A 111,799-nucleotide genomic window follows, 5' to 3' on the forward strand; every position below is an offset into this window, starting at 1 on the left:
CTTTGTCAAATAAGCAAGAAAAACAAGAAAAGAGGAAAGAAACATGGCAAAAGAATGCAGCAATTCGAGCTGTTCCAAAGAAAGCTGCGAAGGATGTCCAAGCAAAGCAGGACAGGGCAAACCGGATTTTCATATTGATCTGAATGCCGATTCTTCGATCAAACATGTCATTGGCGTTGTCAGCGGCAAGGGCGGTGTTGGTAAATCCATGGTAACCGCATCTCTGGCAAACCAGAAAGCAAAAGAGGGCTACAAGGTTGGTATCCTCGATGCCGATATCACAGGACCGTCCATCCCGAAAATGTATGGCCTGAAAGGACCTGCAAACGTAGATGACAAGGGCGTTTACCCGGCAGTTGCAGCAAACGGCGTAAAGGTAATGTCCATCAACCTCCTGCTTCCGGGCGAGGAAGAGCCGGTCATCTGGAGAGGACCTGTCATCGCAGGAACCGTAAAACAGTTCTGGACCGACGTCATCTGGGGCGACCTGGACTATCTCTTCGTCGATATGCCGCCAGGAACCGGTGATGTTCCGCTGACCGTTTTCCAGTCTCTTCCGGTAGACGGCGTAGTGATCGTATCTTCCCCGCAGGATCTGGTGCGCATGATCGTCATGAAAGCCTACAAGATGGCACAGATGATGAGCGTTCCGGTGCTCGGTATCGTAGAGAACTACAGCTACCTCGTATGTCCGGACTGCGGCAAAAAGCTGTCCATTTTCGGCGAAAGCCACATCGACGAGATCGCAGCCGAGATCGGCGTGCCGGTTCTCGGCAAAATGCCGATTCATCCGGAGTTTGCCGAGCTGGTGGACGAAGGAAGATTTGCAGAAGTGGATAACACCGATATTGCAAAGATCAACATCTAATCATTAAATATAGAAGCAAGTAATGGCATGAAAAACTCGTTTTTCCTTGATTTTACAAGGAAAAGCGGGTTTTTTTGACAAGATTTTTACGTTTCTTTTGGCAAAAACTATTTTATTTTAAACGGATTTTGTGTAACCGGTTACACATGACTGCGCAAATGAGACAAAAAGCGACAAATATGAAGGGTTAATGAGAAAAACTTGCATAAAAAACATGCATAATATGGCAAAAACAAGGAAATAAATTCAATATTGACATTTAAAGAGAAAAAGTGCATAATCTACCTCAACGATAGGAAAACAAACAGCTATTGATTAAGAAAGAGGTGAATCGTATGTCACACTGCGTAGTAAGACTCAATGGAACTGAGGAAGTAGAGGAGTTTGTAAAAGCAGCTTCCAAATGTGATTTTGATATTGACATTTTTTACAACCGCGTTATTATTGATGCAAAATCCATTCTTGGCATCCTCAGCATGGATCTGAACCGTGATCTCACCGTACACTGCTATGGTGACAGTCCGGCATTCAATAAAACCCTGCAGAAATTTGCTGTAGCATAAATTTTATTAAGGGAAACGAAAAAAATTCAGCCTGCGCCGCCAGCGAGAGTAGAGACAGAATTTGCGCAGGGGACTTTCTGAAGAAAAACTAATCACACGAGACACATAACTTCAGAGAGAAAAAAGGAGACTGTTGCGGCAGTCTCCTTTTTTCTGTATAATGATAACTATTCAGAGCCATGCGAAATTCCAGAAAAGGACACGAATCATGCTTGCATGAATGAGCGTTCTTTTCTGGAATTTCATATGGCGAGAAGCCACATCGAGATGCAGCGCAGCGGAATCGAGATGGGGCTCTGAATAGTCTGGTTAGAAAAGGAGCGGGCTAGTGGAAGAGAAGAAGAAAGAGATCCGGATTTCCGTGCGGAATCTGGTGGAGTTTATTCTGCGCAGCGGGGATCTGGACAACTCGTCGGGCGGTTTTGGCGAGCGGGATGCCATGCAGGCGGGAACGCGGGTGCATCAGCAGATTCAGAAAAAACGGGGCGCCGATTACCGTGCGGAGGTTCCGCTGGTTCACGAAAAAGAATATGAGCATTTCATCCTGCGCGTCGAGGGAAGAGCAGACGGCATGTACGAGGACGGAACCACGACCGTGATCGAGGAGATCAAGGGAACGTACCGTGACCTCGAAACGATGGAAGAGCCGGTTCCGGTACATCTGGCACAGGCGAAGTGCTACGCTTACATCTACGGCCTTCAGAACCGCAAAGAGGAGATGGGCGTGCTGATGACGTACACCCTGCTCTCCTCCGAGGAGGAAGGCCTTCTGCGCCCGCTCACCAAAGAAGAGGTAAAGCCGGAGCACTCTAACTGGCGCATCCGCCATTTTCTGCAGACGTACAAGCTCCCGGAACTGGAGCAGTGGTTCGATGAGCTACTCGACGCCTGGTTTATCTGGGCGGAATTCCAGTACCAGTGGCAGAAAGCGCGAGATGCCTCAATGCAGCACCTCGAATTCCCCTTCCCGTACCGGAAAGGCCAGCGGGAACTGGTGAGCGGCGTCTACCGTACCATTCTGCGGAAAAAAGAACTCTTCGTCCAGGCGCCGACCGGCATCGGAAAAACAATGTCCACGGTCTTTCCGGCCATCCGCGCGATCGGAGAGGGCTGCGGCGACCGTCTTTTTTATCTGACTGCGAAAACCATCACCCGTACCGTGGCAGAGGAGGCGGTCTCCATTCTAAAAGAGAAGGGACTGCAGTTCAAAGCAATCACGCTGACCGCAAAAGAAAAAATGTGCATCCTCGATGAGCCCGAATGCGATCCGATCCACTGCCCGCGCGCGAAAGGTCATTTTGACCGGATCAACGCGGCGGTGTACGAGATGCTGACGGAATGCGATTCCTACACAAGAGAGGAAGTCCTGCGCCAGGCGGAAAAATGGAACGTCTGCCCGCACGAGTTCCAGTTTGATGTGGCTTCGTGGGTGGACGGCGTGATCTGCGATTACAACTATGCGTTTGATCCGACCTCGAAATTAAAACGCTTTTTCGCAGAAGGAACGAAGGGTGACTACATCTTTCTGATCGACGAGGCGCACAACCTGGTCGAGCGGGGCCGCGATATGTTCAGTGCCACGCTCGTCAAAGAGGAGATTTTAAAGGTCCGCCAGCTCCTCCGCCCGTATGCACCGGGCAAAAAGCTCGAGAAGGCGCTGAATCGCTGCAATCACCAGATGCTCGTCTACAAAAGAGAGTGCGATTCCTGCACGGAGCTGGAAAGCGTATCGACGTTTCTTATGATGGTCAATCAGCTGCTGGAAGAACTGGCGGGCTGGCTGGAAGCGCATAAGACAAGCGAAATCCGGAAGCAGGTTCTGGAATTTTACTTTAACTTGCGAAATTTTTCCGAGATTTACAATTTAGTGGATGAAAATTATCTGATCTACACGAGTTATCTCGATAACGGCGATTTTGCACTGCGCCTGTTCTGCGTCAACCCGGCGGAGAATCTGCAGCAGTGTATCAACCAGGGGCGGTCGGCCGTCTTCTTTTCCGCGACGCTGCTGCCGGTGCAGTATTATAAGAAGATGTTCAGCACGAATACGGACGATTACGCGATTTACGTGGAGTCCCCGTTTGATCCCACGAAGCGGTGTCTGGCGATCGGAAGCGAGGTCAGCACGAAGTATCAGCGGAGAAACCGCGCAGAGTTTGAGAAGATCGCCGCCTATCTGAACGAGATGATCCAGAGCCGGAAGGGCAACTATATGGCGTTCTTCCCGTCATACCGCCTGATGCAGGATGTCTATGCGGTCTATGAGGAACTGTATGCAGATGAAAACGTGACCTGCCTGATCCAGGAGTCGGCGATGCGGGAGCAGGAGAGAGAAGCGTTTCTGGAAGCGTTTGCGAAAGACAACGAGAAAACGCTGGTGGGATTCTGTATCATGGGAGGCATTTTCTCGGAGGGAATTGATCTGGACGGGGAAAAGCTGATCGGCGCGGCCGTTGTGGGAGCCGGAATCCCGCAGGTGGGGCCGGAGAGAGAACTTTTAAAGCAATATTTTGACCGCAGCGGAGAGAACGGTTTCGACTACGCGTACCGCTATCCCGGCATGAATAAAGTATTGCAGGCGGCAGGGCGCGTGATCCGTACGACGGAGGACACGGGTGTGATTCTGTTGCTCGACGAGCGGTTCCGAAACCGGGAGTACCGCGAGCTGTTCCCAAGAGAATGGGAGGACTGCCGGATTGTGCAGCGCAGCAGCCTCCCGGAGGTAATCCATTCGTTTTGGGAGAGGGTGGATTGTGAGAGCGGATCAAAAGCCGGGCAGCAGGAAATGAAATCTCGGTGCAGCGCTGAACGTTACGTGTGATCCGCGCGGTTCCGGTATTCGCTCGGTGAGCAGCCCATCTGCTGCCGGAAAATTTTAGAAAAATAGGCAGGACTGGAAAATCCGGTCTGTTCCGCTACGGAAGTGATACTGGCCTGGCGCTCGAGAAGGAGCGGCAGGCTTTTTTCAATACGGTAATCGAGAAGATAGTCAAACAGGGATTCGTTCATGCATTTCTTGAAAAAACGGCAGCATTCACTGCGGCAGATGTGGATCTGTGCGGCGAGATCCTCGAGCGTCAGATGCTCCATATAATGGCGGTGGATGTAGTCGAGCAGAATGCGGAGCCGCTCAACATCACGCGTTGCCGCCGTGTTCTGGGATTCACCGGAAAACGATGCGTGGCGGTAAATCTCAATCCAGATCGACAGCAGAAGCTCCTGGATTTCCATCTCAAACGCGGACGGCTGTGAAAGCGAGAGGTCGTAGATGCGGTGCATACAGGCAAGTACCTGGTTCTGCCAGTCGATCTCCGGCGAAAAGACGATGGAGGCGAGCTGCATATCCGTCAGCACCGGTTCGACGTAGCGCGTCTGGATCACACTGTTTGAAAAACCATAGAGAAAGCGCGGGGCGAACGTGGTTGAAATATAGACGCAGTCCATCCCGTCGATCATGTGGCCGCTGTGAAGCGCATTCGTGTTGCAGAAAATGCCGTCCCCTTCTTTTAAGACATACGATTTGCCGTTGACCTGATATCCGATCTGTCCCGAGAGGACAAACGTCAGCTCAATTTCCGGGTGCCAGTGCCAGGAAAAGGAGCCGCGCTCGTAGCGGGAGAGCTGTTCGTAACTGATGTTGACAGGAAATTCATAGCTGCCGTGGGCCTTCAGCTCACGGTTTTCTTTATCCATGCGGATCTGCATGAAACGTACCTCCAATCCATAAAATCCATTAAAAATCATACGATAAGTAAAGTATGCGGCAAAAAGGGAAAAAAAACAAGAAAAAATCGAAGATCACCTCAATATAATTATCGTTTGCCCCAATATTGTTGTTGCAGATGGGCGTACGGCTCACTATAATGATACTTAAGAAGATAAGAAAAAACACACAAACACACAATACACACACAACACACAAAACGAAACCATGAAAACAACACACCAAAAAGAAAAGGAGACAACAAAATGAAACAGCAGGTACTGGATTGTTTTGCAAAACTGTTAGGGGGAGAGGGCGACATCCGCACCTACTTCGCACCTGGACGTGTGAACCTGATCGGTGAGCACACCGATTACAACGGAGGCCACGTATTTCCATGCGCACTGACCATCGGAACCTACATGGCAGCAAGAAAACGTGACGACAGAAAGCTTCGTTTTTACTCTATGAACTTTGAAAAACTCGGCGTGGTAGAATCTTCTCTCGATGAATTCCTGATGGGAAAAGAAGGCAACTGGACCGCATATCCGAAGGGAATGATGTGGGCATTTTGCCAGAAGGGCTTCCCGGTAGAGCAGGGCTTCGATATCGTGCTCTACGGAAACATTCCGAACGGCTCCGGCCTTTCCTCTTCCGCATCCGTTGAGACCGTAACCGGCGTAATGCTGCGTGACATGTTCGGCTACGACACCATCTCCATGATCGACATCGCTCTGTACGGTCAGTTCTCCGAGAACAACTACAACGGCGTCAACTGCGGTATCATGGATCAGTTCGCCATCGCCATGGGCAAAAAGGACTGTGCGATCTTTCTTGACACCAGCGATCTGAAATATGAGTACGCACCGGTTAAACTGGAAGGCGCAAGAATTGTCATCTCCTGCAGCAACAAGAAACGCGGCCTTGGCGACTCCAAATACAACGAGCGCCGCAGCGAGTGCGAGACTGCTCTGGCTGAGATTCAGAAAGTCAAAGACATCAAGAGCCTTGGCGAGCTGACCGAGGAAGAGTTTGAGGCAGTGAAAGATGCCATCAAAGATCCGGTCCGCCAGAAACGTGCAAAACATGCTGTTTACGAGAACCAGAGAACCGTTCAGGCCGTTGCAGCTTTAAAGGCAAACGACATCGCAAAATTCGGCGAGCTGATGAACGCATCCCACGTTTCCCTGCGTGATGACTATGAGGTAACCGGCATCGAGCTGGATACTCTTGTGGAAGAAGCATGGAACTGCCCGGGTGTCATCGGATCCCGTATGACAGGCGCAGGCTTCGGCGGATGCACCGTCAGCATCGTAAAAACAGAAGATATTGACAACTTCATCGCAAAAGTAGGCGCAGCTTACAAAGAAAAAATCGGCTATGCCGCAGACTTCTATGTCGTAGACATCGGAGACGGCGCAGGCGTATTAAAATAAGAAATAAAAAAGCTGGATCGGCAGCAGGGAGGAAGCTACAGTGATTAACGAGAGTATTGCAAAACTGGTAAAATATGGAGAAAATGCCGGTCTTGTTTCGGGACTGGATAAAATCTATGCGACAAACCGGATTCTGGAAGTCATGCAGATTTCCGATTACGAAGAGCCGGAGCAGATTCCGGAGACCCCGGATCTGGAAGAGACTTTAAATGAACTGCTTGATGATGCAGCTAAGCGCGGTCTTCTCGAACACAACAGCGTCGTTTACCGCGATCTGTTCGATACGAAACTGATGGACTGCCTGATGCCGCGCCCGGGAGAGGTGGTAAAGAAGTTTGAGGAACTCTATGCGAAGAGCCCGCAGGAGGCAACCGATTACTTCTACAAACTGAGCCAGGATTCCAACTACATCCGCAGATACCGCATCGCAAAGGATATCCGCTGGAGCGTACCGAGTGCCTACGGCGATATCGATATCTCGATCAACCTCTCCAAACCGGAGAAGGACCCGAAGGCGATCGCGGCTGCAAAACTGGCAAAACAGAGCGGTTATCCGAAATGCCTGCTCTGCAAGGAGAATGTGGGCTATGCGGGACGCGTCAACCACCCGGCGCGCCAGAACCACCGCATCATTCCGCTGACGATCAATCAGACGGAGTGGGGATTCCAGTACTCGCCATATGTGTATTACAATGAGCACTGCATCGTGTTCAATTTCCAGCATAACCCGATGAAGATCGAGCGCGCGACCTTTGTGAAGCTGTTTGACTTTATCAAGCTGTTTCCGCACTACTTCATCGGTTCTAATGCGGATCTGCCGATCGTGGGAGGCTCCATTTTAAGCCACGATCATTATCAGGGCGGTCACTATACCTTCGCAATGGCGAAAGCGCCGATCGAGCGCCATTTTACCATCAAAGGATACGAGGATGTGGAAACCGGCATCGTCAAATGGCCGCTGTCCGTCATCCGGATCCGCCACAAAGATGAGAAACGGCTGATCAATCTGGCAGAGCATATCCTGAACTGCTGGAGAGGTTACACGGATGAGGATGCGTTTGTATTCGCCGAGACTGACGGAGAGCCGCACAACACGATCACACCGATCGCAAGAAAAGTGGGCGATACGTTCGAACTCGATCTGGCACTGCGCAACAACATCACGACGGACGAATGCCCGCTCGGTGTTTACCATCCGCATGCACAGTATCATCACATCAAAAAAGAGAACATCGGCCTTATTGAGGTTATGGGACTTGCGATTCTGCCGGCGCGCTTAAAAGATGAGCTGGAAGAGCTTTCCAAATGCCTTGTAGAGGGAAAAGATGTCCGCGCTGTCGCAGAGCTGGAGAAACATGCCGACTGGGTAGACGAATTCCTGCCGCGCCATCCGGAGCTGAACAGCGAAAATGTGATGGATATCCTGAAAGAGGAAGTCGGAAAAGTCTTTGTCGGCGTACTCGAGGATGCCGGCGTTTACAAGTGCACCGAGGAAGGCAGAAGTGCATTTGCAAAATTCATGGAAACGTTGTAGAATAAACTAAATGCTTCAATTAACCCGCTGCGGCAAAAAAGCAGCAGCGAAGGAAAACATGGAGGATACCAAAATGAAAATCTTAGTTACTGGCGGTGCAGGCTATATTGGAAGCCACACCTGTGTGGAACTGCTGAACGCAGGCTATGACGTTGTTGTCATGGACAACCTTTACAATGCAAGCGAGAAAGCCATCGAGCGTGTAGAACAGATTACCGGAAAGAAAGTAACCTTCTACAAAACCGATATGCTGGACCGCGAAGGCGTAAAGAAAATTTTCGACAACGAGAAAATTGACGCTGTCATCCATTTCGCAGGCTTAAAAGCAGTCGGCGAGTCCGTACATAAACCGATTGAATATTATCACAACAACATGACCGGAACCCTGATTCTCTGCGATGAGATGAGAAACCATGGCGTAAAGAACATCATCTTCAGTTCTTCTGCAACCGTATACGGCAATCCGGCACAGATTCCGATCACCGAGGAGTGCCCGAAGGGAACCCCGACCAACCCATACGGCTGGACAAAAAGTATGCTCGAGCAGGTTCTGACCGACATCCACACCGCAGATCCGGAATGGAATGTTATCCTGCTTCGTTACTTCAACCCGATCGGAGCGCATAAGAGCGGCCTTATCGGAGAGGATCCGAAGGGCATCCCGAACAACCTGCTTCCGTATGTCGCACAGGTTGCCATCGGAAAACTCGAGTGCATCGGCGTTTTCGGTGATGACTACGATACTCCGGACGGAACTGGTGTCCGCGATTACATCCATGTTGTTGACCTGGCACGCGGCCATGTAAAAGCCATCCAGAAACTGGCTGACAACGAGGGCGTTTCCATTTACAACCTCGGAACCGGCAAAGGCTACAGTGTACTCGATGTGATCCACGCATTTGAGAAAGCATGCGGCCATCCGCTGAAATACGAAATCAAACCGCGCCGTGACGGTGATATCGCAACCTGCTACTCCAAATGCGACAAAGCAAAAGAGGAGCTTGGCTGGGAGGCTGAGTACGGCATCGAGGAGATGTGTGCCGATTCCTGGAACTGGCAGCAGAAGAATCCGAACGGATATAACGACTAATGTAATGTGAGTGTTATCTGGCGGTCCGCCGATACTTGAAAGAGTGTCGGCGGGCCGTTTTTGTATAGATAAATTCAGTCTTTTTTCACAAAGTCCGGCTTGCTAATTAAGAGGGAATCCGATATAATGTAAGAGTTAAAGTGTCCGTAAAAAAAGAGGGGCGGTTTGACATACAAGGAGGAAAAGCATGGACGATAGAAAAAATCAGAACCGGGAACCAGAAAAAGGCTCCGGGGGAGGACCGAAAAACAGACAGACGATACTCATTATCCTGATCTGCCTCCTCGTCAGCCTGATGGTGATGGGACTTCTGAACAATGCCCTTGGGGGAATTACTTCCGAGGATCTTGACTATAGCAAATTCCTGGACATGGTAAACAACGATGAAGTGCAGGAAGTTGTCTTGAAATCGGGAACACTGACCGTAACGCCGAAAGACCAGAAATCGGAGGGAATCACCTATCAGGTAACGATGATGGGAGATGAGCAGGAACTGGTCGATCTGTTACAGGAGAAAGGCATTACGTACCACAAAGATCCGCCGGATTCTACCGGAACGATCATTTACACATTGCTGACCGTCATTCTGCCGGTTGTGATGCTTGTCGCTGTCATGGTATGGGTGATGCGCAGCATGAACAAAGGCGGCGGAGTCATGGGCGTAGGAAAGAGCAGAGCAAAGGCCTACGTACAGAAAGAAACCGGCGTGACATTCCGCGATGTTGCGGGACAGGACGAGGCAAAAGAATCGCTCCAGGAGGTTGTGGATTTCCTGCATAACCCTGGAAAATACACGACAATCGGTGCAAAACTTCCGAAAGGAGCGCTTCTTGTAGGCCCTCCTGGAACCGGAAAAACACTGCTTGCCAAAGCCGTAGCCGGTGAGGCGCACGTACCGTTTTTCTCGATGTCCGCTTCGGAATTTGTCGAGATGTTCGTCGGTGTCGGTGCATCGCGTGTGCGTGACCTGTTTGAGGAAGCAAAGAAAAACGCACCGTGCATCATCTTTATCGATGAGATCGATGCGATCGGAAAGAGCCGTGACAACAGCTACAACAGCAACGACGAGCGGGAGCAGACGTTAAACCAGCTCCTCGCCGAGATGGACGGATTCGACAGCTCCAAGGGTATTCTGATCCTTGCGGCCACAAACCGCCCGGAGGTTCTTGACCCGGCGCTGCTGCGTCCAGGCCGTTTTGACCGCCGGATTATCGTAGAAAGACCGGACCTGAAAGGCCGTGTGGAAATCCTGAAAGTACACGCCAAGAACGTATCGCTCGATGAGACGGTTGATCTCGACGGCATCGCACTTGCGACATCGGGAGCCGTTGGTTCTGATCTTGCAAATATGATCAACGAGGCAGCGATTCTTGCGGTCAAGAACGGAAGAAAAGCCGTTTCCCAGAAGGATCTTCTCGAGGCAGTCGAGGTTGTCCTCGTCGGAAAAGAGAAGAAGGACCGCATCTTAAGCCAGGAAGAGCGAAAGATCGTTTCCTACCACGAGGTAGGCCACGCACTTGTTACTGCACTGCAGAAGGATTCCGAGCCGGTACAGAAAATCACGATTGTGCCGCGTACGATGGGTGCGCTCGGCTACGTCATGCAGGTGCCGGAGGAGGAGAAATACCTCAACACGAAGAGCGAACTCGAGGCGATGATCGTCGAGTGCCTCGGCGGAAGAGCGGCAGAGGAGATCGTATTTGGCAACGTGACAACGGGAGCTTCGAATGATATCGAGAAAGCGACGAAGATTGTCCGCGCGATGATCACGCAGTACGGTATGTCGGAGAAATTCGGTCTGATCGGTCTTGCGACCCAGCAGAATCAGTACCTCGACGGAAGAATGGTCTTAAACTGCGGCGATGCCACAGCAACCGAAATCGACCACGAGGTCATGAAGATCTTGAAAGAGTCGTATGAGCAGGCAAAAGAACTTCTGGCAGCTAACCGCGATGCGATGGATGAAATCGCAGCTTACCTGATCCAGAAAGAGACGATCACCGGAAAAGAATTTATGGAGATTTTTCATCAGGTGATTGCAAAACGGAATGGAAACGCGGAAGAAGCGGTTGAAAATCCAGAAATATAAAAAGAAAGCGAAAAGGCCCGGCGGGAGCAGAGAAAACGATCTCTGCACGCTGGGCATTTTCAACATTACAGTCCCAAAAAGAGGAGGGTCATATGGCGTTTGATATCCAGGAAGAACTGAAAAAACTGCCGGGGAAACCCGGCGTCTATCTGATGCACGACGCGGACGATACAATTATCTACGTAGGAAAGGCGATTTCGCTGAAAAACCGTGTCCGCCAGTATTTCCAGACGAGCCGCAACAAAGGGCCGAAGATTGAGCGGATGGTCACGCATATCGCCCGCTTTGAGTATATTGTGACGGATTCCGAACTGGAGGCGCTCGTGCTGGAGTGCAACCTTATCAAAGAGCACCGTCCGAAATACAATACGATGCTGAAAGATGACAAGGCGTACCCGTACATTAAGGTGACCGTGAACGAGGATTTTCCACGCATTCTGTTTTCCCATCAGATGAAGAAGGACAAGGCGAAATATTTCGGCCCGTACACGAGCGCCGGAGCTGTGAAAGATACGATCGAACTGTTGCGGAAGCTGTACGATATCCGTTCCTGCAATAAGAGCCTGCCAAAGGAGATCGGCAAGGACCGCCCGTGTCTTTACTATCACATCCACCAGTGTAAGGCACCGTGCCAGGGATACATTTCCAAAGAAGAGTACGGCGAGCAGATCAAAAAGGCGATCAGTTTTCTGAATGGAAATTACAATGACATTATCAAAGAGCTGACTGGAAAAATGACGGAGGCGGCTGAGGAGATGCGGTTCGAGCAGGCGGCGGAGTACCGTGATCTGATCGACAGCGTGCGCAGGATCGGCGAGCGGCAGAAGATTACGAACAGTAACGGCGAGGACAAAGATGTCATTGCGCTTGCGATGGACAAAGAGGATGCGGTGGCGCAGGTCTTCTTTATCCGGAACGGAAAGCTGATCGGGCGGGAGCATTATTATCTGCGGATCGGCGAGGAGGAGCAGAAAAGCGAGGTGCTGCTCACGTTTATGAAACAGTTCTATTCCGGCACGCCGTTCATCCCGCGGGAAATCATGATTTCCGAGGAGATTGCCGAGCAGGAGCTGATGGAAGAGTATTTAAGCAGCAAACGGGGCCAGAAGGTCCGCATCCGCGTGCCGAAAAAGGGCAGCAAGGAAAAAATGGTGGAACTGGCAGAGCGGAACGCACAGATCGTTCTCGACCAGGACCGCGAGCGGATCAAGCGGGAAGAGGGTCGGACGGTCGGTGCCGTAAAAGAGATCGCCAGATGGCTGAACCTGCCGTCGATCGACCGCATCGAGGCGTACGATATCTCCAATATCAGCGGTTTCCAGTCGGTCGGCTCAATGATCGTCTACGAGAAAGGAAAGCCAAAGCGCGCCGATTACCGAAAATTCAAGATCAAATCCGTCGAGGGACCGAACGATTACGCCAGTATGAAAGAGGTCTTAAGCCGCCGTTTTCTGCGCGGCATCCAGGAGGACAGCGGTTTCGAGCGGCTGCCGGACCTGATCATGATGGACGGCGGACGCGGCCAGGTTAACATTGCGCTTGAGGTGCTTGAAGAAATGGATCTTGCGATTCCGGTCTGCGGTATGGTAAAGGACGACAAGCACCGCACGAGGGGTCTGTATTTCCGAAACGTGGAAATCCCGATCGACCGGAACAGCGAGGGCTTCAAACTGATCACACGCGTGCAGGACGAGGCGCACCGCTTTGCAATCGAATACCACCGCCTGCTGCGGAGCAAAGGCCAGGTCCACTCGATTCTCGACGACATCCCGGGCATCGGGCCGACAAGAAGGAAAGAACTGATGCGCCACTTTCAGGGAATTGATGATATCAAGGCGGCAACCGTGGAAGAACTTTCCGGACTTCCGGGCATGAATAAAAAGGCAGCGGAGCAGGTTTACACATTCTTTCACGCACCTGCACAGGAGGAAAATGAGGATTCGTCAAAATAGTTAAATTTCTAGGTTGCCCGTGATGCTTTATTGTGCTAAAATCATAGAAGAGACGGATTTAAAAAGACGTCGAATGAAGTCGGAGGACAGGAAAATGAAAGAAATTGAAATGACCAAAATGGTGGAGAAAATGGATCTCCGCAACCTGACACCAGAGGTTGATATGACAGATCTTGTCATTGCCACACCGGATATCAACCGTCCTGCACTGCAGCTGACCGGTTACTATGAGCATTTTGCCAATGAGCGTGTGCAGATCATCGGTTATGTAGAGTTCACGTATCTGCAGCATCTTGAAGAGAGCGAGCGCGTCCGCGCGTTTGAAGAGTTTGTAAGCCGCAAGATCCCATGTGTCATTTTCACCACGAAGATGATTCCGGGACCGGAAATTCTGGAGCTGTGCAATCGTTATCAGGTACCGGCCTTTGCGGTAGACAAATCGACTTCCGTTTTCATGGCTGAAATCATCCGCTGGCTGAATGTCCAGCTTGCCCCGATGATCTCCATCCACGGCGTGCTGGTCGATGTATTCGGCGAGGGCGTTCTGATCATGGGCGAGAGCGGAATCGGAAAGAGCGAGGCTGCACTGGAGCTGATCAAACGAGGCCATCGTCTCGTCAGCGATGATGTGGTTGAAATCAGCCGTGTCAGCGACATTACGCTGGTCGGAACGGCACCGGATATCACGCGTCACTTTATCGAGCTGCGCGGTATCGGTATCATCGACGTCAAGACGCTGTTTGGTGTCGAGAGCGTAAAGGATACCCAGTCTATCGACCTTGTTATCAAGCTTGAAGAGTGGGACAAAGAGAAAGAATACGACCGTCTGGGCCTGGAAGAAGAGTATATTGAGTTCCTTGGAAACAAGGTTGTCTGCCATTCCCTTCCGATCCGTCCGGGCCGTAACCTGGCGATCATCGTAGAAACCGCTGCTGTCAACCACAGACAGAAGAAGATGGGCTACAATGCCGCACAGGAGCTGTACCGCCGTGTACAGGCTAACTTAGTGAAAAAAAGAGAGGAGAAGTAAGAAAATGGCAAACTATGTATTTGGAATTGATGTTGGGGGTACTTCAGTAAAATGCGGACTGTTCCAGACAGACGGAACTCTGTTGGAAAAATGGGAAATCCCGACCCGCACCGAAAACGGCGGAAGCGAAATTCTGCCGGATATCGCAAAAAGCGTAAAAGCAAAAATGGCTGAGAAGGGTATCGCGGCAGATGATGTTGCCGGTGTCGGCATTGACGTACCTGGCCCGGTTAATGACAAAGGTGAGCTTTCCATCGCAGTCAACCTGAACTGGGGATATAAAAATATCGTAAAAGAGCTTTCCGACGAACTCGGCGGAATGGCAGTAAAAGCAGCAAACGACGCAAACGCAGCAGCTCTCGGTGAGATGTGGGCAGGCGGCGGAAAGGGAAGCAAGAACCTGGTTATGGTTACCCTTGGAACCGGTGTCGGCGGCGGAATCATCGTGGACGGCAAGATCGTAGCAGGTGCTCACGGCGCAGGCGGCGAGGTTGGTCATGCATGTGTTGAGCCGGAAGAAGAAGCGGTCTGCAACTGCGGAAACCACGGATGCCTCGAGCAGATGACATCTGCAACCGGTATCGTTCGTCTGGCAAAGAAATATCTGGCATCCCATGATACTCCGTCTTCTTTAAGAGAAAGAGGAGAGTCCATCAGTGCAAAAGCTGTCTTTGATGCATTAAAAGAAGGCGATGCAGCAGCAGAAGCAATCGTTCAGGAGTTCTCCGAGTACCTCGGAAGAGCACTTGCAGTATTTGCATGCGTTGTTGACCCGGAAGTTATCGTAGTCGGCGGCGGTGTATCCAAAGCAGGCCAGATCCTGATCGACGGCGTAGCTAAATACTACCGTGAAGCAGCATTCATCGCATGCAAAGATACCCCGATCGTACTCGCTTCCCTTGGAAACGATGCTGGTATCTACGGCGCAGCAAAAATGCTGATTGACTAATTGATTCAGATGGAAAAAGAAGTATAGAAAAACCGGTCCTGCTGGCATATGCCAGAGGGCCGGTTTTTTGTGCATAGACTGACTGAAAAAGTTATTCGGAAGAGCCGCTCTCTTCGGACTGCGGCTGTACTTCCGATATCTCCGCCGGGGTATCCGGTTCTGACGGTGCATCAGGGGTCTCCGGTGTGTCAGGAGTCTCCGGTGTGTCAGGAGTCTCCGGTGTATTAGAAGGCGGATCGGCAGGTGTTTCGGGCGGAGCCGGAGTTTCCTGCGGTGCCTCCGTCGGTGTCGGGGTTGCCTGCGGAGTTGATGCTGCAGAAGGGGTTCTGGTCGGCGTCGGTGTTGAGGCCGGCGCGGTGTAGTGGCCCCTGCAACGCTCGGTCGGCAGATCGGATACCGCAAAGTATTCGGTGATGGACGGGCAGCTTGAGCGGGCGAGCAGGCCGGTCTTCGTACAGATCGTTGCCTCCTGTACTGTTGCGGAAGTTTCGAAATCCATATCGGCAAGGCCTTCGTGGATTTCATTCATGACCTTTGCCCAGAGACGTTTGTGGAATTCACGGTCGCTCTCCGGAAACTCCGCGTGTGTATCATACGTTGCCCAGATGGCAGCGGTATAATATGGTGTAAAGCCTGCAAAAACAAGATCCTTGGCCTCATTCGTCGTACCGGTTTTTCCGGCTGCGTGCATATTGTCGAGGCGGGCGGCAACACCGGTACCTTTTTCCAGAACATCCTCCATGACATTGGTGAGGAGGGAGGCAGTGCTTGCCTTGAAGACCTGCGTTGCCTTGTTTTCTGTGTTGTCAATTAAAACATTTCCCTTGCTGTCGGTAACCTTTGTGTAGAACACCGGCTTGCGGTACTGGCCGCCGTCTGCGATTGCCGCGTAGGCTGCCGTCAGTTCGAGATCACTGACACCGTAGGTGATACCGCCGAGAGCCAGCGGCTGGATCACATCGTATTCCTCGGAGAGTTTGGAAAAACCAAGCTTCTTCAGATAATCAAAGCCGACCTTCGGCGTAAGCTCGGTCAGTACCTTGACGGCCGGGATATTGATGGAATTGATGATCGCCTGGCGGACGGTAACATCACCATGGTAGGTAAGATCCGAGTTCTGCAGCGGTGTGCCGTCACTGTAGTTGAACGGCTCATCCTTAATTACCGTAGCGAGTGTAATCTTTCCAAGGTCGAGCGCCGGTCCGTACGCGGAAAGAATCTTGAACGTGGAACCCGGCTGGGAATAATTATCGGTTGCGCGGTTGAAGGTAAGACTTGCTGTTTTTTCGCCGCGTCCGCCGACGATGGCTTTCACGTAACCGGTGCGCTGATCCATAACGGTCATGCACGCCTGCGGCTGCGGGGTGAAGCTGCTGCGCTCGGCAACAATCGTATCGCCTTCCTGCATGATAGCGGCTTTGTACTGGTCGATATAGCTCTGTGCCTCCTCCTGGGAGTCAAAGAGCAGATCGAAACTCGGATCGCTGTTGCGGAAGTAGAGCTGCAGCATCTCTTTGCTGTAGTTCTGTACCTCGCCGTCTGCCTGCTCTACGGTGAGCGCCCAGTCGAGACCGATCTGCGTGTTCGCCGGGAAGTTCTCCGGATTCTGGAATTCCGTATCGAGAATCGACTGCATGTAGGAATCCTGTGTGGTATAGATTTTGAGGCCGCCGCTGTAGACAACGTTCTTTGCCTGCACTTCGGTGTAGCCTTTCTGTACCATCAGATCGTTGATCAGGTTGGTGATGACTTCATCGATAAAGTAGGAGTACGGCGCGCTCTCCGCCTGGGACTGCGTGTGCATGGCGATGCGGTCGTAAACATTGTCGTTCATGGCAATGGTGTATTCTTCTTCGGTGATGTAGCCCTGCTCTTTCATGTTGTTCAGGATCTTGTCGCGGCGCTGCTGGTTTTTCTCCGGGTGGTTTTTCGGATTATATGCCGTCGGCGCCTTTGGAATTGCGGCAAGAACGGCGCATTCAGAGAGCGTCAGATCTTTTGCATCCTTTCCGAAATACGTCTGCGCTGCCGTCTGGACACCGTAGCAGCCGGAACCTAAGTTGATCGTATTCAGATAATTTTCCAGAATAACGTCTTTGGCGTTTTCACCCTCTGCGGTCAGTGTTTTTTCCAGCTTCAGCGCCAGGTACTGTTCCTGGATCTTCCGCTTGAAGCTCTGCATCCGCGTCTCTTCCATCCAGTCAGTGAAAACATTGTTTTTTAAGAGCTGCTGTGTGATCGTGCTGGCGCCCTCGGTAAAATGAAAGCCGTGGCTGACGCCGACAACGAAAGCACGGATGATACCGCTCGGATCGATGCCGTTGTGCTCATAAAAACGGGCATCCTCAACCGCGACGATCGCGTGCTGCATATCGAGCGGAATCTCCTCAATCGAAATCGAGACACGGTTTCCCTGAGCCCCGGTCAGCTTCTGTACCTGGTTGCCGTCAGCATCGTAGATAAACGACGCGTTGCCGAGCGGCATGATATTTGCCTCCGAGATATCAGGGGCACTGTCAATCACGCCGCGGACAGCGCCGATCACAAGCCCGGCACCGCAGACGAGAACGACAAGAAGAAGACAGAATGCGATGCGCAGCGCCGTCACGCCGGCCGTCTTTTCAATCTTTCCGTAATGGGACCGCAGATCTTCACGTTTGTCTTCCAGATGACTTTTTCCAAAGTGCATATAGAAAATCCTCCTTATGTCATGTTCCTGCAAAACTGATTTAGTTCAGTAATCAATGGTGTTCCTGCCCTGCAAAAAGCAGGGTATACTTATTTTTATTATACCAAATAAAGGGCTGGAATAAAAGTATTTCTGAAAAGAATGCTGATTTTTCAGAAATGATATGGTAAGATAGGTACATATTTGGATGAAGGAGTAAGGACATATGATCGATCAGTTTCGGACGGTTTACCGGGGTGGAACCGGGGAAATCGTGGAGAAGAAATCACGTTTTATTGCGACGGTGCGTCTGGTGGAATCTGAGGAGGAGGCACTTTCCTGCCTGGAAGCTCTGCGGAAAAAATACTGGGATGCGCGGCATAACTGTTTTGTGTATATTATTGGAGAAAATCAGGAGACGGTGCGCTGCAGCGACGACGGGGAGCCTTCCGGCACGGCAGGGCGGCCGATGCTCGATGTGGTACAGGGAGCAGGCCTCCGCAATGTGCTTGTTGTGGTGACGCGGTATTTCGGCGGTACGCTGCTGGGAACGGGCGGCCTGGTGCGCGCGTACTCGCAGGCGGTGCAGGAGGGGCTGGCAAACAGTGCTCTGATTGACGAGATCTGCGGCGTGCGGCTGTTGATTGAGACGGATTACAACGGCATCGGTAAAATCCAGTATCTGCTCGGCCAGCGGGGGATTCCGATTCTGGAATCCGAGTACACCGATCAGGTGAAAATCCGCGTTCTCGTTCCGAAAACGGAGGTGGACCGTCTCTGCGCGGAGATTACCGAGGGGACGAACGGAAAGGCAAAACTGGAAAAAGAAGAGGAGCTGTACTTTGCGCAGAACGACGGAGAGCTGATCTTCGGGGATGCGCTGACGCAGTATAAGAATCTGGAGGCAGAAGAATTAGGATAAAGGAGGATGCGACATGAGGTTTCCGGAAAATCTGAAAAAGGGCGGAACGATCGGCTTTGTGGCACCATCGTTTGGATGCACAACAGAGCCATACAAGTCCGCGTTTGCAAATGCACAGAAAAAATGGAAAGAGATGGGATATCAGCTGGATCTTGGGCCAAACTGCTATGCAGAGCACGGCATCGGAATCAGCGCGGCACCGGAGGAGTGCGGAAAAGAGCTGACGGAATATTATGTCAGTGAGAAGAATGACTGTCTGATTTCCTGCGGCGGCGGAGAGCTGATGTGCGAGGATCTCGATTACGTGGATTTTGAAAAGATCAGAAAGGCACCGGCGAAATGGTATCTCGGCTATTCTGACAATACGCATTTTACGTATCTTCTGCCGACCATCTGCGATACGGCGGCTGTTTACGGTCCGTGTGCGAGTGATTTCGGCATGGAGCCGTGGCATAAATCCGTAGCGGATGCGTTTGGCGTACTGACGGGAGAAGTGCGTACCGTCCGCGGCTATGAGGGATGGGAAAGAGACGATGCGAAGGGCAGAAGCGAGGAAAATCCGTATCTGCCGTACCAGATTACAGAACCGCGCGTTCTGCGCCGCTTCCCGGATGCGGACAGTGCATTTGAGGGACGACTCATCGGCGGCTGTCTCGACTGTCTCGTCAATATTCTTGGAACGAAGTACGACGGAACGGTTGATTTTGTGGAAAAATATAAAGAGGACGGTTTTGTCTGGTTTCTGGAAGCGTGCGATCTGAACGTCTTTGCGATCCGCCGCGCAATCTGGCAGATGGAGCACGCCGGCTGGTTCCAATATGTGAAAGGCTTTCTGATTGGCCGCCCGCTGCAGTTCGGACAGAAATTCGGGGAACTCGACCAGTACCGCGCCGTGACGGATCTGCTTGGAAAATACAACGTGCCGATCGTGATGGATCTCGACATCGGACACCTTCATCCGGCGATGCCGCTGATCGTCGGAAGTTATGCGAAGGTGGCCGTGGAAGGAAATGAGATTGAAATTAAGATGGAGTGCCGTTAGAACGCTTTTGAAAAATATTTTCTCGAGCGGCAGGGCAGAGCCTGTGGGAAAATGTTTGCGCACGTAGAAGAACTATCGGCGCATCCGGCAGATGCCGCGGAGCTTTTTGACATCGAGAATCGTGACCGTGCCGCGGGAGAGTGCGACGATGCCGTCTTTCTCGAACGACTTTAAGGTGCGGGAAACGACCTCTCTGGCACTGCCGAGGTTCCGCGCGATCTGTTCGTGCGTGGTGGAGAGCACCGGGGAACCGGTGCGGATGCGTTCATCCTCGAGATATCCGGCAAGGCGCTGGTCAAGCCGCGTAAAGAGAAGCTGGCCCATCGCCCACATGACTTCGGAAAAATGCTCCGTTGTTTCCCGGTAAATGTAGTTTTCAACGTAAATATTCTGATTCAACAGTCTGCGGAACGTGCTGGCCGGAGTGATGAGAACTTTCGTCTCCTCCTCGGCCTCAATCAGAATATCAAAGCTGATTTCCTGCATCGCACAGGAGGCAGACAGCGTGCAGACTTCGCCGGGACCGGTGGTAAACAGGGTAATTTCCCGCTGCTCGCCGGACTGGATAAAGATGCGGAGCTTGCCGGAGAGGACAAGCAGAACGCCGAGACAGTCATCGTCACAGCTGTAGAGAAAATCGCCGCGCTGATACGTCGTCAGGACGGAAGAGAGCACGAGTGTCTGCTGTTCATCGGCGGTAAGCTTTGAATAAAATGGATAATGCTCCTGAAAACAGGATTCCAGAAAAGATGACATAAATAAAACTCCTTTCGGAAGAAGAACGTTCTTTTGTAAACTACGGCAGCAGCCGTTTCTTCCATGATAGAAAAGAACAGAAAGAAATGCAAGAAAAAACGTATCGGTTTTTGTGCCGATACGTTTTTTCTGCATTTCCAATATTACGCTGTTTATTTTACAGAGTTAATCAGTTCTTCCAGCTCCTCATAGGAAACGGCGCCGACGTTTTTCTTTACGAGCTCGCCGTTTTTGAAGAAAGCGAGGGTCGGAACGCTCATGACTTTAAAGGATCTTGCCAGCTCCGGTGCTTCGTCAACGTCTACTTTGTAGAACTGGATCTCCGGCATATCCTCAGCTGCCTCTTCGATGACCGGGGCGAGCATTTTGCACGGTCCGCACCAGGTAGCAAAGAAATCAACAACGGCAACGCCAGGTGCTGCCTGCAGAGCTTTTTCAAAGTTTTCGGATGTAACATGAATTAATGACATAATAGAAGTCCTCCTTTTTATTGTACGGGTAATTCCCGGTAAGTGTTTTCCTGTTATGTCTGTAGAATACCACAGCGGAACGGGAATTTCTGTGACTAAGTCACAAAGTGATTTCTTAGTTTTATTTCGGTTCTTTCCCCAGGCGGAAGCATTCGATCATCTCGCCGGTCAGGCTGATGAGGTTCGGGGTCTCCGGGAGGGAAGCACGGTCAAACCATTCGGCAACGGAGAGTTCCTCGCGGTCGAGGGTAATGGACGGATCGCCGTCCACATCGCAGTAAAATCCGGCGAGCAGCGAGCCGCTGAAGGACCACGGCTGACTCTTATAGTATCTCAGATTTTTGACCTTTAATCCGACTTCTTCCATGACTTCACGGTGCACCGTCTGTTCCAGCGTCTCACCGACCTCGGTATAGCCGGCCACGAGGGCGTACTGGCGGTGGCTGCTGTGGGAAGGTGCGTACTTCGTGAGCAGCAGGCGGTCACCGTCGGTGATGGCAACGATGACGCTCGGGCAGATGACCGGATAGGAGAGCGCGCCGCAGGAAGGGCACTGCATCGCGCGTTCATTTCCAGGCGCATGCATCTTCGTTCCGCAGCGGCCGCAGTAGGTGTGGTCGGTGTACCAGGTGTGGATCTGGTAACCGGTGATACCGGCAAACCCGAGCCATCCCGGAACGGCGCTGCGAAGAATTAGTGTATTTTCGTATTTCCAGATGCCAAATTCCGGAAGCTGCGGACTGCGCAGTTCATAATAGTCCGTCTCATCAATGCGGAACAGAAATTTTGCCTTTTCTTTAATCTCCGGAAAAACAGCTGCAATTTCCGCAATGGAAGGGTAGCAGATCTCGGGATCTTCGAAATTGCACAGAATTGTATGATGACCGTAAATTAAAACAAGATCCGTATCGTTCGGAACAGAAGGCTGGTAATCTACATAATATTTATGCGGAGCAATGTCCTGAATCATAAGAATTCCTTTCTTTGGTAAAAAAGTTTTTGGAAAAACAAAAAACCGAAATTCCTGTGAAGAAATTTCGGTAATAAAAAGAGCGCGAGACGGGATTCGAACCCGCGACCCCAACCTTGGCAAGGTTGTACTCCACCCCTGAGCCACTCGCGCATATACATCCTTTTGGATGAAGCGGGTGATGGGAATCGAACCCACGTATCCAGCTTGGAAGGCTGGTGTTCTACCATTGAACTACACCCGCAGATGATTGGCACTGATTTTTTTCTCTGTCTTGTTGACTGCCGTGCCTCACTGACAAAACGTATTCTACAGGAAAGCCGGAGAAAAGTCAACCCCTTTTTTAAAAAAAATTAAAAAAAATTTTAAAATACTGAAAAAGGTGAAAATTCAGGGCAAATGGCGCAAGTGAACGTCCGGTGAATAGCACGTAAATATCAGTCTTGTTCCGGGAAGGAAAGTGTACTATAATAAAAAAACGGAAAACAAAGAAAAAGGGGGAACTTCCCTATGCAGGAGAATGGAGCAGAACATCTGGTCGCCTGTACCGGCTGCCAGGGCTGCATGCCGTGTATGGTAAAAATCAACATCCCATTGCTGTTCGAACTCTACAACCGGACGGAGAGCGAAGGCATCGAGGCCGTCCGCGCAGAATACGAAAGCCAGGAAAAACGCGCCGACGACTGCATCAACTGTTACCGCTGTGAAAAACAGTGTCCGCAGCACCTCGGGATCGGCATTCTGATGCAGGATATTGCAGAAACCTTCGAAGAATAGAAAAACCGGCATCTGTGCAATTTAAAGAGGAATTCTAATCTTTCTATAAAATGTTTTGGGAAAAACTGGACTTATCTGAAAAATTTGATATAATAGAAAGGTAGTGACAGGGAAATTTTATGCTAAAATCTGGAAAGAAGAGCCCTGTCAATTCTTATGGGAGGAAAAATACATGGATGCCATTGATTATAAGATTCTGAAGATATTGCAGAAAAATGCCCGCGAGACGGCTTCCAATATCAGCAAAGAGATTCATTTATCGGTTTCTGCAGTCATCGAGAGAATCCGTAAAATGGAAGAAACCGGAGTGATTAAAGAATACACCATTATTGTAGACGAAAAGAAAACGGGAAATGAGATGACCGCGCTGATGGAAGTCAGCCTGGAGCATCCGAAGTTCTTTGACAGTTTTGCAGATGCGATCCAGAAACTGGAGTACATCGTATCCTGCTATTATCAGACTGGAGATTTTGATTTGATTATCCGCATTTCCTGTCACTCATCCGACGAACTCGAAGAAATCCACCGCCAGGTGATGAGCCTTCCGGGCGTCGATGCGACAAGAACGCATGTAGTGCTGAAAAATGTAAAAAATATCTATTCCGCCATCCGCAGACCGGACAAATAAAAACCGGCACAGCCGGAATCTGATACGAGAGCGTGTCTGAAAATAATCCGAAAGAGTTTTCAGGCACGTTTTGGCGTCTCAGAAAAAGTACGGAAAGAAAGAAGGAAAAAAGTGAACAGATACTTACGCTGTTATGCAGAGATTTCACTCGAAGCGATCGGGCATAACATCAGAGAAGTGAAAAAAAGACTACCGGAGGGCGTGAAACTCCTTGGCGTTGTAAAAGCGAACGCCTACGGCCACGGTGCCGTTCCAGTAGCATCCTATCTGGAAAACCAGGTTGATTATTTTGCAACCGCAACCATCGAGGAGGCTGTCGAGCTCAGAGAAAACGGCATTTCCGCGCCGATCCTGATTCTCGGCTACGTGTCCCCGTCCCAGTACGGCGACCTTGTGGAATACGACATCACTCAGACGATCGACAGCTACGCACAGGCACTTGCCCTCGAAAAAGAGGCAGCACGCCAGAACCGGAAAGCAAAAGCACACCTTGCGGTCGATACCGGCATGACGCGGATCGGCTTCCAGGTGACGGAGCACGATGCGGATGAGGCGGCAAAAATCGCGGATCTTCCGCACATCGAGCTGGAAGGTATGTTTACGCATTTCTCCTGCGCCGATCAGGAAGACAAGACGTACTGTTCGATGCAGATGGAAAAATATGATAAGATGACGGCACTTTTAGCAGAGCGCGGCGTGACGATTCCGCTTCGCCATATCTGCAACTCCGCCGGAATCATGGAATTTGACGATCACCGCTTTGAGATGGTGCGTTCCGGTATCATCACCTACGGCATTTACCCATCCGAGGAGGTAAAAAAAGAGCGCCTCGATCTGATCCCGGCGCTTTCATGGAAGAGCCATGTCATCCATGTGAAGGAAGTCGGCCCGGGCATCGGCGTCAGCTACGGTGCCACGTATGTGACCGAGAAACCGATGACACGGATCGCAACTGTTTCAGCCGGCTATGCAGACGGCTATCCGAGAGCTCTCTCGAACCAGGGCTGTGTGCTGATCCACGGGAAAAAAGCACCGATCATCGGAAGAATCTGTATGGATCAGATGATGGTGGACGTGACCGACATCCCGGATGTGCAGGTGGAGGACGTTGTAACGCTTGTCGGAACCGACGGGGATGAGACCATCACGATCGAAGAGATCGCCAACCCGGCGGCACGTTTCGATTACGAGATGCTCTGCGATATCAGCAGCCGTGTAACAAGGGTTTATAAATAGTTATCCAAAATAGAAAAATCAAAGTCTCCGAAGACGGAAAAAAGCAGAATCTGCTGACCGTTTCGGAGACTTTTTTGTGTTGGAACAGGTTTTCTGGATTATTTAACCGGTGCGGGTTGACAGGCGGTGCCGGAGTATGGTAGGATACCAATTAGTTTAGCGTAGTACAGTGATAACATGATCACGTAGAAAAGGAGAAGATTATTATGAAAAAGAAAATGGTTAGCATTTTGACAGCAGCCTTTTGTGTATCTGCCCTGCTGGCTGGCTGCGGCTTTGCAGACACAGCAAAAACATCTGCCTCATCAGCAGGAGCAGCATCCTCTTCCGCAGACGGAACGACAACCTTTACCGTGGGCTTCGATGCAGAATACCCGCCGTACGGCTACATGGACGATGAGACCGGCGATTACACCGGATTTGACCTGGAGCTCGCCGAGGCAGTCTGCGAGATTTACGGCTGGAAGCTGGTAAAAACCCCGATCAACTGGGATGCGAAAGATACCGAGCTGAATTCTGGTGCGATTGACTGCATCTGGAACGGCTTTACCATGAACGGCAGAGAGGACGATTACACCTGGTCCGATCCGTACGTGGACAACAGCCAGGTGATGGTCGTATCTGAGAATTCCGGCATCAACAGCCTGTCCGATCTGGCAGGAAAGACGGTTGGTGTGCAGGCAGCATCCGCAGCACTCGATCTTTTACAGAGTGAGGAAGAAGGCGGTCAGAAAGAACTCGCCGATACTTTCGCCGCTCTGCAGCAGTTCCCGGATTACAACAATGCGTTTGTAGAGCTTCAGGCAGGTTCCATCGATGCGGTTGCCATGGATATCGGCGTTGCCAAATATCAGCTGGAAAGCCGCGGAGAAGGATACAAAATCCTCGACGAGTACCTGAACTCTGAGAAATATGCGATCGGATTCAAAAAAGGAAATACCGAGCTCTGCGATAAAGTAAACGAAGGCCTGCAGCAGGCTCTGGCCGACGGAACATTCGACAAGCTCGCAGAAAAATACGGAATCGCAGACATGGTGTGTCTGGAGAAAAAAGGAGAGTAAAGCAGCATGAAGTTGTCCATAATTCTATCACAGCTTAGTACCGGAATGGCGGGAACGATCTCGATATTTGTCCTGACGCTCGTATTTTCCCTGCCGCTCGGTCTGCTGATCGCCTTCGGGCGTATGTCGAAAAACCGGATTGTGAGCGGAATTTTCCGGCTCTATATCTCCCTGATGCGCGGCACGCCTCTGATGCTGCAGCTCATGGTGGTTTACTTCGGACCGTTCTATCTGTTCGGTATGAACATCGGAAAATGGCGCTTTCCGGCGATTATCACCGGATTTGCCTTAAACTACGGCGCCTATTTTGCAGAAATCTACCGCTCCGGCATCGTTTCGATGGATCGTGGACAGTACGAGGCAGCAAAGCTTCTTGGTTATTCGAAGGGACAGACGTTTGTCCGCATTATTCTGCCGCAGGTTGTGAAACGGATTCTGCCGGCGATCACCAATGAGGTGATTACGCTGGTCAAGGATACGTCGCTGGCCTTTTCCATTTCCTATGTGGAAATGTTCACGATCGCAAAACAGATCGCGGCGGCCAAGACCACGATGGTTCCGTTCGTCGCCGCCGGTATTTTCTACTACATCTTCAACTTTGTCGTGGCGTGGGTGATGGAACTTTTGGAAAAGAAATTTTCTTATTATCATTAACTAAAGAAGAGAGCGGAAAACGATATGATTTATCTGGAAATGAACCATGTAAGAAAGAGCTTTGGGGATCTCGAAGTGTTAAAAGATATTTCCCTCAAAGTAGAAGAGGGCGAGGTGCTCTCGATCATCGGCCCGTCGGGATCGGGAAAATCGACGTTGCTGCGGTGTGCAGCGATGCTGGAGACGATGGATGGCGGTGACCTGACGTATCTTGGCGAGCAGGCAGTCACCATGCAAAATGGAAAATCCGTTTATGCAAAGCCGGCCGTGCTGCGGAAAATTCAGGAAAACTTTGGAATGGTATTCCAGAGCTTCCACCTGTTTCCACATTATGATGTGATGAAAAACCTCTGCGATGCGCCGATTCATGTGCAGAAACGGAACCGTGCGGAGGTGGAAGCACAGGCAGAAGAGCTGCTGCAGAAAATGGGGCTCACAGGAAAAGAAAAGGCGTATCCGTGTCAGCTTTCCGGCGGTCAGTGTCAGAGGGTTGCGATTGCGCGTGCGTTGATGCTGAACCCGAAGGTGCTCTTTTTTGATGAGCCGACTTCGGCGCTCGACCCGGAGCTGACAGGCGAGGTGCTGAAGGTCATCAAATCCCTTGCGGAGATGAATATGACCATGGTGATCGTTACCCACGAGATGAATTTTGCCCGGGAGATTTCCAACCGCGTCATCTTTATGGACCAGGGCGTGATCGCCGTGGAAGGAACGCCGGACGAAGTCTTCGATTCCGAAAATGCCAGAATGCAGGGCTTTTTGGGAAAATTTCGTGAGAAGTAACGACGTTGCACTTGCCTAAAAAAACAACATGCGTTATACTAGAGCGTGGTTGAAACGTATTTCAAACACGCTCTTTATACGTCCCGTTCTGTTTTTGGGGATGAAAAAGAGCGGGGATAAAAGAGAAACCGAATACACATTTTGACAAGAAAAGGAGAATCGTGTCTATGAGCGGAACTGACAGATATGTAAGCCCTCTTTCCGAACGTTATGCAAGCAAGGAGATGCAGTACATCTTCTCCCCGGATATGAAATTCCGTACCTGGAGAAAGTTATGGATTGCGCTGGCTGAGACAGAAAAAGAACTGGGACTTTCTATTACAGATGAGCAGATCGAAGAACTGAAAGCAAATGCCGAGAACATCAACTACGATGTGGCAAAAGAAAGAGAGAAAGTCTGCCGTCATGACGTAATGTCCCATGTGTATGCCTACGGCGTACAGTGTCCGAAAGCAAAAGGAATCATCCATCTGGGGGCAACCAGCTGCTACGTAGGCGACAATACCGATATCATTGTCATGAACGAAGCCTTAAAGCTGGTGAAGAAAAAACTGGTGAACGTTATCGCTGAGCTGGCAAAATTTGCGGATACCTACAAAGACCAGCCGACCCTTGCCTTCACCCACTTCCAGCCGGCACAGCCGACCACCGTCGGAAAACGTGCAACCCTGTGGATGCAGGAGTTCTTAATGGACCTTGAAGATCTCGAGTACGTACAGAGCACCTTAAAGCTGCTCGGCTCCAAAGGAACAACAGGCACACAGGCAAGCTTTTTAGAGCTGTTCGACGGAGATCAGGAGACCATCGACAAGATCGATCCGATGATCGCTGAGAAAATGGGCTTCAAGAACTGCTATCCTGTTTCCGGACAGACGTATTCCAGAAAAGTCGATACGAGAGTATTAAACGTTCTGGCAGGCATTGCGGCAAGCGCAACAAAATTCTCCAACGACATCCGTCTTCTGCAGCACTTAAAAGAAGTTGAGGAGCCGTTCGAGAAAGGACAGATCGGATCTTCCGCCATGGCATACAAGAGAAATCCGATGAGAAGCGAGCGTATCGCCTCCCTGTCCCGTTATGTGATCACCGATGCATTAAATCCGGCCATCACCTCTTCTGTACAGTGGTTTGAGAGAACCCTCGATGACTCTGCAAACAAGAGACTTTCCATTCCGGAAGGCTTCCTTGCCATCGACGGTATCCTGGATCTGTGCCTGAACGTCGTAGACGGACTTGTGGTTTATCCAAAGGTTATCTTAAAACACATGATGGCAGAGCTTCCGTTTATGGCAACCGAGAATATCATGATGGATGCGGTGAAAGCAGGCGGCGACCGTCAGGAGCTGCATGAGAGAATCCGCGAGCTGTCCATGATCGCCGGAAAACATGTCAAAGAGGAAGGCCGCGATAATGATCTTCTGGATCTGATCGCAGCGGATGAGATGTTCCATCTGACCAAAGAAGAGCTGGAAAAGACGATGGATCCGTCCAAATACACAGGCCGCGCATCCGTACAGGTTGACGCATTCCTGAAGAACGTAGTTAATCCGGTGCTTGAGGCAAACAAAGAGGCACTTGGCATGACTGCAGAAATCAACGTCTGATGCGTTTGATAAACAGAAATAATAAAAAAACAGATTTTATAAGTAATCATAAGTTTTACTTATGAGAAAAACATGGTATACTAAGCGTGTACGGTCGGGAAAACCGGTCGCAAGTATACGTTGAATTAGGAGGATGTCACATGATTAAGGCAGTAGTAGGAGCAAACTGGGGAGACGAGGGAAAAGGTAAGATTACCGATATGCTCGCAAAAGAGGCAGACATTATTGTCCGTTTCCAGGGTGGTGCGAATGCAGGCCATACCATTGTAAACAACTATGGAAAGTTTGCACTTCATACCCTTCCATCCGGCGTATTTTACAGCCACACAACAAGCGTAATCGGAAACGGTGTTGCACTCAACATTCCGGTTCTGATCAAAGAGTTAAATGAGATCGTTTCGAAGGGAGTGCCGGCACCGAAGATCAAAATTTCCGACCGTGCACAGATGGTAATGCCGTACCACATCCTGTTCGATCAGTATGAGGAAGAGCGTCTGGGCGGAAAATCCTTTGGTTCCACCAAATCCGGTATCGCTCCGTTCTACTCAGATAAATATGCAAAAATCGGTTTTCAGGTAAACGAGCTGTTCGACGATGAGCACCTGAAAGAGAAACTGAAATCCGTATGCGAGACCAAGAACATTCTGCTCAAGCATCTGTATCACAAACCGCAGTTAAATCCGGATGAGATCTATGCAGAGCTGATGGAATACAAAAAAATGGTTGAGCCATACGTATGCGATACTTCCGCATTCCTGTGGAACGCGATTCAGGAAGGCAAGGAGATCCTGCTTGAGGGTCAGCTTGGTTCCTTAAAAGACCCGGATCACGGAATTTACCCGATGGTAACTTCTTCCTCCACCTTGGCAGGATACGGTGCAGTAGGAGCAGGTGTTCCGCCATATGAAATCAAGAAAATCGTAACCGTATGCAAAGCTTACTCCAGCGCAGTAGGAGCAGGTGCTTTCGTTTCCGAGATCTTCGGCGATGAGGCAGATGAGCTCAGAAGACGCGGCGGAGACGGCGGAGAGTTCGGTGCAACCACAGGCCGCCCGAGACGTATGGGATGGTTCGACTGTGTTGCTTCCCGTTACGGCTGCAGAATGCAGGGTACCACCGACGTAGCATTTACCGTACTTGACGTTCTCGGATATCTGGACGAGATTCCGGTTTGCGTAGCATACGAAGTAGACGGAAAAGAAATCCACGATTTCCCGAACACCAGCATTCTTGAGAAAGCAAAACCGGTTCTGAAAACCCTTCCGGGATGGAAATGCGATATCCGCGGCATCAAGAAATACGAGGATCTGCCGGAGAACTGCAGAAACTACATCGAGTTTGTAGAGAAAGAAATCGGATTCCCGATCACCATGATCTCCAACGGACCGGGAAGAGACGATATCATTTACCGCAATAAATAATTCAGGCGGTTTTTTAGAGGATTTTTATGAAAAAAGCAGGACAGCTTCTCGCAGTTCTGACAGCGGCTTCCGTGCTGCTGTCGGGCTGTGAGAAGTTAAAAGATGTGACAACGACATCTGTCTATGTGAGCAAAAATGGTGTTGTGACAGAAGCTATTGTGGAAGATTACAGCAAAGACGATGATTACACGGAAGACGAACTGAAGGTCTTTGTGGAGGATGACATCAAAAAATTCACAGAGGAGCGCGGCGATGCGGATTCCGTGAAGCTGGAAAAATGCCAGATCAAAGAGGACAAGGTGGAGATCCGGATGGAATACGGAGATTACCAGTCCTACGCGGATTATCACGGAGCAGAATTTTTCGCAGGCACGCTGGATGAGGCAGAAGAAGCGGGATATGATTTTTCCGCTTCCTTTGTCGATTCTAAAGGCAATGAGGTTTCAGTCGAAGATGCGGTCAAAGGCGTTAAGCATGTACGCGTGATTGTCTGCGAGGAGCCGCTGGAAATCGTAACGGAAGATCCGGTGCTCTGCGTTTCCGGTACAGCCGTGATCAAAGGAAAAAACACGGTGGATACGGCCGGCGAGTGGACCACAAAGTCCACAGAGAGTGCTTCTGCGTCATCATCAGAGCAGGCTAAGACAGAAGAAACAGAGCAGGAATATGAGCAGGACGTTCTTCTTGCCAGTCCTGTTATTGTTGTTTATGGTAAGTAAACAAATAAAATAGAGGAGTAACTAACTATGGAAAAGACAATGGACAAAATTGTGGCAGTAGCAAAATCCAGAGGTTTTGTATATCCGGGTTCCGAAATCTACGGCGGCCTGGCAAATACCTGGGATTACGGCCCGCTCGGCGTTGAGCTGAAAAACAACGTGAAAAAAGCATGGTGGCAGAAATTCGTCATGGAGAGCCCGCACAACGTAGGTGTTGACTGCGCGATCCTGATGAACCCGCAGACATGGGTAGCTTCCGGTCATCTCGGCGGATTTTCCGATCCTCTGATGGACTGTAAAGAGTGCCACGAGCGTTTCCGTGCAGACAAACTGATCGAAGATTTCTGTGAGGAAAAAGGCATTGAAATCGAAGGCGGCAGCGTAGACGCATGGTCCCAGGAAGAGATGAAGAACTTCATCGAGGAGCATCAGATTCCGTGTCCGTCCTGCGGAAAACATAACTTTACCGATATCCGTCAGTTCAACCTGATGTTCAAAACCTTCCAGGGTGTTACAGAGGATGCGAAGAACACCGTATATCTTCGTCCGGAGACTGCACAGGGTATCTTCGTAAACTTCAAAAACGTACAGCGTACTTCCAGAAAGAAAATTCCGTTCGGAATCGGTCAGATCGGCAAATCTTTCCGTAACGAGATTACACCGGGTAACTTCACCTTCCGTACCCGTGAGTTCGAGCAGATGGAGCTGGAGTTCTTCTGCGAGCCTGGCACCGACCTTGACTGGTTCCAGTACTGGAGAGGCTTCTGCATCAACTGGCTGAAGAGCCTCGGCATGAAAGACGAAGAGATGCGTGCAAGAGACCATTCTCCGGAAGAGCTGTGCTTCTACAGCAAGGGAACAACCGATATCGAGTTCCTGTTCCCGTTCGGATGGGGCGAGCTGTGGGGAATCGCAGACCGTACCGATTACGACCTGACCCAGCATCAGAATGTATCCGGACAGGATATGACCTATTTCGATCCAGAGAAGAACGAGAAATACATCCCGTATGTTATCGAGCCGTCTCTTGGTGCTGACCGTGTCGTTCTGGCATTCCTGTGCAGCGCTTATGACGAGGAAGTTCTCGACGCAGAGAAGAATGATGTTCGTACCGTGATGCATTTCCATCCGGCACTGGCACCGGTAAAAATCGGTGTGCTTCCGCTTTCCAAGAAGCTGAATGAGGGCGCTGAGAAAGTCTTTGCAGAGCTGTCCAAGAAATACAACTGCGAGTTTGATGACCGTGGAAATATCGGAAAACGGTATCGCCGTCAGGATGAGATCGGTACTCCGTACTGCATCACCTACGACTTCGATTCCGAGACCGATGGTGCTGTTACCGTCCGTGACCGTGACACCATGGAGCAGGAGAGAATTAAAATTGAGGATCTCGATGCTTACTTTGCAGATAAATTTACTTTCTAATCTGGCTTTTTAGTCCGGAAAAAGAGTAGAAAAAAAGGATTCCCACTCGAGGGAATCCTTTTTTGTATACTTTGTATTACTCAATAATCGTACCTGTTTTTCCCTGGAATCCGGCGAGTGCGGAATCAATGGAAGTGATGACTGCGGTACGGCCGATGCCTTTCTCGAGGAAAGAAACAGCTGCTTCCATCTTCGGCAGCATGGAGTTTTCTCCGAACTGGCCTTCTGCGATGTATTTCTTCGCGTCAGCAACGGTGATGTGCTCCAGCGGTTTTTCGTCCGGGGTACCGTAGTTGATGGAAACGTTTTCCACGCTGGTCAGGATCATCAGCATGTCTGCGTTCAGCATTTCTGCCATCAGGCCGCTGGTGAGGTCTTTTTCGATGACTGCGGATGCACCCTTTAACTCTTCATTCTGTGGGAGAACCGGGATTCCGCCGCCGCCTGCTGCGATGACAACCTGTCCGGCATCGAGAAGAAGACGGATGGAGTCGATCTCTACGATATCCTGCGGCTTCGGAGCAGCAACGATTCGGCGGTAGCCGTCCTCGGTTTTTGTTACGTAGTTTCCTTTTTCTTCCTCTGCGTCAGCCTCCTCTTTGGTAAGCGTACGGCCGATCAGTTTGACCGGATTGTTGAAGGCATCGTCGTACGGATCTACTTCAACCTGTGTAAGAATCGTGGATGTGGTTTTGAAGATTCCTCTGCGGAGAAGCTCAGCACGGATGGCGTTCTGCAGGTCGTAGCCGATGTAGCCTTCGCTCATAGCGGAGCAGACAGACATCGGGGCTGCGCTGTAGTCGGTGTGCATTTTGCCGAATTCATTCATCGCCATGTGGATCATGCCGACCTGCGGCGCATTGCTGTGGGTGATGACAACATCAGCACCGGCAGCAACGAGATCTGCGATTACTTTTGCGGAACGTTTTACGGCTGCTTTCTGTTCCGGCAGCGTCGTTCCAAGAGCTTTGTGTCCCAGTGCAACAACTATTTTTTTTCTTTTCATTGGAAGATACCTCTCTTTGCAGTTCATAGATTTTGATACGAAAAAACCAGGCATCAATATAGAACTATTATAAAGTTTATGGGAGCAAAAATCAAGAAGAAACCGACATTGCGCACATTGAAATGTTTTTCGGACTATGGTATTCTATAAAAGTATCTGAGTCGTAGGGATTTGAAACGTGAAAGGGAGGTCCCGGCATGAAAAACATGCGCACGTTACAAAAGCGGATCGCATATCAGCTCCAGCAGGGCAGTCTGGATGCGGAAGTTACAGGAATCACATACGACAGCAGAAAAGTACAGCCGCAGAACGTGTTTGTCTGCATCCGCGGAAACAGGATGGACGGGCACGTATATGCAGAAGAAGCAGTCGAGAGGGGCGCTGCTGTCCTGGTTGCGGAGCGGGAACTGGAAGGGATTCCGGAAAAGGTAACCGTACTCGTAGTAAAGGACAGCAGAGAAGCACTCGCACAGCTTTCCTGTGCCTGGGAGGACGATCCGGCGCAGCACCTTGTGACAATCGGAGTGACCGGCACGAAGGGAAAGACGACGACTGCATATATGATTTACGAAATCCTGCGAAAAGCAGGGATCCGCGCAGGACTCATCGGAACGATCGAGACGAGGATCGGGGAAAAAAGCATTCTGTCAGAAAATACAACGCCGGAGCCTGTTGTGCTGCAGAAGCTGTTTTCTGAAATGATGCGGGAGGGCTGCACCCATGTTGTGATGGAGGTTTCCTCGCAGGCGGAAAAACAGCACCGGTGTGATGGATTTACGTTTGATTACGGTGTGTTCACCAACATTGGAAACGACCACATCGGCGCCGGGGAGCATGCATCGTTTGCAGAATATCTGTCCTGCAAAAAGAAGCTGCTTCGCACCTGCAGAACCGGAATTGTAAACCGGGATGACAAAAGGTTTCCGGAGATCATAAGGCAGAGCACCTGCCGTCTGGTGACATTCGGATGCAGGGAAAAAGCTGATTTTATGGCAGCAGATGCAGCACTCGATCAGGCGCCCGGCGTGCTCGGTGTCTCATACCGGGTGCAGGGCGCAGCGGATTTTCCGGTACGGGTAGATCTGCCGGGTCTGTTTTCCGTTTCCAACTCGCTTGCCGCCATTGCGGTCTGCGCGCAGATGGGAATCCCGGAAAAGGCGATGCAGGAGGCACTTTCCGCAGTCCGCGTCCGTGGGCGGTGTGAGGCAGTTCCGGTGTATCCGGAAATGACGCTTCTCATTGACTACGCACACAATGCGATGAGCCTTGAAAGCCTGTTAAAGACACTGCGGAAATACCATCCGAAGCGCCTGATCTGTCTCTTCGGCTGCGGCGGAAACCGCGCGCGGGACCGGAGATTCCAGATGGGAGAGGTGTCGGGGCGTCTGGCGGATCTGACCGTCATCACCTCGGACAATCCGCGGGATGAGGAACCACAGGCGATTCTGGACGATATCCGGACGGGAATCGGGAAAACAGAAGGCGCTTTCGTTGAGATTGCAGACCGTAAGGAGGCGATCCGGTATGTGATCGAAAACCGGCAGCCGGGCGATCTCGTGGTGCTCGCGGGAAAAGGCCACGAAACGTATCAGATCCGGAAGGGGAAACGGTACGAGATGGATGAGCGCGTGCTGATCCGGGAAATACTGGAAGAAAGTAAGGGGAATGTATGAGCAGCGTTTACGCTGATGTAATCGTAGACATCACAAATGAAAAACTGGACCGGACCTTTCAGTACAAGGTTCCGCCGGAACTGACAGGGGAGATCAGTCCGGGAACGGCGGTACAGATTCCGTTTGGAAACGGAAACCGCACGATCACCGGCTATGTGCTTTCCGTCGGAAACGAGCCGAAATATCCGCAGGACCGGATGAAGGCCATCCTCGCGGTACAAAAGGATGCGGCGACCGTAGAGACGAAGCTCATCGCGCTCGCCGCGTGGATGCGTCATACGTACGGATCGACGATGATCCAGGCGTTAAAGACGGTGCTTCCAGTCAAAGTAAAGGCGCGCGGGAAAGAAACCCGCGAAATTGCGCTTCTTGCAGATCCTGCGAGATGTGAGGAGCTGCTGGAAAACTACAGAAAGAAAAATTATAAAGCGAGAATCCGTCTCTTAAACGCGCTGCTGGCCCAGCCGGTTCTTCCAGGGCCGGTTGTGAGCAAGAAACTGAAAATCACGGCAGATACGCTGCACGTGATGGAAGAGCAGGGCGTGTTGGAAATCCGCCGTACGAGCACCTGGAGAAATCCGGTATCTGATGCGGCAGGAAGAACAACTGCGGGAAAACCAAACGAACAGCAGCAGGCCGTGGTGGACGGCATTCGAAAGGAATGGGAAGGACAGAACCGCCCCTGCCTGATCCGCGGTGTGACGGGAAGCGGCAAAACGCTCGTCTATATGGAGCTGATGGAGCGAGTGCTGAAGGAAGGAAAACAGGTGATCGTGCTGATCCCGGAGATTGCGCTGACGTATCAGAACGTGGAGCGGTTCTGCGCACGGTTTGGAACAAGGGTCACGGTGGTCAACTCGCGGATGACACCGTCCGAGCGCGCCGACCAGATGGAGCGCGCGCGGCGCGGGGAGGTCAGTATTATGATCGGTCCGCGTTCCGCACTCTTTGCACCGTTTCCGGATCTGGGGCTGATCGTAATCGATGAGGAGCATGAAACCTCCTATAAAAGTGAAGTGACGCCGCGCTACCATGCAAGGGAGACCGCCGTGCGCCGCGCCGGGCTGGAGCATGCCCATGTGGTGATGGGTTCGGCAACGCCGTCGGTGGATGCTTCTTACGCCTGCGAGACGGGAGCGTACGCGCTGTTCCGGATGGATGCGCGGTACGGAAATGCAGCACTTCCGTCCGTATGGATCGCGGATATGCGGGAAGAATTACAGATGGGAAACCGTTCGATTCTGTCCGGAAAACTGCGGGAAGAGATCGAAAAACGGCTTGAAAAAAAGGAACAGGTTGTACTGTTTCTGAACCGCAGAGGCTATGCGGGCTTCGTCTCGTGCCGTGCATGCGGCCATGTGATGAAATGCCCGCACTGCGATGTATCACTGACAGCACACAATAACGGAAAGCTCGTCTGCCATTACTGCGGTTATGAAACACCGCAGGTACATGCGTGCCCGTCGTGCGGTTCCCCGTATATCGGCGGCTTCCGCGCCGGTACGCAGCAGATTGAGCAGAACGTGAAAAAGCTGTTTCCAAAGGCACGCGTTCTTAGGATGGACGGCGACACGACAAAAACGAAAAACAGTTATGAAGAAATCCTGTCCTCATTTGCGGCGGGGGAGGCCGATATCCTGATTGGAACCCAGATGATCGTAAAAGGCCACGATTTCCCGAATGTCACGCTGGTGGGAGCGCTGGCGGCGGATCTCTCCCTGAATGCAGTCGATTACCGTGCCGGGGAGCGTACGTTCCAGCTGCTGACGCAGGCAGTCGGCCGCGCCGGAAGAGGCGAAAAGCCGGGAATGGCAGTCATTCAGACGTACCATCCCGAACATTACAGCATTCAGACGGCGGCAGAGCAGGATTACGGGGCATTTTACGAGAAAGAAATGGACTACCGCCGTCTGATGGGATATCCACCGGCGGCGGAGCTTCTGGCGATCCACGGAGCCGGGGAGGATGAAGCGCATCTGACGCAGGCGATGGAATACATTCGCAGATATCTCATCCGCATCCGGGGAAACCGCGAAGTCCAGATCATCGGCCCGGCAAGTGAGGCAGTGTCGAAAATCAATGACCTGTACCGCATGGCCGTGTATGTACGCGCGCCGCAGGAAGAGGTGCTGGCAGAGCTGCGGGAAAAACTGGAGCGGTATATCGAGATTAACAAAGGCTTCCGTACCGTTTATTTACAGTTTGACTTCAGCAGAAAGTATTAGTTTTTTCATACTATTTACACATAGATTATTTATAATAGAAGAGCAAAAGAAAGGAAAAGAATTATGGCAATCAGAGAAATCAGAGTCGTAGGCGACCGCGTATTAACGAAAAAATGCAGACCGGTGGAGAAGATGACACCAAGAATCAGCGAGCTGATCGACGACATGTTTGACACCATGTATGAGGCAAACGGTGTCGGCCTTGCCGCACCGCAGGTCGGCATCTTAAAGAGAATCGTAGTCATGGATGTGGATGGAACCCCACATCTTCTGATCAATCCGGAAATCCTGGAGACTTCCGGAAGCCAGACAGGAGCAGAAGGCTGCTTAAGCCTTCCGGGAAAATCCGGTACAGTAACCCGTCCGAATTACGTAAAGGTAAGAGCGCTGGACCGCGACATGCAGCCGTTTGAACTGGAGGGAACAGAACTTCTTGCCCGCTGCATCTGCCACGAGTGTGATCACCTCGACGGACATATGTATACAGAAAAAGTAGAAGGCGAACTCTGGGACAACACGTACGATGAGTATGAGGAGTACGAGGACGAAGAGTAAGTCTTAAAATAAAGGAGATGACTTCAGATGAAAGTGGTATTTATGGGAACCCCGGATTTCTCCGTGGGAACACTTGAGGCACTCGTGGAGGCCGGTTATGAGATCACAGGCGTTGTGACCCAGCCGGACAAACCGAAAGGCCGCGGAAAACAGATGATGCCGACACCGGTGAAAGAGGCAGCCGAAAAACACGGCCTTCCGGTCTATCAGCCGCGCCGCGTGCGGGATGCAGAGGCGATCGAGGAAATCCGGAAAATGGAGCCGGATGTGATCGTTGTCGTTGCATTCGGCCAGATTATTCCAAAAGAGATTTTGGACATGCCGAAATACGGATGCATCAACGTTCATGCATCCCTGCTTCCGGCTTACCGCGGAGCAGCGCCGATCCAGTGGGCTGTCATGAACGGCGATGAAGTGAGCGGCGTAACCATTATGAAGATGGATGAAGGCCTCGACACAGGCGATATGCTGACGAAAGTGGAAGTTCCGCTTGCAGCAGATGAGACCGGCGGCAGTCTCTTTGACAAGCTCGCCGCAGCCGGAGCAAAACTTCTGGTGGAGACACTTCCAAGACTTGAAAAAGGCGAAGTGACACCGGAAAAACAGCCGGAGATAAGCACCACAGAGTATGCGCGGATGATCAAAAAAGAAGACGGAAAGATCGACTGGACGAAGAGTGCCGTTGAGATCGAACGTCAGATCCGTGCGATGAGCCCGTGGCCGAGTGCTTTTACAAAAGTAAACGGAAAGAACCTGAAAATCTGGGATGCCAAAGTCATTGCCATGTTCGGCGGCGATCTGTTTTCGAAAATTCCGGGACAGAATCCGACGAAGAGTGCCGGAAAAGTCTGGGTGGCAGATGAGACAGGCCTCCATGTAAAGACGGGAGACGGCATTCTGGTGATCGAGGAGCTGCAGCTCGAAGGAAAGAAACGGATGAAAACCGCCGATTTCCTGCGCGGCTATGCGATCGAGCCGGGTACCAGACTTGGCGAATAAAAGAGAAAAAGCAACCTGAAGTTAAGGCGGGGAACTGCACAGCGGTGTGATGGCTGCTGTGCCTGAGAAAAAAGGAGAAAAACGATATGGGACTTTTTTATGACAGTACGTATCTGCTGGTGATTCTTGCCGCACTGATTTCCATGGCGGTATCCGCCCGCATGAACACGATTTTCAGCAAATATCAGACCGTCCGCTCGTACAGCGGCATGACGGGACGCGAGGCGGCGATGCGCATTCTGCATCAGGCCGGCATCTACGATGTGACCGTCCGCCACGTATCCGGTAAACTGACCGACCACTATGATCCGCGGACAAAAACCGTGAATTTATCGGATGCGGTTTACGATTCAACCTCGGTCGCAGCGATCGGCGTCGCAGCGCATGAGTGCGGCCATGCCGTACAGCACAATACGGATTACGTGCCGCTGAAAGTAAGAAGCGCCATTGTTCCGGCAGCGAACCTTGGATCCCAGCTTTTCTGGCCGCTGTTCCTGATCGGACTGATTTTCAGCCTTCCGATGCTTGTGAAAGCCGGTATCTGGCTGTTTGTGCTGGCACTGGCATTCCAGGTGGTAACACTTCCGGTCGAGTTCGATGCGTCGAGAAGAGCATTAAAAATGCTCAGTGAGGGCGGTATGGTGACAGAGACGGAACACGACGGAGTCAAGAAAGTACTCTGGGCTGCAGCCATGACATACGTGGCAGCGGTGATCGGTTCTCTGCTGCAGCTGCTCCGGCTGCTGATTTTATCCGGAGCATTTAGGAGAAATGATGACTGATACAATCAATACAAGAGAGCTGATTATGAACATTCTGCTTGAGATGGACAGGGAGAAAACGCCCTGCCATCTTGCTGTAAGGGACGCCCTCGATAAATACCAGTTCCTGCCGCGGCAGGACCGTGCGTTTATCAAGCGGGTCTGCGAGGGAACCGTGGAATACGGCATCCAGAATGACTACATCATCAATCAGTATTCCAAAATCAAGATCAACAAATGCAAGCCGGTGATTCGTGCGATCTTACGGATGTCGGTGTACCAGATCCGTTTTCTTGACGCAGTACCGGATTCGGCAGTCGTCAATGAGGCGGTGAAACTGGCGGAAAAGAAGCATTTTTACAACTTAAAGGGCTTTGTCAACGGCGTTCTGCGCACGATCGTGCGGGAAAAAGATCATCTGCCGATGCCGAAGGAGAACAATACTACGCAGTATCTTTCCGTGAAATACTCCATGCCGGAATTTCTGGTTGAGGAGTTCGTATCCCAGTACGGAAAAGAAACGGCAGAAACGATGATGGCGGATTTCCTGAAAGAAAAACAGGTGACGATCCGTATCAACCGCTGGAACAATACGATCGAGGAGACGAAGAAAAGCCTGGAAAGCCAGGGGGCAGAGCTGGAAAAAGCGCCGTATCTTGGCGAGGCGTTCTATCTGAAAAACTTTGAGACGATCGCATCACTGAATGCCTTCCAGGAAGGCCGGTTCCAGATTCAGGATGTGAGCTCCATGATGGCGGCGCATCTGGCGGATCCAAAGCCGGGTGACCAGGTGCTGGATCTCTGCGCGGCACCGGGCGGAAAGAGCCTCCATGCAGCAGATAAAATGAGAAATCAGGGATGCGTGGAAGCGCGTGATCTCACTGAATACAAGGTCGATCTGATCCGGGAAAATGTGCAGAGAGCAGGTGTTTCCTGCGTCGTGCCGAAGGTAAAAGATGCGGAACAGCTCGATGCGGAATGGATCGGAAAAGCGGACGTTGTGATTGCGGACCTGCCGTGCACCGGATACGGCGTCATCGGCAGAAAGCCGGATATCAAATATTACGCTTCAAAAGAAAAAGAAGAGGAGCTGGTACGGATTCAGCGGGCAATCCTTGCAAATGCCGCATCGTACGTAAAGCCGGGCGGCACACTGCTGTACAGCACATGTACCGTCAACAGAAAAGAAAACAGCGAGAATGCCGCATGGTTTCTGGAACAGTTCCCGTTTGAAGCAGTCAGTCTGGATGAACTGCTGCCGGATGAGCTGAAAAGCGGAGAAACGGCCAAAGGACAGCTGCAGCTGATCCCGGGGGTACACAAGACAGACGGATTTTTCCTTGCAAAATTCCGGAAAACAGAGGAAGGACGGGCGTAACAGATGGATATTAAATCAATGACCTTAGACGAATTAAAGGACGCCTGCCAGCAGATGGGAGAAAAGCCGTTCCGTGCCAAACAGTTATACGACTGGATGCATCATCGTCTGGCGGGCAGCTACGATGAGATGACGAATCTCTCGCTTGCCTTCCGGGAAAAATTAAAGGAACAGTATCCGCTTACCTGTCTCGAAAAAGTGCAGGTGCAGGAGTCCAAAATCGACGGAACGAGAAAATACCTGTTCCGCCTTAGCGACGGCAACGTGATCGAGAGCGTCTGGATGAAGTACCACCACGGAAATTCCGTCTGCATCTCATCCCAGGTCGGCTGCCGGATGGGCTGCCGCTTCTGCGCGTCCACAATCGGCGGACTCGTGCGGTGCCTGACTCCGTCGGAGATGCTCGACCAGATTTACCGGATTTGGGAGGACACCGGGGAGCGGGTCTCCAATCTGGTTGTCATGGGAACGGGTGAGCCGATGGACAACTACGACAATCTGGTGCGCTTCGTGCGGCTGCTTTCGAGCCAGGAAGGACTCAACATCAGCCAGAGAAACATCACCGTTTCCACCTGCGGAATCGTGCCGAATATGTACAAATTGGCAGATGAGGGACTCCAGATCACCCTGGCACTTTCCCTTCATGCGCCGAACGATGAAAAGCGCCGCGAGCTGATGCCGATTGCCAATAAATATTCCATTGATGAAATTCTCGATGCATGCCGCAATTACTTTGCAAAAACAGGCCGTCGGATTACATTTGAGTACTCTCTCGTTGGCGGGAAAAATGACAGCGAAGCCGATGCAAAAGAGCTTTCCGCGCGGATTTCGGATATCAACTGTCATGTAAATCTGATCCCGGTCAACCCGATCAAAGAGCGCGATTACGTGAAATCAACGAAAAAAGTCGTAGAGAATTTCAAAAATAAACTTGAAAAATACGGAATTAATGTTACTATTAGAAGGGAAATGGGCGCCGATATTGACGGAGCCTGTGGACAGTTAAGAAAAAGTTTTATCGATAAATCAAACGAACAGCCGTAAAAAGCGGCTGTCAATACAGGAGAAAAAAGCATGAAGGTATTTTCTGCAACCGATATCGGACAGAAACGGACGATGAACCAGGATTTTGTGTTTGCCTCCGCCTCTCCGGTCGGAAACCTTCCGAACCTCTTTGTCGTTGCAGACGGCATGGGAGGCCATAACGCGGGCGATTTTGCTTCGCGTTACGGTGTTTCTGTACTGGTGGAATCTGTAAAAAGGGATACGAATTTCAACCCGGTGCGGATCATTCGGCATGGAATTGAAGCAGCAAACAGCCAGATTTTTGAGCAGGCAAAACGAGATATATCCATGGAAGGCATGGGTACGACGATGGTAGTAGCTACGGTTGTCGGCAACTATGCCTACGTTGCAAACGTAGGAGACAGCAGGCTGTATCTGGCAGCAGATGGCACGTTTGACCAGGTGACGCAGGACCATTCCCTGATCGCAGAGATGGTGCGCCTTGGAGAACTCACTCCCGAGCAGGCGCGGAATCACCCGGACAAAAACATTATTACCAGAGCAGTAGGCACACAGGATACCGTAAAGATTGATTTCTTTGACATTCAGCTTGAAGAGGGCAATCAATTGGTGATGTGCTCGGACGGCCTTTCCAACATGGTAACGGATGAGGAGATTTTCGAACTCATCTGCCGAGAAGACGGTGAGGACAAGGCGAAACGTTTAATTGATAAAGCAAATGCAAATGGCGGCAGAGACAATATCGCAGTCATTGTCGTTGAACCATTTACAAACGAGGTGAAAGAATGTTAAAAGAGGGCGTTATTTTAGGAGAACGATATGAGATCATAAGCCGGATCGGTTCCGGCGGTATGGCTGATGTCTACAAAGCAAAAGACCACAAGCTGAACCGCATGGTGGCCGTCAAGGTTTTAAAACCGGAATTCCGGGAGGATAAAACCTTTATCCGCAAGTTCCGCACGGAGGCACAGGCCGCAGCAGGACTGTCCCATCCGAATATTGTAAACGTGTACGATGTCGGGGAGGACCGCGGCGTTTACTATATCGTCATGGAGCTTGTCGAGGGAATTACTCTGAAGGATTACATTGACCGCAAAGGAAAACTGAGCGTAAAAGAGGCGACCAGCATCGCCATTCAGGTTTCCCTTGGTCTTGAAGCAGCACACAACCGCAATATTGTACACCGCGATGTCAAACCGCAGAACATCATCATTTCCACAGACGGAAAAGTAAAACTTTCCGACTTTGGTATTGCAAAGGCAACTTCTTCCAATACGATCAGTTCGAACGTTATGGGAAGCGTACATTACAGCTCTCCGGAGCAGGTGCGCGGCGGATATTCGGACTATAAGAGTGATATCTATTCCCTTGGTATCACCATGTACGAGATGGTAACCGGAAGAGTGCCGTTTGACGGCGACACCACCGTTGCCATCGCAATCAAGCATCTACAGGAGGAGATTGAATCTCCATCCAAATATACCCCGAACCTTCCGTTCGCACTGGAGCAGATCATCTTAAAATGTACCCAGAAGAGCCCGGACCGCCGTTACAACAACATGGCGGAGCTGATCGATGACCTGAAGCATTCGCTGATGGAGCCGCAGGGCAACTTCGTAAAAGTAACTCCGTTAAGCTCCCACGCCGAGACCGTTATGGTATCCGCAGAGGAATTAAGCCAGATCCGTTCCGGCGCAGCAGCAAAAGCAAATGCGCAGACGGCAGAGGAGCCGGCCCGCAAGCGCTACAGCAAGATCGAGGATGAGGACGAGAACGAAGATTACAGCTACGAGGACGAAGAAGAAGAGGATGAGGACGAAGACGAGGATGACCGCGATTCCTACGATGAGGATGACGACGATTCCTATTACGACGATGAGGATGACGATGACAAAGCCGGAAACAAACTTGAGAAGATCATTACGATCGGCGGTTTTGCGATTGCAGCCATCATCATCTGCATGCTGATCTACTTCATCGCACAGGCAGCCGGCATTGTCGGCGGAAAAGGACCGACCGCAGCTTCTTCTGGTTCTGCATCATCATCGAGCAGCACGGAAGTTGTTTCTTCCAGCAGCAAAGAAGAGGAAAAAGTAACCGTTCCGGATCTGAGAAACAAAACAGAGGCAGATGCAGCCACACTGGCAAACAGCCTGAAGCTTGGCGTAGTCAATGGCGGAACCGAGGCATCGGATGTCATTGAGGCAGGAAAGATCTGCCGTCAGGATCTGACACCGGGAACGAAAGTTGATAAAAATGCAACGATTACGTATTATGTAAGCTCCGGAAAAGAAACCGTAACGATTCCGACCGGTATTGTGGGAACACAGAAAGACGCTGCAAGCGCTGCTCTGACCCAGCTTGGACTTCAGGTTTCTACCACAGAGGATTTCAGCGATACCGTTGCCGAAGGATACGTAATTTCCGTTGATCCGGCCGAAGGAAGCCAGGTTGCACCGGAATCCACCGTTACCCTCGTTGTCAGCAAGGGATCAAAGGACGCGGAAGAAATTGCAATCCGTGATGTAATTGGTCTGGATGAGGAAACTGCAAAATCAATCCTGAGCGATTTCAATATTATTGTAAAAACAGGAACCAGCAGCAAGGTGGCCGAGGGCGAAGTCATGGAGGTTGACCCGGCAATCGGAACCAAAGTAAAGAAAGGTTCTGACGTTACGATTTATGTCAATAGCCCGAGTGCACAGCCAACGACGCCGGATGAGAATACACCGACCCCGACACCGGCAGAGCCGGGCGCAAATACCGCTACGGATGTTACCTGGTCCTGCAGCCAGACCTTAAGTGCGCCGGATCAGTATCAGGGTGGTATTGCAAAAATTGAGCTGATCCAGGATGATGGGAACGGAAACGAGACCTCCATCACCATCATGGACGGACAGGCCATTACGAGCTGGCCGTATTCTGTCAACACCAACTGGAGTGCTTCATCGTCTGCTTCTTCTACCGGAAGAATCGTCTTCTATGAGATGGATTCGAGCGGAAGTTATCAGGCAATTGCACAGTACCAATCGGTTCCGTTGAGTGAAGGGTGAGTATGACAGGAAAGATTATGAAAGGAATTGCCGGATTCTACTACGTAGACGTAGAAGAATCCGGCATTTATGAGTGCAAAGCAAAAGGAATTTTCCGAAAGGAAGGCCAGAAACCGCTCGTCGGAGATCTTGTGGAAATCGAGATTCTGGATGAAGCGGAAAAAACAGGAAATATGACCCGGATTCTGCCGCGAAAAAATGAACTGATCCGTCCGGCAGTGGCCAATATCGATCAGGCGCTTGTGATTTTTGCGCTGGAAAATCCGACCCCGAACCTGACGCTTCTGGACCGTTTTCTTGTGATGATGGAACAGCAGAACGTTCCGACGGCAATCTGTTTCAATAAAAGAGATCTTGCGGGGGAAGATTACACAGACCATCTGCGAAGCGTCTATGAGAACTGCGGTTACCGTGTCTTTACGGTGAGTGCAGCGAAAGAGCAGGGCATGCAGGAAGTGGAAGCATACCTGAAAGGGAAAACAACGGTGGTAGCCGGTCCGTCCGGCGTCGGAAAATCTTCGATCACAAACCGGATGCAGAAAGAAATCCAGATGGAGACCGGAGAGATCAGCAAAAAGCTGAAAAAAGGAAAACACACGACGCGCCATTCCCAAATGATCCCGATCGACCATGAGACGTATCTGTGCGATACGCCGGGGTTCAGCTCGCTTTATACAACCGATATGGAAAAAGAGGAGCTGAAAAACTTTTTCCCGGAATTTCATCCGTACGAAGGAAAATGCCGTTTCCTCGGCTGCATCCACGGAAAAGAGCCGGGCTGTGCCGTCAAAGAGGCACTGGAACAGGGAAATATCAGCAAAGAAAGATTTGAAAACTATACCATGTTCTATGAAGAACTGAAAGAACAGGAAAAGAGGAGATACTAGCATGAGCCGAGTATATCAGTTGGCACCTTCTATTTTATCCGCAGACTTCAACCGTCTCGGAGAACAGATCCAAAGGGTAGAGAAAGCAGAGTGCCGGTGGCTTCATATCGATATTATGGATGGAATGTTTGTACCATCCATTTCGTTTGGAATGCCGGTGGTAAAGTCGATCCGAAAAGAAAGCAGTCTGTATTTTGATGTTCATATGATGGTAAAGGACCCGGAGCGGTACGTAGAAGAATTTCAAAGCTGCGGGGCGGATATGATCACGGTTCACGCGGAGGCATGCCGCGATCTGGCAGAAACCGTGAAAAAGATTCATGAAACAGGCGCAGATGCCGGAGTTGCCGTAAATCCGGATACGCCGCTTTCTGCGGTTACGGACGTGATGGATCAGGTAGAAATGATTCTGATTATGAGCGTTTATCCTGGTTTCGGCGGCCAGAAGTATATCCCGGAGTCGACGGAGAGGATCCGTACGCTCCGCAGAATGCTGGATGAAAAGGGACTGGAGCATGTGCACATTCAGGTCGATGGCGGCATCAACCGCGCGACCATCGATGAAGTCCTTGCGGCAGGTGCCAACATCATCGTGGCAGGCTCTGCTGTATTTGGCAGCAACATCGAGCAGAACGTGCGCGAGCTGCAGGAAAAAATTTCTTCATACAGCAAAAAGGCAGAATAAGATACAAAAAGACAGAAAAAAGAGGCAGGGAAACGTGAGAACATGTATTATTTCGGGAGGGATGATCGAACCGGATTTTGCCTTCCCATATCTTCAGAAACAGCAGTTTGATATTATCCTGGCAGCAGACCGGGGACTGGAGTTCTGCTACCATTACCAGATTATGCCGACGTATATTCTGGGAGATTTTGACAGTTTATCTCCGGAGATTTTAAATTATTACAAGGAGAACCATGTCGCACCGATCCGGGAATTTAATCCCATGAAGGACAATACGGACACGGACATCGCATTTCAGCAGGCCATTGTTCTGGGAAGCAGTGAAATCACGATCCTCGGAGCAACAGGGGGAAGACTCGACCATTTCTTAAGTATTGTGCAGAACCTGAAAACGGCATGGGAGAAGAAAATTCCGGCTTACATCGTGGACAGCCGCAATCTGATTACGATTCCGGTGGAAACTTCGTTTGAAATCCGGAAAGAAGAGCAGTTCGGAAAGTACGTTTCGTTCTTCCCGCTGGAAAAGGAAGTCGCATCCATCACCCTGGAGGGCTTCGCCTACCCGCTCGACCATCACTGTCTGCCGAATACTTCGGGTGGTCTGTGCGTGAGCAATGAGATCGTCGAGGAGACCGCGCATGTATCGTACGAGGGCGGCATTCTTCTGATGGTACAGTCAAGAGATTAAAATCCATTGAAATCAAAGAGCCCGTGTGCTATAATTTATAGTTGCATTGGGCTCTTTTTGTGCATAAAAAGAACCCGAACAGAAAAAGAAGCGAAAAATAAAAACAAAGGAGATATAGATTACTATGAAATTAGGTATCGTGGGCCTTCCGAACGTCGGAAAAAGTACACTTTTCAATTCCCTGACCAAAGCAGGAGCAGAGAGCGCAAACTATCCGTTCTGTACCATTGACCCGAATGTCGGCATCGTGCCGGTTCCGGACAAGCGTCTGCAGCAGCTCGGAGATTTCTATCAGTCCAAGAAAGTAACACCGGCTGTCATCGAGTTCGTTGACATCGCAGGTCTTGTAAAAGGTGCATCCAAAGGAGAGGGACTTGGAAACCAGTTCCTTGCCAATATCCGTGAGGTAGATGCTATCGTTCACGTTGTCAGATGCTTCGAGGATCCGAACGTTATCCACGTAGACGGCAGCATTGATCCGCTCCGTGATATCGAGACCATCGACCTTGAGCTGATCTTCGCCGACCTTGAGGTACTCGAGCGCCGTATTTCCAAAACTGCAAAATCTGCAAGAATGGACAAAGAGGCAGCAAAAGAGCTCGAATTCCAGGAGCGTCTGAAAAAACTGCTCGAGGACGGAAAAGATGCCATCCTGATGGAGCTGCAGAACGAGGACGAGGAGAAATGGATCGCAGAGTACAACCTGCTGACCAGTAAACCGGTCATCTACGCAGCAAACGTAGCAGAGGATGATCTCGCTGACGACGGTGCAAACAACTCCTATGTGCAGTCCGTCCGCGAATATGCAAAAGAGCACAACAGCGAAGTATTCGTCATCTGCGCCGAGATCGAGGCAGAAATCTCCGAACTCGAAGAGGATGAGAAAAAAATGTTCCTCGAGGATCTTGGTCTTACCGAGTCCGGCCTGGAAAAACTGATCGCAGCAAGCTACCGTCTGCTCGGCCTCATGAGCTTCCTTACAGCAGGAGAGGATGAGACCCGTGCATGGACCATCAAAGTCGGAACAAAAGCACCGCAGGCAGCCGGAAAAATCCACACCGATTTCGAGCGCGGATTCATCAAAGCCGAGGTTGTCAATTATCAGGATCTGCTCGATTGCGGTTCCTACGCAGGAGCAAGAGAGAAAGGCCTTGTGCGTATGGAAGGAAAAGATTACATTGTCCGCGACGGCGATGTCATCCTGTTCCGTTTCAACGTTTGATAAGTAATAATAAGAGAGAATATAAGTTATGGATATGGAAATTAATTTTCCCAATCTCGGGATCTATCTCGACCATGTGGGAAAAAACATCAGTATTTTCGGATTTTCCATCGCCTATTACGGCATCGTGATCGTAACCGGTATGATGATTGCGATCTGGATTGCCCAAAGAGAGGCAAAGCGGACAGGGCAGAACCCGGAGCAGTACCTCGATCTTGCGATGATCGGCATCGCAGCCGGTATTCTCGGGGCGCGGATTTACTACGTTATATTTGCCTGGGACTATTATAAGGATGATCTTTTGAGTATTTTCAACATCCGCCAAGGCGGACTTGCCATCTACGGCGGCATCATCGGTGCCTGCATTGCGGTGGTGATTTACAGCAGAAAGAAGAAACAGAACTTCAGCCTTCTGATGGATACCGCGAGCATGAGCATCGTGTTCGGTCAGATTATGGGACGGTGGGGAAACTTCTTTAACCGTGAGGCATTCGGTGACTACACTAACAACCTGTTTGCAATGCAGCTTCCGGTTTCCGCGGTTCGTGCCAATGAAATCACACAGAAAATGTGGGATCATGTGGTGACGGTAAACGGCGTCGAGTATATTCAGGTGCATCCCACCTTTTTATATGAAAGTTTATGGAATGTGGGTGTCCTGCTTTTTCTTTTCTGGTTTCGGAAAAGAAAAAAATTTAACGGCGAAGTGTTCCTGATGTATCTGATAGGATACGGCCTTGGAAGAATCTGGATCGAGGGACTCCGCACCGACCAGCTTCTGCTTCCGGTGGTGGGACTTCCGGTTTCCCAGCTCCTTTCGGGGTGCCTTGTGGTGGGATGTACCATCCTGGTGGTATGGAAACGAAAAAAATTATCATCCGGTGGGGAGACAGCCCATTCTTAAGGATAAAACCAGTGAAAAAAACAGAATAAAAATACAGAAAAGGGGAAAACCGGCAAAAAAGGTTTTCTCTTTTTTGATACAAAATTGGTATAAAAAAGGCGGAAAATGCGCATAAAAATGTTGCATTTTGGGGAAAATCTTAAAAATGAAATAGAAAAAAGACCTTGCTATTTTCCCTGAGTTGATATAGAATAAAAATATAAGTGGTAGAAAGTGGTGAAAAGTGGTGCGTTGTGGAGCGGATGTGGCAGTCTGGCTGCGGCGCGATACATGAAGTGGTGCGTGGGGAGACCGCCATTTCAGGTGATAAGAGGGTTTTCATTATGTTCATGGGAGAGTACAGTCATACGATTGACGCGAAGGGAAGATTGATCATACCGTCCAAGTTCAGAGAACAGCTGGGAGAAGAGTTTGTACTGACGAAGGGATTGGACGGATGCCTTTCCATTTACCCAAACGACGAATGGGCTGCCTTTGAAGAGAAGCTGAGAGCCTTACCACTTACAAACAAAAACGCCAGAACTTTTTCCCGTTTCTTTGTAGCAGGTGCTACGTCATGTGAACTGGACAAGCAGGGGAGGATTCTCGTACCGGCAACGCTGCGGGAATTTGCTGGTCTGGAAAAAGATGTAGTCCTTACCGGAAATATCAACCGGATTGAAATCTGGAGCAAGGAAAAATGGAACGAAAACAGCAATTATGATGATATGGATGCCATCGCCGAATCAATGGAAGAGATGGGCATTGTGATCTGATCTGTTTCGTTGGGATACAGGAGATGACCATGGAATTTTCGCATACATCAGTATTACTGAAGGAAACCATTGAAAACCTTAAGATAAAACCGGACGGAATCTACGTGGACGGGACGTTGGGAGGCGCTGGACATTCCAGTCATATATGTGAGCGCTTATCTGCCACGGGGAGATTAATAGGCATAGATCAGGACGAAGCTGCGATAGCTGCTGCGGGTAAACGCCTGGAACCATTTCAGAACCAGGTCACGATTATCCGCAGCAATTATTGCGATATGGTTCCGCGTCTTGCCGAAATCGGAGTCACCGGGGTAGACGGAATCCTGCTGGATCTTGGAGTTTCATCCTATCAGCTGGATAATGCAGAGCGTGGATTCACATACCGTGAGGATGTTCCGCTGGATATGCGGATGGATCAGAGAAATGCTCTTTCCGCGTACGAAGTCGTGAACGATTACAGTGAAGAGAATCTTTCGCGTATTCTCCATGAATATGGAGAAGAGCGTTTTGCAAGAAAAATTGCACACAATATATGCGTAAGCCGGCAGCAGGCGCCGATTCGAACAACTGGGGAGTTAATCGAAATCATCAAGCGCTCGATTCCGGCAAAAATAAGGGCGACGGGCGGCCATCCGGCCAAGAGAACCTTTCAGGCAATCCGTATCGAAGTGAACCAGGAACTTACCGTTCTGTCGGAGTCACTGGACGGCATGATTGATCTCTTAAATGACGGTGGAAGACTTTGTGTCATCACCTTTCATTCTCTGGAAGACCGTATCGTAAAAAACATTTTCAGAAAAAACGAGCATCCATGTACGTGTCCGCCGGAATTTCCGGTCTGTGTATGCGGAAAGAAGTCCAAGGGAACCGTAGTAACTCGGAAACCGATCTTGCCGGGAGAAGAGGAAATGGAAACAAATCCCCGTTCCAAGAGCGCAAAACTGCGCGTCTTTGAACGAAAAGTGTGACGGCTCGGCACGAAGGAGACAGAGAAGTTATGGCCAGACGGGCAGATGGAAGGGTAAATTCGACAGATAGAACGAAACGTTATACGCCAGATACGTTTGAGGACGGAAGTGCGGTACGGCGTCTTGCAGCACAGCCGCAGGAAGCACCAAAAGAAGCACGGCCTCTGAAATCGGGTGTGAGCAGCCAGACAAGAAGAAACCGGGCACGGGCGACACAGATCAGCGCGGGCTACGCTGTTTTTCTTGCCATTGTCTGCACACTGTGTATCGCGGCGTGTGTTGCGTATGTCAAGTTGCAGACCGTGGTTACCACGCAGGCGGAAGACATTACCAGCAAAGAAAAAGAATTGAGCGATCTGAAGGCGGACAATGACGCCTATTACAATACAACGGTTGCCTCCGAAGATCTTGAGGCAGTCAAAGAAGCAGCACAGAACCGGCTCGGCATGAAATATGCAGATGAGTCCCAGGTAATTTATTTCGATGATTCAGAAAACAGCTATGTGAGACAGTATCAGGATGTTCCGGATGCGAAATAGGTGAAAACGTGAGTAAACAGAAAAAAAATAAAAAACGAAGCGGGGCATTCCGGAGACGGAAGACAAGTGGGCGTATGAGCAGAAAACTGGTAGCACTCTTTTTGGGAGTGATGCTGGTTTTTGTTGCTTTAGCGATTGACATTACGTATGTGAATGCCACAAAGGGAGAAAAATACGAAAGACAGGTTTTAAGCCAGACGCAGCAGTCCTACGACAGCAGGACAATTCCATTCCAGCGGGGAAGTATCACCGACCGGAACGGAACGATTCTGGCAACGAGTGAGAAGGTTTACAACGTTATTCTCGACTGTAAACTTGCCAATACGACGGTAAAAGATGAAGAAAAGAACGATACCCATCCGTACGTCGATCCGACCGTAGCAGCACTGGTTGAATACTTCGGACTCGACGAGACGGATATCCGGGATCGTCTGACCGGCGAAACGACAAAAGAAAGCCAGTACCAGGTTCTCGCCAGAGAGGTCTCGATGGACGCGAAAAAAGCGTTTGAGGCCTATGTGGACGAGTACGCGGACAAAAAGAACAAGGAGCTCGATGAGAACGAGCAGGCGGAAAAAGCATACCGTGCCAACATCCGCGGCGTCTGGTTCGAGGAATCCTACCACAGAACGTATCCGTTAAATTCACTTGCCTGCGATCTGATCGGCTTTACGTATTCAGGAGACACGGCAGACTGGGGAATCGAAGGGTATTATTCCAGTATCTTAAATGGCGTGAATGGCCGCCAGTTCGGCTATTACAACGAAGATGCGGATATGGAACAGACGATCATCGAGGCGCAGCCGGGCAAAAACGTGGTTACGACGATTGATGTAAATATTCAGAAGATCATCCGCACGGCGATCGAGAATTACAATGAGCGGATTCATGTCCAGAACGGCGCGGACGAATCGGACACTGAGACGAACCGTCAGACAAAAGCGGCAAAGAATATCGGCGTTGTCGTGATGGATCCGAACAATGGAGAGATTCTTGGTATGGATTCTTCCGACTGGTATGACCTGAACAATCCAAGAGATCTGACACCGTTCTATTCGAAGGAAGAAATTGATGCGATGAACGATAACGAGACAATGGAGGCTTTGAGTGCCATCTGGAAAAACTACTGTATTTCCGATGCATATGAGCCAGGTTCCACGGCAAAACCGATGAACGTGGCGGCGGCATATTCCCTCGATGTAATCGATGATGATACCCTGTTTGACTGTGAGGGGTTTGAGACGATTGCAGGGCAGATGATCCGCTGCGGAGCTTATCCGGGAACACATGGCGTACAGACACCGGCCGATGTACTGAAAAACTCCTGCAACGCTGGTATGATGCAGATCGGACAGAAGATGGGAGCAGCGGAATTTCTCCGCTATCAGGATATTTTCGGTTTCGGCAGTCTGACAGGAATTGACCTGCCGGGTGAGGCGTACGGCCTGGTTCACACGGAGGATACCATGGGACCGACCGAGCTTGCAACGAGTACATTCGGACAGGGCTATACCGTGACGATGGTACAGCAGGCAGCTGCGTTTTCCTCTCTGATCAACGGAGGCAATTATTACCAGCCGCATGTGATGAAGACGATCACGGACAGCACAGGAGCTGTTGTTGAGAGCAATGAGCCGAATCTGGTGCGTCAGACGGTTTCCGCGGAAATCAGCGATAAAATGAGAAGTTTCCTCCAGGGAGTCGTGACCGATGGAAGCGGCCAGAGTGCAAAGGTTGCCGGTTACACGATGGGAGGAAAAACAGGTACTGCACAGAAGTATCCGCGAGGCAATGGAAAATATCTCGTTTCCTTTATCGGATTTGCACCGGTAGAAAACCCGAAAGCTGTTGTTTACGCGATTGTGGACGAGCCGGATGTAGAAAATCAGGCGAACAGTGTGCTGGCACAGGAGATCGTAAAAGAGATCTACACAGAACTGCTGCCGTATTTGAACGTATTCCCGGATGATACGGACGGTGTGACGGGCGAAGGCTCCGAGACCGGAACGGATGATCCAAACGTAGCGGCACCGGTACAGGAAGACGATACGGAAAACAGTGCTGAAAACAGCAATATCGAGAACGGCGGTCTGACAAACGCCGAGCTGGATCTCATCAATGAAGAGTAAAAAAACATAAAAAACAAAAGACATAACCCCATAGCAGTTTCCATATAGTGTTATCATAATGGATTCGGCTATGGGGTATTCTATGCGTAAAAACAAAACGTATCACCGGAAAAAGACGGTTCTTCTGTGGGTACTCTGCATGGGAATGATGGTCGGACTTGCCGGGCGGCTGGTGTATCTGTGTGTGTTCCGGTCCGTCTATTATTCCGAGAAGGCGGATGATCTGCACGAGCGGGAGCGCGGGATCAAGGCGGCGCGCGGCCGGATTCTTGATGCAAACGGGGAAGTTCTCGCGGCAAACCGCACGGTCTGTACGATTTCCGTGATCCACAGCCAGATTGAGGAGCCGGAGGCGGTGATTGCGATGCTGGTAAAAGAGCTTGGAATTTCGGAGGAGACGGCGCGGAAACGCGTGGAGAAGCGGTCTTCAATCGAGCGTGTCAAGACGAATGTGGACAAGGAGACGGGTGATACCATCCGGTCGTACGGATACGCGGGGGTAAAAGTGGATGAGGATTTCAAGCGGTATTACCCCAAAGGGAAGCTGGCGTCGCGCGTTATCGGCTTCACCGGAGGCGATAATCAGGGCATCATCGGACTGGAAGTGGAATATGAGGAAATTTTAAAAGGAATCAACGGAAAAATCCTGACGACAACGGATGCGCGCGGGATTGAGCAGAACGGCATCGGGGAGAGCCGCCAGGAGCCGGTGGCGGGAAGGGACTTAAAGGTCAGCCTGGATGTCAATATCCAGGCGTACTGCCAGCAGGCAGCGGAAAAGGCGATGGCAGAAAAACAGGCGGACAGCGTCTCGATTCTTCTTATGAATCCGCAGAACGGAGAAATCTATGCCTGTGTCAATGTGCCGGAGTTCGACCTCAACGATCCGTTCACGCTGCAGCAGGATACAACGGGACTTTCGGAAAAAGAAATTCAGGATCTGCTGAACCAGATGTGGCGGAATGCCTGCATCAACGATACGTACGAGCCGGGATCTACCTTTAAGATCATCACGATGTCGGCGGGACTTTCGGAGGGCGTTGTGTCGCCGAACGATTCGTTTTTCTGTCCCGGCTACAAAATCGTGGAGGACCGCCGGATCCACTGCCACAAGCGGACGGGACACGGAGCCGAAAACTTCGTGCAGGGCGCGCAGAACTCGTGCAACCCGGTGTTCATTGAAGTGGGGCTGCGGCTCGGTGTGGAAAAGTTCTGTGATTACTTCCGGAATTTCGGCCTGATGGAAAAGACGGGGATCGATCTGCCGGGCGAGGCATCGACGATTATGCACAAGGAGGAAAACATCGGAGAGGTTGAGCTTGCGACGATGGCATTCGGCCAGTCCTTCCAGATCACGCCGATCCGCCTGGCGGCGACGGTCTCTGCGCTCGTCAACGGCGGAAAAATGGTGACGCCGCATGTCGCAACGGATGTGCTCGATGAAGAAGGAAATGTTGTAAAGCATCTGAATTTTCCGGAAAAAGAAGGGGTTCTTTCGGAAGAAACTTCCAGGACGGTGCGCGAAATTCTGGAAAGCGTCGTTTCAGAAGGGTCTGGAAAGAATGCGTACCTCGAGGGATATTCCATCGGCGGAAAGACGGCAACTTCGCAGACACTTCCGCGGAGCGCCAACCGCTATATTTCCTCATTCCTCGGCTTCACCCCGGCGGAGCATCCGACGGTGCTGGGGCTTTGCATTATCCGCAATCCGCAGGGCGTCTACTACGGCGGAACGATCTGCGCGCCGGTGATCCGCGATATCTTTTCCAATGTACTTCCGTATCTCGGTATTGGACACAATTCTCAGGAAACCTGAGAATTGTGTCCTTCGCAGCCCTCATTTAAAGTTTTGCTTCGCAAAAGGAGGGCTGCTCACACCTGAATCACTTTCTTACGCAGCGAAACAGCAAGTGTTTCACTGCTGAGCGAACCGTAACTTGGATTATAAAAGAAGGTTGCGAAACAGAACAAAAAGCTATATACTGAATAGGCTGGAGAAAATATTTTGACATGCCTGTTCCGTACACAATCCGTACAAAAAGGAAGAGGTGCGTCTATGAAAAGAGAAATGATCCTGCCGGTTCTTCTTTCCTTTGGCATCAGCCTGGCGCTGGGGCCGGTTCTGATCCCGTTTCTGCGAAAAGTCAAAGCGGGGCAGAAGGAGCGGGAAGAGGGTGTGCCGAGCCACCAGAAAAAAGCGGGAACCCCGACGATGGGCGGCGTGATGTTTCTGGCGGCGTTTACCGCAGTTTCCCTCCTTTTCCGGAAAGAGGGAGCGGAAGTGGTTCCGGTGCTGTTTCTGACGCTTGGTTTTGGCCTGATCGGCTTTCTCGATGACTATCTGAAAGTCGTGCTGCACCGCAGCGACGGGCTGTACCCGAAGCAGAAAATGGCACTGCAGGCAGTGATTACAGCAGTCTTTCTGTGGTATTTGGCGCGTTTTTCCGGAATTTCCCTCCGGATGCGCATTCCGTTCCTTCCAGGCAAAGAGCTGGACGCAGGGATTTTTACGATTCCGTTTCTCGCCTTTGTGATTCTTGGAACGGTCAACGGTGTCAACTTTACCGACGGCCTTGACGGACTGGCGGCGAGTGTGACGATTTTAAATGCTGTTTTCTTTTCCGTGGCATCGATCGGCCTCGGAAACGGTGTTTCCCCGTCCCCGCTTGCGGTTATCGGGAGTCTGCTGGGGTTTCTGGTATTCAATGTATTTCCTGCCCGCGTCTTTATGGGCGATACCGGAAGTCTGGCACTCGGCGGTTTCGTCTCGGGAATGGCGTGTTTCTTACGTCTCCCCTTATTTCTGCCGCTTGTGGGATTCATTTATATGATGGAGATTCTCTCTGTGATCCTGCAGGTGTCATTCTTCAAACTGACGAAGGGAAAACGGATCTTCAAGATGACGCCGATCCATCACCATTTCGAGCTGATGGGCTGGTCGGAGACACAGATTGTGACGGTGTTTGCTACAATCACAGCGATACTATGCCTGATCGCATTGATGGGGCTTTAAAATATGGAGGTAATCAAACATGATTTTCGCAGGAAAAAAAGTACTGGTTTTCGGAACCGGAAAGAGTGGAATTGCAGCGGAGGAGCTGCTGCACAAGAAAGGTGCTTCTGTCGTTCTTTACGATGGAAATGACAAACTCGAAAAAGAAGAAATCTTAAAAAAATTAGAGAGCCGTGACAGCGTGGAAGTTGTCTTAGGCGAGCTCCCGGAGGAGATGCTCGACAGCCTTGATCTTGTCGTTTTAAGCCCGGGCGTTCCGACGGATCTGCCGGTTGTCCTTAAAATGAAAGAAAAAGAGATCCCGGTCATCGGTGAAGTGGAGCTGGCGTATCAGGTAAGCCGCGGAAAAGTGCTTGCGATTACCGGTACTAACGGAAAGACCACCACAACATCGCTGCTCGGCGAGATCATGAAAGCATATCAGCCGGAAGTAAAAGTGGTCGGAAACATCGGAACCCCGTACACATCCGCGGCACTCGACACGACAGATGATACCGTAACGGTTGCCGAGATCAGCAGCTTCCAGCTGGAAACCATCAAAGAGTTCCATCCGGCGGCAAGTGCGATCACAAACATTACCGAGGATCATCTGAACCGCCATCACACGATGGAAGAGTATATCCGCGTGAAAGAGTGTATCACCGAAAATCAGACGATGGATGATCTCTGTGTGCTGAATTATGAGGACGAAATCCTGCGCCCGTTCGGCGAGAAACTGATGGCAGAGAAGAAAGTACAGGTGATGTACTTCTCGAGTCTGCGTGCGTTAAAGGACGGCATCTATTATCAGGACGGCGAAATCCGCATTGCAAAGAACGGCGAGACGGAGCTTCTGACCAGAACCGACGACTTAAAACTGCTCGGCCTACATAATTTTGAAAACGTCATGGTTGCTTCTGCGATGGCACTTCATGCAGGCGTGCCGATGGAAACTGTCCGCAAAGTCATTCAGGAGTTTGCAGGGGTAGAGCACCGCATCGAGTATGTCTGCGAGAAGGACGGCGTGGCATATTACAACGATTCCAAGGGAACGAATCCGGATGCGGCCATCAAAGGCATCCAGGCGATGAACCGCCCGACTCTGCTGATCGGCGGCGGCTACGACAAGCAGTCCACCTACGAAGAGTGGATTCAGGCATTCGATGGAAAGGTACGTTTCCTGGTTTTGATCGGAGATACGAAAGAGAAGATCGCAAAAGCGGCAAGAAACGTCGGATTCAACGACATTATCATGGCAGACAACTTAAAAGAAGCCGTACAGATCTGCCACGACAAGGCAAATGCAGGGGATGCGGTTCTTCTTTCCCCGGCCTGCGCAAGCTGGGATCAGTTTAAGAGCTATGAGCAGCGCGGTGAGCTGTTTAAGGAGTACGTAAGAGCACTGTAAAAACGTCATATCAGGAAACTATCCCGCATAAGCTGAAAAAGAGCGAACGGCGGGTGTGGCGCGGATGCGGAAGGAAAAAGAGAAAAAAATAGATGGGACGCTGCTGGTGACGGTATGGATTCTGCTTGGCCTTGGCCTTGTGATTCTGTACAGCGCCAGCGCGTATAACGGCCGGGTCAGATTCCATGACCCGGCTTATTATTTCAAGAAGCAGCTCTTTGCAAGTGCGCTCGGTGTGATCGGTATGTATGCGGTTGCAAAAATAGATTACCGGCGGCTGTTTGCACTGGCACCGTGGTTTTATGCGGCTTCCCTTGCGCTCTCGACGGCGGTGCTCTTTTTCGGAAGTGAGTACAACGGCTCGAAGCGGTGGTTAAAGCTTGGCCCCTTATCGTTCCAGCCCTCGGAATTTGCCAAGATGGCGGTGATTCTCTTCCTGCCCTGGGTGATGGAGCACACGAAAGGCCGGCCCGACAGTCTCTGGTTTATGACAAAGGCGGTGCTGTGCACCCTGCCGATTGCAGCGCTTGTCGGAAGCAATAACTTAAGTACGGCGATTATTTTGCTCGGAATCTGTGCATTTCTGATCTTTATTTCACATCCGGGCTACCTGCCGTTTCTCGGAATCGGAGGCACCGGCATCGGGTTTATTGCCGTTTTTCTGATGATGGAGAGCTACCGCCTCGAACGCCTTGCCATCTGGCGCAACCCGGAGGCGTACGAGAAGGGGTTCCAGACCATTCAGGGACTCTATGCGATCGGCAGCGGGAGAATCTTTGGCTGCGGGCTTGGAAAAGGCCTGCAGAAGCTTGGCTTTGTGCCGGAAGCGCAGAATGATATGATCTTTTCGATTATCTGTGAGGAGGGCGGACTGTTCGGCGCCTGCCTGGTGATCGCCGTGTTTGCGGTGCTGATCTGGCGCTTGATGGTTATTTCGATCCATGCGCGGGATCTTGGCGGAGCACTGATTGCGGGCGGAATTATGGGGCATATTGCGCTTCAGGTGATCCTGAACATCGCGGTTGTGACAAATACGATTCCGAATACCGGCATTACGCTGCCTTTTATCAGTTACGGCGGCACCTCCGTGCTGTTTCTGCTCGGCGAGATGGGGCTTGCCCTGTCGGTCTCGAGGGACACCGATTAAAAAGGCGGAAAAGCGCTGCAGAACGGGAACAAAACGGGAGTGTAATGCATACCGTAAAAAGAGAGGCCGGATGGGAGAGAACAGGTGGGAGTATATCAGATTCTCGGCGGAAGGCGGCTTTGCGGAACGGTAACAGTCCAGGGTTCCAAAAATGCCGTTCTTCCCATGATCGCGGCGGCGGTTCTGACAAAAGAGGAGGTCGTGCTGGAAGGCTGCCCGAAGATTTCCGATGTGGAGGATATGGCGGAGATTGTAAGAAGCCTTGGCGGAACAGTCTGGTGGGAGAGGAATGCGCTCCACCTGAACTGTGAAAAGATCGAAAAAAGCCGTGTGGAGGGAGCGCTTTCGAAGAGACTGCGCGCCTCTCTTTTGTTTCTGGGAAGTCTTCTTGCAAGGACAGGGGAGGCATACCTTGCAGGGGCCGGCGGCTGCCGGATCGGAAAGCGGCCGACGGACCTGCATCAGAGGGCAATGGAGCTTCTGGGAGCCGAGGTCTTCGAGGAGGACGGCACCATTCGGGCAAAGGCAGATCATCCGAAAGGAGCCGTGCTCTGCTTTCCGAAAAAGAGTGTCGGGGCGACGGAAAATGCGGTTCTTTTTGCTGTCGGAGCGGAAGGTGCAACAAGGCTGGAGCACTGTGCGCGGGAGCCGGAAGTGGTTCATCTCTGCCGGTTTCTTAAGGCTATGGGAGCGGAGATTACCGGCGAGGGGACGGAGCAGATTACCGTTTACGGAAGGCAGGGAAAGAGACTGCTGTCCGGCTGCCGGTATCGTGTTCCGGGTGACCGGATCGCGGCAGGGACGTATCTTCTGATGGGCGCGGCGACGCGGGGGCACCTGACGCTTTCCGGCGCGCCGCTGGACGAAATGGGGGCGGTTCTGTCCCTCTATCAGAAAATAGGTGGACAATATACAAGGAAGAGTGGTACACTGGTAGCAGACAGCAAAAACGTGCAGCATGCTGTTCCGTACGTGGAGACAGAGGAATATCCCGGTTTTCCGACGGATCTGCAGTCGCTGTATCTGGCGGCAGCGATGACGCTGGAAGGAAAGAGCTGTATCTGTGAAAATGTATTTGAGGACCGCCTCCGGACGGCAGAGGAGCTGCAGAAAATGGGCGGTACGCTGCAGATCTGCGGAAAATGGCTGACGGCCGAAAAAAGCCGTCTGCACGGTGCAGAAGTTGTTTCCCAGGATCTTCGGGGCGGCGCGGCACTCGTATCGGCGGCGCTTGCCGCAGAAGGATTTTCCACAATCCGGCAGACAGAACTGATTGAGCGGGGGTATGAACGGTTTCCAGAAACGCTCCGGGAACTCGGAGCCAAGATTATCGTAGAAAAAGAAATATGAGACAGAAAAAAAACAGAAAAAAGAAGAAAAACAGAAAAATACGGATTCTGACCGGGGTGGTGCTTGGCGTCGGCCTTGCAGGTGCCTTGTTTTTTAATGTGTTCAAAATCCGCAATATCCAGGTGGCGGGGAACACCCGGTATACAAAAGATGAAATCAAAGAGATGGTCGCGGACGACAAGTGGATGAAAAACACGGTGCTTCTTACGACGTTTCATTCGAAGGTTGATATGAGCGATATTCCTTTTATGAACTCCGTGGAGTTTACGTTTGTAAGCTATGACACCATCTGCATCCAGGTAAATGAGAAAAAAGTGGTCGGTTATGTCGAGTACGAAGGCCAGAAGGTCTATTTTGACAAGAACGGCATCGTGCTGGAGTGCGTGGACGAGGAGCAGGAAACACCTGCGGAGGGTGAGCCTTCCGACGGAACCGCCTCCGATGGAACGAGTGCGGATGGATCTCTTACGAGTGAGTCGCTTGCATCCGAAAGCGTATCATCCGATGGCACAGCATCCGAAAGCAGTACGTCCGACGGTGCGCTCTCGGCGGATACGATTAAAAGTGCACGTGTGACAACGACAGACTTTCAGCCGACCCTTTCCGATGTTCCGCTTGTAACAGGACTTACGTTTGACTATGTGACCGTGAACAAGCAGCTCCCGGTTGAAAAACCGGCAGTTTTCCGCACCATGCTCGCACTTACGAGAATGACGGAGAAATACAATATCACGCCGGACAGTGTGGAATTTAATGAGAACAGCGAAATTATTCTGCATTACTATGATACCGTGCGGATTCTGCTTGGAACCGATACGGCGTTAGAAGAAAAGATGACGCGCGTAGCAGCAATCCTGCCGAGCCTTTCCGGTCTTTCCGGAGAACTCCATATGGAGGATTACAAGGACGGCGACAGCAGCTTTGTCTTCTCGAAAGATGTATAAGAGGAAAGGAAAGCCGTCAAAAAAACGCAATAATCCTGAATTTTTTATGAAATACGAAAAAAACAGTTGATTATTTTCCGAAGAAATTATATTATATCTTTATGTATGACCATCAGAATATCAGACTATTTTGAGATAGACAGCAGTTCATAATCAAAAGGAGGAAGTTGAAATTGTTAGAGATCATGACAAATGAGGCAGAATCATCTGCAAAGATTATCGTAATCGGTGTAGGTGGTGCAGGAAATAATGCTGTAAATAGAATGGTGGAGGAATCCATCGGCGGCGTTGAATTCGTTGGAATCAACACCGATAAACAGGCGCTGACCCTCTGTAAGGCACCTACCATTCTCCAGATCGGCGAGAAGCTGACCAAGGGACTGGGCGCAGGAGCAAAACCTGAGGTTGGAGAGAAAGCAGCCGAGGAGAGCATCGAAGAGCTCAAACAGATCATGGAAGGCGCTGATATGGTATTCGTCACCTGCGGTATGGGCGGCGGAACCGGAACAGGTGCAGCACCGGTTGTAGCAGGCGTTGCAAAAGAAATGGGCATTCTGACTGTCGGCGTTGTAACAAAACCGTTCAAATTCGAGGCAAGAACCCGTATGAGCAATGCGCTGATGGGAATCGAAAAACTCGAGGAAAACGTAGATACCCTGATCGTGATCCCGAACGACAAACTTCTTGAAATCGTAGACCGCCGGACAACCATGCCGGAGGCATTAAAGAAAGCAGACGAGGTTCTGCAGCAGGCCGTACAGGGCATCACAGACCTGATCAACCTGCCGGCACTCATCAACCTCGACTTCGCAGATGTTCAGACCGTTATGACCGACAAGGGTATCGCCCACATCGGTATCGGCGAGGCAAAGGGCGACGACAAAGCGCTCGAGGCTGTACAGCAGGCTGTTTCCAGTCCGCTGCTTGAGACCACCATCGAGGGTGCAAGCCACGTTATCATCAACATTTCCGGAGATATCTCCCTTATGGATGCAAACGATGCTGCAAGTTACGTACAGAATCTGGCTGGAGAGGATGCAAACATCATCTTCGGTGCTATGTATGATGATTCTGTTACCGATACAGCGAAGATCACCGTTATCGCAACAGGTCTCAACGATGCAACGGCGAAACAGGCAAGCGTATCCCGCAAAGAGCCGGCAGATGCAAGAAAGAGCGCATTTTCCAGCAGCAGCTTCTCTGCACAGGCAGCCGCTCCGGTACACACTGCTCCGAAAGCTTCCGCTCCGGTACAGCCGCAGCCACAGGTTCAGGTGCAGCCGCAGGTACAGGCTCAGCAGACCATGACAAGCAATGTTCCGAAAAAGGACATCCAGATCCCGGATTTCTTAAGAAACCGCAGATAAGCAAAGAATAATAAGCAAATAACGAATTTACCTCGACACGCCGCAGACCGAAAATGTTGCGGCGTGTCGAAGTTTGTTGATCAAAAAAGAAGGTCATTCTTCCGAAAACGACAAAAAATTCACCCCCTTCCGTCTATAATAGGGTCTGTTAGAAATTCAGACCATGCAAAAGGCGCAGGGGGTGTTTTTTTGCACTATGAGATCTTTCTGGATCTTCTCTTTGCAGAGAATCTTCTGCTGAATTATACTATTCTGCGCCTTTCCTCCTTTCTTCTGAAACGATCTGCCACGCGAAGAAGGAGTTTTGCGGCAGCCGCGCTCGGCGCCGGTTATGCGGTGCTGTATGCCGTGTTTGCACGGTATCTGCCGGGTGCGCTGCTCGCCCTGGTCGGAATCGGAATTACAACAGGGATGGTGAAATCTGGCTGCAGAATCACGACAGTACGGGATCTTGTGGTGGGAATGGCAGGCTATATACTGTCCGGTTTTCTGATCGGCAGTGCATACCGCCTGTTCCGGGAGCTGATGCCGGGAAGGGGAATTTTTCTTTTTCTTCTTTCCGGGAGTGCCGCATATGCGGGAACACTCCTCCTGCTGAAGATCCGAAAGGAGATGCTCCTGGAACACGCCAGGCAGGTTACGGTACAGCTTGTGCAGAATGGGAAATGGAAAAAAGTAAAAGGACTGTACGACACGGGCAATACTTTGCGGGATGCCACAACCAAAAAGCCGGTCTCGGTCGTACCGTACACTGTGATACTCGAATTGTTCCCGGACGAAATGCGGACAGGGATTGCGGCGCTTGCAAGGCACGAGACGGTGCCGGAGCCGGAACGGCTTCTTGCGCTGCAGCCCCGTTACATACCGTTTCGCGGACTGGAAGGCCGGGGCTTTCTGCCGGTGATCCGGATCTCGGAAATGATTCTTGTGACAGAACATACAGCCAGGCACATAAGCGGACCGCTGATTGCGCTTGGCGGAGAAAATAGTTCATCTCCCAGGGGCTATGAAATAATTTTGCATCCAGATCTCATGGAAGGACAGGAGGAATGAAGTATGCTGCAGGCTGCACTGCCAAACGGATTCCGGCTTCGTATGCTGCCGCGGTCCGTGCCGGCTGTATTTCGTCAGACAGGGGAAATTTTTTATATCGGGGGCACAGATGTTCTCCCGGCGCCTTTGGAAGGACAGGAGGAGGCCGATGCGATTGCGGGGCTTTCCGATCCGGAAAACGAGACGGCAAGGAGCGAGCTGATCGAACACAACTTGCGTCTCGTCGTCTACATTGCACAGAAATTTGATAATACAGGAGTTGGTGTGGAGGATCTGATTTCGATTGGAACCATCGGCCTCATCAAGGCAATTAACACGTTCAATCCGGAAAAAAAGATCAAGCTTGCCACGTACGCGTCCCGGTGCATTGAGAACGAGATTCTGATGTATCTGCGGAGAAATAACAAGACACGGATGGAGGTCTCGATCGATGAGCCGCTCAATGTAGACTGGGATGGAAATGAGCTTCTTTTGTCGGATATCCTCGGAACGGAGGAGGATGTGATCTATCAGGGGCTCGAGCAGGAGGCGGAACATCGCGTGCTGGGAAGCGCAATCAGCAAGCTCTCTGAGCGGGAGCAGGTGATCGTGAAACTCCGGTTTGGCATCAATATGCCAGAGGGGCGGGAGAAAACGCAGAAAGAAGTCGCGGATCTTCTCGGGATTTCCCAGTCGTATATCTCGCGGCTGGAAAAACGGATTATGAAGCGGCTGCGGAAAGAGATTGCGCGGTATGAATAGAGCATAAAAATGCCCTGCCCGGAGGAAAAACCATTGTTTTGGTCCCGGGCAGGACATGATTTGCTGCTTGTTTTAAGAAATGATCGTTTTATCGTGTTTCAAAACGGCATACGCTGCAGGCGTGCGGAGCAAGAGAAGCAGAAAAACCGCCGTTTAAAGAAAGTGCTTTACCGCTCCAGAGTTCTTTCGCCGCAACAGACTCCAGTGGGCAGTCTGCATCGGCAAGTGTGGAAGAAACCGTCTGCGGTGCATCCGAAAGATTAAAAAGTGCAACGTAGGTTGTTCCGGTTGTGTCATCCTTTGCATACCACACAGCTTCATTGTCTGTACGCGTGATCTGATGCGGACGAACGGACGGAGGCAGCATCGCGAGAATATCCGTGTTCGTAAGAAGTGCCAGTGTATCGTCATCGAGAAGCGTCATTTCGGCACCGAGCATCAGTGGAGAGCCGAAGAGACACCAGAGTGTCATCATCGTTTTCTGCTCATCCGGGGTAAAATACGTATGATGTTCTGTAGCAAAACCTTTTCCGAGTTCGCCAAGCGGCAGCATATCACAGTCCGGATAACAGCCGGCAGAGACGTGGCTCTGCCAGAGCTCGCAACGCTGGAACATATCCTTTAACTGTGCCCAGTTGTCCCAGAAATCATCGGTGATGCGCCAGAGATTCGCGTGCTTTTCATAGAACCATGCTTTCTCTATGAGCGCAGGTCCCGGAGACAGAGAGAGGACGATCGGCCGTCCGCATTTTTGGATGGCATTCGAGAGCATCTCGATCTCATGCGCAGCTGCAAACGGATTTTTGTGCATGTTGGTATTACAGATATCATCGCATTTAATGTAATCAACACCCCAGGAAGCGTAGAGCTCCAGCAGGGAATCATAGTAAAGCTGTCCTTCCGGAAGATCGCGTACACCGTACATATCCGGATTCCAGCCGCAGATGACCGTAGGATCGGCAACGTGTTCAGCACCAAGAGAACTGTTCTTGATCTTTCCGTGATGATGTGCAGCGATTCGCGGAATACCGCGCATGATGTGAATTCCGAATTTCAGCCCCAGACTGTGTACATAGTCGGCAAGTGGTTTAAAGCCGGAACCGTCTGCAGAAGATGGAAAACGTTCGGGATCCGGCAGCAGACGGGAGTATTCGTCCATTTCCAGTTCAGAGAATGGAATATACTGATACCGGTCGCGCATGGAACCGGCCTTTTTTGCATACCACTGGATATCCACTACAATATACTCCCAGCCATATGCTTTTAAGTGCTTTGCCATATAGTTGGCATTTGCCTTTACCGCAGCCTCGTCCACGGTTGTATCATAGTAATCGTAGCTGTTCCAGCCCATCGGTGGGGTTGGTGCACATGTATTTTTGTTTGTCAGATGCATAAGAAAAAACTCCTTTCTAAAGCAATGCTTGTTTTTTTCTGATAAGAAAAGTATAATAAAGGACATAGTGCAAAACAAGAAGACAAACCGGATAAAAGAGGTAATTTTTTGATGGAAGATCTGATCGGAGTATATGGAATCCTGGATCTGGATCACTGGCCGAACGCTCCGTTTTTGCTGCTGGACGGCGGGGTGGAAAAGAGATGGAAGGAACCGTATGCATTTCATAATACAGACCGCGGAACATATTCCGGATGGCTGATGCAGTATACGCTTTCGGGAACAGGATGGTTTGAAAAAAACGGAAAAACGTATGAAATGCGTCCCGGGAGAGGATTTTTGTGTCAGATTCCGGAGAATAGCAGATATTATCTGCATCCGGAATCCGAAGAACCATGGATTTTTCTGTATTTTCATTTTCGTGGAAGTGCAGTGTCCTATGCGGCAGAACGACTGTTTGAAAAAACAGGAGATGTTTTTTATGCGGATGCAGATAGCGAGCCAATTCGGACTGCACTGCAGATGCATCGAAAACTGAAAAACGGTTACCGGTCGGAACCGTATGAATGCGGTGTGTTTTTGTATCAGTTTTTTTGTTCTCTTCTGCGGGAGGTACAGCGTCCGGAGCGGAAGCAGACACATTTTTTTGTTCGGGAAGCGATACGGCAGATGGATACCGACTGCGCATCTGTGCAGGGGATTGAACAGCTGGCAGAACAGAGCCGGGTTTCCTTTGCCCATTTTACGAGATGCTTCCGGGAGGAAACAGGCGTTTCTCCCATGCAGTATCTTCAGGAAGCGAGAATTCGCAAAGCGATGACGCTGCTCTTGAATACCGGAAAGAGTGTGGAAGAGATTGCAGCAGAAACCGGATTTTCCAGTGGAAACTATTTTGGAAAAGTATTCCGTCACCATATGGGAATCTCGCCGTCGGCATACCGGAAAGAACGGCAGAACGGTGCTGTCTGAAGTCTTGGTTTTGTACGAAGATGTACTTGCGGAGAAATTCCGGGAGTATGGAAGAAAAAAGGGAGGAACAAAAAGAAATGGAACGAGAAACATTCCAATCGCGCCTTGGCTTTCTTCTGCTTTCGGCAGGATGTGCCATCGGCATCGGAAATGTATGGAAATTTCCGTATATGGTAGGAAACAACGGAGGCGGCATTTTCGTGCTGTTTTACCTGCTGTTCCTTGCCATCATGGGAGTTCCGATTCTGTCGATGGAGCTTGCCATCGGAAGAGGAAGCAAAAAGAGTACCGTGCGCGCGTATGGGGAACTGGAAAAGAAAGGGCAGAAGTGGCATATCCACGGATACGTTGCCCTCATCGGAAACTATCTGCTGATGATGTTCTACACCGTCGTTGCAGGCTGGATGCTGTACTATTTCTACAGCTTTTTAATCGGAAAATTCAGCGGCCTGACAGGCGACGCCGTAACCGGAAAATTCAACGAGATGCTTTCATCTCCGTCGATTCTTGTCATTACCATGCTGATTATTACAATTGCAGGCTTTCTGATCTGTTCGGTGGGTCTGCAGAACGGCGTGGAGCGTGTTACAAAGGTGATGATGATCGTGTTGATGGTCATCATGATTTTCCTTGCGGTTTACAGCTTTACGATGCCGGGTGCCAAAGAGGGACTGAAATTCTATCTGGTGCCGGATATGCAGCAGATCGAACAGGTGGGACTGTTCCACATTATCACAAACGCGATGAGCCAGGCATTTTTTACGCTGAGCCTTGGTATCGGCGCGATGCTGATTTTCGGCAGCTACTTAAACGGCGGAAAATCCCTGCTCGGCGAGGCAGTCAGCATTGCAGCGCTCGATACGTTTGTAGCGATTACCGCAGGCCTCATCATTTTCCCGGCGTGCTTCTCCTACAACGTACAGCCGGACAGCGGCCCGAAGCTGATCTTTATGACGCTGCCGCACATTTTCACCTCGATGAAGGGCGGACGGATTTTCGGAAGCTTCTTCTTCCTGTTCCTGTTCTTTGCGGCGCTGTCTACCATCATCGCTGTATTTGAGAATATCATGTGCTGTTTTTCTGAGATTTTCGGCGTTTCCAGAAAACAGTCAGCCATCATCAACTGCATTCTGGTGATCTTAGGATCCCTGCCGTGTGCACTCGGCTACAATGTGTGGTCCGGATTCCAGCCGCTCGGCGCAGGAAGCACCGTTCTTGATCTTGAGGACTTTATCGTCAGCAACCTTCTGCTGCCGGTCGGCTCTCTGATTTACCTTCTGTTCTGTACTTCAAAATGGGGCTGGGGCTTCAAAAACTACCAGGCAGAGGCAAATAAGGGCGGGGGCCTGAAAGTGCCGGACTGGGTACGGGTTTATCTTTCTTATATTCTGCCGTTGCTGCTTCTGGTATTAATTGTCCAGGGACTGATCGGATAAGACAGGAACAAAAAGGTCAATATCAGACGAAAAAAAGATAAGAAAAGAACTGGAAAAAAAGCCAGGAATACGAGATAATAAAAGACAAGAGACCAGAACAGGTGCCGGGACCCGGAAGTATCAGGTGTCCCGGCACTTGTCGGATCAGAAAGGATACAGGAGAAAGGGGAACAAAATGGGAAAATTTACACCACTGGATTTCAACAAATATGCAGCACTGGCCCGTCAGGCAGCGGCAGAAGGCTGTGTACTTCTGAAAAACGAAAATGAGGCACTCCCGCTTCGAAAAGGAGACAAAGTGGCTGTTTTCGGAAGAATTGCATTCCACTATTATAAGAGCGGACTTGGCTCCGGCGGTCTTGTCAATACGAAATACGTTGTCGGTATTCTGGATGCCTTAAAAGAAGAAAAAGACATTACACTCGACGAGAATCTTCTTGGAACATACGAAAAATGGATCGAGAAAAATCCGTACGACGAAGGACAGGGCTGGGGCAAGGTGCCGTGGTCCCAAAAAGAGATGGAGCTGACCGACGAGATCGTGGAGAGTGCAAAAGGCGCCGATGCAGCCATCGTTGTTGTAGGCCGTACCGCAGGTGAGGATCAGGACAACAAAAATGAGGCAGGCAGCTATCTCTTAACCGATACTGAAAAAGAGATGGTAGAAAAAGTCAGCAAAGCATTTGCAAGAACAATCGTTGTGCTGAACGTCGGAAACATTATCGACATGAAATGGGTGAAAGAGTGCAATCCGGCAGCTGTTCTCTATGTATGGCAGGGTGGTCAGGAAGGCGGAAACGGTGTTGCCGATGTACTGATGGGAAGAGTCAATCCGTGCGGTAAGCTGACCGACACGATTGCAGAGAATATCGAGGACTATCCGTCCCAAAGCTGCTTCGGCGATCTGACCCGCAATGAGTACAAAGAGGATATCTACGTCGGATACCGCTACTTTGAGACCTTTGCAAAAGAGAAAGTATTGTATCCGTTCGGTTTTGGTCTTTCCTATACGACATTTGCCGTGACCGCAGAGGCAGAAGAGAAAGATGTTGACAATGTAACCGTGACGGCAACCGTTGAAAATACCGGCAAAACGGATGGTAAAGAGGTTGTTCAGGTTTATGTAAAAGCTCCGCAGGGTGTTCTTGGAAAACCATCCCGCGCACTCGTCGGTTTTGCAAAGACCGGTGTTCTTGCACCAGGCGCAAAAGAGACGCTGACGATCGATGTGACCAAAGAGAGCTTTGCATCCTACGATGACAGCGGTGCAACCGGCCACAAATCCTGCTACGTACTCGAAGAGGGCAGTTATGAGTTCTACGTCGGAAGCGATGTCAGAAGCGCAGCCTTTGCCGGTGCATACGAGCAGCCGTTCAAAGTGGTTGAGATCCTGACCGAGGCTATGGCTCCGGTAGAAGCATTTGAGCGCATGAAAGCTGTTCCGGGCGAAGACGGAACGTTAAAACCGGGATATGAGGCAGCTCCTCTGCGCACCGTAGATCCGATCGAGCGCATGAAAGAAAACCGCATGGAGCCGATCACCTATACCGGTGACAAAGGCTACAAGCTCGGTGATGTCCTGGATAAGAAAGTAACGATGGAAGAGTTCGTGGCACAGCTTTCCGATGAAGATCTGATCTGCATCTTCCGCGGCGAGGGCATGTGCAGCCCGAAGGTTACTCCGGGAACCGCAGCAGCATTCGGCGGCCTGACACCGGAACTGCAGGAATTCGGTATTCCGGCAGCCTGCTGTACCGACGGCCCGTCCGGACTCCGCTTTGACTGCGGAACGAGAGCCTTCTCCATGCCGAACGGAACCCTGCTTGGCTGTACGTTTGACCTTCCGCTGGTAGAAGATCTGTACGAGATGGCAGGACGCGAGATGAGACAGAACCGTGTCGATGCCTTGCTCGGACCTGGTATGAATATTCACAGAAACCCGCTGAACGGCCGTAACTTTGAGTATATCTCCGAGGATCCGTACCTGACCGGATGGATCAGTGCCGTACAGATTCTTGGTATGGAAAAATCCGATGTAACCGGAACCATCAAACATTTCTGTGCAAATAACCAGGAGTCCAACCGACATCATGTGGACGCCGTTGTTTCCGAGCGTGCCCTGCGTGAAATCTATCTGAAGGGATATGAAATCGCAGTCAAAGAAGGCGGCGCAAGATCCATCATGAGCACTTACGGACCGGTCAACGGCATCTGGACTGCAGGAAATTACGATCTTCTGACCACGATTCTGCGCGGCGAGTGGAACTACGACGGCTTCGTTATGACTGACTGGTGGGCAATGTCAAACCGTGAGGGATATGAAGCAACCAAAACAACCCATGCACCGATGGTATCTGCCGGAAACGATGTCTTCATGGTATGCACCGACTGCTCCGATATGGGACAGGACGATGTGAAAGAGGCACTGGAAAACGGCGAGATCACAAGAGGCGACCTGCAGAGAAATGCGATGAATGTCCTGCATTTCATCCTTGGAACTCCAAGCATCTTACGGTTCCTGGACCGCATCAGCGAGGAAGAGAAAGAAGCACAGGAGCAGATGGGCGACAACGATTTCGTTGCAGCAGATCTTGTAACATACGAGGCAGATCCGGCAACGGGAGATGTTGTGATTGACGCATCCGCATGGAACACGAAAAAAGGAAACAGTGAAGTATGCGGTGTTACGATTCTGGCTGACAAGATGGGAACGTACGATATCGAAATCGAGATGAAATCCGATCTGGAAGACCTCGCACAGCTGCCGGTAACCGTGTACATCGACAATATCGTAAAAACTATGATCAGCATCCGCGGAACAAAAGGTGAGTGGATCAAAGAGACGAGAGACCTTGGCTTCTTCTTCGGCCCGAACCACTACCTGAAGCTGTACTTCGGCGCAAATGGTCTGGAGCTTGGAAAGATCCGCCTGAAGTTAAGAGAAGGCATGGAAGTACTGAGCAAACACGAGGAATAAATAAAAAAAGAAATACAGAGAAAAACCGGAACCCGGGAGCCGCTGTTTGAAAGCGGTGCCGGGTTCCGGTTTTTCGTATGAAAGAAGATTTTTATGGAAGAAGCTGTTTTTTAGTGAAGCTCGTCCTCATCCACATCAATCACATTGTCATCGTGCAGGATTTTCTGCTGGTTGATCTCTGTCTGGATGACGTTTTTGATCCGGCGTTTTGCGCGGCCCATGTAGTAGGTGGTGACAAGATCGGAAATGCCGCTGTAGACAAGGCAGATACCGATGAAAATGTTTGTGGTTGCAACGGCATCAAACGGATTGGTACAGATGATGATGCCGAGAACGCTGGTTAAAAGAGCCAGCAGGAACTCAAGCCACCATTTTTCCAGCCCTGTTTTTTTGAGGTTGAACGCCTTCTGAATGCTGAGCAGTCCGTTTGCCAGAAGGATGATACCGATGACAACCGGGATGAATGCGATTACAAGGTCACTTTCAAAGATAACGAAGCAGCCGAACAGAATCAGTACCAGGGCAACGAACAGATCGTAGCGGAAGAAAAACGGCTCGCCGCGGCTTGCAATGTAGCGGATCAACGCAACAACGCCGCCAAACAGGAGCAGTGCTCCAGCGATATAACAGATCAGCAAACTCGTTTTTACGGGGTAGACGATCAGCACGATACCTAGTATAATAGAGACAGCGGCTGAAAGCAGGAAACTGTTTTTCACATCCTGAAAAAATTGTTTCATAAGGATTCTCCTTTCCACTTGAATGTGGTTTTTCGTTTGCTTTTATAGTAGCTTTTCAAAGCAGAAAAAGCAATGGACAAATTGAAAAAAAATGTACGAAGAAATGGAATCGTGAAACGGAAGAAAGAGAGGGTAAAAAAGATGCAGGACGAACAGAAAAAGTTCCAGGAGAAGCTCTCCGAATTGCTGTCCTACGCCAGAGACCATGAAAATAAAGTAACGATGAAAGAAGTCAGAGACTTTTTTGAAGACTTTGCACTGGATGAGCAGAAAGTCACTTTTGTCTGCGAATATCTGACGATGGAGCAGGTCGATGTGGCAGATTATGAGCCGGGCGTCGTGCCGGAGGAGACCGAAAAAGAAAAGAAAAAACCGGAGTTTTCCGAGGAGGAGCTGCGTGCCTTACAGCAGTATCTTGACGAACTGCCGGAGACAGAAACACCGTCGGAGGAAGAAACGGCAGAGCTTTACCGGAAAGCGGCAGAGGGCGATTCCCTTGCAAAGAGCATGCTCGTGCAGCTCTGGCTTCCGAAAGTTATTGAGACCGCAAAAGAAATGCACACCCGCGATTTCTTCCTGATGGATCTGGTGCAGGAGGGAAATGTCGGACTTTTAGTAGCGCTGGAGTCCGTTGTAAAAGCTGAGACGGCGGAGCAGGCGATTGATGCGGCTGTGCGTGAGACGATCAGCGATTTCATGGAAGAACACAGAGTTCAGAAACACAAGGACAATACTGTAGTCAATAAAGTAAACCGCTTAAAAGACGCCATCGAGGAACTCTCCGACGGCGATGACATGGATTTCAGTGTGGCAGAGCTTTCCGCGTATCTTGACATGTCCGTGGAAGAGATTGAGGATATTCTGCGGATTGCAGGCGAAGAGCCGTAACAAAAGGCTGGTATTTGCACAGAAACTGTGTGAATTGGCAATAAAACAAAAGCAAAGGAGAAAAATACAATGGTACATCATATTGTTATGTGGAAATTCAAACCGGAAGTAGAGGATGCAAAGAAACCGGAGCTGAAAAAAGCGATGGCAGAGAACCTGAAAAGCCTGGTCGGCAAAGTGCCGGGACTGTTGACGGTTGACTTTGTAGAAGCACCGCTTGCATCTTCCACCCATGATATGGCACTTGTCACAACCCTGGAAAAAGCAGAGGATGTAGCTGTATATGCAAAACATCCAGAGCACGTAAAAGTAGCAGACACCTATGTACGTCCGTACACAACGGAGCGTGCGGCACTCGATTACGAAGAGTAAAAACAAGCACGGACTTTAGCTCGTTGCCCGTGTAAATAAAAAAGTATCCCGCTTCCCCAAAAGGAACGGGATACTTTTTTTGTGCCGAGAAGATCAATTCCTGATCTGGTGAATACGTTTCATTTAAGTGTTTTTCTGTTCTTCCTTCTGCAGTTCGTCAATTGTAAGCAGCAGCTCATCGATGGAAACCTCTTCGTCCTTCGGATCTTCCGTAAATTCTCTGACCAGTTCTTCGTACGTTCTTCTTCTGTGTTCCAGCGCTTTCCGCGACCGCTCCCGCCGGATGCGGCGGACATACCGCAGGCGGAGGACAAAGAGCAGAATCAGAACGAGAAGGACAAACGGCATCGCCAGAAAAACAGGATCTGCCTTCCGGATACGGGCAAAAAGGGATGCACCGGCCGAGGCAAGATGGCGGAACCAGGAAGCGGCATGCACAGTGCCTTTCCAGAACGCTGCGAAATGGGAAGCCACAGATGAGAAGGAAACCGTGGATGATGCCGGTGCTTTGGAAATGGCCGGTTCCGGTGTCTGGGTTATGGCCGGTGTTTCGGTCGGCGTCGCAGTGGCAGTCGGCGTCGGTGTCGCCGTCGGAACCGGTTCAAACGTTACGGCAAGGGTATGATCCTTCTGGATATCGGAAAATGTATAGCTGTCCGGATATTCTGTCACCGGCAGATACAAGCCGTCCACCGAGAGCTTCGCGAGCCGGAAGCCTTCGTCTGCCGTGTAGGAAACGGTTTTTTCCTCTCCGCGGGAAACTTCCCCGCCCTCGGACACCGAGCCATGCTCCGCCACGGAAGTGGAAACCGTGAACAGATACGGCACCCGGGTGCGGTAGAACTGCACGTACCGTCCACCATCTGCCTTTGTTACGTTTACAATCGCAATAAATTCCCCAGGATTTGTCTCACAGAGGCCCTCTGGTTCATTGATGGTGATATCGTCGGAAAAGCCAAAATCAACCGTGTCGTCCGCAAGCAGTGTTTTCTGCGAGAGCGAGTATGTCTGGATAAAATTTCCGATTCCGAGATGCATCGTCAGCGGAAAAAGAAAAAAGAGATCGCCGGAAACACAGAGATCCTGAAAGTTTTCCATGTAAAAATCGAAGGGATACGTGCCCCAGTCATCCATCACCTGAAGTGAGGCATCGAGGAGTTTAAAGCCGTAGCCGCCGTCCGCATCGGTCTGGATCAGATAGCCGCCGGTGGAGGGAAGATAATCAATACCGAGAATATTGTAGCTTGTCGAGAGCTGGATCCGCTCTTTCTGCTCGAGAGTATCCGGGTCGAGGCGGAAGATACATCCGTAATTGGAAGCATCCGGGCTGCTGTAGCCGCTCACGAGGATTTCATGTGTGACGGGATTGTATGCCATACCGTTTGCGTGAGCAAAGTCTGCGTCCCTTACCTGATGCGCGAGGGAATACTGCGTAACGGGATTTCCGTCTGCGTCTGTATCATTTTTATAGTAGGCAGAGACTACGTCCGGCTCTGTCGTCAGATCATTAAAATTTTCGATGCAGATGATATAATCTTCCGTCGCACAGACGGACTGCACCGCGCCGTTGCTGCCGAGAATCGGATATTCCCCGACCAGTTCCCAGGAGGCACCGGTAAACGGCATACTGGAGGCAAAACCAGCCTGACAGAGTATGGGATGAGCGAGGAAGAGAAAAATACCCAGAAAAAGGGCAAGAAAAAACCGGCCGGATTTCTTGCCAGTGGGAGATTTTATCGAAAAATTTGTAAATGCAAGCCGCATATGATGTGTAGGTCCTTTCTTACAGAAAAAAGGTGAACTTTTTCTGTCATCCTATCTTACCACGGAACCGGCGGAAAGTAAATGAAGGAGGGATGGAGATTTTCTTACATATCGTTTAAGAAAATGTAATAATTTTGTAGTGTTTGCCGATGCAAAGTAGTTGTAAACATTTTGCCGTCTTGGTAAAATAAACATAACAGAATTCAGAAAATTGTGAAGAAAAAGGAAAGGCAGAGAACCGATGATTAGAATCAAAGATATTGCAGACCGCGCAGGAGTCAGCCCGACGACGGTTTCGAATGTAATACACGGAAAGACAGGGCGCGTCTCAAAGGCGACGGTCGAGAAAATCAACCGGATTTTAAAGGAGATGGAGTACGTGCCGAGTATCAGCGCGCGCATGCTGGCGAACAACAGCTCCGGTCTTATTGGTGTGGCGCTTGGTTTCATGAAGAAAGGAAATGCATCGTCCTTTGAGGATCCCTTTGTGTCGGCAATGCTTGGAAACCTGGAATATCAGATCCGGGAACACGGCTATTATATGATGCTGGTTGCGCGCCATGAGCAGGACGATCTTATGCAGCAGGCGCTCGGCTGGAATTTTGATGGCATGATTGCAATGGCTCTGAAGGAAAAGGAGATTGCAGAACTCTCGGAACGTCTCGGAAAACCGCTGGTAACCATTGATCAGTATCTCCCGCCGGAACTTGGAGTCCGCTCCATTACGATGGATGACTGCGGCGGTGCGTACCAGATGAGTCAGTACCTGATTGGAAAGGGACATAAAAAATTTCTCTTTTTATCCGACTGCGATCTCGGTGTTGACCACTATCGGTGGCTCGGTGTGCGTCAGGCAATGGAGGAGGCGGGAATTGAGGACTTTGAAAGTCGCCATATTGTGATCCCGTGGAATCCAGAGCAGAGGGAGAAGGCATATGAGGAGATGCTTCCGTTCTTCAAAAAACAGACCGCGCTCTTTTTTTCATCGGATTACTATGCACTTGAAGCATCCAACTTTCTGCAGAACAGGGGAATAAAGGTTCCGGAGGAAATTTCAATTGCGGGTTTTGATGATGTTACTTATGCGACACTTGCGCGGCCGAAGCTGACTACCGTGCATCAGATGGTGGATGGAAAAGCACGCCGTGCCGTAGAGGTCCTGATGCACCTGATCCAGGATGAGCCGGTACAAAAAGATATTCCGCCATTGCCGACAACGCTGGTGGAGAGGGAGTCGGTAAGAGATCTGATGAAGTAAATAGTTACCAAATTTGCAGAAAAACTCTTGTAGAAACTGCTGGTTTTGCGCAAAACTATTGAAAAATCACCGTGAGGTATGGTAAACTGTGCTTGCAAACGACAGAATCAAAGAACCAGACACGTTCTGGGGATGAAATAAAGGAGGTAAAAAAAATGGACAAAAAATGGTGGAAAGAAGCCGTAGTGTATCAGATTTATCCGCGCAGCTTCATGGATAGCAACGGAGACGGTATCGGCGATTTAAATGGTATCACATCCCGTCTGGATTATCTGAAGGATCTTGGCGTGGATGTTATCTGGCTGTCTCCGGTGTACCAGTCACCAAACGATGACAATGGATATGATATCAGCGATTACCAGGCAATCATGCAGGAATTCGGAACAATGGAGGATTTTGACCGCATGCTTTCGGAGATGCATAAAAGAGGCATCAAGCTGGTCATGGACCTTGTTGTCAATCATACCTCAGACGAACACAAATGGTTCGTGGAGAGCCGCAAATCGAAAGAAAACCCGTACCGCGACTATTACATCTGGCGTGATGCAAAAGAGGGAAAAGAGCCAAACAACTGGGGAAGCTGCTTCTCCGGCTCCGCATGGAAATACGATCCGCAGACCGAGATGTATTACCTGCATCTGTTTTCCACGAAGCAGCCTGACCTGAACTGGGAAAACCCGACCGTAAGAAAAGAAGTTTTCGATATGATGAACTGGTGGTGCGAGAAAGGCATCGACGGCTTCCGTATGGATGTCATCAGCATGATCTCCAAACCGGAAGGACTGCCGGATGGAAAGATTCCGGAAGGCGGACTCTACGGTGACTCCGGCTGCGTAAACGGACCGCATGTTCATGAGTATCTGCAGGAGATGAACAAGGAAGTCCTTTCCAAATATGATCTGATGACGGTCGGTGAGTGTGCCGGTGTCACGATCGAGGAGGCAGAAAAATATGCATCCGCAGACGGCAAAGAGCTCAGCATGGTATTCCAGTTCGAGCTGGTTGAGCTGGCAAGCGGAAAATACGGCAAATGGACGGACAAACGCGTACCGCTCAAAGATTTCAAACGCGTCATGACAGCATGGCAGACGGAGCTTGAGGGCAAGGCATGGAACAGCCTCTTCCTTGGAAACCACGACCAGCCGCGCTGCCTGTCCCGTTTCGGCGATGATTCACCGGAATATCGCGTAGTCAGTGCCAAAATGCTTGCAACCTGCCTTCATATGATGCAGGGTACCCCGTACGTATACCAGGGCGATGAGCTCGGCATGAAGAACGTTCCGTTCCACGATCTGTCCGAATTCCGCGATATTGAGAGCATCAACGCGTTTCACGAGCTGACCGGAGCCGGAAAAGTAGCGCCGGACGATATGATGCGCTACCTGAACCTGCGCGGAAGAGACAATGCAAGAACTCCGATGCAGTGGGATGATACCGCTTCGGCAGGATTTACCACAGGAACCCCGTGGATCAAAGTCGGACCGGATTACGAGACCGTCAATGCAAAAAATGAGATGGCGGATCCGGATTCTGTATACAATTATTACAAGAAACTGATTCATCTCCGGAAAGAGAAGGATATCATGGTTTACGGAACGTACGAGCTGCTCGATCCGGAAGACGAGGCACTGTATGTATATACCAGAACCTTAGGCGATCAGAAACTCCTCGTGATGTGCAATTTTACAAAAGAGGAGCAGGAGTACACGGTTCCGGAAACCTTTGCAGGAGCAGAGGTACTGATCAGCAACTATCCGCAGGACGGCGCGGCAGCAGGGACACGAAAACTGCGTGCGTATGAGGCAGTTGTTCTGGAAACCAAATAAAAAATGCAGAGGAACCTGTGGCAGAACGGATTTTTGCCACAGGTTCCCGTTCTCAAAATACGGCAAAAACCGGTAAGAGTAAGAAAGGGGAAAATAAAACATGAAATCATATCTGAAAATGGAGACACATCCGCTTGCAGATCCGAAGAATGTAGTAAAGGGCGATAAATATCGTATCACGGTGCTGACGGAGCATCTTCTTCGGCTGGAATACAGTGAGGACGGTGAATTTATCGATGCGGCATCCCAGACGGTTGTAAACCGTGATTTTCCAGCAGTGGAATTTTCCGTCAAAGACACAGGCGATGAGCTGGAGCTGCGTACAAAGTATCTGCAGCTGAATTACAACAAAAAGGCATTCTCTGCAAACGGACTTTCCTGCAAAACAACGGCAGTCGGCATCAGTTCTGTACCGGCATGGCATTACGGAGATCCGACACAGGATCTTGGAGGAACGGCCCGTACGCTTGATCAGGTCAACGGAGCATGCGAACTGGAACCTGGTATCATGTCCTGGTTTGGTTCCGCTGTTCTGGATGATTCGAAGTCGCTTCTGATGACAGAGGACGGTTGGGTGACCCCGAGAAAGAAAGGGGTGCAGGATCTGTACTTCTTCGGCTATGGCTGGAATTTCCGCCTGGCATTAAAGGATTTCTACCACCTTTGCGGCAAAACTCCGATGCTTCCGAGATTTGCACTTGGAAACTGGTGGAGCCGTTACTGGCGTTACAGTGAAGCATCTTATATGAAACTGATGGAAGACTTCGACAAAGAGAACGTTCCATTCTCGGTTGCTGTTATCGATATGGACTGGCACCGTGTAGACGATGTGGATCCGAAATACGGCAGCGGCTGGACCGGATACAGCTGGAACAAAAAACTCTTCCCGGATCCGGAGCGTTTTCTTGGAAAACTCCATGCACGTGGCATGAAGACAACACTGAACGTCCATCCTGCAGACGGAATTCGTGCGTATGAGGACTGCTATCCGGAAGTAGCAGAAGCTATGGGAGTGGATGCAAAAAAAGAAGAGCCGGTCAATTTTGACATTGCGGATCCGAAATTTGTTGATGTATATTTCGACAAAGTCCATCATCCGATGGAAAAAGAGGGTGTCGATTTCTGGTGGATTGACTGGCAGCAGGGACAAAGTACCAAGATCGAGGGTCTTGATCCGCTGTGGATGCTGAATCACTATCATTTCCTTGATAGTGGAAGAGACGGAAAACGTCCGATGACCTTCTCCCGCTACGCAGGACCCGGCTCCCACCGCTATCCGGTCGGATTTTCCGGAGACACTCACATCACCTGGGAATCACTGGATTTCCAGCCATACTTTACCAGCACAGCCTCCAACATCGGCTATGGATGGTGGAGTCATGATATCGGCGGCCATATGCTTGGCTACCGTGACGATGAGCTTGAAGCAAGATGGTATCAGTACGGAGTCTTTTCTCCGATCAATCGTCTGCACAGCTCTAACAGTGCCTTCAGTGGAAAAGAGCCTTGGAACTTCAGTATGGAAGTGCGCAGCACGATGGATGATTTCCTCCGTCTGCGTCATAAACTGGTGCCGTATCTGTATACGATGAACTACCGTGCATGGAAAGAGGACACACCGATCGTTGTTCCGATGTATTATGATTACCCGGAGACGGTTTTCTGGGGCAAAAATCAGGCACCGAATCAGTACTTCTTCGGAAGCGAGCTGATGGTAACACCGGTGACAACGAAATGCATTCCGGAGCTGAAGCGTGCAAAAACAAAGGTGTGGCTGCCGGAAGGTACGTGGTTTGATTTCTTCAACGGAATGATTTACGAGGGTGGCAGAAGTATGGATCTGTACCGTACGCTCGAGGAGATCCCGGTTCTTGCTAAAGCAGGTGCGATTATCCCGATGACAGAGAAGATCAGTGCGCTGGATGTAGAATCCAACCCGGATGAGCTGACGGTACGCGTTTATGCGGGTGCAGATAATACATTTATCCTGTACGAGGATGATAATACTTCCATGGCGTATGAGAAGAATGACTGTGCAAAAACGCCGATGACGCTCGAATGGGGTGCACGAAAATTTACAATTGCACCGGTTGAGGGCAATCAGAGCCTTGTTCCGGAAAGCAGAACATATTGCGTAGAATTCGGTGGAAGTAGTGCAAAAGAGGCAAAGGTCTTTGTAAACGGCGTGGAAGCGGATGCAGAAGTCAGAGAGAAAGACGGACTTCTTGCTATCGCAGTGGCAGATGTAAAACCGCAGGATACCGTGACAATCTGTCTGCCGGAAGATACGGAGATTGCAAAGAACGATGTCATGACACGTGCGATGGATCTGCTGCTGCACGCCGAAATCAGCTACATCACCAAAGAGCAGATCGCAAATCTTCTTCACAAAGCAGACGGAAAGGTAGCAATTCTGGCTGCAGAGCTGCAGAGCATGGAACTTTCAAATGATCTGCGCGGTGCGCTGCTGGAGATCATTACGGCATAAATTGCTGCAGAAAAACACGATTTGATTTACAGAAAAAGAATTCTGTGATACGATACATACAAAGAAAAGGAAGAGAGCGTGGCAGTGGATTCTGTCAGGCTCTCTTCTTGAAATGTGAGACAGGAGGATTTTTAAACGTGGGAAAATACATCATGGCACTTGATGCCGGCACAACGAGCAACCGCTGTATTCTGTTTGATCAGAAAGGACAGATCGTAAGCCTTGCGCAGAAGGAGTTTACCCAGCGTTTCCCGAAACCGGGCTGGGTGGAGCACGATGCCAATGAAATCTGGTCCACGATGCTCGGTGTAGCCGTGGAGGCAATGCAGAAAGCGGGTGCGTCCTACGAGGATATCGCGGCAATCGGCATCACAAACCAGAGAGAGACGACGATCGTCTGGGACAAAAAGACGGGAGAGCCGGTCTACAATGCAATTGTATGGCAGTGCCGCAGAACATCGGAATACTGCGATTCCCTGATGGAGCGCGGACTGGTTGACCGTTTCCGGGAGAAAACAGGTCTTGTGATCGATGCGTATTTTTCAGCCACGAAGCTGAAATGGATTCTAGATGAAGTTCCGGGCGTGCGCGAGCGGGCGGAGCGAGGCGATCTCTATTTCGGAACGGTGGAGACGTGGCTGATCTGGAAGATGACAAAGGGAAAGGTACATGTCACCGATTACACCAACGCGTCCCGTACAATGCTGTTCAATATCCATACCCTGAAATGGGATGAGGATATCTTAAAAGAGCTGAACATTCCGCTCTGTATGCTGCCGGAAGTCCGCCCGTCGAGCTGTGTCTACGGGGAGACGGCATCCACATATTTCGGCGGCCCGATTCCGATTGCGGGAGCAGCGGGAGACCAGCAGGCGGCGCTGTTCGGCCAGACCTGCTATGCGCCGGGCGAAGCGAAAAATACATACGGAACAGGCTGCTTCCTGCTGATGAACACGGGAGAAAAGCCGGTTTCTTCGACACACGGTCTTGTTACCACGATTGCATGGGGCATCGGGGACAAGATTACGTATGCGCTCGAGGGATCCATTTTCGTCGGCGGAGCCGCAATCCAGTGGCTGCGCGATGAGATGAAGCTGATCGAGTCCTCGGCGGATTCCGAGTACATGGCGCAGAAGGTGAACGACACGAACGGCTGCTACGTCGTGCCGGCGTTTACCGGCCTTGGCGCACCGTACTGGGATCAGTATGCGAGAGGAACCATTCTCGGCCTGACCCGCGGCGTCAACAAATACCATGTGATCCGCGCAACACTGGAGTCGATCACGTATCAGGTGGATGATGTCTTAAAAGCGATGGAGGCAGATTCCGGCATGAAGCTCTCTGCACTGCGTGTGGACGGCGGAGCAAGCGCCAACAATTTCCTGATGCAGTGCCAGGCGGACATCAGCCAGGCGCCGGTGGAGCGGCCATGCTGCATCGAGACGACCGCGATGGGAGCAGCTTATCTTGCGGGACTCGCCGTCGGCTACTGGCCGGATCAGGAGACAGTAAAACAGAACGGAGCCATTGACCGTACGTTTGAGCCGGAGCTCTCGAAAGAGGAGCGCGATGAGAAGATGAACGGATGGCACAAAGCAGTCCGTTACGCCGAAGGATGGGCGAAATAGAAAAAGATTTTGGAAATGCAGAAAAGGAACGGCTTCGTAATGAAAACCGTTCCTTTTCGCGTAAGGTATGTACTGATGTTAAAGAATGTCGATGTGTTCGCCGTTTAAAGCTTTGTTCATGCTTCGCACGGCACAGAATTTACCGCACATCGAGCAGGTATCTTCCTGTTCCGGCGAGCGGTCAGCACGGATGGCTTTTGCAGTCTCCGGGTCCAGTGCGCAGTCCCACTGTGCTTCCCAGTCGAGCACGCGGCGGGCATCGCCCATCTTGTCGTCAATATCACGCGCATGCGGAACACCTTTGGCGATGTCGGCAGCGTGTGCGGCGATTTTGCTTGCGATGATGCCCTGTTTTACATCATCCAGGTTCGGAAGAGCCAGATGCTCTGCCGGCGTTACGTAGCAGAGGAAAGCAGCGCCGTTCATAGCGGCAATCGCGCCTCCGATGGCAGCGGTGATGTGGTCGTAGCCCGGTGCAATATCGGTCACAAGAGGGCCGAGGACATAGAACGGAGCGCCCATGCAGATGGTCTGCTGTACTTTCATGTTGGCCGCAATCTGATCCATCGGAACGTGGCCCGGTCCCTCAACCATAACCTGAACGTCTTTTTCCCAGGCACGTTTGGTGAGTTCGCCGAGGCGCACCAGCTCCTCAATCTGGCAGACATCCGTTGCGTCGGCAAGGCAGCCAGGACGGCAGGCGTCGCCGAGAGAAATGGTCACATCGTATTCACGGCAGATATCGAGAATCTCATCGTAATACTCGTAGAACGGATTCTCCTCGCCGGTCATGCACATCCAGGCGAACACGAGGGAGCCGCCGCGGGAAACAATATTCATTTTCCGTTTGTGTTTGCGGATCTGATCGATGGTTTTTCTGGTGATGCCGCAGTGCAGGGTGACGAAATCGACACCGTCCTCGGCATGGAGGCGGATGACGTCAATAAAATCTTTGGCGGTCAGCGTATCCAGGTCTCTCTGGTAATGGATCACACTGTCATATACCGGCACGGTGCCGATCATGGCCGGACATTCGGAGGTCAGTTTCCGCCGGAACGGCTGCGTATTGCCGTGGCTCGACAGGTCCATGATGGCTTCTGCGCCCATATTGACCGCGGAGAGTACCTTCTGCATCTCCACATCGTAATCTTTACAGTCTTTCGAAACACCGAGATTTACATTGATTTTCGTGCGCAGCATCGAGCCGATGCCCTCCGGATCGATGCAGGTGTGCAGTTTATTGGCCGGAATGGCAACCTTTCCGCTGGCAACGAGCGGCATCAGGTCTTCCACGGCCATATACTCTTTTTCTGCGACTTTTTTCAGCTCCGGTGTTACAATGCCGCGGCGTGCGGCGTCCATCTGTGTTGCGTAATTGCGTTCCATCTGTTGTTCTCCTTTATTTTCAAAATCAGATCCGGTAAGCGTGGTTCAGCGGTCCCGAGCCGTGGCCGAGATCCATCATGCTCGCGAGTGCGCCCGAAATATACTCTTTTGCGGCGGAAATGGCATCCGGAAGGGAAAGCCCCTTTGCGAGCCCCGATGCGATGGCGCTGGAGAGTGTACAGCCGGTGCCGTGTGTGTTCGGATTGTCGATGCGTTTTCCGGTGAACCAGGTAAATGTGCCGTTGTGATATAAAAGATCGTTGGCATCATTGATACTGTGGCCGCCCTTTAATAGAACGGCACAGCCGCAGGAATCCCCGATCTCTTTTGCGGCGCGTTCCATATCGCTTTCCGACTGGATTTTGATGCCGGAGAGAACTTCTCCCTCTGGAATATTCGGTGTGATGACTTCGGCCAGAGGAAAGAGCAGTTTTTTCATCAGGTCAGGCACGCCGCCCGAAGCGAGCGCGGAACCGCTTGTAGCGACGAGGACCGGGTCCACAACGATGTGTTTGGCCTGGTAGAAGCGAAGCCGTTCGGAGATGACTTCGATCAGTGCCGGGGAGGATACCATACCGATTTTGACGGCGTCCGGGAAGATGTCCGTAAAGACGGCGTCAAGCTGTGCGGCCAGAAACTCCGGTGTTACATCGAAAATACCGGAAACTCCGGTGGTGTTCTGGGCGGTGAGTGCGGTAATTGCCGACATGGCGTAAACTCCGTTTGTGATCATGGTTTTGATGTCTGCCTGAATGCCGGCGCCTCCGCTGGAATCACTTCCCGCGATTGTTAATGCTGTTTTCATGTTTTTCGCGTCCATGAGAATTACTCCTTTGCATTACTTTTCTTTTTGGACAGGCGACAAAGAAAGTGGTGCCCCCAGTCTGCCGCCTGGTGTGAGGATGAATGGTTACGTAAAATTATTTGTTTTCCAGCATGCGCAGAGTCTGTTCTTTCAGATCCTTCGTTGCGGAAACAATGTCTTTCTGTGCAAAAATGGCACTGATGACGGCGATGCCGCAGATGCCGCTGCCGGAAAGCTCCGTCACGTTATCGCGTGTGATGCCGCCGATGGCGATGACAGGGATTTTAACGGCATTGCAGATAGCAGTCAGCGTTTCGTGGCTGACATCCTCCGCATCCGCCTTGGAACCGGTGTGGAAGACTGCGCCGACGCCGAGGTAATCTGCCCCGCGCTGCTCGGCGAGAATGGCCTGTTCCACGGTCTGTGCCGAAACGCCGATGATCTTGTCCGGGCCAAGCTTTGCACGGACATCGCCGGCCTCCATATCGCTCTGGCCGACATGAACGCCGTCCGCATCCATCTTAGCTGCGATTTCCACGTTATCGTTGATGACGAAAGGAACATGGTATGCGGCACAGAGTTTTTTCAGTTCCAGTGCCTCTTCCATAAAGTGATCCTGGTCAAGATTTTTTTCGCGGAGCTGGATAAACGTTGCGCCGCCCTGCAGAGCCTTTTCCACCTGGCTGTACAGTGTCTCGCCGTTCAGCCAGCTGCGGTCTGTCACAGCATATAAAAGCAGGCCTTTTTTATCGCACTTCATACTTTGCACCTTTCTCCAGCGTCTCGCCGTCCATGTGGTAGATGGCGTCGATGATGCGGTTCCGGTAGGTGGAGTTGCCGTCTTCCGGTTTCATATGGCTCCAGCCGATCTCGCCGGCAAGTCCCATCGCGCAGACAGCGGCAGCAGCGGCTTTTAACGGCTCGTCCGGGTTGGCAACGAGGTAAGCGGTCATCATGCCGGAGAGCTGGCAGCCTGTTCCGGTGATGCTTCCCATCTCGGCGCGTCCGTTGCGGATCACGTAGCAGGTGTCAGCATCGGCAACGAGGTCGATCGCTCCTGTGATGGCGACAACACAGTTGTGGTCTTTCGCAAAGTTTTTTGCAAAAGCAACGGCGCTGTCGAGGTTTTCGTCTGTTACTTTATCGGCAACGTCTGCGTCAACACCCTTTGTCGTTCCGCTTCCGAGTGCCAGTGTTTTGATTTCGGAAATATTTCCGCGGATGACGGTGAACGGGATTTTTTCCATCAGTCCGACTGCGGTCGAAGTACGTAAGTGGCTTGCGCCTGCGCCGACTGGATCGAGCAGGATTTTGTGGCCGAGCGAAGCTGCTTTTGCACCGGCACGGTACATGCCGTCGATGCTCGTTCTGTGCAGCGTTCCGATGTTGATGTTCAGACCGCCGCAGATGGAGGTGATATCCTCGACATCCTCCGGTTCATCGGACATGATCGGGCTTGCGCCGCATGCCAGCAGAATATTGGCGACATCGTTTACTGTAACGTAATTTGTGATGTTGTGTACGAGAGGGGTTGTTTTTCTGACATTGTCAAGACAAGTGCCTAACATAATTTTTTGTTCCTCCTGTGTGAGTATTTTTGCAGAAGCAAATTCCCTTGTGGTACTGGAAGAACCTGTTGATGATGTGTTCATAGAGATTAAAAAAGCAGATATACGTGGAGGTATATCTGCAGAAAATGTGCATATCGTATCTCCCTACGTTGGCATTACCCAAATCAGGTTCAGGGTCTAGGAGATGCATCCTACTCTCAGCCCGCTTCGCACGCGAGCTCCCCTTTGCTTTCTGCAGACAATTATATACGCATAAAAACAATTGTGCAAGAGAAAAACGGAAGATTTTAAAAAAATTCAGAAAAATAAAAAAGACATGCAAAATATTGGAAATGTAATGTTATTTGGGTTGAAAGAGAAAATAATATCAGCGTAAAATGAAGTATAAAATATGCGTGGAAGTCATGGACGTGATGATGCCGCCTCCATTCCGATTTTCGCCATGAGCGCCAACGCCTTTGTTGAAGACCGGCAGGCCGCAAAAGAGGCCGGCATGAACGTGCATATCGCAAAGCCGATTGATGCGGAAATACTGAAAAAGAAAATTGCAGAGCATTGCAGGTGAAAAGAAGTGCCCCTGCCCGGTATCTGATGTGTGCCGGGCAGGGGCTTTTGATGTGCGAATTTTATTTTTCTTCCTCCGGGTACGTATAGCCCCAGGTTCTGCGGAAGGAGGTCATCAGATCCATGACGTCCTTCGTGTAGTCGAGGTGCATGGCAGATGCATCTCCATTGATGGCGCGTTCCATGTCGGCGAGCTCATAGGCGAGTGCATCGGCGTTGTCACCGGCTTTGATGATTTCGGATTCGCCGGTGGAAGCGTCTGTGATTTTTGCTTCCCAGGCACGCGGGTACTCCATGATCTCGATAAATCCGTTCTCACAGGAAACCATGCCGCGTTTCGGCTGTTTGGAGTGGAGAGAGAGCATCACACTTGCCATCTGTCCTTCCTGATTGGTGAGAAGGAGGCCGGCCTGCTCGTCCACACCGGTCGGAGCGGGCTTTACCTGGGAAAGGAGCTGATCCGGCTTGGAGTCGAAGAACCAGCGGAGGAAGGAGAGTGCGTATACGCCGATATCAAGCATCGCGCCGCCTGCGAGATTCCGGTTGAAGAAGCGGTTCTTCATGTTGTACTCTTTGAAACTGCCGAAGTTCATCGTGATCAGATTGACTCTGCCGAGACGGCCGGAGTCGAGAAATTTTTTCAGCTTTTTGTAGATCGGCATATGGTAAATCGTCATTGCCTCTCCGATGATGACACCTTTTTCTTTTGCAAGCGCTATGGCCTCGTCGAGCTCGTCGCTGTTCAGCGTAATCGATTTCTCAACGAGAATGTGTTTTCCATTGGCAATCGCCTCTTTCATAAAGCCAAGATGCGTGTTGTGCGGCGTCGTGATATAAATGACATCGACCTCCGGATCGGTAAACATCTCATGGAAATCATCGTAAACTTTTCCAATTCCATATTTCTCCGCAAAAGCAGCCGCCTTCTCATGGGTCCGGTTGCCGACCGCGTAAATATTCTTTCCGTTTTTCTGCAGTGCGACCGCCATTTCATTTGCAATCACACCGCATCCGAGTACAGCCCATTTGATTTCTTTCATCGTGAGATTCTCCTATCGTATCTATTTCGCCCAGAGCGGTTCTTCGCTTCCGCTGTAGTCAAACCGTCCGTCGTTTTTCTCTTCCAGTGCTTTGATCATATGGTACGTAAATTCATTGTAAGGCGTTGGAATTCCAAGCTCTTTTCCCATGCGGATCAGCGCACCCGAGAACATATCAATTTCCGTATGGCGTCCCGCATCGAGATCCTGGAGCGTCGAGTAGCGCGCCGTCGGCGGAACCGCACTTCTGCGTCCCGAGGAGACATCCGCCTTGCTGATATCAATTCCCTTTGCCTCCGCAATCGCCATCAGTTCTGCGCGGAGTCCGTCGCTGATCGCCTTCATATGTACACTGTCGCGGTAGCAGCCGACCCCGGCACCGAGAATAGCCTGCGGCAGGTTATTGCAGACATTCAGCCGGAATTTGCTCCATATTTCCTCTAAAATACAATCGGTTGCCCGGTAATGCAGCCCTGTGCCGGAGAACAGATCCAGAACAGCCTGCACACGCTCACTGTCGTACGGCGCCGAAACTTCGCCGAAAATGATGCCGAGCGTCGCCTCAGGGTTGAAAACGTAGCCGTCATTCTCTTTATGAGAAGCTACTTTGATAACAGCATGAAGCAGATGCTCCGCACCGACTTTTTCCGCGATGATCTCCTCACTGTCCACGCCGTTCATCAGACTCATGATCACAGTATTCTCGCCGGTAACGGCAGTAATATTGTCAAGAGCCCCCGGCAGTGCGCCGTATTTGAGCGAGACGATCAGAAAATCCACGCCGTGTGCCTCTTCCGGTGTCCATACCTCCGGGTGATAAATCGTATCGTTAATTTTGCATCCTTTGTTTTTCAGACGCTTCGCCCGTTCCCCGGACGCGATAACGCCAAGCCGGATGTCCTTTTTCTCCGAAAGCCCCCAGATCACATAAGACCCAACCGCTCCGGCGCCCAGAACAGCAACTGATTTTATTATCATAATAGCCTCCTTTGTAACTGTTTGAATTACCCTTACTATAACAAATTTTGCGGAGATCCTCAATTTGTTTTTCAAAATAGAGAATTTCGGAAAAGGAAGCCTAAATGTGTTGACGGAGCGATAAGGTAGATTGTAGAATGAAAAATATAAAAGAAACGCGCAGATGCGGCAAAAGGAGATGACAGAAACACATTACCACATTTCCAAACCGACGGCCTGCTTCATGCTGGATCTGAACGATCTGAAAATGTACGAAGACAAAATCCGGACGAAAGAAGAACAGAAGGCAAAAGAAAAACAAGAGAAGAAATAAGAAACGAAGGAGAAACGAAATTCGAACGTTTCTCCTTCATTTTTTGCACGCATTTTTACCGGGAAATCATATTCTAAGGTTAGAATGAAAAAACAGGAGAATCTGTTGATGAAAGGAAAATGGCTGACAGGTGCGCTTGTACTGGCAATGGCGGCAGTGACGCTGGCGGGATGCGGGGCAAAAGATGAGACAAAAGAAAAAGTGGAGCAGGTGACATTAAATGAGGTTGCCCACTCCATTTTTTACGCCCCGCAGTACGTGGCAATTGAGGAGGGGTATTTCGCGGACGAGGGCATTGATCTGACGCTGATGACAGGATTTGGTGCAGATAAAGTGCTGACGGCGATGATTTCCGGCGAGGCGGATATCGGGTTTATGGGGGCGGAGGCAACCGTCTACGCGTACCTCGAGGGAACCGCAGACCCGGTTGTGAACTTCGCGCAGCTGACGCAGCGGGCGGGAAACTTTGTTGTGGGAAGAGAGAAAGACAATTCGTTTACCTGGGAGAAATTGAAAAACAAAGAGGTATTAGGGGGAAGAAAAGGCGGTATGCCGGAAATGGTCTTTGAGTATGTTCTGGCGCAGAAAGGGATTGATAAAAAAGACGTAAATATCAACCAGAGCATCGATTTTGGTTCCACAGCTGCCGCGTTCTCCGGCGGGCAGGGGGATTATACGATTGAATTTGAACCGTCCGCGACACTGCTCGAGCAGAAGGGCGACGGCTATGTCGTGGCATCGGTCGGAACGGAATCCGGGTATGTGCCGTATACGTCGTACAGCGTCAAACAGAGTTATCTGAAAACGCACGGCGCAACCGTAGAAAAATTCACGAAGGCACTGCAGAAGGGAATGGACTTCGTGCAGACGCACACACCGGAGGAGATTGCAGAAGTGATTGCGCCGCAGTTTGCAGAAACCGAGCTGGAAACCATCACCGCGATCGTGCACCGCTACTATGAGCAGGATACGTGGAAAGAAAATCTGATCTTTGAGGAAGAAAGTTTTGATCTTCTGCAGGAGATTCTGGAGCAGGCGGGAGAGCTGGAGAAAAAGACACCGTACAAGACACTCGTGACAACAAAATACGCCGAAGAGGCCGCCGCCAAAGGCTGATTCCGGCGGAATAGAAAAGCGAAAAAAGACAGAAAAAGACACTTTTCGACATTCGTCGACAAACAGCGACATTTAATTCGAAAAAAATAAAGAAAATTGCAAAAGAAAAGCAGAAAAATAGAGAAAAAGTATTGCAAAAAAGTAAATTTTGTTGCATACTATGGGTGTCGCATATATTTTTTACAACACAGGCATACGGAGGCGAACAGACATGAAAGTAGGTTTTATCGGCGGCGGCAACATGGCGAGTGCCATGATTGGCGGAATGATCCAAAAAGGAGTTGTATCTGCAGATGACATTCTGGTATCGGTCCGCACGGAGAAAAGTGTGGAACGCTTGACCAACCAGTTTGGAGTCCAGGCGACTATGGAGAACGAAGCGGTCGTAGCCGGATCCGATCTTGTATTCCTGGCAGTAAAGCCAAACCAAATAAAAAATATAATAAACCTCGTCAAAAACTTCATCTCACCCGAGAAGATTATCGTATCGATTCTTCCCGGTAAGTCTTTACAATGGCTGGGTACAGAAATCGGAAAACCAACAAAGTTAATTCGCACCATGCCAAACACACCAGCACTCGTCGGAGAAGGAATGACCGGCGTCTGTGCCAATGATCTCGTGACGGAGGAAGAGCTGCAGCTCGTTTTAACCCTCCTGAAAAGCTTTGGCCGCGCAGAAGTTGTTCCGGAGTATCTGATGGATACCGTCACAGGTGTCAGCGGAAGCTCGCCGGCGTACGTATTTCTTTTCCTGGAGGCTCTTGCAGATGCGGCCGTAGCCGAAGGAATGCCGAGAAAACAGGCATATGAATTTGCTGCACAGTCTGTCCTTGGAAGCGCCAAAATGCTTCTCGAGACAGGAATGCACCCGGGAGAATTAAAAGACATGGTCTGCTCGCCAGGCGGAACCACCATCGAAGCGGTTGCCGTACTGGAGCGGGAGAACCTGAGAAGTGCTGTTATTGATGCAACACGAGCCTGCATCCGGAAATCAAAGGGAGTGGATTAGAAGGAGCAGCACCGCCGCTTTGACAGAATGACGCTAATGTGAAAGCAGCAAAAATAAAGAATGTATGCACAAAAAAACAAACCAAAACAAGCAAAAAGCAAGCACAAAAAAGAGTAAAAAAACAAACGAGCGGAAAAATCCCGGCAGCCGTGGAAAAGGCACCGGGATTTTTTTCTGGTAATTTATAGTTTTTTTCCTTTACTGAGCGTACTGTTGTGATAATCGGAAGAATAGGTTACATCCTTTCCAAACCATACCGGAGGAACAAAGGCGTTTGCGGATGCTTCGTCCGGAAACTCCACCTCTGCGAGGTAAAGGCCTTCATACGGCGCATCAAAGACATCGAGCTCGATCGTCAGATCCGTTCCGGTAAGCGGCAGCAGATAGCGTGTTTTTGAGATGAGAACGCCGTCTGCCTTTTCCCGCAGATGCAGGTAGGATTCCTTTGTGAGCGGAAGATTATACTCTTCACGCACCATCAGCCCTTTTGACTTGTAGGTCAGATAATATTCGTCGTCAGAGCGGCGGATGCGGACAACCGGTTCGGTGGAAAGATAGCCCTGCTCGATTTTTTTACATGGATAGCTTGTAAGATTTTCCGGAAGCTGATCCAGAAGGTATTTGCGTTCGATTTCCATAAAAGAGACTCCTTCTCGTGATTGCATCACTGCTTTTTTCAAGAGTTTACCATGCTTTTCCCGTGATGTTAAGCGAAATCCGGCTTTTTGCGAAAAAAGTCCTGAAATTTTTATGAAATGCAAGCATTCTGCGGAAAAATGTGGTATAATAGCGGCGGTTTGTTACAAAGAAAAGCAGAGAATATCACGTGACAAAACACACGAGACTGATCATACAACACAGGAGGACAAAACCATGGCAAAGATTTATGTATTTCTGGCAGACGGATGTGAAGAGATTGAGGCACTGACCCCGGTGGATCTGCTGCGCAGAGCCGGAGAAGACGTATGCACCGTTTCTATTATGGGAAGAAAAGAAGTAACAGGATCCCACAAAATCACCATTCTTGCAGATGAAACCATCGAAGAGGGAGAGTTTGATGACGGAGACATGCTGGTACTTCCGGGCGGAATGCCGGGTACATTAAATCTGGCCGGAAACGAGACGCTCGCAGCGCTGATCCGTTCCTATGACGATCAGGGAAAGAAACTGGCAGCCATCTGCGCAGCGCCGAGCATCCTTGGTGTGATGGGCATCTTAAAAGATAAAAACGCCGTCTGCTTCCCGGGATTTGAAGAAAAGCTGGCAGGCGCAAACGTACTCGATGTACCGGCAGTCACCGACAAAAATGTGACCACCGGCCGCGGCATGGGAGCAGCCACTGACTTCGCACTGGAGCTGATCCGTGTTCTGCAGGGAGAGGACAAAGCAAAAGAAATGGCGGAAAAAATCGTATTTCATTGCTAAAAAAAAGCCTAAAAACCACAGAAATATAAAAAAATCACTGGCGTTTTTGAAAAGAGTATGCTATACTCGATAAATGACTGTAGAATGGAGAGGTGTGCAGGTTTTCTGCCGCTTTTCAGATAAATCAAGGAGGAAATTGATAAAATGAGTGTACAGGTCGAAAATTTAGAAAAGAATATGGCCAAACTTACCATTGAGGTTCCGGCTGAAGAATTAGAGAAAGCACTGGAGAAAGCTTACCAGAAACAGAAAAAGAACATCAGCGTTCCGGGCTTCCGTAAAGGAAAAGTTCCGAGAGCTATGGTAGAAAAAATGTATGGCCCGGCAGTATTCTATGAGGATGCTGTAAACAGCCTTGTTCCGGAAGAGTATTCCAAAGCAGCAGAAGAGAGCAAACTGGACATCGTATCCCGTCCGGAGATCAACGTAGAGCAGATCGAAAAAGGCAAAGCTTTCATCTTTACCGCAACTGTAGCAGTAAAACCGGAAGTTACCCTTGGCGAGTACAAAGGTCTGGAAGTAGCAAAAGCTGACACAACCGTTACAGATGAAGAAGTAGAAGCTGAGCTGAAAAAAGAGCAGGAGAAAAATGCAAGAACCATCAATGTAGAGGATCGTCCGGCAGCAGACGGAGATACCGTTACACTTGACTTCGAAGGTTCTGTAGACGGCGTTCCGTTCGACGGCGGCGCTGGAAAAGATTATCCGCTGACCCTTGGCTCCCATTCCTTCATTCCGGGATTCGAAGAGCAGCTCGTTGGCGCAGCTCTGGAAGAGGAGAAGGAAGTAAACGTTACTTTCCCAGAGGATTATCAGGCAGAAGAGCTTGCTGGAAAAGCAGCAGTATTCAAATGCACCATCCACAAAATCGAAGCAAAAGAGCTTCCGGCACTTGATGACGACTTCGCAAAAGACGTTTCCGAGTTCGATACTCTGGATGAGTACAAAAAAGAAATCAAAGACAACCTGACCAAGAAAAAAGAAGAGCAGGCTAAGACAGAAAAAGAGAACGCTGTCGTAGATAAAGCAGTAGAGAACGCAACAATGGAGATTCCGGAAGCTATGATCGATACGCAGGTAGAGAACATGGTTGACGATTTCGCAAGAAGAATCCAGTCCCAGGGTCTGTCCATGGAGCAGTACATGCAGTTTACAGGCGCTACCGTTGATTCCTTAAAAGAGCAGATGAAACCGCAGACTGTTAAGAGAATCGAGAGCAGACTGGTACTTGAGAAAGTTGCAGAAGCAGAGAACATCCAGATCAGCGATGAGAAGCTGGACGAAGAGCTGGCTAAAATGGCTGAAATGTACAAAATGGAGCTGGATAAATTCAAAGAGCTCGTTGGCGAATATGAGAAAGAGCAGATGAAGAAAGATCTCGCTGTTCAGGAAGCAGTAACTCTCATGGCCGACAGCGCAAAAGAGGCGTAAGACCTCGGAAAGAGAGGCAATTGAATGAGTTTTGTACCTTATGTCATCGAGCAGACAAGCAGGGGAGAGAGAAGTTACGATATTTATTCAAGACTGCTGAACGACCGTATTATTTTTCTGGGAGAGGAAGTCACTGACGTATCGGCAAACCTGATCGTTGCACAGCTTCTGTTCCTAGAGTCTGAAGATCCGGGAAAAGATATCCACATGTATATCAACAGTCCGGGAGGTTCTGTAAGCGCAGGACTTGCTATCTATGATACGATGCAGTACATCAAATGTGATGTATCCACGATCTGTATCGGTATGGCTGCCAGCATGGGAGCATTCCTTCTTGCCGGCGGTACCAAAGGAAAGAGAATGGCTCTGCCAAACTCTGAAATCATGATTCATCAGCCATCCGGCGGTGCACAGGGTCAGGCAACCGAGATCAAAATCGTTGCAGAACAGATTCTGAAAACCAAACGGAAATTAAATGAAATTCTGGCGGCAAATACAGGAAAACCGCTGGAACAGATTGAGATCGATACCGAGCGTGACAACTACATGTCCGCAGAGGAAGCAAAAGCATACGGTCTGATTGATAATGTAATTACGAACCGATAAGAGAGGAAAGGTGTCCAAAAGCGTAGTTCCGGCAATGAGGCTTTTGTGGCACCTTTTGCCTTATCCGGCGATAAGGTTTAGTTGTAATATGTTGAAAGGAAGAAAACGATGGCTATAAAAGGGAATGATACCAAGATCCGCTGCTCTTTCTGCGGAAAGACAGAAGACCAGGTACGCAAGCTGATCGCAGGCCCGGACGGGGCATACATCTGTGATGACTGCGTGGCAATCTGCTCGGAGATCATTCAGGAAGAATTTGAGGATCTGTACGGCGAGCAGGATACCGACGAGATCAACCTGATCAAACCAAAGGAAATCAAAGCATTTCTGGATGACTACGTAATCGGACAGGATGAGGCGAAAAAAGTGCTCTCCGTTGCTGTTTACAACCATTACAAACGAGTGCTTTCCGGTGCATCCTCCGACATCGAACTGCAGAAGAGCAACATTCTGATGCTCGGACCGACCGGTTCCGGAAAAACGTATCTGGCACAGACACTGGCCAAACTGATCAACGTTCCGTTTGCAATTGCAGACGCAACGGCGCTCACCGAGGCAGGTTATGTCGGCGAGGACGTAGAAAACATTCTGCTCCGCCTCATTCAGGCAGCAGACTATGATATCGAGCGCGCTGAGCACGGCATCATCTACATCGATGAGATCGATAAAATCACAAGAAAATCCGAAAACGCTTCGATCACACGAGATGTTTCCGGCGAGGGTGTACAGCAGGCACTGCTGAAAATCCTGGAGGGAACTGTAGCTTCCGTTCCGCCGCAGGGCGGAAGAAAGCATCCGCATCAGGAGTTTATTCAGATTGATACGACGAATATCCTCTTTATCTGCGGCGGTGCATTCGAAGGACTCGAGAAGATCATCGAGACGAGACAGGATACGAAATCCATCGGATTCAACAATCCGATCGGCCATGCAAAAGATGAGAATGTCGGAGATCTGCTCCGTCAGGTCATGCCGCAGGATCTGACCAAGTTCGGCCTGATTCCGGAGTTTGTCGGACGTGTGCCGATTGTCGTTACGTTAAATTCTCTGGATGAGACGGCCCTGATGAAGATTCTGGTTGAGCCGAAGAATTCTCTGGTCAAACAGTACAAGAAGCTGTTTGAGCTGGACGGCGTACAGCTTGACTTCAAAGAAGATGCACTCGAAGCGATTGCAAAGAAATCCCTGGAGCGGAAAACAGGCGCCAGAGGTCTCCGCGCAATCATGGAAGATACGATGATGGATCTGATGTATGAGATCCCGTCGGACAATACGACAAAAGAATGCGTCATCACCAAGGACGCTGTAGAAAAGAAGGCGGAGCCGGAGATTATTCACGGCGAACCGGCCCCTGTTCCACGGCGGAATATGGGAAGAAGATCCGGAAGACCGGAAACCGCCTGAAAAACGCAGGAGGAAACTTAAATGGAAGAAGTGACAAAAGTATTACCGGCGATTGCGCTGCGTGGAACAACGATTTTGCCGGATATGATTGTACATTTTGATATCAGCAGACCTAAATCGGTTCGTGCGGTCGAGGAGGCGATGCTGGGAGACCAGAAAATTTTCCTGATTACACAGAAAGACCCGGATACGGAAGTACCGGGTCTGCTTGATGTGTATAAAATTGGAACAATTGCGGTCATCAAACAGGTTGTGAGAATGCCAAAGGATGTTCTTCGGATTCTCGTAGAAGCAGAAAGACGCGCAGAACTGCTGAACTTCGAGGAAGAGGAGAGCGAGTATCTCCGCGCCGAGGTGGCGCTGTTTACCGGCTCGGACGAAATGCAGTTTTCCGATATCGAGCAGGAGGCAATGCTGCGCAACTTAAAAGAGCTGTTTGCCGTCTACTGCGAGCAGACGCAGAAAGTCAGCAAGGAACTGGCAGGCCAGATCCTCGGAACCGAAGAAGTTGGAAAGCTGGTGGACCAGATCTGCATGAATCTGCCCCTCGACTACGTAAACCGCCAGAAACTGCTGGAGGCTGTGGAGCTTTCCGAGCGGTATGATACGCTCTGCGTCATGATCGCCAACGAGATTCAGATTCAGGAGATCCGTTCGGAGATTCAGGGAAAAATCAAAGAGCGGATCGATAAGAACCAGCGTGATTATATTCTGCGCGAGCAGCTTAAAGTCATCCGCGAGGAACTCGGCGAGGACAATTCCCGGACCGAGATTGAAAATTATAAGAAGCAGCTTGAGAAGCTCAAAGCCTCCAAAGAGGTAAAAGAGCGGATTTCCGAGGAGATTCACCGTCTGGAAAATTCGGCCAACAATCCGTCCGAGGCAGGCGTGATCCGCGGCTATATCGAGACACTGCTGGGGCTTCCGTGGGATAAGGCATCCCGTGACAATCAAGATCTGGCAAGAGCACGCGAGATTCTGGAGGAAGATCACTACGGTCTTTCGAAAGTAAAAGAGAGAATCCTCGAATTCCTGGCCGTACGCACCCTGACGAAGAAAGGCGAGAGCCCGATTCTCTGCCTGGCAGGCCCTCCGGGAACCGGTAAGACCTCGATTGCGAGAAGCGTGGCGCGAGCCCTGAATAAAAAATACGTCCGCATCTGTCTCGGCGGTGTGCGGGATGAGGCGGAGATCCGCGGCCACAGAAGAACCTACATCGGCGCGATGCCGGGACGCATTGCGGCGGGACTCCATCAGGCGAAGGTGAAAAATCCGTTGATGCTGCTCGACGAGATCGACAAAGTAAGTGCAGATTACAAGGGAGATACCTCTTCCGCGCTTCTTGAGGTCCTCGATTCCGAGCAGAATAATAAATTTGCCGATCATTACGTAGAGCTTCCGATCGACCTTTCGGAGGTGCTCTTTATTGCAACCGCAAATGATATTCAGAACATTCCGCGTCCGTTGCTGGACCGTATGGAAGTGATTGAAATTTCAAGCTATACGGAAAACGAGAAGTTCCATATCGCAAAAGAACATCTCGTTCCGAAGCAGAAGAAGGCGAACGGTCTGAAAGAAGCACAGCTTGTGATCGAGGATGAGGCGCTGATGGAAGTGATCAGCGGCTACACCAGAGAGGCCGGTGTCCGCTCCCTGGAGCGCCAGATCGGCAGAATCTGCAGAAAGAGTGCGAGAAAGATTCTCGAGGAACAGGTAAAAGAGGTTGTTGTGACGAAAGAAAACCTGGAAGAGTTCCTCGGAAAAGAGAGGTATGAGTTCCAGCCGGCCAACGAAAAACCGGAGATTGGTATTGTGCGCGGTCTTGCCTGGACGGCAGTCGGCGGCGATACGCTGCAGATCGAGGTCAATGTGATGCCGGGAAAAGGAGAGTTTCTGCTGACCGGCCAGCTCGGCGATGTGATGAAGGAGTCTGCGCAGGCGGGCATCAGCTTTATTCGTTCCGTGGCAGAGCAGTATAAGATTCCGAAAGAATTTTTCGAGAAACACGACATCCACATTCATATTCCGGAGGGAGCCGTTCCAAAAGATGGCCCGTCTGCCGGTATTACGATGGCGACGGCGATGGTTTCCGCGATCACAAAGGTTCCGGTAAAAGCAGACGTTGCGATGACCGGAGAGATTACGCTCCGCGGCCGTGTGCTTCCGATCGGCGGCTTAAAAGAGAAGCTGCTGGCGGCAAAGAAAGCCGGTATCCATATGGTTCTCGTTCCGGAGAAAAATGAGCCGGATGTAAGAGAACTGGATGCGGAGATCACAGACGGACTGCAGATCGAATTTGTCGGCAGCATGGAACAGGTATTAAAACTGGCACTTGTGGAAAAGAAGTAAGGCCAGAAGATGCAAAAAACAGGAGAAGAAAAGTATGGTAATTAAACAGGTAGAGCTGCAGCATGTCTGCGGAATCACCAGTAAACTGCCGGATACCGGTCAGGTGGAAGTGGCATTTGCGGGAAAATCCAATGTTGGAAAATCTTCTCTCATCAATGCCCTGATGAATCGGAAATCACTGGCGCGTACCAGTGCGCAGCCGGGAAAAACACAGACGATCAACTACTACCACATCAATGAGGAAATGTATCTGGTGGATTTGCCGGGATACGGTTTTGCGAGAGCCTCCGAGGAGGTTAAAGCAAAATGGGGCAAGCTGATCGAGGATTATCTGCATCAGTCAAAAATGCTGCACGCAGTATTTCTTCTGATTGATATCCGTCATGCACCGTCCAACAACGATCGCATCATGTACAACTGGATTCTTCGAAACGGCTATCAGCCGATCATCATTGCGACGAAGCTGGACAAGATCAAGCGCAGCCAGCTTCAGAAGCAGATCAAGCTGATCCGCGAGACGCTGGAGGTTGAGAAAGATACGATTGTGATTCCGTTTTCTGCAGAGACAAAACAGGGACGCGAGGAGATCTGGAATCTGATTGATGAAATCCGCTCGGATGCAGAAGAAAGCGGGGAATAATGTCATGGGTATGATACGTGCGGCAGGCCTTGGGTATGAATACCTCCGTTATGAGGAGGAAGGACAGGAGCCGGAAGTAACAAAAGCGATCGAGGACGTCAGTCTGGAAATCCAGAAGGGACAGTTTATCGCGGTGCTCGGGCATAACGGAAGCGGAAAATCAACGCTTGCGAAACATATCAACGCTCTGCTGGTGCCTACAGAAGGCACCATGTGGGTGGACGATATGAAGACGACAGATGAGGAGGATGTCTGGAAGATCCGCCAGAAAGCCGGTATGGTATTCCAGAACCCGGATAACCAGATCATCGGAAATGTGGTGGAAGAGGATGTCGGCTTTGGACCGGAAAATCTGGGTGTCCCGACCGATGAAATCTGGAAACGGGTGGAGGAGAGCCTTACGGCGACCGGGATGATTTCCTACCGGGCCCACTCTCCGAATAAGCTCTCGGGAGGTCAGAAACAGAGGGTTGCAATTGCAGGAGTGATGGCTATGCAGCCGGAATGTATTGTTCTTGATGAACCAACCGCGATGCTGGATCCGAACGGACGAAAAGAGGTTCTTCGCGCTGTGCGTAAGCTGAATGAAGAAAAGGGCGTTACGGTTATTCTGATTACGCATTACATGGAAGAGGTTGTTTTTGCGGACCGTGTGTTCGTTATGGACAACGGTAAGCTGGTAATGCAGGGGACGCCAAGGGAGATTTTTTCCGAAGTGGAGAAATTAAAAGAACTCCGTCTTGATGTACCCCAAGTGACACTGTTGGCTTATGAATTGAGAAAAAATGGTGTAGATCTCCCGGAGGGAATTTTGACCATTGAAGAACTGGTGAATGCATTATGTCATTGAAACTTGAAGATGTAACGTACACATACAGCCCGGGAACGGCATATGAAATGCACGCCCTGGAGCATATCAATCTTGAAATTCCGAATGGCCAGTTTGTTGGGATTATCGGCCATACGGGAAGCGGAAAATCGACGCTTGTGCAGCATTTGAACGGTCTGATCCGCCCGACATTGGGACGGGTGCTGTATAACGGAGAGGATATCTGGAAAGAAGGATATTCGCTAAGAGAGCTTCGAAGCCATGTGGGACTGGTTTTTCAGTACCCGGAGCATCAGCTTTTTGAGACGGATGTGATCACAGATGTCTGCTTCGGACCGAAAAATCAGGGACTTTCACCGGAGGAATGCAGAAAACGGGCGGAAGAGGCGCTGGATCATGTCGGATTTCCAAAGGAAATGTATGAAAAATCGCCGTTTGAACTCTCCGGAGGTCAGAAACGTCGTGTTGCGATTGCCGGTGTGCTTGCCATGAACCCGGATTTTCTGGTGCTTGACGAGCCGACTGCAGGCCTTGATCCGAAGGGACGCGATGAAATCCTCGATCAGCTTGCATTGCTGCATAAGACGCGCGGCATTTCGGTCGTGCTCGTATCGCACAGCATGGAGGATATTGCAAAATATGTAGAGCGGATTATTGTCATGAACCACGGTCATGTGGCGTTTGACGATACACCGAAGAAAGTCTTCGCTCACTATAAAGAGCTCGAGAAAATCGGTCTTGCGGCGCCGCAGATGACGTATATTATGCATGCGCTAAAGGAACACGGCATGGACGTGGACGTAACGGCGACGACGGTTGAGGAGGCACGCGATACGATTCTTGCGGCACTGGAAAGTCAGAAGAAAAACGGGAAAAAAGGAGCAGAAGTATGTTAAGAGATATTACTCTGGGACAGTATTACCCGGCAGATTCTATTCTGCACCGGCTTGACCCGCGTGTGAAATTTGTAGGAACGATCGTTTATGTCGTTTCCCTCTTTTTGTTCCACAATTGGGGCTATCTGCTTGGAACCGTATTCCTTGCGGTGATGATTAAACTGTCGAAGGTACCGTTCAAATTTATCACGAAGGGTCTGAAATCAATTTTTGTGCTGCTTGCGATTACGATGGTGTTTAACATCTTATTTACGCCGGGTGAGGTGCTCGTCCGTATCTGGAAAATTACGATCACCCGTGAGGGTGTGGCTATGGCATGCCGTATGTCGGTGCGTCTGATTTTCCTGATGATCGGCTCTTCGCTGATGACGCTGACGACAACACCGAACCAGCTGACGGATGCACTCGAAAGCCTGCTCGGACCATTGAAAAAAATCCATGTGCCGGTGCATGAGATTTCCATGATGATGTCAATCGCACTCCGTTTTATCCCGATTCTCCTGGAAGAGACAGACAAGATTATGAAAGCGCAGATGGCGCGCGGCGCGGATTTTGAGAGCGGAAATATTATCCAGAGAGTAAAGAACATGGTGCCGCTTCTGGTGCCGCTGTTTATTTCAGCCTTCCGCCGTGCAAATGATCTGGCGCTGGCAATGGAAGCACGCTGCTACCACGGAGGAGAGGGAAGAACACAGATGAAGCCGCTTCGGTATCAGACGCGCGATTATGCGGCGTATGGCGTCCTTATGGCATACCTTGTGTGCAGTATTGGCCTTCGCGTGTGTGGACTCTGATTTTGGCGAAAACGGAGGAGAAGAATGCGCAGAATTAAGCTGATTGTAGCGTATGACGGCACAAATTACTGTGGATGGCAGGTGCAGCCAAACGGCATTACAGTACAGGAAGTATTAAACCAGGCTCTTTCCGATCTTTTTGCGAAGAAAACGGCCTGCATCGGCGCAAGCCGGACCGACGCCGGGGTACATGCTCTCGGCAATGTTGCGGTATTTGATACGGATGCGAGAATGCCGGCGGACCGCATCGCATTTGCACTCAACACACGGCTTCCGGCAGATATCCGTATTCAGGGATCATCCGAAGTGCCGCCGGACTTTCACCCGCGTTTTACCGCAACAGTCAAAACATATGAATACAGGATTTTGAACCGCACATTTGCAGATCCGACGCGGAGACTGAATTCCTATTTCTGGTACGGTCCGCTGGATGTGGATGCGATGCGGCAGGCAGCATCGTATCTGGTTGGCATGCATGATTTTAAAAGCTTTGCAACAGCCAAACCGGAGGTGACCGACACGGTCCGTACCATCTATGAAACGAGTTTGGAAAAAGAAGACGATCTGATCCGCTTCCGGATCACTGGAAACGGTTTTCTCTACAATATGGTGCGGATTATCACCGGAACACTGCTTGAGGTTGGAAAGGGTGATTATCCGCCGGAGAAAGTAAAAGAAATTCTTGCGGCGAAGGATCGAAAAATGGCGGGAGCAACGGCAAGGCCGGAGGGGCTGACCCTGGTGCAGATCCGGTATCCCGAATGGGATTTCGAGTAAAGACATAAGTGGTCTGTATTTTCCGCAAAACGGGACTCGCAGTTTGCGAAAAAATGCAAAATATGGGTAAAAAACAGTTGACATTCCAAAATCCGTATAATATAATTACTAAATGTGTGACGTAGTTTGAAAACGCCGATGCCATAAGCCCCGGTAAGGCGGTTTCCTATATACATGAAACAGTAAATTGAATTTTTCACAGGAGGTTATATCCATGAACACCTTTATGGCAAATCCAGATAAGATTGAAAGAAAATGGTATGTTGTTGATGCAGAAGGATGTACATTAGGACGTCTGGCATCTGAAGTAGCAAAAGTATTACGTGGAAAAAACAAACCGGAGTACACTCCACACGTAGATACTGGTGATTACGTAATCGTAATCAACGCTGATAAAGTAGCAGTAACCGGTAAAAAACTGGATCAGAAGATCTATTACAGCCACTCCGATTATGTTGGTGGAATGAAAGAAGCTACTCTTCGTGAGATGATGGCTAAGAAACCGGAGAAGGTTGTTGAACTTGCAGTGAAAGGCATGCTTCCAAAAGGACCTCTTGGAAGACAGATGTTCACAAAACTTCACGTATACGCTGGTGCAGAGCACGCTCATGCAGCTCAGAAACCAGAAGTATTAACATTTTAATAGGGAGGTAAAGAACATTGGCTAGCGCAAAATATTACGGAACCGGAAGAAGAAAAAAATCTATCGCAAGAGTATATCTTGTACCGGGAACTGGTAAAGTTACCATCAATAAAAGAGACATCGATGAGTATTTTGGTCTGGAGACCCTGAAAGTTATCGTTCGTCAGCCTCTGGCAGCTACAGAGACCGCTGATAAATTTGACGTGATCGTAAACGTTCACGGCGGCGGATACACAGGACAGGCAGGAGCAATCCGTCACGGTGTTGCACGTGCCCTTCTGACTGTAGATAACGACTACAGACCAGTTCTGAAAAAAGCAGGATTCCTGACTCGTGATCCTAGAATGAAAGAGCGTAAGAAGTACGGCCTCAAAGCAGCTCGTCGCGCTCCGCAGTTCAGCAAGAGATAATCGACTGCTCAGACTATATCAAAATGGTTCAAAAAGCCCGGAAAATCAAGGCTTAATAGTGACAAGTAACTATTTTGTCGCAGAGAACGGTGTGACCCGAAGGTCACGCCGTTTTTCTGCGTTCATAGGTTGTTTGTGTGACAATAGGCTCGGAAATAACGGGAATATCCACATCGTCCACAAAGTTGAAAAAAATCTTCACTTTCTGCTTGCGCTTGCCGCTGGACTTGTCCGGGGCATAGACAACGATCTTCTTGATATACTCGTTCACGATGGTCTGTGTCAGTTCCTCCACATCCACATATTTCTGTGTCAGGGCGATAAAGGCATCCAGACCGTCATTCATTTCTTCCCGCTGTTCCACCCATTCTTCGATAACTTCAATTTCGAGCTTTAACCGTTCCTGTTCGGCTTCATAGTCCGCAGACATCTTTCTGTATCTGTCCTGATTGAGATTTCCAAGAACATAGTCCTCGTACAGCCGGGAGATGATGACATCCAGATCGGCAAGGCGTTTCTTTGCCTGTTCCAGCTTCTTTTTGTCATCCCGGATGCTGCGCTCCTGGTCAGTCCTGCGGCATTGCAGCCATTCCTCCTGAAAACCGTCCACATCGCTTCGGATATACTCATTGACTGCCCGGATGCGTTCCAGAACGATTTCACGAAGCACATCTTCCCGGATATAGTGGGCAGTACAAGTACCACGGTTGCTCTTGTAGTTGTTGCAGACGTAGTGATCCTGCTTGCCCTCAAAGCTTTTGCTTGTGGCAAAGTGGAGCTTGCCGCCGCAATCGGCACAAAACAGAAGCCCTGAGAACAATCCCTGCCGTTCCGCTTTTGCGGGGCGGCGTTTGTTTTTCCTCAGTTCCTGCACCCTGTCAAACTGTGCCTGAGATACAATCGCTTCCTGTGTGTCCGGCAGATAAAACATATTCTCCGGCTCATTGGGAATCCGCTTTTTCAGCTTGTAGGACTTGGAATAAGTCTTGAAGTTGCAGGTACAGCCTGTGTACTCCTGCCGTTCCAAAATCCCTACAATGGACTGGTTGCTCCAGTGGTACGGTCTTTCCGGCATCGGCTTTTTCTTTCGCTTGGCATACAGAGCTTTTGCGGTCAGAATCTGCTTTTCTTCCAGAATCCTTGCAATCTGCTCCGGGCCTTTGCCGTCAATGCAAAGGTCGAAGATGAGCTTGACTACCGGAGCCGCTTCTTCATCCAGAATCCAGTGATCCTTGTCCTCCGGGTCACAGCGGTATCCGTAGGGCGGTTTGCCCATGTGCTTCCCACTGGTTCCTCTCTGCCGCAAACTGACACGGACTTTCTTGCTGGTATCACGGGGATACCACTCGTTGAACAGATTACGGATTGCGGCGAAGCCCTCGCTGTCTCCCCGGTTGCTGTCCACACCGTCATTTACGGCGATAAAGCGGACATCGTAGCTCGGAAAGATAATATCCGTATATTGTCCAACAGTCAGATAGTCACGACCAAATCGGCTGAGGTCTTTGACCAGCCAGCAGCCTACAAGCCCCTGCTTGACAAGCTCAAAGCCCTCCTGCACACCGGGACGATTGAAAGCTGACGTTAGATAACGATACTTTTGAAAACACTGGAAAATCAAGGTTTTTCGAGCGACGGACAAGCCGGGTATTGTACTAAAAACTGAATACGACGCAAAAGCGGCGTTTCCCACTCTCTACACAGGGAGAACAGGAACGCCGCTTTTTTCATGCCCTTTGTTACGCAGTAGGGGCAGAAAAAGCCTTGCTACAAGCGGCTTTCCGGGCGCGTATCTGACGCGGCAAGGGATTTATACCTTATCCCCCGAAACCGCGCTTCTACTGCGTAACAAATCCACAGCAAAAGGAGTGATTTACTATGGCAGTTTTCCGGGTGGAACGAAACAAGGGCTACACCGTAATGAGCAACCACCACCTACGCAACAAGGAGCTTTCTCTAAAGGCAAAGGGGCTGTTGTCGCAAATGCTGTCACTCCCCGAAGATTGGGACTACACCTTGAAAGGCTTATCCCTTATCAACCGGGAGAAGATAGACGCTATCCGCGAAGCCATACGGGAGCTTGAACGCGCCGGGTATATCGTCCGTTCAAGGGAGCGCGACGAGAAAGGACGCTTGCGGGGCGCGGACTATGTGATATTCGAGCAGCCGCAGCCGCCTACGCCGGATTTACCTACATTGGAAAATCCAACATTGGATAATCCAACACAGGGAAAACCAACATTGGAAAAACCTACGTTGGAAAATCCAACGCAATTAAATAAAGATATACAAAGAACTGACTTACCAAAAAAAGAAAAATCAAATACGGATTTATCAAGTACCCATTCCATTCCTATCCTTTCCCCTAACCCCTCACCTTGCGGGGGAGCGGCTACGCCGCCGGAACGGAAAGGAACGGAAGCGGCAGCACAGAGCGCAGTAGAGATATACCGGGAAATCATCAAGGACAATATCGACTACGACATTCTCAAACAGGACATGAAATTTGACGGGGACAGGCTTGACGAGATTGTAGACCTCATGCTTGAAACGGTATGCACCGCCAGAAAGCGGGTGCGGATTGCGGGGGACGACTACCCGGCAGAGCTTGTGAAGTCAAAGTTTATGAAACTGGACGGCGAGCATATCCGCTTTGTGCTTGACTGTATGCGGGAGAACACAACCAAAATCCGCAACATCAAGCAATATCTGAAAGCAGCCCTTTTCAATGCCCCGTCCACAATCGGCAACTATTACACTTCCCTTGTCGCCCATGACATGGCAAGCGGCGCACTTGCGCCACAGGAGCCGCACGACCCCTATTCATTCAAACCGGGCGAAAGCCTGTAAACAACAAAAGGAGGATTTTATTATGGCACAGAGAACAGGAGCATTGGTATTTGACGAGCGCACTGACCGTTACGACATTCGCTTTGACCTCAATACTTACTATGGCGGGCTGCATTGCGGGGAGTGCTTTGACGTGTTCGTGCGGGGCAAGTGGAAGCCTACCCGGATTGAGTATGGCGACAACTGGTATCTTGTGGGTATCAGAGCCGAGGATTTGAATGGGCTGCGGGTGCGTATCTGACCGCCGCCCCATAAAGAAACGCGAAAGGAGGACGCGAGAAATTGCAGGACGAAGTAAACGAAAAGACCATAGCCCTTTACATCAAGACCGGGAAGCTGACCGCGCAGACGCTCCAAAAGGCAATGAAAGCCATTCTGTCAAAGGGCAAAAAGCAGCTTACGAAACAGCCACAGGGCAAGCAGAGCTTAAAGCAGCTTATGAAGCAGAACGCGGGCGTTTCCAACATTGAGATTACAAAAGACAATATCAAAGCCTTTGAGAGTACGGCGAAAAAGTACGGTATCGACTTCGCGCTGAAAAAGGACACGACGGAAAGCCCGCCCCGCTATCTTGTTTTCTTCAAGGGGCGGGACGCGGACGTGCTGACCGCAGCCTTTAAGGAGTTTTCCGCAAAGAAGCTGACACAGGACAGGAAGCCCTCTATCCGAAAGCTGCTGACAAGCCTTAAAGAAGCCGCACAGGGCAGAAACGCACAGCGAGAGAAAGTAAAAAACAAAGACAGGGGGCGGGAATTATGAAGCCGGAAATCAAGAAGCTGCTTATCCTCAATCTCCCCTATCTGCTCTTTGTCTGGCTCTTTGATAAAGTGGGCGCGGCTGTCCGGCTTTCCCTCGGCGCGGACGCAAGCGCAAAGCTGCTACATCTTGGGGACGGTTTTACCGCCGCCTTTTCCAGTATCGCGCCGAGTTTTCACCCCGTCGATTTGCTTATCGGCATTGCAGGGGCGGTCATTGTCCGGCTGATTATCTACGTCAAGGGCAAGAACGCGAAGAAGTACCGGAAAGGCATGGAATACGGCTCTGCACGTTGGGGGACAGCCGAGGACATAAAGCCGTACACAGACCCGGTATTTGAGAACAATATCCCCCTCACACAGACGGAACGGCTCACCATGAACAGCCGCCCGAAGCAGCCAAAGTATGCAAGGAACAAAAATATCCTTGTAATCGGCGGTTCCGGCAGCGGCAAGACAAGGTTTTTTGTCAAACCGTCGCTCATGCAAATGCACAGCAGCTATGTTGTCACAGACCCGAAAGGCACCGTCTTAATCGAGTGCGGGAAGCTCTTACAGCGGGGCGGCTATCGGATAAAAGTGCTGAATACGATTAACTTCAAGAAATCCATGAAATACAATCCCTTTGCCTATCTGCGGAGCGAAAAGGATATTTTGAAGTTAGTCAATACCATTATCGCCAACACCAAAGGCGACGGGGAGAAATCCGGCGAGGATTTTTGGGTGAAAGCGGAAAAGCTCTACTACACCGCGCTAATCGGCTATATCTGGTACGAAGCCCCGGACGAGGAAAAGAACTTCACGACGCTGCTTGAAATGATAAATGCGTCGGAAGCCCGCGAGGACGACGAGGACTTCCAGAACCCGGTTGACCTCATGTTTGAACGTCTGGAAGAAAAAGACCCGGAGCATTTCGCGGTCAAGCAGTACAAAAAATACAAACTTGCGGCGGGCAAGACAGCAAAAAGCATACTTATCTCATGCGGCGCGAGGTTAGCCCCATTCGACATTAAGGAGCTGCGCGAGCTTATGGAAACCGACGAAATGGAGCTTGACACCATAGGCGACAGAAAGACCGCCCTTTTCGTCATTATCAGTGACACCGACGATACCTTTAACTTTGTCGTGAGTATCCTCTACACACAGCTATTCAACCTCTTGTGCGACAAGGCAGATGATGTGTACGGCGGGCGGCTTCCCGTCCATGTACGGTGCTTACTTGATGAATTTGCGAATATCGGGCAGATACCGAAGTTTGAAAAGCTCATAGCCACCATAAGGAGCCGGGAAATATCCGCGTCAATCATCTTGCAGAGCCAGTCACAGCTAAAAGCCATTTACAAGGACAACGCCGATACCATAGTCGGCAACTGCGACACCACGCTTTTCTTGGGCGGCAAGGAGAAAACGACGCTCAAAGAAATATCGGAAATTTTAGGCAAGGAAACAATCGACAGCTTCAACACTTCCGAAACCAGAGGGCGGGAGCTTTCGCATGGGCTGAACTATCAGAAATTGGGAAAGGATATGCCATACTTGTTCGTGAAGAGTTCAGTTGCCTTGAATTTATCATGAACAGGGACACGATCAACTGGATTCTGAAATAACTGAATACAGGAGGTCGAACATGGAGCATTTACCAAAGAAAATCCATCAAAACGGAATCAGCTACACGCTGGTGGGAGACTACTACATCCCCGATCTGGAGCTACCGGAGGAAAGCCGCCCCATTGGGCGGTGGGGCCGGATGCACAAAGCGTTTCTGCAAGAACACCGGCCCGGCCAGTACAATGCCCTGCTTCTGTCGGGAAAACTCTGGACATATCTTGCTGACCTGAACGAACAGGCCGCTGACCGGCTGGCGTGTATCGTCTCGCAGATGCAGGAGGCGGAGGGTGTCACCGAGGAACTGAAAGCCCGTGACCAGCTTGCGTGGGTCGGGGGCATGAACAGCATTCGCAGCCGAGCAGAGGAAATCATCCTCTCTGAGATGATTTTTGTTTAAGGAGGTGCCTGTCTATGAGATACCGTATCGAATACGCCGATGGGCGTTATTGTAACTTTGCCAACGGCAGGGCTGAGCTGCTGAAATGGCTGAAACTGCTGAAGCAAGAGGAAATCTCCGACATCCGCAAAGTATATAAAAGCGGTGTGTCAGATTCCGTCCTGGAAACATACCGGAATTATATCCGCCCAGCATAAGGAGGGGCGCTTATGGGTACAGATATAGAAAAATTGGTTGATTTGATGATTCAGGAGCGGATGCAGAGCCAGTTTGCTAAGTGGCGGGAGGCAGAAACCGGCACGGAGAAAAAAGAGGATTGCCTTCGCTTGGAAAACGAGTATGAAAAAGCAATCAGCGCATTGTCTGAGGAACAGAAGGACGCTGTAAGACACTACTGTGATTCTATTTTCGATTCTGGTGCAGAAAGCGAGTGCTTCTTTTACCGGCTGGGCCTCAAAGATGGCATCCGTCTCTGGAAGTTTATGAAAAAGCTGATGAAAACGGTCAGCTAACGGATGTATAACCACATATTTTATTCCGCCCACAAACGGGTCGAAAGCCGTCCAACGGTACAGATTGGGCGGCTTTCCTGTTATCTGCGTTTCTTCCGCTTGGGCGCATAGTACGGCTGCGGCTTGGCCTTTCCTCTCATGTTGTTGGGATTTTTGAGCATTTTGGACAGGCTCAGTATCCGCAAAAATGCAGAGAAGTCCTCTGAGGAAATCTTCTCGAAGGGTATCTGCATTCTGTCGCAAAATTCGTGGATTACCACTTCCTCTTGGCTGCCCTGTTCGAGCGCCTGTTCAAACTTTTCCTTGACGTCATCCAGCGTGGGCTGCGGGTCGGCGGTGGTCTTGTCCTTGCGGTGTGCTTCCCGGATGTCCCGGACGATGCTGTCCAGATCATCGTGCATGACATGGCTGTAAAAATCGCTTTCCTGCACCTGCCCCAGTTCCAGCGTCCGCATATAGAGGTCATCTTCTCCGGGCGCATACTTGCTCATGACGGTCTGCCGGGTGGCCTCCAACACCAGATTCATCTGCTCCACCCGCATATTGGCGATCTGGTCGATGCAGATTTCCATATCTATCATCAGCCGCCGGAAATTCGGGTGGGCAGCCAGTTCGCAGAGAAGCCGGTTGTTGATTTTGCCGCTGCTCAAAAGTTCCACCATATCATCACTCAGATGCAGAGATTGAAGTTCTGTGTTTGGGTGATTTTTATTTTCCGTCAGCCCCATCAGATAGTCGGTGGACACGCCGTAAAAGTCCGCCAGCGTTGCAATCGCAAACGGGCTGATGTCCTTGTAGTCATCGGTTTCGTATTTTCCCAGCGCGGATTTAGACAGGCCGGTCTGCTCCGCCAGTTGTTCCAGCGTCAGGTGCTTGTCCACCACCCGCAGGTCTTTGAGCCGCTCCGGGATTGTCAGCTTTGCGTACATCCAAAGCCCCTCTCTCGTTATCTTTTTCAGTGATTACACCCATTATAGCACGATTCCATAAGCGTGGAAATATGCGGATTTCGAGCGTTTTTCCGACGTTTTGGATATACGGGAAAGGGCCTCTTTTTTCGGTAAACTGGTTCTTGCAGACAGGCACAGAACCTTGAAAATCGAATGACCGGCTGCAAGGGGTATGGCCTCCGGGGAAGTGACGCCAGGACAGAAATCGAGCACACCAAAGAGGCCGATACGCCGGGAGAAATTCCGGGCAGGAGCGGCTTGCAGGCAGACCGGCGGACAGGAAACAAGTTTATCATGCGGGGCGCATGGCTCCGCAGCAAAGAAATGGAGGAAATCATTATGACACTGAGTATGAAAGAAAAGAAGATTCTCTACGCTTACGGCTGTCTCAGCCACCACAATACGGTGACACGGCTGAAATGGCTGACGGCTCTGACGGTTGACCCGGAGGCCAAACGCCGGATGCTGGGGCTGGCCCGGAAGGTGGAGACGGAGATGAACGAAAGCTGGTACGAGGATTTTTATCACCATCTGCGCATGGAGATGGACGAGTACCGCCGTCTCAAGCGCAACCTGCGTGTGCTGAAATCTTACACCGATTATGAGGAGGATCTGTATGAAGAAGCTGTCTAAGTATGAGAAAGAAACCATCATCAACTGGAACGAGGCGGAGAACCTTGCCAGCGTCTACACCTTCAACGCCAGCTTGAAGCGCAGGCTGGCTGATTTCAGCCGGAAGTACCCACTGTTGTGCCGGTTGGAGCGCAGCACGCCGGAGGGCAGCGTGACCTATGTGCTGGACAAGTCCCGGCTGTCGATCCGGCTGGTGCCTCCGTACAGCGAAGAACGGAAAGCCGCCGCAAGGGAGTACGCAAAGGAGCATGGCTTTCAGGTGGTGGTAACGGAAGAAAAAATCGCCTAAAATCGGGGTGTTTACGGGAAAAATGACGGGTCTGCACCCGATGTTTTGACCGGCAATCCCCGCAGGCGTATTCCGTATCCACTCCCCGCCTATGGGCGCAAATGTGTGGATACGGAGCCGGTGAAACTGGCAAACACCGTTCCTGCGGTGGAAGCCAGCTTCGCCGGTGCGGAAGTACAGAGGGCGGCCAGCCCTTTGTGGCGGGGTGCAGGGGCGGCAGCGCACTGCTGGGGTCAAGGGGCAACGCCCATTGGCAGGGTAAGGGCGGCAGCCAT

The 111,799-nt window shown here is 50.5% G+C and carries 101 protein-coding genes, 2 tRNA genes, 2 pseudogenes and 1 riboswitch (1 of these 106 running past the window's edge); of the genes and pseudogenes, 85 read left to right on the top strand and 20 right to left on the bottom strand.

Features of this window, described 5'->3' with window-relative positions:
- From DWX32_RS11785 to DWX32_RS11800, 4 genes are all read left to right on the top strand, one after another.
- A protein-coding gene (locus DWX32_RS11785; protein ID WP_055219739.1) for a metal-sensing transcriptional repressor crosses the window boundary here: on the top strand, window positions 1-13 show its 3' end. 332 nt of this gene lie to the left of the window's left edge; the window shows 13 of its 345 coding nt (coding positions 333-345); its start codon lies beyond the left edge, outside the window; it ends in the stop codon at window positions 11-13.
- A 30-nt stretch (window positions 14-43) separates the two neighbouring features.
- The gene (locus tag DWX32_RS11790) at window positions 44-868 is read left to right on the top strand and encodes an Mrp/NBP35 family ATP-binding protein (protein ID WP_055219741.1); all 825 of its coding nucleotides are present in this window, start codon (window positions 44-46) and stop codon (window positions 866-868) included.
- 335 nt (window positions 869-1,203) lie between these two features.
- Window positions 1,204-1,431: an HPr family phosphocarrier protein gene (locus tag DWX32_RS11795; RefSeq protein WP_022463118.1), complete on the top strand. Its 228-nt coding sequence runs from the start codon at window positions 1,204-1,206 to the stop codon at window positions 1,429-1,431.
- Between the two features lie 328 nt (window positions 1,432-1,759).
- Window positions 1,760-4,252: an ATP-dependent DNA helicase gene (locus DWX32_RS11800; RefSeq protein WP_117801941.1), complete on the top strand. Its 2,493-nt coding sequence runs from the start codon at window positions 1,760-1,762 to the stop codon at window positions 4,250-4,252.
- Here DWX32_RS11800 and DWX32_RS11805 read toward each other — a convergent pair.
- The gene (locus DWX32_RS11805) at window positions 4,243-5,136 is read right to left on the bottom strand and encodes an AraC family transcriptional regulator (RefSeq protein WP_158579585.1); all 894 of its coding nucleotides are present in this window, start codon (window positions 5,134-5,136) and stop codon (window positions 4,243-4,245) included. The genes DWX32_RS11800 and DWX32_RS11805 overlap by 10 nt on opposite strands.
- 264 nt (window positions 5,137-5,400) lie before the next feature.
- Between DWX32_RS11805 and DWX32_RS11810 the strand changes: the two genes are divergently transcribed.
- The 7 genes from DWX32_RS11810 to DWX32_RS11840 all read left to right on the top strand — a co-directional run bounded on the left by DWX32_RS11810 (window position 5,401) and on the right by DWX32_RS11840 (window position 15,214).
- Window positions 5,401-6,570 (top strand): galactokinase, encoded by a 1,170-nt coding sequence (locus tag DWX32_RS11810; RefSeq protein WP_117801942.1) that lies wholly within the window; start codon window positions 5,401-5,403, stop codon window positions 6,568-6,570.
- 40 nt (window positions 6,571-6,610) lie between these two features.
- Window positions 6,611-8,104: a UDP-glucose--hexose-1-phosphate uridylyltransferase gene (gene galT, locus DWX32_RS11815; protein ID WP_118660168.1), complete on the top strand. Its 1,494-nt coding sequence runs from the start codon at window positions 6,611-6,613 to the stop codon at window positions 8,102-8,104.
- 73 nt (window positions 8,105-8,177) lie between these two features.
- The gene (gene galE, locus DWX32_RS11820; RefSeq protein ID WP_022463123.1) at window positions 8,178-9,194 is read left to right on the top strand and encodes a UDP-glucose 4-epimerase GalE; all 1,017 of its coding nucleotides are present in this window, start codon (window positions 8,178-8,180) and stop codon (window positions 9,192-9,194) included.
- Window positions 9,195-9,381: 187 nt separating this feature from the next.
- Window positions 9,382-11,283 (top strand): ATP-dependent zinc metalloprotease FtsH, encoded by a 1,902-nt coding sequence (ftsH, locus tag DWX32_RS11825; RefSeq protein WP_118660170.1) that lies wholly within the window; start codon window positions 9,382-9,384, stop codon window positions 11,281-11,283.
- 92 nt (window positions 11,284-11,375) lie between these two features.
- Window positions 11,376-13,235, top strand: coding sequence for an excinuclease ABC subunit UvrC (uvrC, locus tag DWX32_RS11830; protein WP_118660172.1), 1,860 nt, complete (start codon window positions 11,376-11,378; stop codon window positions 13,233-13,235).
- Between the two features lie 94 nt (window positions 13,236-13,329).
- Window positions 13,330-14,265, top strand: a complete 936-nt coding sequence (hprK, locus tag DWX32_RS11835) for an HPr(Ser) kinase/phosphatase (RefSeq protein WP_118660174.1) — start codon at window positions 13,330-13,332, stop codon at window positions 14,263-14,265.
- Between the two features lie 4 nt (window positions 14,266-14,269).
- Window positions 14,270-15,214, top strand: a complete 945-nt coding sequence (locus DWX32_RS11840; RefSeq protein ID WP_117509663.1) for an ROK family glucokinase — start codon at window positions 14,270-14,272, stop codon at window positions 15,212-15,214.
- A 91-nt stretch (window positions 15,215-15,305) separates the two neighbouring features.
- On the opposite strand, the gene DWX32_RS11845 is transcribed toward DWX32_RS11840, so the two are convergent.
- On the bottom strand, window positions 15,306-17,903 hold the full coding sequence (locus tag DWX32_RS11845; RefSeq protein WP_118660176.1) for a transglycosylase domain-containing protein: 2,598 nt from the start codon (window positions 17,901-17,903) through the stop codon (window positions 15,306-15,308).
- A 205-nt stretch (window positions 17,904-18,108) separates the two neighbouring features.
- Between DWX32_RS11845 and DWX32_RS11850 the strand changes: the two genes are divergently transcribed.
- Complete coding sequence (locus DWX32_RS11850) at window positions 18,109-18,804, top strand: YigZ family protein (protein WP_117509661.1); 696 nt, start codon at window positions 18,109-18,111, stop codon at window positions 18,802-18,804.
- A 13-nt stretch (window positions 18,805-18,817) separates the two neighbouring features.
- Complete coding sequence (locus DWX32_RS11855; protein ID WP_117509660.1) at window positions 18,818-19,846, top strand: S66 family peptidase; 1,029 nt, start codon at window positions 18,818-18,820, stop codon at window positions 19,844-19,846.
- A 72-nt stretch (window positions 19,847-19,918) separates the two neighbouring features.
- Here DWX32_RS11855 and DWX32_RS11860 read toward each other — a convergent pair whose 3' ends face one another.
- From DWX32_RS11860 to DWX32_RS11880, 5 genes are all read right to left on the bottom strand, one after another.
- Window positions 19,919-20,602 carry a Crp/Fnr family transcriptional regulator gene (locus DWX32_RS11860; RefSeq protein WP_117509659.1) on the bottom strand — a complete coding sequence of 228 codons (684 nt, stop codon included), beginning with the start codon at window positions 20,600-20,602 and terminating at the stop codon, window positions 19,919-19,921.
- A gap of 152 nt (window positions 20,603-20,754) precedes the next feature.
- Window positions 20,755-21,072 (bottom strand): thioredoxin, encoded by a 318-nt coding sequence (gene trxA / locus DWX32_RS11865; protein ID WP_117509658.1) that lies wholly within the window; start codon window positions 21,070-21,072, stop codon window positions 20,755-20,757.
- Window positions 21,073-21,193: 121 nt separating this feature from the next.
- Window positions 21,194-22,042: an NAD(+) diphosphatase gene (gene nudC / locus DWX32_RS11870; RefSeq protein ID WP_118660178.1), complete on the bottom strand. Its 849-nt coding sequence runs from the start codon at window positions 22,040-22,042 to the stop codon at window positions 21,194-21,196.
- Window positions 22,043-22,123: 81 nt separating this feature from the next.
- Window positions 22,124-22,195: transfer RNA gene (locus tag DWX32_RS11875), tRNA-Gly, on the bottom strand.
- Window positions 22,196-22,215: 20 nt separating this feature from the next.
- Window positions 22,216-22,286 (bottom strand) — tRNA-Gly (locus tag DWX32_RS11880).
- Between the two features lie 266 nt (window positions 22,287-22,552).
- On the opposite strand from DWX32_RS11880, the gene DWX32_RS11885 reads away from it, so the two are divergent.
- The 10 genes from DWX32_RS11885 (at window position 22,553) to DWX32_RS11930 (ending at window position 32,350) form a co-directional block, all read left to right on the top strand.
- A complete protein-coding gene (locus DWX32_RS11885; RefSeq protein WP_118660180.1) occupies window positions 22,553-22,819 on the top strand; it encodes a 4Fe-4S dicluster domain-containing protein in 267 nt (88 codons plus the stop codon).
- A gap of 172 nt (window positions 22,820-22,991) precedes the next feature.
- Complete coding sequence (locus DWX32_RS11890; RefSeq protein WP_022463135.1) at window positions 22,992-23,447, top strand: Lrp/AsnC family transcriptional regulator; 456 nt, start codon at window positions 22,992-22,994, stop codon at window positions 23,445-23,447.
- Window positions 23,448-23,558: 111 nt separating this feature from the next.
- Window positions 23,559-24,683, top strand: coding sequence for an alanine racemase (alr, locus tag DWX32_RS11895; protein ID WP_022463136.1), 1,125 nt, complete (start codon window positions 23,559-23,561; stop codon window positions 24,681-24,683).
- Between the two features lie 206 nt (window positions 24,684-24,889).
- Window positions 24,890-25,744, top strand: a complete 855-nt coding sequence (locus DWX32_RS11900) for an amino acid ABC transporter substrate-binding protein (protein WP_118660182.1) — start codon at window positions 24,890-24,892, stop codon at window positions 25,742-25,744.
- A gap of 6 nt (window positions 25,745-25,750) precedes the next feature.
- Window positions 25,751-26,398: an amino acid ABC transporter permease gene (locus DWX32_RS11905; RefSeq protein WP_055226988.1), complete on the top strand. Its 648-nt coding sequence runs from the start codon at window positions 25,751-25,753 to the stop codon at window positions 26,396-26,398.
- A gap of 24 nt (window positions 26,399-26,422) precedes the next feature.
- Complete coding sequence (locus DWX32_RS11910) at window positions 26,423-27,181, top strand: amino acid ABC transporter ATP-binding protein (RefSeq protein WP_055226986.1); 759 nt, start codon at window positions 26,423-26,425, stop codon at window positions 27,179-27,181.
- 167 nt (window positions 27,182-27,348) lie between these two features.
- The gene (gene purB / locus DWX32_RS11915; RefSeq protein WP_118660184.1) at window positions 27,349-28,785 is read left to right on the top strand and encodes an adenylosuccinate lyase; all 1,437 of its coding nucleotides are present in this window, start codon (window positions 27,349-27,351) and stop codon (window positions 28,783-28,785) included.
- Between the two features lie 140 nt (window positions 28,786-28,925).
- Complete coding sequence (locus tag DWX32_RS11920; RefSeq protein ID WP_118660186.1) at window positions 28,926-30,206, top strand: adenylosuccinate synthase; 1,281 nt, start codon at window positions 28,926-28,928, stop codon at window positions 30,204-30,206.
- A gap of 26 nt (window positions 30,207-30,232) precedes the next feature.
- Complete coding sequence (locus DWX32_RS11925; RefSeq protein ID WP_118660188.1) at window positions 30,233-30,925, top strand: hypothetical protein; 693 nt, start codon at window positions 30,233-30,235, stop codon at window positions 30,923-30,925.
- A gap of 27 nt (window positions 30,926-30,952) precedes the next feature.
- The gene (locus tag DWX32_RS11930; RefSeq protein ID WP_055265793.1) at window positions 30,953-32,350 is read left to right on the top strand and encodes a glycine--tRNA ligase; all 1,398 of its coding nucleotides are present in this window, start codon (window positions 30,953-30,955) and stop codon (window positions 32,348-32,350) included.
- A gap of 76 nt (window positions 32,351-32,426) precedes the next feature.
- Here DWX32_RS11930 and arcC read toward each other — a convergent pair whose 3' ends face one another.
- The gene (gene arcC / locus DWX32_RS11935) at window positions 32,427-33,356 is read right to left on the bottom strand and encodes a carbamate kinase (protein ID WP_022463144.1); all 930 of its coding nucleotides are present in this window, start codon (window positions 33,354-33,356) and stop codon (window positions 32,427-32,429) included.
- 197 nt (window positions 33,357-33,553) lie between these two features.
- On the opposite strand from arcC, the gene DWX32_RS11940 reads away from it, so the two are divergent.
- The 27 genes from DWX32_RS11940 to sigE all read left to right on the top strand — a co-directional run bounded on the left by DWX32_RS11940 (window position 33,554) and on the right by sigE (window position 64,805).
- On the top strand, window positions 33,554-35,029 hold the full coding sequence (locus DWX32_RS11940; protein ID WP_118660190.1) for a UDP-N-acetylmuramoyl-L-alanyl-D-glutamate--2,6-diaminopimelate ligase: 1,476 nt from the start codon (window positions 33,554-33,556) through the stop codon (window positions 35,027-35,029).
- A complete protein-coding gene (gene priA, locus DWX32_RS11945) occupies window positions 35,026-37,254 on the top strand; it encodes a replication restart helicase PriA (protein ID WP_118660192.1) in 2,229 nt (742 codons plus the stop codon). Before DWX32_RS11940 ends, priA begins: the two co-directional genes overlap by 4 nt.
- 63 nt (window positions 37,255-37,317) lie before the next feature.
- Window positions 37,318-37,809 (top strand): peptide deformylase, encoded by a 492-nt coding sequence (def, locus tag DWX32_RS11950; RefSeq protein ID WP_055219778.1) that lies wholly within the window; start codon window positions 37,318-37,320, stop codon window positions 37,807-37,809.
- 27 nt (window positions 37,810-37,836) lie between these two features.
- Window positions 37,837-38,808, top strand: coding sequence for a methionyl-tRNA formyltransferase (fmt, locus tag DWX32_RS11955; RefSeq protein ID WP_118660194.1), 972 nt, complete (start codon window positions 37,837-37,839; stop codon window positions 38,806-38,808).
- Between the two features lie 86 nt (window positions 38,809-38,894).
- Window positions 38,895-39,590 carry a zinc metallopeptidase gene (locus DWX32_RS11960; protein WP_022463149.1) on the top strand — a complete coding sequence of 232 codons (696 nt, stop codon included), beginning with the start codon at window positions 38,895-38,897 and terminating at the stop codon, window positions 39,588-39,590.
- The gene (gene rsmB / locus DWX32_RS11965) at window positions 39,580-40,947 is read left to right on the top strand and encodes a 16S rRNA (cytosine(967)-C(5))-methyltransferase RsmB (RefSeq protein ID WP_330415457.1); all 1,368 of its coding nucleotides are present in this window, start codon (window positions 39,580-39,582) and stop codon (window positions 40,945-40,947) included. The genes DWX32_RS11960 and rsmB overlap by 11 nt, the downstream gene beginning before the upstream one ends.
- A gap of 3 nt (window positions 40,948-40,950) precedes the next feature.
- A complete protein-coding gene (rlmN, locus tag DWX32_RS11970) occupies window positions 40,951-41,991 on the top strand; it encodes a 23S rRNA (adenine(2503)-C(2))-methyltransferase RlmN (protein WP_055226967.1) in 1,041 nt (346 codons plus the stop codon).
- Window positions 41,992-42,021: 30 nt separating this feature from the next.
- Window positions 42,022-42,765: a Stp1/IreP family PP2C-type Ser/Thr phosphatase gene (locus DWX32_RS11975; protein ID WP_022463152.1), complete on the top strand. Its 744-nt coding sequence runs from the start codon at window positions 42,022-42,024 to the stop codon at window positions 42,763-42,765.
- Complete coding sequence (pknB, locus tag DWX32_RS11980; protein WP_118660196.1) at window positions 42,759-45,026, top strand: Stk1 family PASTA domain-containing Ser/Thr kinase; 2,268 nt, start codon at window positions 42,759-42,761, stop codon at window positions 45,024-45,026. Before DWX32_RS11975 ends, pknB begins: the two co-directional genes overlap by 7 nt.
- 2 nt (window positions 45,027-45,028) lie before the next feature.
- A complete protein-coding gene (rsgA, locus tag DWX32_RS11985) occupies window positions 45,029-45,913 on the top strand; it encodes a ribosome small subunit-dependent GTPase A (protein WP_055219788.1) in 885 nt (294 codons plus the stop codon).
- 1 nt (window position 45,914) lies between these two features.
- Entirely contained in the window at window positions 45,915-46,598 is a 684-nt protein-coding gene (gene rpe / locus DWX32_RS11990) for a ribulose-phosphate 3-epimerase (RefSeq protein WP_022463156.1), read from the top strand.
- 34 nt (window positions 46,599-46,632) lie between these two features.
- On the top strand, window positions 46,633-47,286 hold the full coding sequence (locus tag DWX32_RS11995) for a thiamine diphosphokinase (protein ID WP_147398326.1): 654 nt from the start codon (window positions 46,633-46,635) through the stop codon (window positions 47,284-47,286).
- Window positions 47,287-47,410: 124 nt separating this feature from the next.
- Entirely contained in the window at window positions 47,411-48,508 is a 1,098-nt protein-coding gene (ychF, locus tag DWX32_RS12000) for a redox-regulated ATPase YchF (protein WP_022461456.1), read from the top strand.
- A gap of 28 nt (window positions 48,509-48,536) precedes the next feature.
- Entirely contained in the window at window positions 48,537-49,412 is an 876-nt protein-coding gene (gene lgt, locus DWX32_RS12005; protein ID WP_022461071.1) for a prolipoprotein diacylglyceryl transferase, read from the top strand.
- Window positions 49,413-49,735: 323 nt separating this feature from the next.
- Window positions 49,736-50,167, top strand: a complete 432-nt coding sequence (gene mraZ / locus DWX32_RS12010) for a division/cell wall cluster transcriptional repressor MraZ (protein ID WP_022461070.1) — start codon at window positions 49,736-49,738, stop codon at window positions 50,165-50,167.
- 29 nt (window positions 50,168-50,196) lie between these two features.
- The gene (rsmH, locus tag DWX32_RS12015) at window positions 50,197-51,135 is read left to right on the top strand and encodes a 16S rRNA (cytosine(1402)-N(4))-methyltransferase RsmH (protein ID WP_055265773.1); all 939 of its coding nucleotides are present in this window, start codon (window positions 50,197-50,199) and stop codon (window positions 51,133-51,135) included.
- 29 nt (window positions 51,136-51,164) lie between these two features.
- Window positions 51,165-51,674 carry a hypothetical protein gene (locus DWX32_RS12020; protein ID WP_022461068.1) on the top strand — a complete coding sequence of 170 codons (510 nt, stop codon included), beginning with the start codon at window positions 51,165-51,167 and terminating at the stop codon, window positions 51,672-51,674.
- 74 nt (window positions 51,675-51,748) lie between these two features.
- The gene (locus DWX32_RS12025; protein WP_117760486.1) at window positions 51,749-53,803 is read left to right on the top strand and encodes a peptidoglycan D,D-transpeptidase FtsI family protein; all 2,055 of its coding nucleotides are present in this window, start codon (window positions 51,749-51,751) and stop codon (window positions 53,801-53,803) included.
- A gap of 82 nt (window positions 53,804-53,885) precedes the next feature.
- On the top strand, window positions 53,886-55,619 hold the full coding sequence (locus DWX32_RS12030; protein WP_118640307.1) for a peptidoglycan D,D-transpeptidase FtsI family protein: 1,734 nt from the start codon (window positions 53,886-53,888) through the stop codon (window positions 55,617-55,619).
- Window positions 55,620-55,859: 240 nt separating this feature from the next.
- Complete coding sequence (mraY, locus tag DWX32_RS12035) at window positions 55,860-56,816, top strand: phospho-N-acetylmuramoyl-pentapeptide-transferase (RefSeq protein WP_055226954.1); 957 nt, start codon at window positions 55,860-55,862, stop codon at window positions 56,814-56,816.
- Window positions 56,817-56,835: 19 nt separating this feature from the next.
- Window positions 56,836-58,203, top strand: a complete 1,368-nt coding sequence (gene murD / locus DWX32_RS12040; RefSeq protein WP_055226952.1) for a UDP-N-acetylmuramoyl-L-alanine--D-glutamate ligase — start codon at window positions 56,836-56,838, stop codon at window positions 58,201-58,203.
- Between the two features lie 64 nt (window positions 58,204-58,267).
- Window positions 58,268-59,350 (top strand): FtsW/RodA/SpoVE family cell cycle protein, encoded by a 1,083-nt coding sequence (locus DWX32_RS12045; RefSeq protein WP_118660199.1) that lies wholly within the window; start codon window positions 58,268-58,270, stop codon window positions 59,348-59,350.
- An 84-nt stretch (window positions 59,351-59,434) separates the two neighbouring features.
- Entirely contained in the window at window positions 59,435-60,700 is a 1,266-nt protein-coding gene (murA, locus tag DWX32_RS12050) for a UDP-N-acetylglucosamine 1-carboxyvinyltransferase (RefSeq protein ID WP_117804198.1), read from the top strand.
- Window positions 60,697-61,644 (top strand): cell division protein FtsQ/DivIB, encoded by a 948-nt coding sequence (locus DWX32_RS12055; protein ID WP_117760483.1) that lies wholly within the window; start codon window positions 60,697-60,699, stop codon window positions 61,642-61,644. The genes murA and DWX32_RS12055 overlap by 4 nt, the downstream gene beginning before the upstream one ends.
- A 185-nt stretch (window positions 61,645-61,829) precedes the next feature.
- Complete coding sequence (gene ftsZ / locus DWX32_RS12060) at window positions 61,830-63,011, top strand: cell division protein FtsZ (protein ID WP_055219889.1); 1,182 nt, start codon at window positions 61,830-61,832, stop codon at window positions 63,009-63,011.
- Between the two features lie 189 nt (window positions 63,012-63,200).
- A complete protein-coding gene (locus tag DWX32_RS12065; protein WP_158554986.1) occupies window positions 63,201-64,064 on the top strand; it encodes a sigma-E processing peptidase SpoIIGA in 864 nt (287 codons plus the stop codon).
- A 42-nt stretch (window positions 64,065-64,106) separates the two neighbouring features.
- On the top strand, window positions 64,107-64,805 hold the full coding sequence (gene sigE / locus DWX32_RS12070) for an RNA polymerase sporulation sigma factor SigE (RefSeq protein WP_330377007.1): 699 nt from the start codon (window positions 64,107-64,109) through the stop codon (window positions 64,803-64,805).
- Between the two features lie 88 nt (window positions 64,806-64,893).
- Here the strand turns inward: sigE and DWX32_RS12075 are convergent, their stop codons facing one another.
- Window positions 64,894-66,198 carry a glycoside hydrolase family 27 protein gene (locus tag DWX32_RS12075; protein ID WP_118660201.1) on the bottom strand — a complete coding sequence of 435 codons (1,305 nt, stop codon included), beginning with the start codon at window positions 66,196-66,198 and terminating at the stop codon, window positions 64,894-64,896.
- Between the two features lie 111 nt (window positions 66,199-66,309).
- Here DWX32_RS12075 and DWX32_RS12080 point away from each other — a divergent pair, with 111 nt between their 5' ends.
- From DWX32_RS12080 to DWX32_RS12090, 3 genes are all read left to right on the top strand, one after another.
- Window positions 66,310-67,167 carry an AraC family transcriptional regulator gene (locus DWX32_RS12080; protein ID WP_117509636.1) on the top strand — a complete coding sequence of 286 codons (858 nt, stop codon included), beginning with the start codon at window positions 66,310-66,312 and terminating at the stop codon, window positions 67,165-67,167.
- 77 nt (window positions 67,168-67,244) lie between these two features.
- Complete coding sequence (locus tag DWX32_RS12085) at window positions 67,245-68,603, top strand: sodium-dependent transporter (RefSeq protein WP_055226948.1); 1,359 nt, start codon at window positions 67,245-67,247, stop codon at window positions 68,601-68,603.
- Window positions 68,604-68,778: 175 nt separating this feature from the next.
- On the top strand, window positions 68,779-71,580 hold the full coding sequence (locus DWX32_RS12090) for a glycoside hydrolase family 3 protein (protein WP_117804196.1): 2,802 nt from the start codon (window positions 68,779-68,781) through the stop codon (window positions 71,578-71,580).
- Window positions 71,581-71,690: 110 nt separating this feature from the next.
- Here DWX32_RS12090 and DWX32_RS12095 read toward each other — a convergent pair whose 3' ends face one another.
- The gene (locus DWX32_RS12095; RefSeq protein ID WP_022462612.1) at window positions 71,691-72,320 is read right to left on the bottom strand and encodes an HdeD family acid-resistance protein; all 630 of its coding nucleotides are present in this window, start codon (window positions 72,318-72,320) and stop codon (window positions 71,691-71,693) included.
- Window positions 72,321-72,392: 72 nt separating this feature from the next.
- Between DWX32_RS12095 and DWX32_RS12100 the strand changes: the two genes are divergently transcribed.
- Both DWX32_RS12100 and DWX32_RS12105 read left to right on the top strand, forming a co-directional pair.
- The gene (locus DWX32_RS12100) at window positions 72,393-73,208 is read left to right on the top strand and encodes an RNA polymerase sigma factor region1.1 domain-containing protein (RefSeq protein WP_118660203.1); all 816 of its coding nucleotides are present in this window, start codon (window positions 72,393-72,395) and stop codon (window positions 73,206-73,208) included.
- A gap of 69 nt (window positions 73,209-73,277) precedes the next feature.
- Window positions 73,278-73,580, top strand: coding sequence for a Dabb family protein (locus DWX32_RS12105; protein ID WP_022462610.1), 303 nt, complete (start codon window positions 73,278-73,280; stop codon window positions 73,578-73,580).
- Window positions 73,581-73,703: 123 nt separating this feature from the next.
- Here DWX32_RS12105 and DWX32_RS12110 read toward each other — a convergent pair whose 3' ends face one another.
- Entirely contained in the window at window positions 73,704-75,206 is a 1,503-nt protein-coding gene (locus DWX32_RS12110; protein WP_147398494.1) for a hypothetical protein, read from the bottom strand.
- 379 nt (window positions 75,207-75,585) lie between these two features.
- Here DWX32_RS12110 and DWX32_RS12115 point away from each other — a divergent pair, with 379 nt between their 5' ends.
- The 4 genes from DWX32_RS12115 to glpK all read left to right on the top strand — a co-directional run bounded on the left by DWX32_RS12115 (window position 75,586) and on the right by glpK (window position 82,544).
- Entirely contained in the window at window positions 75,586-76,602 is a 1,017-nt protein-coding gene (locus DWX32_RS12115) for a LacI family DNA-binding transcriptional regulator (protein ID WP_118660207.1), read from the top strand.
- Window positions 76,603-76,757: 155 nt separating this feature from the next.
- The gene (locus DWX32_RS12120; protein ID WP_118660209.1) at window positions 76,758-78,428 is read left to right on the top strand and encodes a glycoside hydrolase family 13 protein; all 1,671 of its coding nucleotides are present in this window, start codon (window positions 76,758-76,760) and stop codon (window positions 78,426-78,428) included.
- Window positions 78,429-78,528: 100 nt separating this feature from the next.
- On the top strand, window positions 78,529-80,916 hold the full coding sequence (locus DWX32_RS12125; protein ID WP_118660211.1) for a glycoside hydrolase family 31 protein: 2,388 nt from the start codon (window positions 78,529-78,531) through the stop codon (window positions 80,914-80,916).
- 137 nt (window positions 80,917-81,053) lie between these two features.
- Window positions 81,054-82,544, top strand: coding sequence for a glycerol kinase GlpK (gene glpK / locus DWX32_RS12130; RefSeq protein WP_055219824.1), 1,491 nt, complete (start codon window positions 81,054-81,056; stop codon window positions 82,542-82,544).
- Window positions 82,545-82,622: 78 nt separating this feature from the next.
- On the opposite strand, the gene thiC is transcribed toward glpK, so the two are convergent.
- From thiC to thiM, 4 genes are all read right to left on the bottom strand, one after another.
- The gene (gene thiC, locus DWX32_RS12135; protein ID WP_022461338.1) at window positions 82,623-83,930 is read right to left on the bottom strand and encodes a phosphomethylpyrimidine synthase ThiC; all 1,308 of its coding nucleotides are present in this window, start codon (window positions 83,928-83,930) and stop codon (window positions 82,623-82,625) included.
- Window positions 83,931-83,955: 25 nt separating this feature from the next.
- Entirely contained in the window at window positions 83,956-84,735 is a 780-nt protein-coding gene (gene thiD, locus DWX32_RS12140) for a bifunctional hydroxymethylpyrimidine kinase/phosphomethylpyrimidine kinase (protein ID WP_055219891.1), read from the bottom strand.
- Between the two features lie 115 nt (window positions 84,736-84,850).
- Window positions 84,851-85,495, bottom strand: coding sequence for a thiamine phosphate synthase (gene thiE, locus DWX32_RS12145; RefSeq protein ID WP_055226936.1), 645 nt, complete (start codon window positions 85,493-85,495; stop codon window positions 84,851-84,853).
- Window positions 85,482-86,303 (bottom strand): hydroxyethylthiazole kinase, encoded by an 822-nt coding sequence (thiM, locus tag DWX32_RS12150; protein ID WP_022461341.1) that lies wholly within the window; start codon window positions 86,301-86,303, stop codon window positions 85,482-85,484. Before thiM ends, thiE begins: the two co-directional genes overlap by 14 nt.
- 126 nt (window positions 86,304-86,429) lie before the next feature.
- Window positions 86,430-86,541: riboswitch (TPP riboswitch) on the bottom strand.
- Between the two features lie 174 nt (window positions 86,542-86,715).
- Here thiM and DWX32_RS12155 point away from each other — a divergent pair.
- Window positions 86,716-86,871, top strand: a pseudogene (locus DWX32_RS12155) (response regulator); the annotation flags it as partial.
- A 61-nt stretch (window positions 86,872-86,932) separates the two neighbouring features.
- Here the strand turns inward: DWX32_RS12155 and DWX32_RS12160 are convergent.
- Both DWX32_RS12160 and DWX32_RS12165 read right to left on the bottom strand, forming a co-directional pair.
- The gene (locus tag DWX32_RS12160) at window positions 86,933-87,910 is read right to left on the bottom strand and encodes a Gfo/Idh/MocA family protein (RefSeq protein WP_118660215.1); all 978 of its coding nucleotides are present in this window, start codon (window positions 87,908-87,910) and stop codon (window positions 86,933-86,935) included.
- A gap of 21 nt (window positions 87,911-87,931) precedes the next feature.
- Window positions 87,932-88,888, bottom strand: a complete 957-nt coding sequence (locus DWX32_RS12165) for a ketopantoate reductase family protein (RefSeq protein WP_118660217.1) — start codon at window positions 88,886-88,888, stop codon at window positions 87,932-87,934.
- A gap of 178 nt (window positions 88,889-89,066) precedes the next feature.
- On the opposite strand from DWX32_RS12165, the gene DWX32_RS20470 reads away from it, so the two are divergent.
- From DWX32_RS20470 to DWX32_RS19665, 4 genes are all read left to right on the top strand, one after another.
- Window positions 89,067-89,201 (top strand): hypothetical protein, encoded by a 135-nt coding sequence (locus DWX32_RS20470; RefSeq protein ID WP_264295184.1) that lies wholly within the window; start codon window positions 89,067-89,069, stop codon window positions 89,199-89,201.
- Between the two features lie 108 nt (window positions 89,202-89,309).
- On the top strand, window positions 89,310-90,317 hold the full coding sequence (locus DWX32_RS12170; protein ID WP_118660219.1) for an ABC transporter substrate-binding protein: 1,008 nt from the start codon (window positions 89,310-89,312) through the stop codon (window positions 90,315-90,317).
- 211 nt (window positions 90,318-90,528) lie between these two features.
- Window positions 90,529-91,326 (top strand): pyrroline-5-carboxylate reductase, encoded by a 798-nt coding sequence (proC, locus tag DWX32_RS12175; RefSeq protein ID WP_022461345.1) that lies wholly within the window; start codon window positions 90,529-90,531, stop codon window positions 91,324-91,326.
- 38 nt (window positions 91,327-91,364) lie between these two features.
- Window positions 91,365-91,514: a hypothetical protein gene (locus DWX32_RS19665; RefSeq protein ID WP_158579586.1), complete on the top strand. Its 150-nt coding sequence runs from the start codon at window positions 91,365-91,367 to the stop codon at window positions 91,512-91,514.
- On the opposite strand, the gene DWX32_RS12180 is transcribed toward DWX32_RS19665, so the two are convergent.
- Window positions 91,509-91,964: a CYTH domain-containing protein gene (locus DWX32_RS12180; RefSeq protein ID WP_022461346.1), complete on the bottom strand. Its 456-nt coding sequence runs from the start codon at window positions 91,962-91,964 to the stop codon at window positions 91,509-91,511. The two genes, DWX32_RS19665 and DWX32_RS12180, sit on opposite strands and share 6 nt — an antisense overlap.
- Window positions 91,965-92,199: 235 nt before the next feature.
- Between DWX32_RS12180 and DWX32_RS12185 the strand changes: the two genes are divergently transcribed.
- The 12 genes from DWX32_RS12185 to rpsI all read left to right on the top strand — a co-directional run bounded on the left by DWX32_RS12185 (window position 92,200) and on the right by rpsI (window position 103,530).
- Complete coding sequence (locus DWX32_RS12185; protein WP_055219893.1) at window positions 92,200-92,751, top strand: DJ-1 family glyoxalase III; 552 nt, start codon at window positions 92,200-92,202, stop codon at window positions 92,749-92,751.
- A gap of 144 nt (window positions 92,752-92,895) precedes the next feature.
- Window positions 92,896-94,182 (top strand): trigger factor, encoded by a 1,287-nt coding sequence (tig, locus tag DWX32_RS12190; RefSeq protein WP_118660221.1) that lies wholly within the window; start codon window positions 92,896-92,898, stop codon window positions 94,180-94,182.
- Between the two features lie 24 nt (window positions 94,183-94,206).
- Window positions 94,207-94,788 (top strand): ATP-dependent Clp endopeptidase proteolytic subunit ClpP, encoded by a 582-nt coding sequence (clpP, locus tag DWX32_RS12195; protein ID WP_022461349.1) that lies wholly within the window; start codon window positions 94,207-94,209, stop codon window positions 94,786-94,788.
- 108 nt (window positions 94,789-94,896) lie between these two features.
- Complete coding sequence (clpX, locus tag DWX32_RS12200; RefSeq protein ID WP_117509624.1) at window positions 94,897-96,192, top strand: ATP-dependent Clp protease ATP-binding subunit ClpX; 1,296 nt, start codon at window positions 94,897-94,899, stop codon at window positions 96,190-96,192.
- Between the two features lie 21 nt (window positions 96,193-96,213).
- Window positions 96,214-98,541: an endopeptidase La gene (gene lon / locus DWX32_RS12205; RefSeq protein ID WP_055265745.1), complete on the top strand. Its 2,328-nt coding sequence runs from the start codon at window positions 96,214-96,216 to the stop codon at window positions 98,539-98,541.
- Between the two features lie 34 nt (window positions 98,542-98,575).
- Entirely contained in the window at window positions 98,576-99,181 is a 606-nt protein-coding gene (yihA, locus tag DWX32_RS12210) for a ribosome biogenesis GTP-binding protein YihA/YsxC (RefSeq protein ID WP_055219842.1), read from the top strand.
- Window positions 99,182-99,185: 4 nt separating this feature from the next.
- Window positions 99,186-100,031, top strand: coding sequence for an energy-coupling factor transporter ATPase (locus DWX32_RS12215; protein ID WP_055219895.1), 846 nt, complete (start codon window positions 99,186-99,188; stop codon window positions 100,029-100,031).
- Window positions 100,022-100,906 carry an energy-coupling factor transporter ATPase gene (locus DWX32_RS12220; RefSeq protein WP_118660223.1) on the top strand — a complete coding sequence of 295 codons (885 nt, stop codon included), beginning with the start codon at window positions 100,022-100,024 and terminating at the stop codon, window positions 100,904-100,906. The genes DWX32_RS12215 and DWX32_RS12220 overlap by 10 nt, the downstream gene beginning before the upstream one ends.
- Window positions 100,900-101,700 (top strand): energy-coupling factor transporter transmembrane component T family protein, encoded by an 801-nt coding sequence (locus DWX32_RS12225; protein WP_055265741.1) that lies wholly within the window; start codon window positions 100,900-100,902, stop codon window positions 101,698-101,700. The genes DWX32_RS12220 and DWX32_RS12225 overlap by 7 nt, the downstream gene beginning before the upstream one ends.
- 24 nt (window positions 101,701-101,724) lie before the next feature.
- A complete protein-coding gene (gene truA, locus DWX32_RS12230) occupies window positions 101,725-102,477 on the top strand; it encodes a tRNA pseudouridine(38-40) synthase TruA (RefSeq protein ID WP_055265739.1) in 753 nt (250 codons plus the stop codon).
- A gap of 214 nt (window positions 102,478-102,691) precedes the next feature.
- On the top strand, window positions 102,692-103,120 hold the full coding sequence (gene rplM / locus DWX32_RS12235) for a 50S ribosomal protein L13 (protein WP_055219851.1): 429 nt from the start codon (window positions 102,692-102,694) through the stop codon (window positions 103,118-103,120).
- Window positions 103,121-103,137: 17 nt separating this feature from the next.
- Window positions 103,138-103,530, top strand: a complete 393-nt coding sequence (gene rpsI, locus DWX32_RS12240) for a 30S ribosomal protein S9 (RefSeq protein ID WP_055219853.1) — start codon at window positions 103,138-103,140, stop codon at window positions 103,528-103,530.
- A gap of 103 nt (window positions 103,531-103,633) precedes the next feature.
- Here the strand turns inward: rpsI and DWX32_RS12245 are convergent, their stop codons facing one another.
- Window positions 103,634-105,223 carry a recombinase family protein gene (locus DWX32_RS12245; RefSeq protein WP_118660225.1) on the bottom strand — a complete coding sequence of 530 codons (1,590 nt, stop codon included), beginning with the start codon at window positions 105,221-105,223 and terminating at the stop codon, window positions 103,634-103,636.
- A gap of 185 nt (window positions 105,224-105,408) precedes the next feature.
- Between DWX32_RS12245 and DWX32_RS12250 the strand changes: the two genes are divergently transcribed.
- From DWX32_RS12250 to DWX32_RS20155, 7 genes and pseudogenes are all read left to right on the top strand, one after another.
- Entirely contained in the window at window positions 105,409-106,380 is a 972-nt protein-coding gene (locus DWX32_RS12250; RefSeq protein ID WP_055158529.1) for a DUF6017 domain-containing protein, read from the top strand.
- 22 nt (window positions 106,381-106,402) lie between these two features.
- A complete protein-coding gene (locus DWX32_RS12255; RefSeq protein WP_002590558.1) occupies window positions 106,403-106,621 on the top strand; it encodes a DUF5348 domain-containing protein in 219 nt (72 codons plus the stop codon).
- A gap of 41 nt (window positions 106,622-106,662) precedes the next feature.
- The gene (locus tag DWX32_RS12260) at window positions 106,663-107,139 is read left to right on the top strand and encodes a PcfB family protein (RefSeq protein ID WP_055158527.1); all 477 of its coding nucleotides are present in this window, start codon (window positions 106,663-106,665) and stop codon (window positions 107,137-107,139) included.
- Window positions 107,136-108,665 (top strand): annotated as a pseudogene (locus tag DWX32_RS12265) (VirD4-like conjugal transfer protein, CD1115 family); the annotation flags it as partial. The gene DWX32_RS12260 and the pseudogene DWX32_RS12265, both read left to right, overlap by 4 nt.
- A gap of 97 nt (window positions 108,666-108,762) precedes the next feature.
- A complete protein-coding gene (locus DWX32_RS12270) occupies window positions 108,763-109,140 on the top strand; it encodes a TnpV protein (protein WP_055219871.1) in 378 nt (125 codons plus the stop codon).
- Between the two features lie 14 nt (window positions 109,141-109,154).
- On the top strand, window positions 109,155-109,337 hold the full coding sequence (locus tag DWX32_RS12275; RefSeq protein ID WP_055219873.1) for a hypothetical protein: 183 nt from the start codon (window positions 109,155-109,157) through the stop codon (window positions 109,335-109,337).
- A gap of 12 nt (window positions 109,338-109,349) precedes the next feature.
- Window positions 109,350-109,652: a hypothetical protein gene (locus DWX32_RS20155; protein ID WP_055219875.1), complete on the top strand. Its 303-nt coding sequence runs from the start codon at window positions 109,350-109,352 to the stop codon at window positions 109,650-109,652.
- An 80-nt stretch (window positions 109,653-109,732) separates the two neighbouring features.
- On the opposite strand, the gene DWX32_RS12285 is transcribed toward DWX32_RS20155, so the two are convergent.
- Entirely contained in the window at window positions 109,733-110,581 is an 849-nt protein-coding gene (locus DWX32_RS12285; protein ID WP_055266762.1) for a helix-turn-helix domain-containing protein, read from the bottom strand.
- A 174-nt stretch (window positions 110,582-110,755) separates the two neighbouring features.
- Here DWX32_RS12285 and DWX32_RS20160 point away from each other — a divergent pair, with 174 nt between their 5' ends.
- Window positions 110,756-111,235, top strand: a complete 480-nt coding sequence (locus DWX32_RS20160; RefSeq protein WP_226906287.1) for a hypothetical protein — start codon at window positions 110,756-110,758, stop codon at window positions 111,233-111,235.
- Window positions 111,219-111,524, top strand: a complete 306-nt coding sequence (locus DWX32_RS12295) for a hypothetical protein (RefSeq protein ID WP_055222220.1) — start codon at window positions 111,219-111,221, stop codon at window positions 111,522-111,524. Before DWX32_RS20160 ends, DWX32_RS12295 begins: the two co-directional genes overlap by 17 nt.
- Window positions 111,525-111,799 lie beyond the last annotated feature (275 nt).

The organism is Blautia sp. AF19-13LB (genome assembly GCF_003479105.1).
Classification (GTDB): Bacteria; Bacillota; Clostridia; order Lachnospirales; family Lachnospiraceae; genus Fusicatenibacter; species Fusicatenibacter saccharivorans.

What these genes read in the sequence shown, in the direction of transcription:
- DWX32_RS11790 (WP_055219741.1), top strand. Translation starts at nt 44, where the DNA reads ATGGCAAAAGAATGCAGCAATTCGAGCTGTTCCAAAGAAAGCTGCGAA.
- DWX32_RS11795 (WP_022463118.1), top strand. Translation starts at nt 1,204, where the DNA reads ATGTCACACTGCGTAGTAAGACTCAATGGAACTGAGGAAGTAGAGGAG.
- DWX32_RS11805 (WP_158579585.1), bottom strand. Translation starts at nt 5,136, where the DNA reads ATGCAGATCCGCATGGATAAAGAAAACCGTGAGCTGAAGGCCCACGGC.
- DWX32_RS11810 (WP_117801942.1), top strand. Translation starts at nt 5,401, where the DNA reads ATGAAACAGCAGGTACTGGATTGTTTTGCAAAACTGTTAGGGGGAGAG.
- galE (WP_022463123.1), top strand. Translation starts at nt 8,178, where the DNA reads ATGAAAATCTTAGTTACTGGCGGTGCAGGCTATATTGGAAGCCACACC.
- ftsH (WP_118660170.1), top strand. Translation starts at nt 9,382, where the DNA reads ATGGACGATAGAAAAAATCAGAACCGGGAACCAGAAAAAGGCTCCGGG.
- uvrC (WP_118660172.1), top strand. Translation starts at nt 11,376, where the DNA reads ATGGCGTTTGATATCCAGGAAGAACTGAAAAAACTGCCGGGGAAACCC.
- hprK (WP_118660174.1), top strand. Translation starts at nt 13,330, where the DNA reads ATGAAAGAAATTGAAATGACCAAAATGGTGGAGAAAATGGATCTCCGC.
- DWX32_RS11840 (WP_117509663.1), top strand. Translation starts at nt 14,270, where the DNA reads ATGGCAAACTATGTATTTGGAATTGATGTTGGGGGTACTTCAGTAAAA.
- DWX32_RS11845 (WP_118660176.1), bottom strand. Translation starts at nt 17,903, where the DNA reads ATGCACTTTGGAAAAAGTCATCTGGAAGACAAACGTGAAGATCTGCGG.
- DWX32_RS11850 (WP_117509661.1), top strand. Translation starts at nt 18,109, where the DNA reads ATGATCGATCAGTTTCGGACGGTTTACCGGGGTGGAACCGGGGAAATC.
- DWX32_RS11855 (WP_117509660.1), top strand. Translation starts at nt 18,818, where the DNA reads ATGAGGTTTCCGGAAAATCTGAAAAAGGGCGGAACGATCGGCTTTGTG.
- DWX32_RS11860 (WP_117509659.1), bottom strand. Translation starts at nt 20,602, where the DNA reads ATGTCATCTTTTCTGGAATCCTGTTTTCAGGAGCATTATCCATTTTAT.
- trxA (WP_117509658.1), bottom strand. Translation starts at nt 21,072, where the DNA reads ATGTCATTAATTCATGTTACATCCGAAAACTTTGAAAAAGCTCTGCAG.
- nudC (WP_118660178.1), bottom strand. Translation starts at nt 22,042, where the DNA reads ATGATTCAGGACATTGCTCCGCATAAATATTATGTAGATTACCAGCCT.
- DWX32_RS11885 (WP_118660180.1), top strand. Translation starts at nt 22,553, where the DNA reads ATGCAGGAGAATGGAGCAGAACATCTGGTCGCCTGTACCGGCTGCCAG.
- DWX32_RS11890 (WP_022463135.1), top strand. Translation starts at nt 22,992, where the DNA reads ATGGATGCCATTGATTATAAGATTCTGAAGATATTGCAGAAAAATGCC.
- DWX32_RS11900 (WP_118660182.1), top strand. Translation starts at nt 24,890, where the DNA reads ATGAAAAAGAAAATGGTTAGCATTTTGACAGCAGCCTTTTGTGTATCT.
- DWX32_RS11905 (WP_055226988.1), top strand. Translation starts at nt 25,751, where the DNA reads ATGAAGTTGTCCATAATTCTATCACAGCTTAGTACCGGAATGGCGGGA.
- DWX32_RS11910 (WP_055226986.1), top strand. Translation starts at nt 26,423, where the DNA reads ATGATTTATCTGGAAATGAACCATGTAAGAAAGAGCTTTGGGGATCTC.
- purB (WP_118660184.1), top strand. Translation starts at nt 27,349, where the DNA reads ATGAGCGGAACTGACAGATATGTAAGCCCTCTTTCCGAACGTTATGCA.
- DWX32_RS11920 (WP_118660186.1), top strand. Translation starts at nt 28,926, where the DNA reads ATGATTAAGGCAGTAGTAGGAGCAAACTGGGGAGACGAGGGAAAAGGT.
- DWX32_RS11925 (WP_118660188.1), top strand. Translation starts at nt 30,233, where the DNA reads ATGAAAAAAGCAGGACAGCTTCTCGCAGTTCTGACAGCGGCTTCCGTG.
- DWX32_RS11930 (WP_055265793.1), top strand. Translation starts at nt 30,953, where the DNA reads ATGGAAAAGACAATGGACAAAATTGTGGCAGTAGCAAAATCCAGAGGT.
- arcC (WP_022463144.1), bottom strand. Translation starts at nt 33,356, where the DNA reads ATGAAAAGAAAAAAAATAGTTGTTGCACTGGGACACAAAGCTCTTGGA.
- DWX32_RS11940 (WP_118660190.1), top strand. Translation starts at nt 33,554, where the DNA reads ATGAAAAACATGCGCACGTTACAAAAGCGGATCGCATATCAGCTCCAG.
- priA (WP_118660192.1), top strand. Translation starts at nt 35,026, where the DNA reads ATGAGCAGCGTTTACGCTGATGTAATCGTAGACATCACAAATGAAAAA.
- def (WP_055219778.1), top strand. Translation starts at nt 37,318, where the DNA reads ATGGCAATCAGAGAAATCAGAGTCGTAGGCGACCGCGTATTAACGAAA.
- fmt (WP_118660194.1), top strand. Translation starts at nt 37,837, where the DNA reads ATGAAAGTGGTATTTATGGGAACCCCGGATTTCTCCGTGGGAACACTT.
- DWX32_RS11960 (WP_022463149.1), top strand. Translation starts at nt 38,895, where the DNA reads ATGGGACTTTTTTATGACAGTACGTATCTGCTGGTGATTCTTGCCGCA.
- rsmB (WP_330415457.1), top strand. Translation starts at nt 39,580, where the DNA reads ATGATGACTGATACAATCAATACAAGAGAGCTGATTATGAACATTCTG.
- rlmN (WP_055226967.1), top strand. Translation starts at nt 40,951, where the DNA reads ATGGATATTAAATCAATGACCTTAGACGAATTAAAGGACGCCTGCCAG.
- DWX32_RS11975 (WP_022463152.1), top strand. Translation starts at nt 42,022, where the DNA reads ATGAAGGTATTTTCTGCAACCGATATCGGACAGAAACGGACGATGAAC.
- pknB (WP_118660196.1), top strand. Translation starts at nt 42,759, where the DNA reads ATGTTAAAAGAGGGCGTTATTTTAGGAGAACGATATGAGATCATAAGC.
- rsgA (WP_055219788.1), top strand. Translation starts at nt 45,029, where the DNA reads ATGACAGGAAAGATTATGAAAGGAATTGCCGGATTCTACTACGTAGAC.
- rpe (WP_022463156.1), top strand. Translation starts at nt 45,915, where the DNA reads ATGAGCCGAGTATATCAGTTGGCACCTTCTATTTTATCCGCAGACTTC.
- ychF (WP_022461456.1), top strand. Translation starts at nt 47,411, where the DNA reads ATGAAATTAGGTATCGTGGGCCTTCCGAACGTCGGAAAAAGTACACTT.
- lgt (WP_022461071.1), top strand. Translation starts at nt 48,537, where the DNA reads ATGGATATGGAAATTAATTTTCCCAATCTCGGGATCTATCTCGACCAT.
- mraZ (WP_022461070.1), top strand. Translation starts at nt 49,736, where the DNA reads ATGTTCATGGGAGAGTACAGTCATACGATTGACGCGAAGGGAAGATTG.
- rsmH (WP_055265773.1), top strand. Translation starts at nt 50,197, where the DNA reads ATGGAATTTTCGCATACATCAGTATTACTGAAGGAAACCATTGAAAAC.
- DWX32_RS12020 (WP_022461068.1), top strand. Translation starts at nt 51,165, where the DNA reads ATGGCCAGACGGGCAGATGGAAGGGTAAATTCGACAGATAGAACGAAA.
- DWX32_RS12025 (WP_117760486.1), top strand. Translation starts at nt 51,749, where the DNA reads ATGAGCAGAAAACTGGTAGCACTCTTTTTGGGAGTGATGCTGGTTTTT.
- DWX32_RS12030 (WP_118640307.1), top strand. Translation starts at nt 53,886, where the DNA reads ATGCGTAAAAACAAAACGTATCACCGGAAAAAGACGGTTCTTCTGTGG.
- mraY (WP_055226954.1), top strand. Translation starts at nt 55,860, where the DNA reads ATGAAAAGAGAAATGATCCTGCCGGTTCTTCTTTCCTTTGGCATCAGC.
- murD (WP_055226952.1), top strand. Translation starts at nt 56,836, where the DNA reads ATGATTTTCGCAGGAAAAAAAGTACTGGTTTTCGGAACCGGAAAGAGT.
- DWX32_RS12045 (WP_118660199.1), top strand. Translation starts at nt 58,268, where the DNA reads ATGCGGAAGGAAAAAGAGAAAAAAATAGATGGGACGCTGCTGGTGACG.
- DWX32_RS12055 (WP_117760483.1), top strand. Translation starts at nt 60,697, where the DNA reads ATGAGACAGAAAAAAAACAGAAAAAAGAAGAAAAACAGAAAAATACGG.
- ftsZ (WP_055219889.1), top strand. Translation starts at nt 61,830, where the DNA reads ATGACAAATGAGGCAGAATCATCTGCAAAGATTATCGTAATCGGTGTA.
- sigE (WP_330377007.1), top strand. Translation starts at nt 64,107, where the DNA reads ATGCTGCCGCGGTCCGTGCCGGCTGTATTTCGTCAGACAGGGGAAATT.
- DWX32_RS12075 (WP_118660201.1), bottom strand. Translation starts at nt 66,198, where the DNA reads ATGCATCTGACAAACAAAAATACATGTGCACCAACCCCACCGATGGGC.
- DWX32_RS12080 (WP_117509636.1), top strand. Translation starts at nt 66,310, where the DNA reads ATGGAAGATCTGATCGGAGTATATGGAATCCTGGATCTGGATCACTGG.
- DWX32_RS12085 (WP_055226948.1), top strand. Translation starts at nt 67,245, where the DNA reads ATGGAACGAGAAACATTCCAATCGCGCCTTGGCTTTCTTCTGCTTTCG.
- DWX32_RS12090 (WP_117804196.1), top strand. Translation starts at nt 68,779, where the DNA reads ATGGGAAAATTTACACCACTGGATTTCAACAAATATGCAGCACTGGCC.
- DWX32_RS12095 (WP_022462612.1), bottom strand. Translation starts at nt 72,320, where the DNA reads ATGAAACAATTTTTTCAGGATGTGAAAAACAGTTTCCTGCTTTCAGCC.
- DWX32_RS12100 (WP_118660203.1), top strand. Translation starts at nt 72,393, where the DNA reads ATGGACAAATTGAAAAAAAATGTACGAAGAAATGGAATCGTGAAACGG.
- DWX32_RS12105 (WP_022462610.1), top strand. Translation starts at nt 73,278, where the DNA reads ATGGTACATCATATTGTTATGTGGAAATTCAAACCGGAAGTAGAGGAT.
- DWX32_RS12110 (WP_147398494.1), bottom strand. Translation starts at nt 75,206, where the DNA reads ATGCCGTTTACCGGTGCCTCCTGGGAACTGGTCGGGGAATATCCGATT.
- DWX32_RS12115 (WP_118660207.1), top strand. Translation starts at nt 75,586, where the DNA reads ATGATTAGAATCAAAGATATTGCAGACCGCGCAGGAGTCAGCCCGACG.
- DWX32_RS12120 (WP_118660209.1), top strand. Translation starts at nt 76,758, where the DNA reads ATGGACAAAAAATGGTGGAAAGAAGCCGTAGTGTATCAGATTTATCCG.
- DWX32_RS12125 (WP_118660211.1), top strand. Translation starts at nt 78,529, where the DNA reads ATGAAATCATATCTGAAAATGGAGACACATCCGCTTGCAGATCCGAAG.
- thiC (WP_022461338.1), bottom strand. Translation starts at nt 83,930, where the DNA reads ATGGAACGCAATTACGCAACACAGATGGACGCCGCACGCCGCGGCATT.
- thiD (WP_055219891.1), bottom strand. Translation starts at nt 84,735, where the DNA reads ATGAAAACAGCATTAACAATCGCGGGAAGTGATTCCAGCGGAGGCGCC.
- thiE (WP_055226936.1), bottom strand. Translation starts at nt 85,495, where the DNA reads ATGAAGTGCGATAAAAAAGGCCTGCTTTTATATGCTGTGACAGACCGC.
- thiM (WP_022461341.1), bottom strand. Translation starts at nt 86,303, where the DNA reads ATGTTAGGCACTTGTCTTGACAATGTCAGAAAAACAACCCCTCTCGTA.
- DWX32_RS12160 (WP_118660215.1), bottom strand. Translation starts at nt 87,910, where the DNA reads ATGAAAGAAATCAAATGGGCTGTACTCGGATGCGGTGTGATTGCAAAT.
- DWX32_RS12165 (WP_118660217.1), bottom strand. Translation starts at nt 88,888, where the DNA reads ATGATAATAAAATCAGTTGCTGTTCTGGGCGCCGGAGCGGTTGGGTCT.
- DWX32_RS20470 (WP_264295184.1), top strand. Translation starts at nt 89,067, where the DNA reads ATGACAGAAACACATTACCACATTTCCAAACCGACGGCCTGCTTCATG.
- DWX32_RS12170 (WP_118660219.1), top strand. Translation starts at nt 89,310, where the DNA reads ATGAAAGGAAAATGGCTGACAGGTGCGCTTGTACTGGCAATGGCGGCA.
- proC (WP_022461345.1), top strand. Translation starts at nt 90,529, where the DNA reads ATGAAAGTAGGTTTTATCGGCGGCGGCAACATGGCGAGTGCCATGATT.
- DWX32_RS12180 (WP_022461346.1), bottom strand. Translation starts at nt 91,964, where the DNA reads ATGGAAATCGAACGCAAATACCTTCTGGATCAGCTTCCGGAAAATCTT.
- DWX32_RS12185 (WP_055219893.1), top strand. Translation starts at nt 92,200, where the DNA reads ATGGCAAAGATTTATGTATTTCTGGCAGACGGATGTGAAGAGATTGAG.
- tig (WP_118660221.1), top strand. Translation starts at nt 92,896, where the DNA reads ATGAGTGTACAGGTCGAAAATTTAGAAAAGAATATGGCCAAACTTACC.
- clpP (WP_022461349.1), top strand. Translation starts at nt 94,207, where the DNA reads ATGAGTTTTGTACCTTATGTCATCGAGCAGACAAGCAGGGGAGAGAGA.
- clpX (WP_117509624.1), top strand. Translation starts at nt 94,897, where the DNA reads ATGGCTATAAAAGGGAATGATACCAAGATCCGCTGCTCTTTCTGCGGA.
- lon (WP_055265745.1), top strand. Translation starts at nt 96,214, where the DNA reads ATGGAAGAAGTGACAAAAGTATTACCGGCGATTGCGCTGCGTGGAACA.
- yihA (WP_055219842.1), top strand. Translation starts at nt 98,576, where the DNA reads ATGGTAATTAAACAGGTAGAGCTGCAGCATGTCTGCGGAATCACCAGT.
- DWX32_RS12215 (WP_055219895.1), top strand. Translation starts at nt 99,186, where the DNA reads ATGGGTATGATACGTGCGGCAGGCCTTGGGTATGAATACCTCCGTTAT.
- DWX32_RS12220 (WP_118660223.1), top strand. Translation starts at nt 100,022, where the DNA reads ATGTCATTGAAACTTGAAGATGTAACGTACACATACAGCCCGGGAACG.
- DWX32_RS12225 (WP_055265741.1), top strand. Translation starts at nt 100,900, where the DNA reads ATGTTAAGAGATATTACTCTGGGACAGTATTACCCGGCAGATTCTATT.
- truA (WP_055265739.1), top strand. Translation starts at nt 101,725, where the DNA reads ATGCGCAGAATTAAGCTGATTGTAGCGTATGACGGCACAAATTACTGT.
- rplM (WP_055219851.1), top strand. Translation starts at nt 102,692, where the DNA reads ATGAACACCTTTATGGCAAATCCAGATAAGATTGAAAGAAAATGGTAT.
- DWX32_RS12250 (WP_055158529.1), top strand. Translation starts at nt 105,409, where the DNA reads ATGGCAGTTTTCCGGGTGGAACGAAACAAGGGCTACACCGTAATGAGC.
- DWX32_RS12255 (WP_002590558.1), top strand. Translation starts at nt 106,403, where the DNA reads ATGGCACAGAGAACAGGAGCATTGGTATTTGACGAGCGCACTGACCGT.
- DWX32_RS12270 (WP_055219871.1), top strand. Translation starts at nt 108,763, where the DNA reads ATGGAGCATTTACCAAAGAAAATCCATCAAAACGGAATCAGCTACACG.
- DWX32_RS12275 (WP_055219873.1), top strand. Translation starts at nt 109,155, where the DNA reads ATGAGATACCGTATCGAATACGCCGATGGGCGTTATTGTAACTTTGCC.
- DWX32_RS20155 (WP_055219875.1), top strand. Translation starts at nt 109,350, where the DNA reads ATGGGTACAGATATAGAAAAATTGGTTGATTTGATGATTCAGGAGCGG.
- DWX32_RS12285 (WP_055266762.1), bottom strand. Translation starts at nt 110,581, where the DNA reads ATGTACGCAAAGCTGACAATCCCGGAGCGGCTCAAAGACCTGCGGGTG.
- DWX32_RS20160 (WP_226906287.1), top strand. Translation starts at nt 110,756, where the DNA reads ATGACCGGCTGCAAGGGGTATGGCCTCCGGGGAAGTGACGCCAGGACA.
- DWX32_RS12295 (WP_055222220.1), top strand. Translation starts at nt 111,219, where the DNA reads ATGAAGAAGCTGTCTAAGTATGAGAAAGAAACCATCATCAACTGGAAC.